General features: G+C 58.1%; 115 protein-coding genes, 2 tRNA genes and 1 riboswitch (2 of these 118 cut by a window edge). Of the genes, 51 read left to right on the plus strand and 66 right to left on the minus strand.

All coding sequences use genetic code 11. The features are described 5' to 3' along the window. Both J7380_RS01115 and J7380_RS01120 read left to right on the plus strand, forming a co-directional pair. A protein-coding gene (locus J7380_RS01115) for a pirin family protein (protein WP_209194111.1) crosses the window boundary here: on the plus strand, positions 1-364 show its 3' end. It extends 599 nt beyond the left edge of the window; the window shows 364 of its 963 coding nt (coding positions 600-963); the start codon falls outside the window, past its left edge; its stop codon occupies positions 362-364. A gap of 67 nt (positions 365-431) precedes the next feature. Further along, positions 432-1,400, plus strand: coding sequence for a 2-dehydropantoate 2-reductase (locus tag J7380_RS01120; protein WP_209194112.1), 969 nt, complete (start codon positions 432-434; stop codon positions 1,398-1,400). 8 nt (positions 1,401-1,408) lie between these two features. Here the strand turns inward: J7380_RS01120 and J7380_RS01125 are convergent, their stop codons facing one another. The 3 genes from J7380_RS01125 to hrpB form a co-directional block, all read right to left on the minus strand. After that, complete coding sequence (locus J7380_RS01125; protein WP_209194113.1) at positions 1,409-2,887, minus strand: inorganic phosphate transporter; 1,479 nt, start codon at positions 2,885-2,887, stop codon at positions 1,409-1,411. Between the two features lie 92 nt (positions 2,888-2,979). Beyond that, positions 2,980-3,438, minus strand: coding sequence for an NUDIX hydrolase (locus tag J7380_RS01130; RefSeq protein ID WP_209194114.1), 459 nt, complete (start codon positions 3,436-3,438; stop codon positions 2,980-2,982). A gap of 138 nt (positions 3,439-3,576) precedes the next feature. Next, on the minus strand, positions 3,577-6,009 hold the full coding sequence (gene hrpB / locus J7380_RS01135; protein WP_209194115.1) for an ATP-dependent helicase HrpB: 2,433 nt from the start codon (positions 6,007-6,009) through the stop codon (positions 3,577-3,579). Between the two features lie 153 nt (positions 6,010-6,162). On the opposite strand from hrpB, the gene meaB reads away from it, so the two are divergent. The 5 genes from meaB (at position 6,163) to J7380_RS01160 (ending at position 10,141) form a co-directional block, all read left to right on the plus strand. After that, on the plus strand, positions 6,163-7,152 hold the full coding sequence (gene meaB, locus J7380_RS01140) for a methylmalonyl Co-A mutase-associated GTPase MeaB (protein ID WP_209194116.1): 990 nt from the start codon (positions 6,163-6,165) through the stop codon (positions 7,150-7,152). A gap of 109 nt (positions 7,153-7,261) precedes the next feature. Further along, positions 7,262-8,413 carry a Hint domain-containing protein gene (locus J7380_RS01145; RefSeq protein WP_209194117.1) on the plus strand — a complete coding sequence of 384 codons (1,152 nt, stop codon included), beginning with the start codon at positions 7,262-7,264 and terminating at the stop codon, positions 8,411-8,413. A gap of 160 nt (positions 8,414-8,573) precedes the next feature. Beyond that, a complete protein-coding gene (gene rpmB, locus J7380_RS01150; protein WP_008756960.1) occupies positions 8,574-8,861 on the plus strand; it encodes a 50S ribosomal protein L28 in 288 nt (95 codons plus the stop codon). 501 nt (positions 8,862-9,362) lie between these two features. Further along, entirely contained in the window at positions 9,363-9,626 is a 264-nt protein-coding gene (locus tag J7380_RS01155; protein WP_247742350.1) for a hypothetical protein, read from the plus strand. Positions 9,627-9,667: 41 nt separating this feature from the next. Next, positions 9,668-10,141 (plus strand): copper chaperone PCu(A)C, encoded by a 474-nt coding sequence (locus tag J7380_RS01160; protein WP_209194118.1) that lies wholly within the window; start codon positions 9,668-9,670, stop codon positions 10,139-10,141. An 80-nt stretch (positions 10,142-10,221) separates the two neighbouring features. On the opposite strand, the gene J7380_RS01165 is transcribed toward J7380_RS01160, so the two are convergent. Together J7380_RS01165 and J7380_RS01170 are read right to left on the minus strand one after the other, a co-directional pair. Further along, the gene (locus tag J7380_RS01165; RefSeq protein WP_209194119.1) at positions 10,222-10,830 is read right to left on the minus strand and encodes a DUF308 domain-containing protein; all 609 of its coding nucleotides are present in this window, start codon (positions 10,828-10,830) and stop codon (positions 10,222-10,224) included. Between the two features lie 60 nt (positions 10,831-10,890). Continuing rightward, positions 10,891-11,586 (minus strand): NAD-dependent deacylase, encoded by a 696-nt coding sequence (locus J7380_RS01170; protein WP_209194120.1) that lies wholly within the window; start codon positions 11,584-11,586, stop codon positions 10,891-10,893. 28 nt (positions 11,587-11,614) lie between these two features. Here J7380_RS01170 and J7380_RS01175 point away from each other — a divergent pair, with 28 nt between their 5' ends. After that, positions 11,615-12,058 (plus strand): low molecular weight protein-tyrosine-phosphatase, encoded by a 444-nt coding sequence (locus J7380_RS01175; protein ID WP_209194121.1) that lies wholly within the window; start codon positions 11,615-11,617, stop codon positions 12,056-12,058. On the opposite strand, the gene J7380_RS01180 is transcribed toward J7380_RS01175, so the two are convergent. From J7380_RS01180 to J7380_RS01190, 3 genes are all read right to left on the minus strand, one after another. After that, entirely contained in the window at positions 12,055-12,996 is a 942-nt protein-coding gene (locus tag J7380_RS01180) for a LysR family transcriptional regulator (RefSeq protein ID WP_209194122.1), read from the minus strand. The genes J7380_RS01175 and J7380_RS01180 overlap by 4 nt on opposite strands. A 66-nt stretch (positions 12,997-13,062) precedes the next feature. Beyond that, complete coding sequence (locus tag J7380_RS01185) at positions 13,063-13,371, minus strand: hypothetical protein (protein ID WP_209194123.1); 309 nt, start codon at positions 13,369-13,371, stop codon at positions 13,063-13,065. Positions 13,372-13,522: 151 nt separating this feature from the next. Then, positions 13,523-14,710, minus strand: a complete 1,188-nt coding sequence (locus J7380_RS01190; protein WP_209194124.1) for a hypothetical protein — start codon at positions 14,708-14,710, stop codon at positions 13,523-13,525. Between the two features lie 48 nt (positions 14,711-14,758). Here J7380_RS01190 and lepA point away from each other — a divergent pair, with 48 nt between their 5' ends. Further along, positions 14,759-16,558 (plus strand): translation elongation factor 4, encoded by a 1,800-nt coding sequence (gene lepA / locus J7380_RS01195; protein WP_209194125.1) that lies wholly within the window; start codon positions 14,759-14,761, stop codon positions 16,556-16,558. A gap of 22 nt (positions 16,559-16,580) precedes the next feature. Here lepA and J7380_RS01200 read toward each other — a convergent pair whose 3' ends face one another. Beyond that, on the minus strand, positions 16,581-17,114 hold the full coding sequence (locus tag J7380_RS01200) for a hypothetical protein (protein ID WP_209194126.1): 534 nt from the start codon (positions 17,112-17,114) through the stop codon (positions 16,581-16,583). 172 nt (positions 17,115-17,286) lie between these two features. After that, positions 17,287-17,802, minus strand: coding sequence for a DUF488 domain-containing protein (locus J7380_RS01205; RefSeq protein WP_209194127.1), 516 nt, complete (start codon positions 17,800-17,802; stop codon positions 17,287-17,289). Positions 17,803-18,193: 391 nt separating this feature from the next. Between J7380_RS01205 and J7380_RS01210 the strand changes: the two genes are divergently transcribed. Beyond that, positions 18,194-18,643, plus strand: a complete 450-nt coding sequence (locus J7380_RS01210) for a hypothetical protein (RefSeq protein ID WP_247742351.1) — start codon at positions 18,194-18,196, stop codon at positions 18,641-18,643. Between the two features lie 383 nt (positions 18,644-19,026). Here the strand turns inward: J7380_RS01210 and J7380_RS01215 are convergent, their stop codons facing one another. The 4 genes from J7380_RS01215 to J7380_RS01230 all read right to left on the minus strand — a co-directional run bounded on the left by J7380_RS01215 (position 19,027) and on the right by J7380_RS01230 (position 21,264). After that, positions 19,027-19,164: an entericidin A/B family lipoprotein gene (locus tag J7380_RS01215; RefSeq protein ID WP_209194128.1), complete on the minus strand. Its 138-nt coding sequence runs from the start codon at positions 19,162-19,164 to the stop codon at positions 19,027-19,029. A gap of 74 nt (positions 19,165-19,238) precedes the next feature. Then, positions 19,239-20,033, minus strand: a complete 795-nt coding sequence (locus J7380_RS01220) for a metal ABC transporter permease (RefSeq protein ID WP_209194129.1) — start codon at positions 20,031-20,033, stop codon at positions 19,239-19,241. Further along, the gene (locus J7380_RS01225; protein WP_331251797.1) at positions 20,033-20,788 is read right to left on the minus strand and encodes a metal ABC transporter ATP-binding protein; all 756 of its coding nucleotides are present in this window, start codon (positions 20,786-20,788) and stop codon (positions 20,033-20,035) included. Before J7380_RS01225 ends, J7380_RS01220 begins: the two co-directional genes overlap by 1 nt. Further along, positions 20,785-21,264: a Fur family transcriptional regulator gene (locus J7380_RS01230; RefSeq protein ID WP_170355013.1), complete on the minus strand. Its 480-nt coding sequence runs from the start codon at positions 21,262-21,264 to the stop codon at positions 20,785-20,787. The genes J7380_RS01225 and J7380_RS01230 overlap by 4 nt, the downstream gene beginning before the upstream one ends. Positions 21,265-21,356: 92 nt before the next feature. On the opposite strand from J7380_RS01230, the gene J7380_RS01235 reads away from it, so the two are divergent. Continuing rightward, positions 21,357-22,502, plus strand: coding sequence for a zinc ABC transporter substrate-binding protein (locus tag J7380_RS01235; protein ID WP_209194130.1), 1,146 nt, complete (start codon positions 21,357-21,359; stop codon positions 22,500-22,502). A gap of 15 nt (positions 22,503-22,517) precedes the next feature. On the opposite strand, the gene J7380_RS01240 is transcribed toward J7380_RS01235, so the two are convergent. Further along, the gene (locus J7380_RS01240) at positions 22,518-22,859 is read right to left on the minus strand and encodes a metalloregulator ArsR/SmtB family transcription factor (protein ID WP_209194131.1); all 342 of its coding nucleotides are present in this window, start codon (positions 22,857-22,859) and stop codon (positions 22,518-22,520) included. Between the two features lie 338 nt (positions 22,860-23,197). On the opposite strand from J7380_RS01240, the gene J7380_RS01245 reads away from it, so the two are divergent. The 6 genes from J7380_RS01245 to J7380_RS01270 all read left to right on the plus strand — a co-directional run bounded on the left by J7380_RS01245 (position 23,198) and on the right by J7380_RS01270 (position 26,947). Then, positions 23,198-23,830, plus strand: a complete 633-nt coding sequence (locus J7380_RS01245) for an ATP-dependent Clp protease proteolytic subunit (RefSeq protein WP_209194132.1) — start codon at positions 23,198-23,200, stop codon at positions 23,828-23,830. 135 nt (positions 23,831-23,965) lie between these two features. Further along, entirely contained in the window at positions 23,966-25,231 is a 1,266-nt protein-coding gene (gene clpX / locus J7380_RS01250) for an ATP-dependent Clp protease ATP-binding subunit ClpX (RefSeq protein ID WP_170355017.1), read from the plus strand. 63 nt (positions 25,232-25,294) lie between these two features. Continuing rightward, positions 25,295-25,654 carry a RidA family protein gene (locus J7380_RS01255; protein ID WP_209194133.1) on the plus strand — a complete coding sequence of 120 codons (360 nt, stop codon included), beginning with the start codon at positions 25,295-25,297 and terminating at the stop codon, positions 25,652-25,654. A 79-nt stretch (positions 25,655-25,733) separates the two neighbouring features. Continuing rightward, the gene (locus J7380_RS01260) at positions 25,734-26,117 is read left to right on the plus strand and encodes an NADH:ubiquinone oxidoreductase subunit NDUFA12 (RefSeq protein ID WP_170355019.1); all 384 of its coding nucleotides are present in this window, start codon (positions 25,734-25,736) and stop codon (positions 26,115-26,117) included. A 12-nt stretch (positions 26,118-26,129) separates the two neighbouring features. Then, the gene (gene mlaD / locus J7380_RS01265; protein WP_209194134.1) at positions 26,130-26,579 is read left to right on the plus strand and encodes an outer membrane lipid asymmetry maintenance protein MlaD; all 450 of its coding nucleotides are present in this window, start codon (positions 26,130-26,132) and stop codon (positions 26,577-26,579) included. Beyond that, a complete protein-coding gene (locus J7380_RS01270) occupies positions 26,579-26,947 on the plus strand; it encodes a DUF2155 domain-containing protein (RefSeq protein ID WP_209194135.1) in 369 nt (122 codons plus the stop codon). Before mlaD ends, J7380_RS01270 begins: the two co-directional genes overlap by 1 nt. Here the strand turns inward: J7380_RS01270 and aat are convergent. The 4 genes from aat to J7380_RS01290 all read right to left on the minus strand — a co-directional run bounded on the left by aat (position 26,902) and on the right by J7380_RS01290 (position 30,123). Continuing rightward, a complete protein-coding gene (gene aat / locus J7380_RS01275; RefSeq protein ID WP_209194136.1) occupies positions 26,902-27,534 on the minus strand; it encodes a leucyl/phenylalanyl-tRNA--protein transferase in 633 nt (210 codons plus the stop codon). The two genes, J7380_RS01270 and aat, sit on opposite strands and share 46 nt — an antisense overlap. Positions 27,535-27,582: 48 nt before the next feature. Next, positions 27,583-28,932, minus strand: coding sequence for an acetyl-CoA carboxylase biotin carboxylase subunit (gene accC, locus J7380_RS01280; protein ID WP_209194137.1), 1,350 nt, complete (start codon positions 28,930-28,932; stop codon positions 27,583-27,585). Between the two features lie 9 nt (positions 28,933-28,941). Beyond that, positions 28,942-29,436 carry an acetyl-CoA carboxylase biotin carboxyl carrier protein gene (accB, locus tag J7380_RS01285; protein ID WP_209194138.1) on the minus strand — a complete coding sequence of 165 codons (495 nt, stop codon included), beginning with the start codon at positions 29,434-29,436 and terminating at the stop codon, positions 28,942-28,944. Positions 29,437-29,586: 150 nt separating this feature from the next. Continuing rightward, positions 29,587-30,123 (minus strand): helix-turn-helix transcriptional regulator, encoded by a 537-nt coding sequence (locus J7380_RS01290; RefSeq protein WP_209194139.1) that lies wholly within the window; start codon positions 30,121-30,123, stop codon positions 29,587-29,589. A gap of 206 nt (positions 30,124-30,329) precedes the next feature. Between J7380_RS01290 and J7380_RS01295 the strand changes: the two genes are divergently transcribed. The 5 genes from J7380_RS01295 to J7380_RS01315 all read left to right on the plus strand — a co-directional run bounded on the left by J7380_RS01295 (position 30,330) and on the right by J7380_RS01315 (position 36,215). Beyond that, positions 30,330-31,625 (plus strand): helix-turn-helix transcriptional regulator, encoded by a 1,296-nt coding sequence (locus J7380_RS01295; RefSeq protein ID WP_170753900.1) that lies wholly within the window; start codon positions 30,330-30,332, stop codon positions 31,623-31,625. Between the two features lie 78 nt (positions 31,626-31,703). After that, complete coding sequence (locus J7380_RS01300; protein WP_170355027.1) at positions 31,704-32,084, plus strand: response regulator; 381 nt, start codon at positions 31,704-31,706, stop codon at positions 32,082-32,084. After that, the gene (locus tag J7380_RS01305) at positions 32,081-32,383 is read left to right on the plus strand and encodes a hypothetical protein (RefSeq protein WP_209194140.1); all 303 of its coding nucleotides are present in this window, start codon (positions 32,081-32,083) and stop codon (positions 32,381-32,383) included. Before J7380_RS01300 ends, J7380_RS01305 begins: the two co-directional genes overlap by 4 nt. Next, a complete protein-coding gene (locus tag J7380_RS01310) occupies positions 32,383-35,061 on the plus strand; it encodes an ATP-binding protein (protein WP_209194141.1) in 2,679 nt (892 codons plus the stop codon). The genes J7380_RS01305 and J7380_RS01310 overlap by 1 nt, the downstream gene beginning before the upstream one ends. A gap of 77 nt (positions 35,062-35,138) precedes the next feature. Next, on the plus strand, positions 35,139-36,215 hold the full coding sequence (locus J7380_RS01315) for a FliM/FliN family flagellar motor C-terminal domain-containing protein (RefSeq protein ID WP_209194142.1): 1,077 nt from the start codon (positions 35,139-35,141) through the stop codon (positions 36,213-36,215). Between the two features lie 6 nt (positions 36,216-36,221). On the opposite strand, the gene J7380_RS01320 is transcribed toward J7380_RS01315, so the two are convergent. The 4 genes from J7380_RS01320 to J7380_RS01335 are packed head-to-tail and all read right to left on the minus strand — an operon-like array spanning position 36,222 to position 38,399. Beyond that, positions 36,222-36,653, minus strand: a complete 432-nt coding sequence (locus J7380_RS01320; RefSeq protein WP_170753907.1) for a TIGR01244 family sulfur transferase — start codon at positions 36,651-36,653, stop codon at positions 36,222-36,224. A 9-nt stretch (positions 36,654-36,662) separates the two neighbouring features. Continuing rightward, the gene (locus tag J7380_RS01325) at positions 36,663-37,094 is read right to left on the minus strand and encodes a DUF6691 family protein (protein WP_209194143.1); all 432 of its coding nucleotides are present in this window, start codon (positions 37,092-37,094) and stop codon (positions 36,663-36,665) included. Further along, the gene (locus J7380_RS01330) at positions 37,094-37,516 is read right to left on the minus strand and encodes a YeeE/YedE thiosulfate transporter family protein (protein WP_209194144.1); all 423 of its coding nucleotides are present in this window, start codon (positions 37,514-37,516) and stop codon (positions 37,094-37,096) included. Before J7380_RS01330 ends, J7380_RS01325 begins: the two co-directional genes overlap by 1 nt. A gap of 19 nt (positions 37,517-37,535) precedes the next feature. After that, positions 37,536-38,399, minus strand: a complete 864-nt coding sequence (locus tag J7380_RS01335; protein WP_209194145.1) for an MBL fold metallo-hydrolase — start codon at positions 38,397-38,399, stop codon at positions 37,536-37,538. Between the two features lie 246 nt (positions 38,400-38,645). On the opposite strand from J7380_RS01335, the gene J7380_RS01340 reads away from it, so the two are divergent. Continuing rightward, positions 38,646-38,861 (plus strand): hypothetical protein, encoded by a 216-nt coding sequence (locus J7380_RS01340; RefSeq protein WP_170355035.1) that lies wholly within the window; start codon positions 38,646-38,648, stop codon positions 38,859-38,861. Between the two features lie 9 nt (positions 38,862-38,870). Here J7380_RS01340 and J7380_RS01345 read toward each other — a convergent pair whose 3' ends face one another. Beyond that, a complete protein-coding gene (locus tag J7380_RS01345) occupies positions 38,871-39,089 on the minus strand; it encodes a hypothetical protein (RefSeq protein WP_170355036.1) in 219 nt (72 codons plus the stop codon). A gap of 162 nt (positions 39,090-39,251) precedes the next feature. On the opposite strand from J7380_RS01345, the gene J7380_RS01350 reads away from it, so the two are divergent. Then, positions 39,252-39,521, plus strand: coding sequence for a DUF2312 domain-containing protein (locus tag J7380_RS01350; protein ID WP_170355037.1), 270 nt, complete (start codon positions 39,252-39,254; stop codon positions 39,519-39,521). A gap of 127 nt (positions 39,522-39,648) precedes the next feature. Here J7380_RS01350 and J7380_RS01355 read toward each other — a convergent pair whose 3' ends face one another. Further along, a complete protein-coding gene (locus tag J7380_RS01355) occupies positions 39,649-40,524 on the minus strand; it encodes a hypothetical protein (protein ID WP_209194146.1) in 876 nt (291 codons plus the stop codon). Positions 40,525-40,708: 184 nt separating this feature from the next. Between J7380_RS01355 and J7380_RS01360 the strand changes: the two genes are divergently transcribed. Both J7380_RS01360 and J7380_RS01365 read left to right on the plus strand, forming a co-directional pair. Beyond that, positions 40,709-40,784, plus strand: a tRNA-Thr gene (locus J7380_RS01360). A gap of 745 nt (positions 40,785-41,529) precedes the next feature. Beyond that, positions 41,530-41,615 (plus strand) — tRNA-Leu (locus tag J7380_RS01365). A 335-nt stretch (positions 41,616-41,950) separates the two neighbouring features. Here the strand turns inward: J7380_RS01365 and J7380_RS01370 are convergent. Both J7380_RS01370 and J7380_RS01375 read right to left on the minus strand, forming a co-directional pair. Continuing rightward, the gene (locus J7380_RS01370) at positions 41,951-42,448 is read right to left on the minus strand and encodes a hypothetical protein (protein WP_170752270.1); all 498 of its coding nucleotides are present in this window, start codon (positions 42,446-42,448) and stop codon (positions 41,951-41,953) included. Further along, positions 42,441-43,181, minus strand: coding sequence for a response regulator transcription factor (locus tag J7380_RS01375; protein ID WP_209194147.1), 741 nt, complete (start codon positions 43,179-43,181; stop codon positions 42,441-42,443). Before J7380_RS01375 ends, J7380_RS01370 begins: the two co-directional genes overlap by 8 nt. A gap of 599 nt (positions 43,182-43,780) precedes the next feature. Between J7380_RS01375 and J7380_RS01380 the strand changes: the two genes are divergently transcribed. The 5 genes from J7380_RS01380 (at position 43,781) to J7380_RS01400 (ending at position 52,391) form a co-directional block, all read left to right on the plus strand. After that, positions 43,781-46,240 carry a hypothetical protein gene (locus tag J7380_RS01380; protein WP_209194148.1) on the plus strand — a complete coding sequence of 820 codons (2,460 nt, stop codon included), beginning with the start codon at positions 43,781-43,783 and terminating at the stop codon, positions 46,238-46,240. Positions 46,241-46,379: 139 nt separating this feature from the next. Then, positions 46,380-48,317, plus strand: a complete 1,938-nt coding sequence (locus J7380_RS01385; RefSeq protein WP_209194149.1) for a type I secretion protein — start codon at positions 46,380-46,382, stop codon at positions 48,315-48,317. Positions 48,318-48,355: 38 nt separating this feature from the next. Next, positions 48,356-50,581 carry a type I secretion system permease/ATPase gene (locus J7380_RS01390; protein ID WP_209194150.1) on the plus strand — a complete coding sequence of 742 codons (2,226 nt, stop codon included), beginning with the start codon at positions 48,356-48,358 and terminating at the stop codon, positions 50,579-50,581. Continuing rightward, positions 50,581-51,933 (plus strand): HlyD family type I secretion periplasmic adaptor subunit, encoded by a 1,353-nt coding sequence (locus J7380_RS01395; RefSeq protein ID WP_209194151.1) that lies wholly within the window; start codon positions 50,581-50,583, stop codon positions 51,931-51,933. The genes J7380_RS01390 and J7380_RS01395 overlap by 1 nt, the downstream gene beginning before the upstream one ends. Positions 51,934-52,013: 80 nt before the next feature. Beyond that, on the plus strand, positions 52,014-52,391 hold the full coding sequence (locus J7380_RS01400; RefSeq protein WP_209194152.1) for a rhodanese-like domain-containing protein: 378 nt from the start codon (positions 52,014-52,016) through the stop codon (positions 52,389-52,391). A gap of 75 nt (positions 52,392-52,466) precedes the next feature. Here the strand turns inward: J7380_RS01400 and J7380_RS01405 are convergent, their stop codons facing one another. Further along, positions 52,467-53,225, minus strand: coding sequence for an alpha/beta fold hydrolase (locus J7380_RS01405; protein WP_209194610.1), 759 nt, complete (start codon positions 53,223-53,225; stop codon positions 52,467-52,469). A 91-nt stretch (positions 53,226-53,316) separates the two neighbouring features. Between J7380_RS01405 and J7380_RS01410 the strand changes: the two genes are divergently transcribed. Next, a complete protein-coding gene (locus tag J7380_RS01410) occupies positions 53,317-53,691 on the plus strand; it encodes a hypothetical protein (RefSeq protein ID WP_170770121.1) in 375 nt (124 codons plus the stop codon). Positions 53,692-53,739: 48 nt separating this feature from the next. Here the strand turns inward: J7380_RS01410 and glyA are convergent, their stop codons facing one another. Beyond that, positions 53,740-55,035 carry a serine hydroxymethyltransferase gene (gene glyA / locus J7380_RS01415; protein WP_209194153.1) on the minus strand — a complete coding sequence of 432 codons (1,296 nt, stop codon included), beginning with the start codon at positions 55,033-55,035 and terminating at the stop codon, positions 53,740-53,742. Between the two features lie 166 nt (positions 55,036-55,201). On the opposite strand from glyA, the gene J7380_RS01420 reads away from it, so the two are divergent. After that, complete coding sequence (locus tag J7380_RS01420) at positions 55,202-55,963, plus strand: NAD kinase (protein ID WP_247742352.1); 762 nt, start codon at positions 55,202-55,204, stop codon at positions 55,961-55,963. Between the two features lie 259 nt (positions 55,964-56,222). Here the strand turns inward: J7380_RS01420 and J7380_RS01425 are convergent, their stop codons facing one another. The 3 genes from J7380_RS01425 to J7380_RS01435 all read right to left on the minus strand — a co-directional run bounded on the left by J7380_RS01425 (position 56,223) and on the right by J7380_RS01435 (position 62,190). Next, on the minus strand, positions 56,223-57,662 hold the full coding sequence (locus tag J7380_RS01425; protein ID WP_209194155.1) for an amidase family protein: 1,440 nt from the start codon (positions 57,660-57,662) through the stop codon (positions 56,223-56,225). Positions 57,663-57,743: 81 nt separating this feature from the next. Continuing rightward, positions 57,744-59,636 (minus strand): propionate-CoA ligase PrpE, encoded by a 1,893-nt coding sequence (gene prpE, locus J7380_RS01430; protein ID WP_209194156.1) that lies wholly within the window; start codon positions 59,634-59,636, stop codon positions 57,744-57,746. A gap of 280 nt (positions 59,637-59,916) precedes the next feature. Next, positions 59,917-62,190: an NADP-dependent malic enzyme gene (locus J7380_RS01435; protein WP_209194157.1), complete on the minus strand. Its 2,274-nt coding sequence runs from the start codon at positions 62,188-62,190 to the stop codon at positions 59,917-59,919. 185 nt (positions 62,191-62,375) lie between these two features. Here J7380_RS01435 and J7380_RS01440 point away from each other — a divergent pair, with 185 nt between their 5' ends. The 7 genes from J7380_RS01440 (at position 62,376) to upp (ending at position 68,717) form a co-directional block, all read left to right on the plus strand. Further along, complete coding sequence (locus J7380_RS01440; RefSeq protein ID WP_209194158.1) at positions 62,376-63,044, plus strand: hypothetical protein; 669 nt, start codon at positions 62,376-62,378, stop codon at positions 63,042-63,044. Next, on the plus strand, positions 63,019-64,110 hold the full coding sequence (locus J7380_RS01445) for a cupin domain-containing protein (RefSeq protein ID WP_209194159.1): 1,092 nt from the start codon (positions 63,019-63,021) through the stop codon (positions 64,108-64,110). The genes J7380_RS01440 and J7380_RS01445 overlap by 26 nt, the downstream gene beginning before the upstream one ends. 89 nt (positions 64,111-64,199) lie before the next feature. Next, positions 64,200-64,586: a cytidine deaminase gene (locus J7380_RS01450; RefSeq protein ID WP_209194160.1), complete on the plus strand. Its 387-nt coding sequence runs from the start codon at positions 64,200-64,202 to the stop codon at positions 64,584-64,586. A 3-nt stretch (positions 64,587-64,589) separates the two neighbouring features. Then, positions 64,590-65,897 carry a thymidine phosphorylase gene (locus J7380_RS01455; RefSeq protein ID WP_209194161.1) on the plus strand — a complete coding sequence of 436 codons (1,308 nt, stop codon included), beginning with the start codon at positions 64,590-64,592 and terminating at the stop codon, positions 65,895-65,897. Continuing rightward, positions 65,894-67,105, plus strand: a complete 1,212-nt coding sequence (locus tag J7380_RS01460; RefSeq protein ID WP_209194162.1) for a phosphopentomutase — start codon at positions 65,894-65,896, stop codon at positions 67,103-67,105. The genes J7380_RS01455 and J7380_RS01460 overlap by 4 nt, the downstream gene beginning before the upstream one ends. After that, the gene (locus tag J7380_RS01465) at positions 67,102-68,088 is read left to right on the plus strand and encodes an adenosine deaminase (protein WP_209194163.1); all 987 of its coding nucleotides are present in this window, start codon (positions 67,102-67,104) and stop codon (positions 68,086-68,088) included. Before J7380_RS01460 ends, J7380_RS01465 begins: the two co-directional genes overlap by 4 nt. Next, the gene (gene upp, locus J7380_RS01470) at positions 68,085-68,717 is read left to right on the plus strand and encodes a uracil phosphoribosyltransferase (RefSeq protein ID WP_170354714.1); all 633 of its coding nucleotides are present in this window, start codon (positions 68,085-68,087) and stop codon (positions 68,715-68,717) included. Before J7380_RS01465 ends, upp begins: the two co-directional genes overlap by 4 nt. 6 nt (positions 68,718-68,723) lie before the next feature. Here the strand turns inward: upp and J7380_RS01475 are convergent, their stop codons facing one another. Continuing rightward, complete coding sequence (locus J7380_RS01475; RefSeq protein ID WP_209194164.1) at positions 68,724-69,737, minus strand: hypothetical protein; 1,014 nt, start codon at positions 69,735-69,737, stop codon at positions 68,724-68,726. A gap of 148 nt (positions 69,738-69,885) precedes the next feature. On the opposite strand from J7380_RS01475, the gene J7380_RS01480 reads away from it, so the two are divergent. Together J7380_RS01480 and J7380_RS01485 are read left to right on the plus strand one after the other, a co-directional pair. Further along, positions 69,886-70,821, plus strand: coding sequence for a DMT family transporter (locus J7380_RS01480; RefSeq protein ID WP_209194165.1), 936 nt, complete (start codon positions 69,886-69,888; stop codon positions 70,819-70,821). Next, positions 70,818-71,477 carry a sulfotransferase family 2 domain-containing protein gene (locus tag J7380_RS01485; protein ID WP_209194166.1) on the plus strand — a complete coding sequence of 220 codons (660 nt, stop codon included), beginning with the start codon at positions 70,818-70,820 and terminating at the stop codon, positions 71,475-71,477. The genes J7380_RS01480 and J7380_RS01485 overlap by 4 nt, the downstream gene beginning before the upstream one ends. A gap of 83 nt (positions 71,478-71,560) precedes the next feature. Here the strand turns inward: J7380_RS01485 and J7380_RS01490 are convergent, their stop codons facing one another. The 8 genes from J7380_RS01490 to J7380_RS01525 all read right to left on the minus strand — a co-directional run bounded on the left by J7380_RS01490 (position 71,561) and on the right by J7380_RS01525 (position 79,347). Then, positions 71,561-73,762 carry a 3-hydroxyacyl-CoA dehydrogenase NAD-binding domain-containing protein gene (locus tag J7380_RS01490; protein ID WP_209194167.1) on the minus strand — a complete coding sequence of 734 codons (2,202 nt, stop codon included), beginning with the start codon at positions 73,760-73,762 and terminating at the stop codon, positions 71,561-71,563. Next, positions 73,759-74,244 (minus strand): cupin domain-containing protein, encoded by a 486-nt coding sequence (locus tag J7380_RS01495; RefSeq protein ID WP_209194168.1) that lies wholly within the window; start codon positions 74,242-74,244, stop codon positions 73,759-73,761. Before J7380_RS01495 ends, J7380_RS01490 begins: the two co-directional genes overlap by 4 nt. Beyond that, positions 74,244-75,455: an acetyl-CoA C-acetyltransferase gene (locus J7380_RS01500; protein ID WP_209194169.1), complete on the minus strand. Its 1,212-nt coding sequence runs from the start codon at positions 75,453-75,455 to the stop codon at positions 74,244-74,246. Before J7380_RS01500 ends, J7380_RS01495 begins: the two co-directional genes overlap by 1 nt. A gap of 10 nt (positions 75,456-75,465) precedes the next feature. Then, positions 75,466-76,104 carry a glutathione S-transferase family protein gene (locus J7380_RS01505; protein WP_170354707.1) on the minus strand — a complete coding sequence of 213 codons (639 nt, stop codon included), beginning with the start codon at positions 76,102-76,104 and terminating at the stop codon, positions 75,466-75,468. 79 nt (positions 76,105-76,183) lie between these two features. Then, positions 76,184-76,396, minus strand: coding sequence for a hypothetical protein (locus J7380_RS01510; RefSeq protein WP_170354706.1), 213 nt, complete (start codon positions 76,394-76,396; stop codon positions 76,184-76,186). A 53-nt stretch (positions 76,397-76,449) separates the two neighbouring features. Continuing rightward, entirely contained in the window at positions 76,450-78,231 is a 1,782-nt protein-coding gene (locus tag J7380_RS01515) for an acyl-CoA dehydrogenase C-terminal domain-containing protein (RefSeq protein WP_209194170.1), read from the minus strand. A 50-nt stretch (positions 78,232-78,281) separates the two neighbouring features. Continuing rightward, the gene (locus J7380_RS01520; RefSeq protein WP_170354704.1) at positions 78,282-78,683 is read right to left on the minus strand and encodes a MerR family DNA-binding transcriptional regulator; all 402 of its coding nucleotides are present in this window, start codon (positions 78,681-78,683) and stop codon (positions 78,282-78,284) included. A 295-nt stretch (positions 78,684-78,978) separates the two neighbouring features. Beyond that, a complete protein-coding gene (locus tag J7380_RS01525; protein WP_209194171.1) occupies positions 78,979-79,347 on the minus strand; it encodes a MerR family DNA-binding transcriptional regulator in 369 nt (122 codons plus the stop codon). A 113-nt stretch (positions 79,348-79,460) separates the two neighbouring features. Between J7380_RS01525 and J7380_RS01530 the strand changes: the two genes are divergently transcribed. From J7380_RS01530 to J7380_RS01540, 3 genes are read left to right on the plus strand one after another with little or no spacing between them, the layout of a single operon-like run. Then, positions 79,461-79,880 carry a PaaI family thioesterase gene (locus J7380_RS01530; RefSeq protein ID WP_170354702.1) on the plus strand — a complete coding sequence of 140 codons (420 nt, stop codon included), beginning with the start codon at positions 79,461-79,463 and terminating at the stop codon, positions 79,878-79,880. Further along, positions 79,880-80,398 (plus strand): PaaI family thioesterase, encoded by a 519-nt coding sequence (locus J7380_RS01535; RefSeq protein ID WP_209194172.1) that lies wholly within the window; start codon positions 79,880-79,882, stop codon positions 80,396-80,398. Before J7380_RS01530 ends, J7380_RS01535 begins: the two co-directional genes overlap by 1 nt. Before the next feature lie 6 nt (positions 80,399-80,404). Further along, positions 80,405-81,721: an MATE family efflux transporter gene (locus J7380_RS01540; protein WP_209194173.1), complete on the plus strand. Its 1,317-nt coding sequence runs from the start codon at positions 80,405-80,407 to the stop codon at positions 81,719-81,721. On the opposite strand, the gene arsC is transcribed toward J7380_RS01540, so the two are convergent. Genes arsC through J7380_RS01560 form a run of 4 tightly spaced genes read right to left on the minus strand, consistent with a single transcriptional unit; the run spans position 81,718 to position 83,877 of the window. Continuing rightward, positions 81,718-82,059: an arsenate reductase (glutaredoxin) gene (arsC, locus tag J7380_RS01545; RefSeq protein ID WP_209194174.1), complete on the minus strand. Its 342-nt coding sequence runs from the start codon at positions 82,057-82,059 to the stop codon at positions 81,718-81,720. The two genes, J7380_RS01540 and arsC, sit on opposite strands and share 4 nt — an antisense overlap. Continuing rightward, positions 82,056-83,114 carry a quinone-dependent dihydroorotate dehydrogenase gene (locus J7380_RS01550; protein ID WP_209194175.1) on the minus strand — a complete coding sequence of 353 codons (1,059 nt, stop codon included), beginning with the start codon at positions 83,112-83,114 and terminating at the stop codon, positions 82,056-82,058. The genes arsC and J7380_RS01550 overlap by 4 nt, the downstream gene beginning before the upstream one ends. Continuing rightward, complete coding sequence (locus tag J7380_RS01555) at positions 83,111-83,542, minus strand: DUF1330 domain-containing protein (protein ID WP_209194176.1); 432 nt, start codon at positions 83,540-83,542, stop codon at positions 83,111-83,113. Before J7380_RS01555 ends, J7380_RS01550 begins: the two co-directional genes overlap by 4 nt. Further along, positions 83,539-83,877, minus strand: a complete 339-nt coding sequence (locus J7380_RS01560) for a DUF952 domain-containing protein (protein WP_209194177.1) — start codon at positions 83,875-83,877, stop codon at positions 83,539-83,541. Before J7380_RS01560 ends, J7380_RS01555 begins: the two co-directional genes overlap by 4 nt. Before the next feature lie 108 nt (positions 83,878-83,985). Here J7380_RS01560 and J7380_RS01565 point away from each other — a divergent pair, with 108 nt between their 5' ends. After that, on the plus strand, positions 83,986-85,569 hold the full coding sequence (locus J7380_RS01565) for a bifunctional UDP-sugar hydrolase/5'-nucleotidase (RefSeq protein WP_209194178.1): 1,584 nt from the start codon (positions 83,986-83,988) through the stop codon (positions 85,567-85,569). Between the two features lie 50 nt (positions 85,570-85,619). On the opposite strand, the gene J7380_RS01570 is transcribed toward J7380_RS01565, so the two are convergent. Next, positions 85,620-87,272, minus strand: a complete 1,653-nt coding sequence (locus J7380_RS01570; protein ID WP_209194179.1) for a sulfotransferase — start codon at positions 87,270-87,272, stop codon at positions 85,620-85,622. A gap of 55 nt (positions 87,273-87,327) precedes the next feature. Here J7380_RS01570 and J7380_RS01575 point away from each other — a divergent pair, with 55 nt between their 5' ends. Together J7380_RS01575 and mnmH are read left to right on the plus strand one after the other, a co-directional pair. After that, the gene (locus J7380_RS01575) at positions 87,328-87,993 is read left to right on the plus strand and encodes an SOS response-associated peptidase (protein WP_209194180.1); all 666 of its coding nucleotides are present in this window, start codon (positions 87,328-87,330) and stop codon (positions 87,991-87,993) included. Positions 87,994-88,037: 44 nt separating this feature from the next. Beyond that, positions 88,038-89,090 (plus strand): tRNA 2-selenouridine(34) synthase MnmH, encoded by a 1,053-nt coding sequence (mnmH, locus tag J7380_RS01580; protein WP_209194181.1) that lies wholly within the window; start codon positions 88,038-88,040, stop codon positions 89,088-89,090. Here the strand turns inward: mnmH and selD are convergent. The 7 genes from selD to J7380_RS01615 are packed head-to-tail and all read right to left on the minus strand — an operon-like array spanning position 89,085 to position 97,168. After that, the gene (gene selD / locus J7380_RS01585) at positions 89,085-91,241 is read right to left on the minus strand and encodes a selenide, water dikinase SelD (protein WP_209194182.1); all 2,157 of its coding nucleotides are present in this window, start codon (positions 91,239-91,241) and stop codon (positions 89,085-89,087) included. The two genes, mnmH and selD, sit on opposite strands and share 6 nt — an antisense overlap. Before the next feature lie 5 nt (positions 91,242-91,246). Next, complete coding sequence (locus J7380_RS01590; RefSeq protein WP_209194183.1) at positions 91,247-91,633, minus strand: Na+/H+ antiporter subunit G; 387 nt, start codon at positions 91,631-91,633, stop codon at positions 91,247-91,249. Positions 91,634-91,640: 7 nt separating this feature from the next. Next, positions 91,641-91,910: a K+/H+ antiporter subunit F gene (locus J7380_RS01595; RefSeq protein ID WP_209194184.1), complete on the minus strand. Its 270-nt coding sequence runs from the start codon at positions 91,908-91,910 to the stop codon at positions 91,641-91,643. Further along, on the minus strand, positions 91,907-92,404 hold the full coding sequence (locus J7380_RS01600; protein WP_209194611.1) for a Na+/H+ antiporter subunit E: 498 nt from the start codon (positions 92,402-92,404) through the stop codon (positions 91,907-91,909). Before J7380_RS01600 ends, J7380_RS01595 begins: the two co-directional genes overlap by 4 nt. Beyond that, entirely contained in the window at positions 92,404-93,942 is a 1,539-nt protein-coding gene (locus J7380_RS01605; RefSeq protein ID WP_209194185.1) for a monovalent cation/H+ antiporter subunit D, read from the minus strand. Before J7380_RS01605 ends, J7380_RS01600 begins: the two co-directional genes overlap by 1 nt. Continuing rightward, positions 93,939-94,298: a Na+/H+ antiporter subunit C gene (locus tag J7380_RS01610; protein WP_209194186.1), complete on the minus strand. Its 360-nt coding sequence runs from the start codon at positions 94,296-94,298 to the stop codon at positions 93,939-93,941. The genes J7380_RS01605 and J7380_RS01610 overlap by 4 nt, the downstream gene beginning before the upstream one ends. After that, complete coding sequence (locus J7380_RS01615; RefSeq protein ID WP_209194187.1) at positions 94,298-97,168, minus strand: monovalent cation/H+ antiporter subunit A; 2,871 nt, start codon at positions 97,166-97,168, stop codon at positions 94,298-94,300. The genes J7380_RS01610 and J7380_RS01615 overlap by 1 nt, the downstream gene beginning before the upstream one ends. 221 nt (positions 97,169-97,389) lie before the next feature. Between J7380_RS01615 and J7380_RS01620 the strand changes: the two genes are divergently transcribed. Beyond that, positions 97,390-97,863, plus strand: a complete 474-nt coding sequence (locus J7380_RS01620) for a rhodanese-like domain-containing protein (RefSeq protein WP_209194188.1) — start codon at positions 97,390-97,392, stop codon at positions 97,861-97,863. Continuing rightward, a complete protein-coding gene (locus tag J7380_RS01625; RefSeq protein ID WP_209194189.1) occupies positions 97,860-98,684 on the plus strand; it encodes an alpha/beta fold hydrolase in 825 nt (274 codons plus the stop codon). The genes J7380_RS01620 and J7380_RS01625 overlap by 4 nt, the downstream gene beginning before the upstream one ends. Here the strand turns inward: J7380_RS01625 and mdoH are convergent, their stop codons facing one another. The 7 genes from mdoH to J7380_RS01660 form a co-directional block, all read right to left on the minus strand. Further along, the gene (gene mdoH / locus J7380_RS01630) at positions 98,685-100,553 is read right to left on the minus strand and encodes a glucans biosynthesis glucosyltransferase MdoH (protein WP_209194190.1); all 1,869 of its coding nucleotides are present in this window, start codon (positions 100,551-100,553) and stop codon (positions 98,685-98,687) included. It abuts the gene before it with no gap. After that, positions 100,550-102,049, minus strand: a complete 1,500-nt coding sequence (locus tag J7380_RS01635; RefSeq protein WP_209194191.1) for a glucan biosynthesis protein G — start codon at positions 102,047-102,049, stop codon at positions 100,550-100,552. The genes mdoH and J7380_RS01635 overlap by 4 nt, the downstream gene beginning before the upstream one ends. Further along, positions 102,046-103,263: an OpgC domain-containing protein gene (locus tag J7380_RS01640; protein ID WP_209194192.1), complete on the minus strand. Its 1,218-nt coding sequence runs from the start codon at positions 103,261-103,263 to the stop codon at positions 102,046-102,048. The genes J7380_RS01635 and J7380_RS01640 overlap by 4 nt, the downstream gene beginning before the upstream one ends. Before the next feature lie 35 nt (positions 103,264-103,298). Further along, entirely contained in the window at positions 103,299-104,669 is a 1,371-nt protein-coding gene (locus tag J7380_RS01645; protein ID WP_209194193.1) for a tetratricopeptide repeat protein, read from the minus strand. Between the two features lie 180 nt (positions 104,670-104,849). After that, entirely contained in the window at positions 104,850-106,034 is a 1,185-nt protein-coding gene (locus J7380_RS01650) for a CaiB/BaiF CoA-transferase family protein (protein WP_209194194.1), read from the minus strand. Further along, the gene (locus J7380_RS01655) at positions 106,021-107,640 is read right to left on the minus strand and encodes a thiamine pyrophosphate-binding protein (RefSeq protein ID WP_209194195.1); all 1,620 of its coding nucleotides are present in this window, start codon (positions 107,638-107,640) and stop codon (positions 106,021-106,023) included. Before J7380_RS01655 ends, J7380_RS01650 begins: the two co-directional genes overlap by 14 nt. Before the next feature lie 78 nt (positions 107,641-107,718). Then, entirely contained in the window at positions 107,719-108,177 is a 459-nt protein-coding gene (locus J7380_RS01660) for a DUF302 domain-containing protein (RefSeq protein WP_209194196.1), read from the minus strand. 127 nt (positions 108,178-108,304) lie between these two features. Between J7380_RS01660 and J7380_RS01665 the strand changes: the two genes are divergently transcribed. Continuing rightward, on the plus strand, positions 108,305-108,661 hold the full coding sequence (locus tag J7380_RS01665) for a DUF1636 domain-containing protein (RefSeq protein ID WP_247742354.1): 357 nt from the start codon (positions 108,305-108,307) through the stop codon (positions 108,659-108,661). Here the strand turns inward: J7380_RS01665 and J7380_RS01670 are convergent. From J7380_RS01670 to J7380_RS01695, 6 genes are all read right to left on the minus strand, one after another. Continuing rightward, entirely contained in the window at positions 108,658-109,155 is a 498-nt protein-coding gene (locus tag J7380_RS01670; RefSeq protein WP_209194197.1) for a hypothetical protein, read from the minus strand. The genes J7380_RS01665 and J7380_RS01670 overlap by 4 nt on opposite strands. A gap of 65 nt (positions 109,156-109,220) precedes the next feature. Then, complete coding sequence (locus J7380_RS01675) at positions 109,221-109,919, minus strand: CbtA family protein (RefSeq protein ID WP_209194613.1); 699 nt, start codon at positions 109,917-109,919, stop codon at positions 109,221-109,223. 4 nt (positions 109,920-109,923) lie between these two features. Then, positions 109,924-110,088 (minus strand): CbtB-domain containing protein, encoded by a 165-nt coding sequence (locus tag J7380_RS01680; RefSeq protein ID WP_170770220.1) that lies wholly within the window; start codon positions 110,086-110,088, stop codon positions 109,924-109,926. A gap of 35 nt (positions 110,089-110,123) precedes the next feature. Next, positions 110,124-110,329: riboswitch (cobalamin riboswitch) on the minus strand. A 43-nt stretch (positions 110,330-110,372) separates the two neighbouring features. Beyond that, positions 110,373-111,116, minus strand: coding sequence for a precorrin-6A synthase (deacetylating) (cobF, locus tag J7380_RS01685; protein WP_209194198.1), 744 nt, complete (start codon positions 111,114-111,116; stop codon positions 110,373-110,375). Next, complete coding sequence (cobA, locus tag J7380_RS01690) at positions 111,109-111,837, minus strand: uroporphyrinogen-III C-methyltransferase (RefSeq protein ID WP_209194199.1); 729 nt, start codon at positions 111,835-111,837, stop codon at positions 111,109-111,111. The genes cobF and cobA overlap by 8 nt, the downstream gene beginning before the upstream one ends. Then, on the minus strand, positions 111,834-112,263 hold the final stretch of the coding sequence (locus J7380_RS01695) for a cobyrinate a,c-diamide synthase (RefSeq protein ID WP_209194200.1). It continues 893 nt past the right edge of the window; 430 of the gene's 1,323 nt are visible here — the last part of the coding sequence; the start codon falls outside the window, past its right edge — the gene reads right to left on this strand; its stop codon occupies positions 111,834-111,836. Before J7380_RS01695 ends, cobA begins: the two co-directional genes overlap by 4 nt.

Below are 112,263 nucleotides of genomic sequence, written 5' to 3' on the forward strand. Positions count from 1 at the left end.
CTTTCCCTTGCCAGATGATCATGAGGACCGAGGGGTCTATGTCACCCAAGGCGCGGTCGAGATTGCAGGCGATACATTTGATGCGGGCCGCATGATGGTGTTCCGCCCCGGCGACCGGTTGTCTGTGAAGGCCGGGCCGACAGGCGCGCGCCTGATGCTGTTGGGGGGCGCAACGCTGAACGAGGATCGTTACATCTGGTGGAACTTCGTGTCGTCCTCGAAAGAAAAGATCGAGGTCGCGACACGGGAATGGAAAACGGCAGATTGGGCGAACGGGGCGTTCCACCTGCCGCCCGGCGATGATCAAGAGTACATTCCGATCTCGGCCGAGCTGGAACGCACCCGCCCAAGACTTGCGCGCTGACGAGGCGTCAGGGGGCCTTGTCCACGACTTCGATCCCGGCGATCTTTACCAAAAGGGGAGGGTCGCCATGAAAATCGTGATCGCTGGCGCGGGCAGTATCGGGTGTTATTGCGGGGCTTTGCTGTCTCAGGGCGGCCACGATGTCACACTGCTTGGACGTGCGCGCATCTTTGCTCCGATCAAGGACCGAGGTCTGACGGTCACCGATTTCTCGGGTCTGCAGCAACATGTCTCGGACCTGACCCTCTCCGAGGTTCCGGCCTGTCTTGCAGATGCCGAAGCCGTCATCGTGACTGTTAAAACCCCGGCGACGACCGAGATGGCTGAATTGATCGCGCGATACGCACCGTCGTCAGCGCCAATATTGTCATGGCAGAATGGGATGGAAAACACCCGGACTTTGCGCGCGGCCCTACCGGGGCGGGATGTGCGGGCCGGGATGGTTCCGTTTAATGTGGTCCCGACCGACCCCGGCAGTTTCCACCGGGCGACTTCGGGAGAGATTGTGATCGAGAGTGGTGCCGGCGCGCTGGGGCAAAAGCTGAGCAGTCCAAACCTGCCAGTTGTTGAAAGCGATCAGATCGAGGCGGTGCAATGGGGCAAGTTGCTGATCAACCTCAATAATGCGTTGAATGCCTTGTCGGGACTGACGTTAAAGGACCAGCTTTTGGATCGGGAATGGCGCAAGCTGATGGCCGATCAGATGGCCGAAGCGCACGCGGTGCTGAAATCAGCAGGTCTTTCCGTGGCCTCGACCACACCGCTTCCGGCTTGGATGACGCCTTACATCCTGCGCCTGCCGACCCCGCTGTTTAGTCGAATAGCCGCACGGATGTTGACGATTGATCCTTCGGCGCGCACATCCATGGCCTATGATCTGATGGACGGTAGGCCAACCGAGATTGACAGCCTGCAAGGTGAGATCATTCGCCTCGCAGCTGTCCAGGGCCGGGCTGCGCCGATTTGCCAGAAGGTTCGCGACCTTATCAAAGGTCGCCCCACCACGTCGATGACCCCACGGCAAATCAGGGGTTGAGCATTGTTTTATTGAAAGGCTGTCAGCATCCAGAAGATCACGGCTGACATAGCAGCAGCAGCCGGAACCGTAACAACCCATGCCGCGATAATGGTCATGAAATGCGAACGCCGCACCAGTTTGCGCCGCTTATGCTCTTCCCGCGCCAAACGACGCTGGGGCGGTCGCTGCTGGTTCGACATTTTCCAGCGGCGATCTGAATGCCATTCACGATAAAAACCAACTCCGAACACGGCGCCAACAGCGATGTGTGTCGAACTGACGGGCAGACCCAACCAGCTTGCCACGATCACTGTAATCGCTGCCGACAGAGCCACGCAAAACGCGCGCATCGGGTTCAGTTTGGTGATCTGGCTGCCAACCATGCGGATCAGTTTGGGCCCGAACAGGAACAGGCCGAAAGATATCCCGAAGGCCCCGATCACCATGACCCATGTCGGAATCGCAACTTTCGAAGCAAAGTCACCGAACTCGGCCGCGTGCACGATTGCGGCCAAGGGGCCGACTGCGTTGGCGACATCGTTGGCGCCGTGGGCGAAGCTCAGGAATGTAGCCGAGATGACCAGCGGCAAACCGAACAACGACTTCAGTGATTTGGTCCGGTTTTCCAGCCCTTCGGATTTCCGGCGCACCCATGGAATAGTTGCCGACCACGCCAAAATTCCCGACAGCAGCCCAACCAGCAGTGCGATTTCCAGATCGACTTTCACGATCCGCTTCAGCCCTTTAACGGCCAAATATGTCGCGAACGCTCCGGCCATTACGCCGACCAGAATGGGAACCCATCGCTGTGCAGCAGCGATCTTGTCTTCCTGATATTGAATTTTGGCCTTGATCAAGGCAAGGAAACCCGCAGCAATCACCCCGCCCAATACCGGAGAGATGACCCAGCTTGCCGCAATGGCGCTCATGGTTGCCCAGTTGACGGCGCTTAGACCGGCGGCAGCAATACCTGCGCCCATAACCCCACCCACGACCGAATGTGTGGTCGAAACCGGAGCGCCAACCCAAGTGGCAAGGTTCACCCACATCGCCGAAGATATCAGCGCAGCCATCATAGCCCAGATAAACACGTTGCTTGTCTGAACCGAGGCCGGGTCGATGATGCCTTTCGAAATCGTGGAAACCACGTCCCCTCCGGCAAGCAATGCCCCCGCGCTTTCGGCAATTGCTGCTATAACAATGGCGCCACCCATGGACAGCGCTTTGGCGCCGACGGCTGGGCCCATGTTGTTGGCCACGTCATTGGCGCCGATGTTGATTGCCATATAAGCGCCGAACGCGGCTGCTGCGATGACGATCAAACCACCATCTGCCTGGCCAAACAGAACTGCCGCCGACAAACCGGCAAGGGCAATAAAGGCCAGCGCAATCCCCGGTGCCAGCATGGGGCGTGCCACGTGGACATTCGCGGTTTCAACGCGTGAGATACGATTCAGATCGCTGTCCAGCGTCTGCCATCGGGTTTTTGAGCTTTGGTCTGACATAGTGTTTCATACCGAAAATCGGATCGACGCATGCCGCTATCCGGTTTCCGGTTCAAGGACAACACCGTTGTCATTAATTTGTCGCTTAATTGTTACAATTGCCTCAGCAAGTCACGCAGCTCGGGCTCGTGCACCCTTTCGGCCGCAGTCGTGGGCGATACCCACTCGCGTGTGCGCTGATCTTTTTCTGGGAAGTCTTCGGCCAGGTCCTGAACTTCGATGCGGAAAATCGTCGTCAGAACGGGTTGTGCCGAGCCATCCTTGAGGATTTTCTCATATGCAAATTGCCCGACGGGTTTTTCCTGAACGGTTCGAGCCCTTACCCCGGCTTCTTCCCAGGCTTCCTGCCGCGCGGTCTGCGCGCCATTGAGCCCGTCAATCGGCCAACCTTTTGGTATGATCCAACGTCCGGTATCGCGGCTAGTAATCAGCAGAACCTGCACGCCTTCGTTTGTATCCCGAGTGCACAACGCGGCAAATTGCACCCTGCGCGGGCGCAGGATCAGAGGTCTTGCGACCTCTTCCCAAATATTGTGCAGCCATTTTGTCATGCTCTTACGCCCTGTGGTCAGGGCGCCTCCTCAGAGCAGCACATAACAACGAAATGGTATATGTTCAATGAACGGGTGAGGTTTGATACGTGTTGGCGGTCATTGTGACTGGAAAATGATCACACTGTCACCAGCGGATCAACGTCGGCGTTTTGCGCGCAGTGTCGGATCAGCTTGGGTTGGATCCTCTGGCCACGGGTGTTTGGGATATTGGGCGCGCATATCCTTGCGAACGTCTTCGTACGAGCCGGCCCAGAACCCTGGTAAGTCCCGTGTGATCTGGATTGGACGCTGGGCCGGGGACAGCAGCGTGATCTTGAGGGGCTCGCCGCCCACGATCGGATGGCGGGTTACTCCGAACAGCTCTTGCAACCTGACCGAGATTTCGGGGGCCGCACCGCCGTAGTCAATCGGCACTTTCCGACCCAAAGGTGTTTCGAATGATCCGGGCGCGCGCCGGTCCAGTTCCTGTGTCTGGTTCCAATCCAACCGGGCGCGCAATGCAGGTAGCAGGTCGAACTTTTTCCAGTCGTCAGCCGATCGCACGCCCGAGAGCATCGGCAGCAACCAGTCTTCTAACGACGCAGCCAGCCCGTCAGGCGAGAAATCGGGCAGGTCAACGCCCTCGGCCCTGACCAATTCGACCCGCGCGGCCAGACGCGCCGATGCGCCGTTCAACCGCAGACCCAGATCGCGAACTCCATCCAGCATTGCCTTAGCCATGATGTCTTCGGGCACGTCTTTCCAAATGCGGTCGTCCAGAGTTATGGCACCCAACCGCTCTTGCCGACGCGCAACAACGCGGCGGTCCCGTTTGGACCAGACGCAGCTATCAACCCAGTCGATCTGATCCGCGAACAGATCGCGAATTTCGCGCTCGGATATTTGCGCGGCCATGCGCACGCGCGCCTCACGTGGGTTGCCGTCGGTGTCTGTGACAACCAGATAAGGGCTCGCTGCCAAAGTGTCGGCACTGTCCAACACCACACCTTTTCCGCCAGACAAAACATATCGCGGATCGTCACCCTTGCGACGCTGGCCGATACGGTCGGGGTAGGCCAGCGCAGCCATGGCGGCGGGGCTCAGATCAGATGGCTTTCCCTTTCGGCGCAGCCGCTTGGCTTCGGCCTTTATGCGGTCAATCGCCCCCGAATTCACGTGCCAGATGCGATTGCGTTGAAAGGCGCGCAGATCGCGCAGCGCTTCAAGCCGCAGCAACATATCGGTCGGTGCGCCGCGCAGCGGGTCTCGTTCGGCCATCAGCGCGGCCAGAGAGGATGCGTCCGGCCCGGCACGCTCTAGCATGTGTCCTAGCCGGGGATGCAGGGGCAGGGCCGATAGGGCGCGTCCGTGATCGGTGATCCGCCCCTTGCCGTCCAAAGCGCCTAACATGCTCAACAGGCTGCGGGCTTCGGCCATGGTGCCTTCGGGCGGAGGGGTCAGAAAGGCGAGGTCGTTTGATTCAGCCCCCCAAAGCGCAAGCTCCAGCGCCAGACCGGTTAGGTCGGCGGCTTCGATCTCGGCTGGGGGATAAGCGGCAAGCGCCCCCTCTTCCCCTTTGGACCAAAGGCGATAACAGACCCCTTCTGCCACGCGCCCCGCGCGGCCTGCGCGCTGGGTGGCCTCGGCACGTGTGACACGTTCTGTCACCAGCCTGGACATCCCCGAGCCCGGATCAAACCGCGCGCGTCGCGCCTGCCCCATATCGACCACAACACGAATATCTGGAATGGTCAGAGAGGTTTCGGCAATCGACGTGGCAAGAACGATCTTACGCCCGTCCTCAATCGGAGCTATGGCCTTGCGTTGCGCTGCAAAGGGCATTGCGCCGAACAGGGGGCGCAGCGTGCATCCGTTTGGCAAGCGTCCGGCCAAAGCGGTCTCGGCACGGCGAATTTCACCTTCGCCTGGCAGGAACACAAGCATCCCACCGGTCGTTTCACGCTCGGCCTGAACCACCAGATCGACCAACGCGTCCACCCGCCGTGCTTGCGGACCAAGCGGGCGATCCAGCCAGCGTGTCTCGACCGGAAAACTGCGGCCCGCAGACGTCACGAGCGGAGCGCCCATCAACTGTCCGACCGGTTCAGCGTCCAATGTCGCGGACATTGCCAGCAGGATCAGATCGTCGCGCAGCGCGCCCATCACTTCGAGGCAAAGCGCCAGCCCTAGATCGGCATTCAAGGACCGTTCGTGGAATTCATCGAAGATCACCGCACTGACGCCGGGCAGGTCGGGTTCGGATTGCAGCATCCGGGTCAGAATGCCTTCGGTCACAACCTCGATCCGGGTGGATTTGGACACTTTTGCCTCGCCACGCACCCGGTAGCCGACAGTCTCCCCCACGCGTTCGCCCAGCGTTTCGGCCATGCGTTCCGCCGCGGCGCGTGCAGCCAGCCGACGGGGTTCCAGCATCACGATCTTGTCAGCGCACAGCCCTGCCTCGAGCATCGCTAAAGGCACACGAGTCGTTTTGCCCGCACCCGGAGGCGCTTGCAGCACGGCGCGCCCCGAAGCTCTCAGGGCGTCCAGCAGATCGGGGATGGCGTCTTCAATGGGCAGGCGAGTCATGCGGGCTTTATCCGCCAAGCACCGGGCCGCGTCCAGTTCTGTGGTTTGCGGGTGACGACTTGCTTACATCCAAACGGATTCCGGCGCAGTCCGGTCTGGACAAATCGGCTTCAGCGACGGCAAGTAGTCGTGCCGCAAAAGATCGGGGTTAAAATGGAAATAGACAGCCTGAGTGACAGGATTTTAAACGGGGATCGGCGCGCGCTGGCTCGTGCAATAACCTTGGTAGAAAGCGGCCGCGCCGACCACCGAGCGCAGGCCAGCGAATTGCTGGCGCGTCTCGCAGGCGCAGGGAGACAGGCATTACGGATTGGGCTGTCAGGTACGCCGGGCGTTGGTAAATCCACGTTCATCGAAAGCTTTGGCATGATGCTGATCGGTCAGGGATTGCGCGTGGCGGTTCTGGCCGTCGATCCCAGTTCAACCCGTTCAGGGGGCTCGATTTTGGGCGACAAGACCCGGATGGAGCGCCTGAGCCGGGAACCTGCCGCCTTTATCCGACCTTCCCCCAGTCAAAGCCATTTGGGCGGTGTTGCGCGTCGAACGCGCGAAGCCATCGCCCTGTGCGAAGCAGCTGGGTTTGACGTGGTTTTGATTGAAACAGTTGGGGTAGGACAGTCGGAAACCGTGGTGTCCGAGATGTCAGACCTGTTTCTTTTGCTGCTGGCCCCTGCAGGTGGGGACGAGCTGCAAGGGGTCAAGCGCGGTATCATGGAGATGGCCGACATCATCCTTGTCAATAAGGCGGATGGAGATCTCAAGGCGACGGCCACACGGACCTGTGCCGACTATGCCGGAGCGCTGCGTTTGCTGAGAAAGCGCCCGCAGGACCCTGAAGGTTTCCCCAAGGCCATGACGGTCTCTGCGGTTGAAGAGCATGGGCTTGAGCAATCCTGGGACGAAATGCGCTCTTTAACAAATTGGCGCAAGGAAAGCGGGTATTGGTCCACGAACAGAGCGGAGCAGGCGCAGTTCTGGTTTGAACAGGAAGTGCGCAATGCGCTCTTGTCGCGGCTTGCGTCCCCACAGGCCCGCGCCGAGATGGAACGGCTGGGCAACGCGGTTCGAGAAGAGGGACTAAGCCCGTCAGTGGCGGCAGAAACACTGTTATCGAACCTGATGCCGGGCCGGGGATACTCCTGAAGACAAGAATTGCGTTATGTTAAACCGAGTTTCCCGCACTGCGTGCGGGGGGCTGTCGAGTGCGCCTAAAGATGGTATCCTGATCGTATAAATCGCAGGACCTGAGACGATGCCTCGTATCAATGGGACCAATAGTGGCGATGATATTGACGTCACAAACGACAGCGGGACGCTGAACGGCACTCCGCAAGGGTCTCCTATTGATAACATTCGCGGTCGAGGCGGCGATGACGATATCACGGTCACGGACAGCACGATTTCCGACAACGTGGTTGGGAATAGGGGTGACGACAACATCGTCATTTCCAATAGTACTGTGGTGGGACGAGTGTCGGGCGGTGCAAATTCCGATACGATAACTGTCAGCGGGTCGAATGTCGGCTCTATCAGGCTTGGGGCGGGTAATGACACGCTCAATTTCAGCAGCACAACTGTCAGCGATGACGTCGTCGGCGGAAGCGGTACAGACACGCTGAACCTACCGGAAGGCACGGTCGTTAACGACGCCACATTCGGTACGTTCACGGTTGAGGCCGGCGTTGCCTATTCGGTGTCCAGTGGCACGTTCACGCTGCCGTCGGGCGCAACCGTCACATACAGTGCTTTCGAAAACGGGTCGGGCGTGCCGTGCTTTACACGAAACACCAAGATTTTGACGCCCAAAGGTGACCGCTGCATCCAGACGCTGAGGGTTGGGGAAGAAGTTCTGACGCTGGGACAAGGCGTGCAAGCGCTGCGATGGATTGGGCGACGCAGCATTTTCAAGGCAGATTTACAGGCCAACCCTCGTCTGCGACCGGTTCGTATATCAGCAGGGGCGCTTGGCGATGGCCTGCCGCACGAAGACCTTTTGGTATCGCGACAGCATCGAATGCTGGTGCGGTCCCGGATCGCGCAGCGGATGTTTGGTGCGCCCGAAGTTCTTGTTGCCGCGATCAGACTTGTTGATACGCCCGGCATTTACGTTGACGAGAACGTGGATGAGGTGGAGTATTTCCACCTGCTGTTTGATGAGCATCAAGTTGTTTTTGCCGCGGGTGCGCCGACTGAAAGCCTTTTCACCGGTGTTGAGGCGTTGCGGGCGTTGGACCCCAATGCGCGGCGTGAGATTTTCGAGATTTTCCCGGACTTGGCCAAGGGTCTTCCCACGCGAGAAACCGCCAGATTAATACCTGAGGCACGGCAACAAGCCCGGTTGTTGGAACGTCATCGTAAAAACGCTAAACCGCTTTTGTGGTCGCAAGCGGGACCTGCTGGCTGAACAAACGAAGTTGGCGTAAAGAATCCGCGCGATCCGTCTTGACCCTTCCGGCGATTCCCACTACACGCATCCAACCAGTTTTCGGGCGCGACTTCGGGTTGCGCCCCTTGTGATTTGGCCGAGGTGTTATGCCGGGCCTCCAGAAACAAAGGAAGAAACCATGTCGCGCCGTTGCGAACTGACCGGAAAAGGCCCGATGACTGGCAACAATGTCAGCCACGCCAAAAACAGAACTCGTCGTCGTTTCCTGCCGAACCTGAACGACGTTACCCTGCAGTCGGAAACCTTGGGTCGTGGCGTAAAGCTGCGCATCTCGGCGGCTGCTCTGCGCTCGGTCGACCACCGCGGTGGTCTGGACGCGTTCCTGGCCAAAGCCAAGGACGACGAACTGTCGGCTAACGCACTGAAAGTGAAAAAGGAAATCGCCAAGGCACAAGCCTCGGCCTAAGCCTTTGTCACATGTAAAATATTCGGCCCTGTACCCATGATGGCGCAGGGCCTTTTCTATTGCATCAAAGTCAAAAAGCGCGATTTGGTGACAATCCGTGGATATGGAGTGATTTTGTTCACATACCTCCGCTCTGAATGACGTTATGTTTAAGCATATTCATCCGACGGAGATCACTCTCATGTCTTTCAAATCTCTCGAATCTTTCTCCCTGTTGGCCGCTTTTTTCGGCAAAACCTTTGGGACATGTTTTCGGATGCAACGTCAGGTGAACAGGTTGCATACAAGCCTGACCAAAGGGTCTGTCAAGCGTACCGAGCGGGACGGTTGATACTTTCCTCCTGACCCACGGGCTTCAAGCGTATTCGATTGCGCTTGAAGCCCTCGTATCGTCCGGCCTATATCAAGGGCGAAATGAAAGCTGTTCTGCATAAGACGTTGCCTTTTGTATTGTCGCTGCTTGTCTTGCTCACCGGGCAGGGAGTAGCCGCGTCAAGGGGCATGGAAACTGCTGTTGGGCAGATGGTCTTGTGTACCGGAGACGGCCCTGTGGTCGTCTATACGGATGCGGATGGACAACCCACGCAGCCTCCGCATTTCTGTCCGGACTATGCGATGACGTTGCTTGGGGCAGTCCTTGATGTTTCGTCCCGCGTGCCCGAAGCGCCAAAGCCCGATCAGGTTCTACCCGCACGGACACGCCGCAACCTGATTGCGGCACCAATTCCACATCACCCTGCGCGGGCTCCTCCTGCCGTGTTCTGACAATCAACTTATTCTCAGACACTTAAAGCAGGAGAAGCCAGATGCGCTTTTCATTCAAACTATTGGCCACTCTGGCCGCCGCCACCATTGCAACCGTTGCGGTGGCACAGGATTCGATTGCAGTCGAAGATGCTTATGCGCGTTCGTCCGGCAAGACTGCCAAAGCCGGTGCGGCGTTCATGATGATCGAAAACACCGGAGACGCTGATGACCGGTTGATCGCCGTTGAATCTAAGGCTGCGGCGCGGGTTGAACTGCACACGCATGAGGTTGATGCCAACGGCGTTGCCAAGATGATCCATGTCGAAGAAGGGTTCGTGATCCCGGCGGGTGAGGCGCGTGCGCTGAAACGCGGAGGGGACCACGTCATGTTCATGGGGCTGACGGCGCCTTTCGAAGAAGGATCCACTGTCCCCGTCACTTTGATCTTCGAAAAGGCAGGTGAGGTCGAGGTCGACATTCCTGTTGATCTAAAGCGTCACGACGCTGGTGGGCACGGGTCGCATTCGCACTGAGGCTACGCGCGTCTTCGCGCCGCTTTGCGGCGGTCATCCACGCGTCAGGCCGGGCTGAGCCCGGCCTGCTTGTGTCGAGTCTAGCGGTTGACGACGCGCATCGAAACGCGGTCGCGGGCGGATTTGAAACGCAATGCGAGGAAGATCATGACCCCCGAGAAGGCCAGCGCCGAGAACGCAATGGCCCAGCCCAGTGCCACCATTCCGCTACCCGGCCAAAACATCAGAACCAGCCCAATCAGCAACGCGACGATCCCTGAATTGCGAAAGGTTGCCGAATCCGGATGCTGATCCGGTATTTGTCGCCACGCCGCCAGCGAACCGACGCCAACAATCAGGGCCCATGCACCCAAAAGAAAGAAGGTCAGTCGCGCCACGCCCTCGGGCCAGATCAGCAGGACCAGCCCAATAAGCAAGGCGCCTATTCCGAACCCTCCGATCAGGCCGCGTCGGCCGAACCCAAGCAGGGTGACGCCGCCGTCAAGCACCAGTAGCAGGCCGACTAGACGCAACAGAAGCGAAATGCTGCCCGTCGGCCAGAACAACGCTGCAACCCCCAACGCACCGGCGAGAATGCCGCGCAACAAAAAAGTCCACCACAGGTTGGCCAGCTGCTCTCCCATCGCTTCGCGACCGTCCAGGCTGTGGCTATCAAGGATTTCTTCGTGCGGCGTATGAGGGTCGGTCATGTGGGCCTCCGGTTGTGGTCGCGGGTTCAGTATACAGTAAATCTCTTTTGTATCCGGCGTCTATTGTTGCCCCAACAGGTCGTCGACCCAGCGTGGGACTGTTTCCGACGCCGGGCCGAGGATGACCGTTTCAAAGCTGGACGCGCCATCTGAGGGCTCAAGGTTTAATTCGACGGTCCGTGCACCAGCTTTGGCAGCCTCGTGCACGAAAGCGGCGGCCGGATAGACCTGCCCAGAAGTGCCGATCGAGGCAAAGATCGCAGCCTCGGAAAGGTGATTGTAGATGGTTTCCATGTGATAAGGCATCTCTCCGAACCAAACTACGTCGGGTCTGGCGGCCGGTGCGGCACATGCGGGACAGGATTCACCCACGGACATCTCTGCGGGGGCAACCCAGCGGTGATCGCACGCGGCACAAAGCGCCACTGCAAGGGTTCCGTGCATATGAAGAACGTTTTTGGCCCCGCCGGCTTCGTGCAGGCCATCTACGTTCTGGGTCACGATCACTACATCACCGGGCCAGTTGCGTTGCAACCGGGTCAGCGCTTGATGGGCCGGATTGGGTTGCGCGCTCGCCGCCTGAATGCGGCGGGCATTGTAGAACCCCTGTACCAAGGCCGGGTCACGTGCAAACCCTTCGGGTGTAGCGACATCTTCTATTCGATGCTGAGACCAAAGCCCGCCTTCGTCCCGAAATGTGCCCAACCCGCTTTCGGCCGAGATTCCGGCTCCGGTCAGGATGACAATCTTTTCCATTCCTACCTCACACGTTACACCTTGGTGCATGAGCTACCGTATCCTGTTTGTCTGTTTGGGCAATATCTGCCGTTCACCCGCTGCCGAGGGCGTGTTGCGCGCCCGTGCACCACATTATGCGACTGATAGCGCCGGGACCTCGGGCTGGCATGTCGGCGACCCGCCCTATGGGCCGATGCAGAAGGCAGCAATGGCACGAGGGGTAGCGCTGGGCGATTTGCGCGCCCGGAAATTTGTGACCGAGGATTTCAACCGGTTTGATTTGATCCTTGGCATGGATGCCGACAACATCGCCAATATCGAGGATCTGCGCCCCAAGGGCAGCGACACTCCGGTCCGCTTGCTGACCGATTTTGCCCCGGAAACCGGCGCGGACCATGTGCCCGATCCCTATTACACCCGTGATTTTGACGGAGCTTTGGACTTGATCGAGGCCGCTGTAGAAGGCCTCGCCGCGCATCTGCGTGGTTAGGCCATCACCTTAAGCCGACCGTCCAGCCAAGGCAGTTGCGTCAAGGCCGGGTCCACGATCTGGCTGCGCATCAATCGGCGCATCATATCGGCCACCTCTTGCGGAACCTGATCGGACCAGTCGGTGCGGGTGAACAGCGAGATCATTCGAGAAAAGTCCCCAAACGGGGCAGGGTGCGCCTCAAGCCCGTCGTGGAACCGGGCGGCGCGCATGAACCCCAACGGCGTGGTGATGGCCCAGCCAAGGCCGCGCGCGACCATCGCCATCAAAGCGAGGTGCGAACCGATCTCGAACCGTTCCTCGAACTCCAGTTTCCGGCGGGCCAGATGTGCCTCGATCTGGCGGCTGATAAGCTGTTCACGGGCGTAGCGCAGAAAGGGTAGGGTCTGCACTGCATCCTGCGCTCCTTTAGGGGTGACCAGAATGAACGGGTCCTGCACCAGCGGGTATTCGGCAACACCTTCAAGCACTTCACCTGAATGGGCTGATACTGCCATGTGCAGGCGTTGGGCTTCTAGGTCGGCGAACAGATCAAGACTGGGCAGGGTGATCAGTTTGAACTTCGAACGAGTCAGGCTGTCGGCCAGCAATGTCGCCAGCCTGGGTGTCAGGTCATTGTCGAAATCGTCGATCAAACCGATGGACAGGGTGGTCAGATGGCCAAGGTCCATCACGGTCAACTCACTCTGAGCAATTTGCAATTCGGCCAGAACGTTCTCGGCACGTGCCAGAAAGCTGCGCCCGGCCTGGGTCAGCCGCATTGGGCGGCGTCCGTGGTCGACCAGTTCGGTGCCCAACGCATTTTCCAGATTGCGCAATTGCTGGCTGACCGATGGCTGGCTGAGTCCGGTGATCTCGGCCGCCTGCGCCACCGAACCGGTGCGCGCCAAGGCCTCGAACACTTCAAGGCCCCGCAGAGTCAGCCCCTTCATCACCATCGCACATCCCTTTCGCTGCGCCTTTTCTGCGGTGCAGGACGGGTCAGGTCAAGGATGCTGAGGTGTTTAGCTACAGATCGCCTGCGCCATCTGGCCGAAATTCTGATACCGATCCCACAGCGCATCATCGCGCGCGGTGCGCGACATCTTCAGCTCTTGCGCCTGATGTGGGTCAGCGAACCATTTCGAGACGGTCTTCTGATCGCTGCGCGTCAGTGCCTGGTCGGCCACGCGCTGAATGCAGGTGCACCGATCCCGCGTCGCTGCCGACCGGTCCGATGCCAGACACGCCTGCTTGATTTGCGCGGCCTCAACCGCCAACGGAGAGCTTGCCACTGACGCAGCACAGAATGCGATTAGGAAGAACTTTTTCATGCTCATGCCTCGTTTTTGCCTGCCCGGAGGGATCTTGCGCCCCTCTCGGTCTTTGGCGAAGTATGAATCAAACTGAATTTCGGATCAATCGGGCGTTGCAAAATTGTGATTGCGCGGATTGGTAAATGATTGGGCTTCAGTAGGGCACCGGTCAGCGCAGTAGTGGCAACCAGTCTTCGACAGCGTTTATCAGTGCCTGAACCTTCTCGGGGTGAGCCATTAGGTACACTCCGACGGCAGCGGGACCTCCGGCCTTGATTGTTGTATTAATTGTTGCGGTGATTGTTGTATCGACCGCTAGGTCGGCTTTTCGACCAAGCCATTTCAGAAGGCCCGCAAAACCTGCTTTGAGCTTGGACAAAATTGCCTCAATCCGCTCATGATCAGGTTTCTCCTCTTCTAAGGCGCTCGAAAGTTCGTTCTCCGCCTCCCAGATCAAAGAAATAGAACTTGCTAAATACTCATCTGGAATGCTTTCAGGAGGGTTGTTCCCTCCGATGCCGTGGCGTGTTGTGGTCTGAGCTTTTGAGAGATTTCTTAAGTCGATCTCCGCTCTTTCGACTTGTCGTCTTGCTCGAATCTGCTGAATTTCCAGTTCAACAGCGTCTGGTCCATTGTTCCAGATGTGATCTTCGATCGACGCGAGTCGCCTTTGAATTTCCCAATCAATGGGTGCTCCTGCGGCAATGTTGCGATACCACTCACGCCAATAGCGAAAGCGAGTTCCTTTGGTCGGGTCATCTTCAAATTGGCCAACCGCTGATTTCCAATGGTAATAGAGCTCATCCTTGAGCCAATCTTCTGAGAAAAGTGGAAATGAAAATTCAACGTGTTGTTTGTTTTGAATGTTTATCGCGTCATTTTTTGCATGCTCAATGACCTTCGACCATGCAAACTCTACTGCCGCTTTGGCATCCACGGATTGTACGGAGAGTTTAGCCAATGCTAGTGAGCAGAATTTGAGTGCTTCAAACCAGTGTTCTCGTCGAGCGCTGACAGCATTTTGCATGCAGTAAGTCGCAAACTTGGCTTGGATGGATAGCGTCATTTCCCCTTCAAAATCAGCAATTTGATGGAGCGCCGTTGGTGACGACGGTAAGATGGTTGGCGGTGGTACTTGGTACTTGTTTACGAGAAATAGGATGAGGCGAATATCATCGTGAGTATCGCTCCAGTGCACGAGGTCAAATTGAGGCTCTCTGGTTGCGATCGACAAGGAGATTAAAAAGGCGCGCAGAGCTGACAAAGCCGCGACTTGATTTGCAATCTTGTCATCTAAGCTGAAAAACCAATTCTCCGCTTCAGCGTCCTGCGGATACAACTCCCCAAGTCTGATCATTCACAACCCCATTGACCAACCCACGATTCCTCTACATATCCCCAACCCATGACAGACCTCGCTCATATCCGCAATTTCTCCATCGTCGCGCATATCGACCATGGCAAATCCACCCTTGCTGACCGACTCATCCAAGAGACCGGAACGGTCAAGGATCGCGACATGAAGGAACAGCTGCTCGACAGCATGGATATCGAGCGCGAGCGTGGCATCACCATCAAGGCTAACACGGTTCGCATCGACTATACCGCCGACAATGGCGAGCAATACGTGCTGAACCTGATCGACACGCCCGGCCACGTGGATTTCGCATATGAGGTCTCGCGGTCCATGCGCGCGGTCGAGGGCTCTCTGCTGGTCGTCGACTCCACCCAAGGGGTCGAGGCGCAGACGCTGGCGAATGTGTACCAAGCCATCGACGCCGATCATGAGATCGTGCCGGTGCTGAACAAGATCGACCTGCCCGCGTCCGACTGTGACCGCGTGGCCGAACAGATCGAGGACGTGATCGGCATCGACGCGACCGACGCCATTCAGGTCAGCGCCAAGACGGGGCAGGGCATCCACGAAACGCTTGAGGCCATCGTACAGCAACTGCCCGCACCGCAGGGCAATCTGGACGCGCCGCTCAAGGCGATGTTGGTGGATTCGTGGTATGACGCCTATCTGGGCGTCATCGTTCTGGTCCGCATCATGGACGGCACGCTGAAAAAGGGCATGCGCGTCAAGTTCATGTCGAACAACACCCTGCACCATGTGGACCGCGTCGGTGTCTTCCGCCCCGAGATGGAGATGGTGGACTCGCTGGGCCCGGGTGAGATCGGCTTTCTCACCGCCTCCATCAAGCAGGTCCGCGACACGCGTGTGGGCGACACCATCACCAATGACCGCAACGGCACCGAAGACGCGCTGGACGGGTTCAAACCCGCGCAGCCGGTGGTGTTCTGTGGTCTCTTCCCGGTGGACTCGGCGGAATTCGAAGACCTGCGCGAGGCGATCGACAAACTGGCGCTGAACGACGCCTCGTTCTCGTTCGAAATGGAAACCTCAGCCGCACTGGGCTTTGGCTTCCGCTGCGGCTTCCTCGGGCTTTTGCACCTTGAGGTCATCCGCGATCGCATCGAGCGTGAATATGATATCGAGCTGATCACCACCGCGCCCTCGGTGATCTATCACGTCTATATGAAAGACGGCGAGATGATCGAGCTGCACAACCCCGCCGACATGCCCGACCCCTCGAAGGTCGACCATATCGAGGAACCGCGCATCAAGGCGACCATTCTTGTGCCCGATGAATATCTGGGCGACGTGCTGAAACTGTGTCAGGACCGCCGCGGCATTCAGCTGGACCTGACCTATGCGGGTTCACGCGCGATGGTTGTCTATGACCTCCCCCTCAACGAAGTTGTGTTCGATTTCTATGATCGACTGAAATCCGTAACAAAAGGTTACGCCAGCTTTGACTATCAGATGACCGGATATACCGAAGATAATCTGGTCAAAATGTCGGTGCTGGTGAATGACGAGCCGGTGGATGCGCTGTCAACCATGGTTCACCGCGACCGGGCCGAGATGCGGGGCCGGGCGATGTGCGAAAAGCTCAAGGACCTGATCCCGCGCCACATGTTCAAAATCCCGATCCAGGCCGCCATCGGAGGCAAGGTCATCGCCCGCGAGACCCTCTCGGCGCTGCGCAAGGACGTGACCGCGAAGTGCTACGGAGGCGACGCCACGCGGAAACGCAAACTGCTGGACAAGCAGAAGGCCGGTAAGAAAAAGATGCGTCAGTTCGGGAAGGTCGATATCCCGCAGGAGGCGTTTATTTCGGCGTTGAAAATGGATAGTTAGGGCTGTCCGACCGCGTGCGTGTTCAGAGGTCAAACAGGTCTTTTTGAATTGGTTCCTTAACTGGAAACACTCCAAGAAGTTGCCACGTTTGGGGGCGTCTTTTCATGTTCCCAAGCGCCAACACCAATCCGGTGCCGACATATTCTTCGCAATAGGTTCGTTGTAGATGCTGGAGAACTTCGAGTTCAGAGTAAGAGTGGCGAAGGCTAAAATACGCGGCGGAAGTCTCCCAGTCTGCACAGGTCTTGGTGTGTTCACCATCAGCATCTTTGTACCGAAGCTTAAACTTGAAAGGGCAAGGTTCGTAGGACGCAAGCTCTTCTTCTAAAAGCGATAGCTGCTTAGCTTGATCTGCAAACTTCTGCCGGTCAGCTTCAATTTCAGATTTGGATAGCCGCTCCCAAGATAGCGAAACATCGGTTGGCCGAACGAGAGCTAACGAATGGCCGCGCTCAATCGCCGACTTTTCCGAAGGCTGAATAGCTCTTTCAATTAGACTAGATTTTTCTTCTGATCGTTTGCACTTGCCTACAATTTTGATGCTTTCTTCGTGCACCCTACAACTCTCGGTCCGATTGTCATCTCTTGGAGGGCTATAGGTAAAATCCACGATGTCCCACCGCGAAAAAGCTTGACTGCCAGCTAGACGCCTAAAGCGAATGGGAAAAAGCCTCTTCCAAGTCCCATCTTCGCGCAAACCCGCACAGCAAACTGTTTCTGAGTGTTTCTTACTCGGCTGCGGCGAGGCTTTGACGAGGATGGTAACGCGGGATTTGAATTCCATCTTGTTGATACTGCTCTGGTTTGTCTGCGACTAAATTAAATATTTCAAAGTTTTCACATGCAGCCGCATCCGCAATGTAGGAGCGATGGCAATGGGTTGCGCATCTTTCAAAGCACATCATGCAAGTTTTTTCGTCGGCAGCAATCATGAGAAGCTCACTGAATGCATCTTGCGCATTTTGAGTTTCAAAATGGTTAAGAAAAATGGATTCGAATTTAGTAAAGTTACCGGATTTGGCTGCCTCACGACCTTCCTTGGGGTCTCCCAATGCTCTGAAGTGTATGTATTTAATGCCTACTTCACCCAGACGTTCTGCAAGCTTGTTCTTCGAAAGTCCTTTTTTTCTCGAAATCGGCAACTCACGAACGTCTGCCAGCACTTTGATCTGCAGTGCGACAAGCGTTTCGATAAGATTCTCGACTGAGGAACCTTCATATCCGATGGTATATAGTTCCTTCATTGTGCCCTCACGTTTTACTGTTTGCAGAACGATAAACGAAATTGTGCCAATAGTAGGTTTTTCTTTGCTTGAAAACACAGAGTGATGCGCAGATGCAATTTACTTTGCGCCGAACCCTCCCGCCCGGTGGCATTGCCGGGCCGCGCCGACCCGCCCCCGTCAAACTGTGGGTTTGCTTCCGGCAAAACGGGCGGCGCGTTTGCGTCTCCCCTCGGGCCGGCACTTCCCTCAGCTCTCGCTTCGGCAGGTCGCTCAGGTTCGTTGATCAATCGTGGGGTGGAGCAATCTAAACCCTTCATGAAGCTTCCTTCACAAATGTTGTAACGGCTCCGCCTCCTCCCAATCTGTTGAACAGGCCAGCACCGGCCCGGACAAAACGGAGGAAGAGACCATGACCAGATTTATGACTGCCGGAGCAGCCGCTTTGGCCTCGAGCCTCAGCCTTGCCACCGCAGCCGCAGCCGATACGCCGGACCTGCGCGGGACGTGGACGGGCAGCTATACCGCCGTCGGACCGAACCGGACCTCGACCGGAGACGCGCCTCGGTTCAACAATGCCGAGTGGGTGCTGGATATCCAAAAGCAGCAGGACAATGTGTTCTGGGGGCCCAGCAAGTGGCGGTCCTCCCCGGACGGTGATTGGCGGATGCTGGATGCCACCGGGACCATCAGCCTGGACGACCCGACCCGGATCAGCATCGTCGAAAGCTCGGCCAATCCCGAGATCGGTGTGAATGCGCTGATCGATGCCCGGTATGAGGACGGCAAGATTTACGCGGATTTCCGTAGCCTGCGTCGCGGAACGACCTACAGCACCGTTCTGGAACGTCAGGTGAACTGAAGCGTCTCTGGCCCGGTCGGTCTGTAGGGGGTACTGGCTGCGATGTTATGCAGCCGATAGTAGGTAATCCCGACCGGGTCGGAGCGCTTCTCAAATTGGTCTCCACAGGGAGGAGACGGGTCGGGCGGTGGCTGGATCGCTCGCAATAAGGGCAGGATGGTCCGATGTCGGAATGCGTTAACGGCATCGGTTTCCTAACCCGTGCGGACCTTCAGCGCAGCCTCGTGTGGCGAAACGAAGCCGCTGTCCGACCCAACTTGTTGGAAATCCTGAAAATGGTGTGGCTGCGCGTTCGCCAGATTTTTGGTTGCCCCGGCAATCGCGTCACCGAGTATAGAGAATGCGCTGCTGTATCACCGGCTTCAGGTCACAAGCCGCGGTCGTTAAATAGCCTGCTGTACGTCACTTGCAGTGTTGCTAATCGCGTCGCCAGCTTTGCCGATGTCTTTCCCGACACCTTTTGCCGTTTCACACGCTGTCAAAGTCAATAGGGCGGCCCCAATCAGTAGAGTGCGGATCATCGTTTGCTCCATAGGTTTTGTTCTCTGAGCGTCGTAGCAGTTTTTCCCGTATGTAACCAGCGGTTTGGGCGGTTTCAATTTCGGTAAAGATAGGGGCCGCTGACCCCGGTTACCAGAAACACCAGGGCTGCGGCGCAGACAATGCTGGGGCCGGCGGGCGTATCGGCCATATAAGCCCCCGCCAACCCACCCAACGCCGCCAAAGAGCCAAGGATCGCAGCGCAGACAGCCATGGCTTCGGGGGTTCGGACCAAAGATCGCGCAGCCGCTGCCGGGATGACCAGAAGCGCCGCAATCAGCAGAATACCCACGACTTTGATCGCCACGGCCACAGCCAGGGCCATAGCCAATGTCAGCCAGAGTTCCTCGCGTTTGGGATCAATACCAGACGCATAGGCCAAGTCTGGATTAAGTGTGGAAACCAGCAGGGCAGACCATCTCTGAACCATCACGGCCAGAATAAGAGCGCCACCGACCCAGATCGTCAGCAAGTCTGTTTTTGCCACGGCCAAAATGTCGCCGAATAGAAAAGCATCCAGATCAAGCCGGACGTCCGACAGAAGTGCGACGCTCACCAGTCCGGCCGCCAGTGCGGTATGGGCGATGACTCCTAACAGAGTATCCATCGCGAAGCCTTTTCCCCTCAGCAACGTCACGGTTAGTCCCATTGTAAGGGCCGCAACGATGATCGCTGGCAAAATTGGCAGGGAAAATGCGAGGGCCAGAGCAATTCCCAACACAGAAGCGTGCGCGGTTGCTTCGCCCAAGTAAGCCATGCGGCGCCAAACCACGAAACATCCAAGAGGAGCGGCTGCGATGGCTACTCCGACGCCAGCGAGGGCCGCACGTACCATAAAGTCATCCAGCATCAGTCTGCCTTTTCCTGCGAGAGTGTCGAGCCGTGATCATGGTCGTGTGAATGACTATGCTGGTGTTGGTAAAGCGCCATTGTTCCCTTCGTCCCACTTCCGAACAAGGCGCGGTATTCCGGTGCGTCTGCAACCGAGCGCGGAGAGCCCTCGCAGCAGATATGCCCGTTCAGACACAGCACCCGGTCTGAGGCCGCCATAACGACATGCAAGTCGTGGCTGACCATTACGATCGCGCATCCCAGATCGTGTCTAACCTGCTCGATGCGTTGATAAAATGCGGCGGCACCCGGCTGATCTAGCCCCTGGGTTGCCTCGTCCAGAAGAAGCAATTGCGGCTTCTCCAGCAACGCGCGCGCTAATAGGACACGCTGAAACTGGCCGCCGGACAGCTTGGTCATCTGACGGTTTCGCAAGTCAGGTACACCCGCATGGTCCAAGGCGGTTATGGCGTCACGTGCGGAAACGCGGCGGGGCAGGCTGAGGAACCGTTGAACCGTCATGGGCAAAGCCGCGTCCAGTGCCAGCTTTTGCGGAACATAACCAATCCGTAGGTTTTTGGCCTGTTTGACAGTCCCGTGTGCGGGCAAAGCCGCCCCGATCATCGCGCGTAGTAACGTGGACTTACCTGATCCGTTTGGCCCGACAATCGTTACGATCTCACCTTCCGAAACAGTTGCGTTCACATGTTCAAGGATAGTTCTGCCGTCCGCGCGGATCGACAGGTCTTTCAGCGTAATCAGAGTTCTTTTCACGCCTGCAATCCTATGCATTCGGGGCACAGACCCTCGGCTTCGACAACGACGCGTTCGATCTGGAAGCCCGAAGTGTTCGCGGCAGCACCCAGCCTGCCCTGAGTCAGTTCAGTTTCTGTTTCCGCGACGGCCTTGCAGGCCCGGCATATCAGAAAGGCCGGTACATGGTCGTGTGTCGGATGTGCGCAGGCAGCATATGCATTAAGTTGTTCGATACGGTGGACAAACCCGTTTTGGACCAGAAAATCCAGGGCTCGATACGCGACAGGCGGTTGCGACCCCATCCCTTCGGTGGATAACACTGCAAGGATTTCATAGGCTCCCATGGCCTTATGTTTTTCTAGCAGGATCTCTAGGACGCGCCGCCTGACAGGCGTAAATTGCAAGCGTTTCGCTTTGCATTTGGCCTCGGCTTGCGCAAGGGCAGTCTGAACGCAATGCGTGTGATCATGTTGCCTGAAACCGACTGTACTCATTAGGGGCTCCGTCATTTTGTGGCTTGATATGTTATAACGTGGGGCATATCAAGCGACCAGTAAATGTAATAACATATCATTCAGGAGGCATTATGCTGCGTTCCACGGTATGCGTTCTTGGCGCTGTTATGGCTAGTCAGGTTGTTGCGGACCCCCCCAAAGTAGTTGCTGATATTGCGCCGGTTCATTCGCTTGTTGCGCGCGTTATGGATGGTGTCGCGGAGCCGGTACTGATCGTGCCGCCTGGGGCATCGCCTCACAGCCACGCCATGCGCCCGTCCGAGGCGCGCGCGTTGCAATCTGCTGACATTGTCTTTTGGGTTGGTGAGGAATTGACGCCTTGGATGGACAAACCGCTGAGCACTTTGTCGGCAGGATCACAAAAGATATCGTTGCTGGATGTCGACGGTACGATCCTGCATGAATACCGCGATGTTGTCGGTGAGAGTGGGCACGACGACCACGCGGATCATGATGATCGTGCTGGTCACGCGGATCACGACGACCATGATCATGAAGACCACGCGGATCATGATGACCATGCTGGTCACAAGGACCACGACGACCATGGTCACGAAGATCACGCGGATCATGATGACCATGCTGGTCACAAGGACCACGACGACCATGGTCACGAAGATCACGCGGATCACGACGACCATGCTGGTCACAAGGACCACGACGACCATGGTCATGATGATCATGCTCATGACCACGACGGAGTAGACCCACATGCGTGGCTTGATCCGGAGAATGCGCGGACATGGGCTTTTGCGATTGCCAATATTCTTGCCGAGGTCGACGCCGAAAATGCGCAGGCATACCAAGACAATGCCAAGGCATTCGACAATGAATTGATTCTGCTTAGTGACCAGATCAACGCAGATTTGGCCGACATGAAGGCGCATCGTTTCATCACGTTCCACGACGCCTATCAGTATTTCGAAAAGCGTTTTGGGTTGGAAACATCAGGCTCTGTCAGCTTGGGGGACGCGGCCAACCCCGGTCCCGCGCGCTTGGCAACGCTTCGGGAAAAAGTCTCAGCAGATCAAATAGACTGCGCTTTTGCCGAGCCTCAATTCGACACCCGGCTGGTAGAGACCGCGATTGAGGGGTCAGGCGCCACGATCCTTGATCTGGACCCTGTCGGAATCGCTGTTGATCCAGGTCCGAAGCTCTATCCCACGTTGCTGCAGGCTATGGCACAGAGCTTTCTGGTTTGCGCAAACGGGTCGTGATTTTAACAGTTCGGCTCAGGCTGTCTGTTCTTCACAAAACAATTCATAGACCACTTCGAGCATGCGTTTGGGGCGGTCATCAGCAAGGCGGTAGTAGATCGCCTTGCCCTCGCGGCGCGGCATAACAAGCCCTTCAAGGCGAAGTCGCGACAACTGTTGCGACACAGCAGCCTGACGCGCTGACAGCAACTCTTCCAGCTCTGTCACAGATTTTTCGCCGGATACAAGATGACACAGGATCATCAGCCGTCCTTCGTGGCTGATCGCCTTCAGAAAATTCGAAGCCCGCGTCGCGCTTCCTGCAATGAGTTCGATGTTGTCGTTTGGGATGTCCTGCTTAACCTGCGCCAGTGCCATTATCTTGTCCTTTATGCCCAGTCGGGCGATGGTCTACGTAAAATCCGGACTCGGTTACTTGAGCCGCTTAAGTGCACATACTGACCAAATATGTCCATATGCATGAATCAAAATGACGTGATGGGAAAGAGAGCATCCGCAGACAAAAGACGCCCCTAGTTGAAAACGGGCAGTGGCGGCGTCGCGCCGCGCAGAAACAACTGCCGATGGCCGACAAAAAGCAATGTGTTGATCAGAAGTCTCCGGCCCCCCTTGCAGCCCCTCTATGGCAGCACTAAGACTCGGGTAACGTTTCTTCGGGTATTGTCCCGATCCATAGCAAAGCAGGCAGGTTCAGAATGTTCGATCCCGTTGATACCTATATGAATACGCTCGTCCCCATGGTCGTTGAGCAGACCAGCCGGGGTGAGCGCGCCTATGATATTTTCTCGCGCCTGTTGAAAGAGCGGATCATTTTTATCAATGGCCCGATCCATGACGGAATGAGCCATCTGGTGGTGGCTCAGTTGCTGCATCTTGAGGCCGAGAACCCGAACAAGGAAATCTCGATCTACATCAATTCGCCTGGCGGTGTCGTGACAAGCGGTTTGTCGATTTACGATACAATGCAGTATATTAAACCTAAGTGTTCGACATTGGTGATCGGTCAGGCGGCCTCGATGGGGTCGGTTCTGTTGGCCGGGGGCGAGAAAGGAATGCGCTTTTCGCTGCCCAATAGCCGCATTATGGTTCACCAGCCCAGCGGTGGGTATCAGGGGCAAGCAAGCGACATCATGATCCACGCCGCCGAGACGCAAAAGCTGAAAGATCGACTGTATGACATCTATGTGCGTCATACAGGGCAGACAAAAAAGGCTGTTGAGAAAGCGTTGGATCGCGACAACTTCATGAGCCCGGAAGAAGCGAAAGACTGGGGTCATATCGACGAAATCGTCGAAAACCGTGCGAAAATGGACGGCGACGAGAGCTGAGAATAAGTCCTCGCGTCACGTGCGCGAGGTACATTTTTGAGATTGTAGCCGCCTCAGTGGTGGCCTAAGCTGCAGCAACATGCGGCAAGCGCGGCCCCGGGCGGGGCCGCAGGGACGAAGCCCGAAAGGTAGAACATGGCGACGAATTCAGGCGGTGACGGCAAAAACACGCTCTACTGTAGCTTCTGCGGCAAGAGCCAGCATGAGGTGCGCAAGCTGATTGCCGGACCCACAGTGTTTATCTGTGACGAATGCGTCGAACTGTGCATGGACATCATCCGCGAAGAGACAAAGGCCAGCGGCCTGAAATCCAGCGACGGAGTGCCGACACCCAAGGATATCTGTGAAGTGCTGGACGATTACGTGATCGGTCAGGCCACGGCCAAGCGGGTCCTGTCGGTGGCTGTGCACAACCACTACAAGCGTCTGAACCACGCACAGAAGGCGGGCAGCGATATTGAGCTTGCCAAGTCCAACATCCTGCTGATTGGCCCCACAGGGTGCGGCAAGACGCTGCTGGCCCAGACACTGGCGCGGATTCTGGATGTGCCGTTCACGATGGCGGATGCGACGACTCTGACCGAAGCGGGATACGTGGGTGAGGACGTCGAAAACATTATTCTGAAACTGCTGCAGGCGTCAGAATACAATGTCGAACGTGCGCAGCGCGGCATCGTCTATATCGACGAGGTCGACAAGATCACGCGCAAATCCGAAAACCCGTCGATCACGCGCGACGTATCGGGTGAGGGCGTACAGCAGGCGCTGCTGAAGCTGATGGAAGGTACCGTGGCCAGCGTTCCGCCGCAGGGCGGGCGTAAACATCCGCAGCAGGAGTTCCTGCAGGTGGACACGACCAACATCCTGTTCATCTGCGGTGGTGCATTTGCCGGTCTGGACAGGATCATTGCGCAGCGCGGCAAGGGCTCGGCCATGGGTTTCGGGGCAGACGTGCGTGACAATGATGAGCGTGGCGTAGGTGAGATTTTCAAGGATCTGGAACCTGAGGATCTGTTGAAATTTGGTCTGATCCCTGAATTTGTTGGACGTCTGCCGGTTCTGGCAACGCTTGAGGATCTGGACGAGGATGCTCTGGTCACGATCCTGACCAAGCCCAAAAACGCACTGGTCAAGCAATATCAGCGCCTGTTTGAACTGGAAGATGCCGAGCTGGCCTTTACCGATGACGCGCTCAAGGCGATTGCCAAGAAAGCCATCGAACGGAAAACCGGGGCACGTGGATTGCGCTCGATTCTGGAAGACATCCTGCTGGATACGATGTTCGAGCTTCCGGGTCTGAAAAACGTGACCGAAGTTGTGGTCAACGAAGAGGCCGTGACATCTGAATCGCAGCCGCTAATCATTTATGCGGATGCAGCCGAATCTGCTTCGGCGGGTTAAGACCTTACAGATCTGATCCATGCGGCGCGGTTCTCCGCGCCGTTTTCTTATGAGGATACTGAAATGATCAAGCGCATCTCATCAGGTGGCGAATTTGAACCCAAGCTAGGGTATTGCCGCGCCGTGGTTGCCGGAGGTTGGGTGCATGTCTCTGGTACGGTCGGGCAGGGTGATACCGTGGTCGAGCAGTGCCGCTCGGCACTGACGGTGATTGAAAAAGCGCTGACCGAAGCTGGTGCAGGCTTTTCGGACGTCGTTCGTGTAACTTACATGTTACCCGACAAGGCTGAGTTCGAGTCATGCTGGCCAATTCTGAGCGAGACATTTGGTGCGAATCCTCCGGCCGCAACAATGATCGAATGCGATTTGATCGACCCGAAATACCGAATTGAAATAGAAGTGACCGCGTATTTGCCGGAATAGGGGGTGCGGTCCTTGTGACACTGGACCTTGGCGCGCCTTTGGTCCATATCTGCGGAAACAGAATTGCCGGAGGCAGCCCATGGGTATCCTGAACAGTCTTTTGCGAGCCGTGACCTGGTGGAACGGGGCCACTCTGAACACGCAGATTTACACTGCGCGCAAGGGTGAAAAGGTCGGCGAGGACAACCAGGGTAATGTGTTCTACCGCAATGCGGATGACAGCAAGCGCTGGGTCATTTTCAATGGCGAAGCCGAGGCGAGCCGCGTCGACCCTGACTGGCATGGTTGGCTGCACCGTACATGGGACGAGCCCCCGACTGACAAACCATTGCCGCACAAGTCGTGGGAAAAACCACATCAGGAAAACCTGACCGGCTCGGCGCTTGCCTATACTCCTGCCGGGTCCCTGCGTCGCCCGGACCCGATTGAACGTTCCGATTACGAGGCTTGGAGCCCCGAATAAACGAGGCAGATTATGTCGAGCTACAATATTTCCGAAGTCCTGGTTGGCGGCGCCGTTTTGGCCTGTGCCGTTGCTTTTGGGGTCTATGCCAGCCAGTCCACCGGCCTGTCGCAAGGTGGTACGGGTTATGAACTGGGCGCATCTTTCCGGTCGCTGGAAGGCGTCGGTGTTGGAACGGATGTACGATTGGCCGGGGTCAAGATCGGCACTGTTACGGACGTAACGCTCAACTCCGAAACCTACCGAGCTGATACGACGTTTTCGATCTCGGACGGTATTCTGGTTCCGGATGACAGCGCGATCGTTATCTCATCCGAAGGATTGTTGGGCGGAAACTTCGTTGAAGTGATGCCGGGCGGTTCGCCCTTCTATTTCGAGCCTGGTGATGAGGTCACGGATACACAGGGCGCGGTCAGCCTGATTTCGCTTCTGGTCAAGTTTGTTGCCGGGGATGGCAGCTAATGCGGCGTCTCGCCATTGTGCTTACCATGCTGGCCGCCACGGGCGCATCGGCGCAGCAAAAGGTCCAGTCGGGGCTGGGTGCGATGCTGCGTGGGTTGGACAAGGTCAGCGGCCAAACCGTTGACGTCGAGATGCGGAACGGTGAAACACAGCCCGTTTTTGGTCTGGACGTCGCGTTGGGCGATTGCCGCTATCCGGCCGAGAACCCGACAGGTGATGCTTTTGCCTATCTCACGATTTGGGAAAATGGCAAGACTGACCAACTGTTTGACGGTTGGATGATCGCCACGTCACCGGCGCTGAATGCGCTGGACCATTCGCGCTACGACGTTTGGGTTATTCGTTGTATAACGCCATCCGGCGATTGAGTTAAGTCAGCGGTAAAATCCGCGCTGGCGCTGATCGCCTCTTCCAGTTCTTGCCGATATTGCGTGCGGGGTATTTCTATCGCACCCAAAGAGGCCAGATGCGCTGTCAGAAACTGGGTGTCGAACAGATGAAACCCTGTTCTGCGAAGCCTGTCCGTCAGATAGGCCAATGCGATCTTTGACGCATCCGTTCGTCGCGAAAACATGCTTTCGCCGAAAAACGCTGCCCCAAGGCACACGCCATAGACGCCGCCTATCAGGGCCGATTCCTCCCACACTTCCAGCGAGTGTGCATGGCCCGTGTGATGTAGGTGTTGGTACAGGTTGCGCAACTCGTCATTGATCCACGTGTCGGCGCGGTCGGCGCAGCCATCGACGACCCCAGCGAAGTCCCGGTTGATCGTGATGGAGAACCCGCAGTTGCGTATGCGCCGTGCCAAACTGCGGGAAATGTGGAATCCGTCCAGCGGGAAGACACCACGAAATTTGGGGTCGACCCAGAACAGCTCGGGGTCATCGCGGTGCTCAGCCATCGGGAAAATGCCGATGGAGTAGCCGTGCAGTAAGAGGTCGGGGGTCAGGCTCATACTGGAATCTCAAAGGGCGAAAGGTAAAAACCCTTCGCCCTTAGTATGTTAGTCTGCCATGTTCTCGGCAAGCCACTTTTCCAGCCAATGGATGTTGTAGTCACCGCTGTGAAGATCAGGCTCTTGCAGCAGGGCGTGGAACAGAGGCACGGTGGTGTCGATACCGTCCACGATCAGCTCGCCCAAGGCACGTTCCAGCCGCGCCAACGCCTCGGCCCGGTCGCGACCCTGTACGATCAGCTTGGCAATGAGTGAATCGTAATAGGGCGGGATCGAATATCCGTCATAGAGCGCCGAATCCATTCGCACGCCCAGACCGCCGGGCGCGTGATAGGCCGTGATCTTGCCGGGGCAGGGTGAGAAGTTTGGCAATTTTTCCGCGTTGATCCGAACCTCGATGGCGTGGCCGTTGATTTCCAGATCGTCCTGGCCGAAGGACATGTCCTCGCCAGCGGCAACGCGGATTTGTTCGCGCACCAGATCGACGCCAAAAATGCCTTCGGTCACCGGGTGTTCCACCTGCAGACGGGTGTTCATTTCGATGAAATAGAACTCGCCGTTTTCATACAGGAACTCGATGGTGCCCGCGCCGATATAGTTGATCTTGGCGACCGCGTCGGCACAGATCTTGCCGATCTTCGCGCGTTCTTCGGGGGTGATGCAGGGGCCGGGGGCCTCTTCGAACACCTTCTGATGGCGACGTTGCAGCGAACAATCGCGTTCGCCCAGATGCACTGCTTTGCCCTTACCATCACCAAAGACCTGAATCTCGATATGGCGGGGCGTGGTCAGGTACTTCTCGATATAGACCTCGTCATTGCCAAAGGCGGCTTTGCCTTCGGCACGCGCGGTCATGAAGGCGCTTTCCATCTCATCCGCGGTCTGCGCGACTTTCATGCCGCGTCCGCCGCCGCCGGCGGTGGCCTTGATGATGACGGGATAGCCGAACTCCTCACCGATACGCTTGGCGTCTTCCAGCGTCGGAACGCCGCCGTCCGAGCCGGGAACACAAGGAACACCAAGGGCTTTCATCGTGTCCTTGGCGGTGATCTTGTCACCCATCACGCGGATATGTTCAGCGGTGGGGCCAATGAAGGTGATGCCGTGGTCCTCGACGATCTGCACGAATTCGGCATTCTCGGACAAAAAGCCATAGCCGGGGTGGATCGCCTGTGCGCCGGTGATCTCGCAGGCCGAGATGATGGCGGGCACGGATAGATAGCTTTGCGGGCTGGGCGGAGGGCCAATGCAAACCGATTCGTCCGCCATGCGCACATGCATCGCGTCGCTGTCGGCTGTTGAATGCACGGCGACCGTCGCAATCCCCATCTCGCGCGCGGCGCGGATGACGCGCAGGGCGATCTCGCCTCGGTTGGCAATCAGGATTTTGTCGAACATGGGCCCGCCTTACTCAACGATGACCAGAGGGGTGCCGAATTCCACAGCGTCGCCGTCACCGACCAGAATACGCTTGATGGTGCCCGATTTAGGCGCGTGGATGTGGTTCATGGTTTTCATCGCTTCGACGATCAGCAACGTGTCGCCTTCTGACACCGATGCGCCGACCGAGATGAACGAAGGCGCGCCCGGTTCGGGCTGCATATAAACAGTGCCTACCATCGGCGAAGTCACGGCACCGGGATGGCTGGCCGGATCTTCCTGCGCTGCGGGAGCCTCGGGCGCGGCAGGGGCAGCGGCGGGTGCCGCTGCAGGAGCAGCAGCGGGAACGGCCATCTGAACCGGCGCGGCCGCAGTCTGGGTCATACGGCTGACGCGGACGTTCAGGCTGTCTTCTTCGCCATACTCGCGTTTGACCTGCAATTCGGTCAGGTCATTTTCGCGCAGCAGTTCAGCCAGAGCTTTGATGAATGCCACGTCCGCTTCGTGTTTGGTGTCTGTCATGAGTGTCCTCGACGGTTCCCCTTTGGCCCGTCTGTGCGTTGCGGGCTTTGGTCTGATTACGCAGCGTTATAAGCCAAGCGCACTGCCATGAAAAGCGCGTCTCGACCTGTCGCGGTGCTGTTTTGGTCGAGTAGTTCAAGCAAAAAGTCGCTAAAGCGGCATTCCAGAGAGTTTCGCCACAAGTTCAGGTAGTTTTCGGGCGCCGAATTTCTCAAGCAGGCGAGCGCGGTAGGCTTCGATAGTGCGGTAACTCAGGCCCAGTTCGACGCCGATTTCCTTGGCGGATAAGCCGCGGCATGAAAGAATGGCAACCTCGCGTTCGCGCTGAGTTAGCTCGACCAGAGGGCGTTCCTCGGAGATGTCGGAAAAGCTCCAGATCCCGTGGCGGAACGGGTCGTCAGGGGTCAAGGATCGTCCACGCGCGCGGCACCAGAACAGATCGCCACTGCGTCGACGCATGACTCGTTCATCCGTGTAGTAGCCTGTCCCACGCATCACCTGCAGACTGCGCGCGCCGATTCTCTCCCAATCCGCGACTGATGGGTAAAGGTGCAGCAGCGGCATATTGCGGTACTCTGTCTCTTCCCCGCCAAACGTGCGCGCGAATTGCAGGTTGCAGCGCCGGATGATCCGGTTCTCCAGCTCTACAAGGCCAATGGGGGCGTATTCGAACGCAGGGTCACTCATTCTTGCATCGTGCCGGGAATTGACACGGAATTGAAGGGGTTGGGCTCAGAAACTGACGTTTGGGGTGCGAGCGTGCGTTCTGTCAGAATTGTTAACTATGTAAACTTAGCTTGAAAACTGGTCCTTAAGTAAAAGTATTTATTGAATAGTTCTGAAAACAGAAGGTAGGTTAGTCGCGGAATATGCCTTTGGGGAGGGGCCGAAACATGCGCGACACACTGACAGGTAGCCGAATTCGCGAGCGGCGTCTGATCGCGGGGTTGCGGCAGGCGGAATTGGCCCGAAAGGTCGGGATATCAGCGTCTTATTTGAACCTTATCGAGCATAATCGCCGAAGGATCGGGGGCAAGCTGCTTGTTGACATTGCATCGGCTCTTGCTGTCGAACCTTCGGTGCTGACGCAGGGGGTCGAAGCCACCTTGATCTCGGCATTGCGGGAAGCGGCGGCGGACGCAATCGGACAAAACGCCGAGATTGATGCGGTTGAGGAATTCGCGGGGCGGTTCTCCGGTTGGGCAGGTGTGCTAGCACAGATGCATCGGCGCGTAGTCTCGCTGGAACGCACCGTCGAAACGCTGTCGGACCGTCTAACCCATGATCCGCATCTTGCGGCTTCGATGCATGAGGTGTTGTCGACCGCCGCCGCCATTCGTTCGACCGCTGCAATTCTGGCTGAAACTCAGGAAATCGAGCCGGAATGGCAGGACCGTTTTCACCGCAACCTGCATCAGGATGCAGAACGGCTTGCAGACAGTTCGAAATCGTTGGTGACTTATCTGGACGATGCTGACTCGGCGGATGACCGACGCGGCGTACCACTGGAGGAGGCGGAGGCTTTTTTCGAGGCGCGCAGTCACCATTTTCCTGAAATCGAAAGCGGCGGCAGCAGCAGCGAAGTCGATCTTGAGGCGCTTGATTCCGCCGCGGTAAAAAGCGTGACCCGCGCGTTTCTGGATGTGTATGCACAGGATGCGCTGGCGATGCCGTTGGAGGCCGTAAAGGCTGCACTTAAAGGGTCTGAACCTGACCCGCTACAGCTGTCGCGGCAGTTTTCGGTGGATATCGCGACCGTCTTGCGCCGGTTGGCTGCTTTGCCGCCGGGCGTTCTGTCGCGACCGACTGGGTTGGTGATATGTGATGCTTCAGGCAGTATTTTGTTCACCAAGGCGGTGCCGGGCTTTGCGATGCCACGCTTTGGCGAGGCGTGCCCGTTGTGGCCCTTGTTTCAGGCATTAAACAGACCTCTTGTGCCCATCCGAAAGCGGATTGTTCAGTTGGGGCGTTCAGCGGCCGAATTTGACTGTTTTGCCTATGCATGGCCGCAAGCGGCTTTGGGCTATGACGACGCACCAGTGTATCGTTCTGTGATGTTGGTGCGATCAGTGGATGAAGGCCCTCAGGATACGCAGAATGTGGCTCGTGTTGGCCCCAGCTGTCGCGTGTGTCCGAACGCTGAATGTGAATCTCGTCGTGAACCTTCAATTCTGAGCGAAGGTTTTTGACAGTTTCCTGACAGACGGCGTAAGCTGGCCTAGACAGGTTTACGGATGGGTAGCCCGTCACGGGGAGGAATACTACAAATGAGCCGTAAGGTTCTGTTAATTGAGGATGAGCCGAACATTGCCGAGGCTATTCGGTTTTTGCTGACGCGCGAGGGTTGGCAGGTTGAAACGCATGCCGAAGGGTTGGACGCATTGCGGGTTATCCAAAGCGCCGACCCTGATCTGGTTATTCTGGATGTCATGCTGCCGGGCAAGAGCGGGATGGAAATCCTGCGCGACCTGCGCGAGCTTGAAGACCTGAAGACCTTGCCGGTTCTGATGCTGACCGCGCGCGGACAGCTGCGGGATCGCGAGATGGCTGAAAATGCCGGAGTCAGTCGTTTCATGACCAAACCGTTCTCGAATGCCGAGGTTTTGACCGCGGTGCGGGACTTGCACGCTCAGGCTACGCGGTCATGAGCATTAGCGAAGATCGACGGCCTCAGGGTGTTCGGCCTTCGCTGTTTTTGGAACGTCAAAGCTATCGCCGTCGCCGGCTGTCGGATGCTGCGCGCTTTCTGCCGATTCTAGGCGCCGCTTTGTTTGCCATCCCATTGCTGTGGCCGGGGTCTGATGAGGCAGGAGACGGCATCCGGCTATCGTCGGCCATTCTTTATATATTCTTATGCTGGGCCGTTCTGATTGGCATCAGTTTGGTTTTTGGTTTTGCAGCCAGACGTATGGCCACTCAAGACGAAACCGATCAGAGACCAGACTGATGGCAACGCTGAACGTCCTGATTCTGGTGTGTTTAGGCTATGTTGTCCTGTTGTTCGGTGTAGCCTTTGCGGCCGACAGGCTGGCAGCTGCAGGCCGTGGGGCGTGGCTGCGATCCCCTTTGTTCTATACGCTGTCGCTGTCGATCTACTGCACCGCCTGGACATTCTATGGCGCGGTCGGGAACGCTGCGCGATCGGGGTTGGAATTCGTGACGATCTACCTTGGTCCTACGCTGGTCATGATCAGCTGGTGGTGGGGGCTTCGCAAACTGGTAAGGGTGGGGCGCAGCCAGAGGGTGACCTCGATCGCAGACCTTATTTCTTCGCGCTACGGAAAATCCAACACCCTGGCGATTTGTGTGACCGTGTTGGCCGTTCTGGGGGGCACGCCCTACATCGCCTTGCAGCTTCAGTCCATCACCCTGTCTTTCTCGATTTTCGCCGAGGCCGATCCGACAGGTCTTTATCGCGAAGGATCCAGTGTGTTTTGGGTCGCTGCCGGATTGGCAGTCTTCGCGATTCTGTTCGGAACACGGAACCTTGACGCCAATGAACGGCACCACGGGGTTGTGACCGCCATCGCGCTGGAGTCGGTGGTCAAGCTGTTTGCCCTTCTGGCTGTTGGAATCTTTGTGGTTTGGGGCGTCGCGGGCGGGCTTGGTCCTATGTTGGACCAGATCGATTCGTCCGAAATCGGTCAATGGAACGTGGATGCGGGGCGCTGGACTACTTTTGTGTTTCTGTCGGCCGCATGTTTCGTCTGCTTGCCTCGGATGTTTCAGGTCATGGTGGTCGAAAATTCGGACGAGGCGCATCTGAGGACAGCCGCATGGGCGTTTCCGCTGTACCTGCTGCTGATGAGTTTGTTTGTCGTGCCCATCGCAGTTGTGGGGTTGGACCTTTTACCCGAAGGATCCAACCCTGACCTTTTCGTACTCACCGTGCCTCTGTCTCAAGGGAATGAGTGGCTGGCGATGCTCTCGTTCATCGGCGGGTTCTCGTCCGCTACATCCATGGTGATTGTCACTGCCATGGCGTTGTCGACGATGGTGTCGAACCATGTTGTCATGCCGATCTGGCTTAGCACGCAAGGGGGGGCAGGATCGGTCTCGGGGGATGTCCGGCATGTTGTTCTTATGGCGCGGCGGATATCCATTGCAGTCGTCATGGCGCTTGGGTTTTTTTACTACCGTTTGTCCGGTGGCGGTGCGGCACTGGCTTCTATTGGCTTTATAGCTTTTGCCGGAATTTCCCAGATTTTGCCTGCCCTTGTGGGTGGTTTGTTCTGGCGCGGGGCGACCCGGACAGGGGCTCTTGTCGGGTTGACCGTTGGGTTTGTGTTGTGGATTTACACCTTGTTGCTGCCTGAGATGGGTGGCGGGTTCATGTCTGGTACCATCATTCAGAACGGTCCTTTCGGTTTGGAGTGGCTGCGTCCTCAGGCGCTGTTCGGGATCGAAGATATGGACCCGATCGTGCATTCGGTCATGTGGTCACTGTCTCTGAACACGGTGGCGTTCTGCGTGGCGTCGTTGCTGAGTTTTCCCAGCCCGCTGGAGCGTTTGCAGGGCGCGCAGTTCGTCAATGTGTTCGACCATTCCGTAGCGCCTCGCGGTTGGAGCGGCTTCGTGGCGCAGAGCGAAGATCTGATGATCATGACCCAGCGTATTCTGGGCGCGGGGCCGGCGCAGGATTTCTTTCAGGCCGAGTCGGAACGGCAAGGTGGACGTTCCAGTCTGCCAGAGCCGACACCTGCCTTTCTGGAACGGCTTGAGCGAGAGCTCAGTGGCTCTGTCGGCGCGGCGACGGCGCATGCGATGATTGGGCAGATTGTGGGTGGCTCGTCGGTCTCGGTCGAAGACCTGCTGGCTGTGGCCGATGAATCGGCGCAACTGTTGGAATACTCCAGCCAGTTGGAGACAAAGTCGGCCGAGCTGACCCGCACGGCACGCCAGTTGCGGGATGCGAATACAAAACTGACTCAAATATCTGAGCAAAAAGACAATTTTTTGGGCCAGGTCAGCCATGAATTGCGCACGCCCATGACCTCAATTCGGGCTTTTTCCGAAATCATGCGCGACACTGACGGATTAAGTCCCGAGGAACAGACGCGCTATGCTGCGATCATCCACGATGAGGCGCTTCGATTGACCCGCCTGTTGGATGATCTGCTGGACCTGAGCGTGTTGGAAAGTGGCAGGGTGAACCTGAACATGGGGGGCGATACGCTGCGCTCGGTTTTGGACCGGGCCGTATCTAGCGCCCTGGCGGGATCAAGCGCTGGTATCGAGGTGCGGCGATCCAAGGCGGCTGAACGTATTCCGCTTCACACCGACCTGGACCGGTTGGGGCAAGTCTTTATCAACCTTATCTCGAATGCGCAGAAATACTGCGACGCGGATGAACCTGTGCTGACCATCTCGGCTCATGACGTTGGTGGGCAAGTGGTTGTTGATTTTGCCGATAACGGCAGCGGCATTCCTCCGGAAGCTCGTTCAATGGTGTTCGAGAAATTTGCCCGTGTGAGCGGTGAAAAGGCCGGAGGCGCGGGCCTGGGCCTGGCGATTTGCCGCGAAATCATGCAGCGGCTGGGGGGCGAGATCACCTATCTTCCCGGTCAGGGCGGCGCTGCGTTCCGGGTCCGTGTTCCATTGGCCTACCGTCAGGCAGCTCAGTAGTGGGCGCGTAAAGACATTCGTAACCTCCGCTGGGTTAGACCAGATGTCAGGCACAGGAACGAAGGGCGGTTTTGGGAATGACGCAACCGATCGGCACGGCGTTGGCGCGCAAGCTCTCGGCAAGTCAGGAGGAGCGGGGTGACAAACCGCGCTCTGTTCTGCGGGCTCTGCGATTGGCATTCGCACGAGCGGCAGGGGATGTGATGCAGCTGCCGCTGACGGTGATCGGCGCAAAACAATCATGTCGACCGGCGGATACATTGGCTGAAGTTGCCAAGGATGACTGGCTTTTCGTGCTGTTGGGAAATGGGGATGGTGTTTCAGCGGCCGTGTGCCTTGATCTTGGCGCAGTGTCTGCAATCGTTCAGGTGCAGACATTTGGGCAGGTCATGTCGGACCCGCCTTCCGCGCGCGTGTGCACGGATACGGATGCGGCCATGGTTGCACCTCTGATCGAAGAGGTGCTGACCCGCGCATCCCGTATCGTCGAATCCTCGGGCGATCAGGCCGGTTTGACGGGGTATGAATACAAGGCGCGTTTGCCGGACAAGCGCACGCTGACACTGGCTATGGTCGAAGAAATTTATGACGTATACGAACTGACAGTCGAGCTTGGCGGAGGAGTGCGACAGGGACAGATTTCCGTGTTTCTGCCGGATCGTCAAAAAGATGGTGACCTTGATGACCCCGACGAACAGGTCGCAGGCCCCAATCTCGAGCAGTCGTCGGGCGTATTGCGAGCGGAACTGAACACGGTGATCTGCCGTATGTCGTTGCCCTTTGCGTCATTGTCTGGGTTGTCGGAAGGTGATGTTCTTCCGCTGGTCGGGGCGCGTGTGGACAAGGCCGAAGTCTTGACGATTGACCGATCACGGGCTGCTGTGGGTCGCTTGGGTCAATGTGGCGGAATGCGTGCGGTGCGATTGAACGAACACGAAACTATACCCAGCCCGCTAAACGCGACTGAACATGAGTTTCTTGAAGCCCGATCACCAATGGCGCAATCCAAGCCCGAGCATGATCTTGAAACAGATATTGTTCCGATCACCCCAAAGGCACTGGAAACGATTGAGGGTGAGTTGACCCTGGGCGACTCAGATCAGATTGCAGCCGAGATTTCAAAGCTTGCGGGGCTGGATGGCAAACCTGACTAATGCTGCCTAGTCGCTCACGCTGCGAAGTTGATCCAGCGCCGGTCTGAGGTTCTCAAGCGCGTAACCGGCCTTGGTAGTTGCATCCAGAATGTCATCCGTGCTCATCCGGTCACATTGCCCAAGGGCCCAGACAACCGAACAGCGCGTGCCCGAGGCGCAATAGGCCAGAACCGGGCCGCTGCAGCGTTCGGCAAGTTCTCGCTGAAGGGCGACGTTTTCCGGCGTCATCGTCTGGTGGGTCAGTTCCAGCACTTCGTATTCCATTCCAGCCGCGCGAACCGCCTGTCCAATCGCGTCAGATTGCAGGTCCATCGGAACTTCGCTGTTGGGTCGGTTGCAGATAACCCGAACAAAGCCCAAATCAGCAATGGTCTGAACGTCCTCGACCGAAATTTGCGGCGAGACAGCGTAGCGGGGGGTAATTGGTCGAATCTCCATGACAATTGATTAGGCCGGGTTTGCGGATCTGTCCAGTTGCGCCCCGACGACGGGTGCGGCGAACATCCCGGCAATCATGGCGATCAGGAACACCACTCCACCGATGCCACCATAGGTGACAGAGGCAATCGCGGGACCGGGGCATAAGCCGGACAGACCCCATCCCATACCGAACATAACGGAACCTGCGACCAGGCGACGATCCAGCTCGGGTGGGGACGCTTGCGGGTACTGCCCCCCTGTCAATGGTTGACCGCGCGCGGCGATTTTCCAGGCGACCAACATCGGCAGGATCGCTCCGCCCATTACAAAGGCAAGCGTCGGGTCCCAGTTGCCGAACACATCCAGCCAGCCCTGCACCTTCGTCGTGTCGGTCATGCCCGAAATCAACAAACCTGATCCGAACAGTGACCCAGCCAGCAAAGAGATCAGAACGCGCATCAAACCCATCCCAACATGTGTCGCAGCAGGAACAGAGTTACAGCACCTGAACCGATATAGATAAGCGTTGCCACGATACCGCGAAGCGAGAACCGCGAAATACCGCAAACTCCGTGCCCCGAGGTACAACCATTCGCGATCCGGGTTCCGACACCAACCAGGACTCCTGCGATTATAACGACAGGCAGATTGCCGGTCAGATGAGTTTGCGGGGCAGGGGACATGAACAGCCACAGCACCAGGGGCATTCCGATCAGCCCCGCGACAAAAGCCAGCCGCTCGGCGGTGCGATCCGTGCTGTCGACCAGCCCCCCGAGGATTCCGCTGGCCCCCATGATGCGACCGTTCCCAAGCAGGTAAACTGCGGCGCCCAAGCCGATCAGTAGGCCCCCCGCCAATCCCCACATCCACGCGATTTGCATTGTTTGCCCTCTTTCGACGCTAAAGTTTGTTGATGGGAAGCTTCAGAAAAACATCACCTTTTTCGTCCGCAGGCGGCATCTGACCTGCCCGCATGTTGACCTGCAGAGACGGCAGGATCAGGCGTGGCATACCAAGGGTCGCATCACGCGCGTCGCGCATCTCGACGAATTCCTCGACCGGTCGTCCCTGACCAATATGCACATTCAGAGCTTTTTGCTCGCCCACTGTTGTCTCCCACGCGTATTCGTCCCGACCGGGTGCTTTGTAGTCATGACCGACGAACACTCGGGTTTCATCCGGCAGAGACAATATTTTTTGGATCGATGCATACAGCATCTCAGAAGACCCCCCAGGGAAGTCACACCGCGCAGTGCCGAAATCCGGCATGAACAACGTGTCGCCGACAAAGGCTGCGTCTCCAATCACATAGGTCAGGCAGGCGGGTGTATGGCCCGGTGTGTGCAACACATCTCCGCGCATCTGGCCCACGTGAAAGCTGTCACCTTCGCGGAACAAGGCATCAAATTGGCTGCCATCGCGCTGAAACTCGGTCCCTTCGTTGAAGATCTTGCCGAAGGTTTCCTGAATGGTCACGATTTGGTCGCCGATACCGATTTTGCCACCAAGTTCCCGCTGTAAATATGGAGCAGCCGAAAGGTGATCGGCGTGCACGTGGCTTTCCAAGATCCATTCTACTTTGAGGTCGTGCTTTCGGACGAAGTCTATGATCATGTCGGCCGAGTTCGTGTTTGTCCGCCCCGAGGCATGGTCAAAATCCAGAACGCTGTCGACGATCGCACAAGCTTGACCTTCGGGTTCCTGAACCAGATAGGACACCGTAAATGTGTCTGTATCAAAAAACGCTTTCACCTTAGGTGTCATTTTGCTCTCCGTCCGTGCCTCAGTATTCATATATTAAATGCGGAATATAAGGCAATCAACAGTTCGTGACTTGATGTCTGTCAAGGCAGCTTAGGCTGGATTGGCATAGAATTTAAACAATCCGCAAAACCACGCGATGACCGGGCACTTGGCAGGCGAGTTTTCGCCCGTAATCGGGCTAAGATCGGCAAGTCTTAAAACGGTTACCTATATGAGGTTAATCAGACAGCATTTGGGAGGATGAACATGTCTACAAGCAATTTGTATTCCGAAGCTGAGCAGCTTGAAGCGAAGTTGCAGGGTGCCTGTCTTGAGACGCGGCTGGCTCTTCAACCCAGCGTGACCAAAATCATCGAGCGTATGCGTCAGCAAGGTGTCCACATCCCATCGCGGTTGCGGCGTTTGGATGCGGCGTTGTGCGAAGACGCGATGGAAGCGCGATTTGATAATCTGCCAGTCTAAGGCGCATTCTCAACTGAACGAAATTCCAAGTATCACAAGCATCAGCCCGAGAACCGACAGGAAAAGCGAACCCAGGTTCCAAGGCAGAACGCCCTGAACAACGGCGCGCAACTCATCATCCGACAAACCGGACTTGCGCGCCTTCATCACCCGTAAAATGCACCAGACCAATCCCAGAAGGCCTGCGAGCGAGAGGGCAGCACCGCCCCAAGTGATGATTTGAAACATGGTTCCCCACAAACGGTTCACTGATTTCCTCAGCGCTTATCGGATCGTACTGCGTCACACAAGCCTGACCATGGATTGCGCGCTTGCGGTAGGTTCAGAGGCAAGGTATCCCGCGAGAGCCGCTGTTACAGCATCAAACCGCAATCGCTGAGAGAGACGAAAATGGAAGATATGACCGAAGATCAGGCCACCGCCAACTATCGTGTGACAGCGGGTGAATTGCGCCAGTTCATTGAACGCTTCGAGCGATTGGACGCCGAGAAAAAAGACATTGCGGAGCAGCAAAAAGAGGTCATGGCCGAGGCCAAGGCGCGTGGCTACGACACCAAGGTCATGCGTAAGGTTATCGCTTTGCGCAAGCGTGACCAGGATGATATTGCCGAGGAAGAAGCTGTACTTGAAATGTACAAAGAAGCGCTGGGTATGAACTAAGTAATTCCGAGGCCCTTACAGCCTAATTTAGCGGGCGACAGGTCCCTATTTGACCGAAATTGTAGGGGCAGTAGAGGTGGCATCTCGATCATTGAGGTGCAAAGAATGCGTTTTTCGATTTGCTTGTCTACGGTCGAAGAAAGCGGACGCCGGTTGTGGTCTCCAACCGGTCGATATCCTGTTCGTAAAGCTCTGAAAACGCGTCCACAATATCCGAATTCCAGCCAGAAAGGTCGAGTTCTTCTTCGATTTTGTCCGGCTGCGCATTCTCTGTCAGAATCAGTGCAAGGGCGTCCGTGATCTCACCGCGAGTCAGGTTTGAATCTGGCTGCGTTAAATCTGCCGCCTTCTGTTTTCCTTCGTCCGTCAGCAAAGACAGAAGCAGATCGAATTCCTTGTTGATCGGAGTATCGTCCGGCAGACCCGCAATCGCGCGGATAATGTCGCCCCAAATGAACGGCGTGTCTTCGTTGCACCAAAGCGTTATTTTCACGTTGGGGGCAAGGTCGCGAATATCGTCAATCATACCGATCCAGCTGAGACAGCTCAGGTCAGTATTATCGATAACCGCAGCGCGTTCCGCTTCTGGCAATGACATTAACAACTTGGGGATAAAGCTCCCAAGGTTTTTTAGGGCCAAAAAGATCTCGACCTGATGGCCGTGAAACGCGTGCTCGAGCAGGGCCATTCTTTCGCCCGCGCGTGGGTAAAGCTGCCCGTCCAAAAGAGTTGCTCCGCGATCACCAGCGAACTCGTTGCTCAGGAAGATCGCGCGCTGTGCGTTTTCGTCCGAGGGTAACACATTTCGCAACCGATCCTCGCCTTTTGGGGTCAAAGAGCCCGAGTGCAACGCCTGAAACACCGGATTAAAAACTTGCCGAAATCTTCTGGGGCCAAAAAATCGGGTTCCTGTTTGGGACAGAGTTGTATTGTTGGTCTGTAAAGACGTAAGTAGCCGGCCTTCGTCGGTAAAAGCAGCACCAGCGTGGATGGCAACCTGCATCGTTGGTATACGTCCTTACGTCTTTGGCCTTGTCTGCCGGATTACAGTCTGAGCGTGGTACAGTCAAACCCGAGCTATTGCAAAGCGCTTGCCGGATTGGACAAGAAGAAATCGAACTTTCCTTAAGCAAGGATGAAATTTGAGGCTTGAAGTCCCTCGCCAGAGCCATTAATCGACACGCAATGCCCCTATAGCTCAGCTGGTAGAGCAACTGATTTGTAATCAGTAGGTCCGCGGTTCGAGTCCGTGTGGGGGCACCACTTACCTTGTCAACTCATTGATACACATCGGCTTCTTAAGAAAGCTGCGCAGGCAACGGACATTTCAGTGCCCTTCTGTTTCAAAAAGAACGTCACATACTATTCTGATCGAGGAGTGCCGCAGGACCTCTCACATCACTGTGACCCATCGAAAATCACCTACTCTCTGAGGATCCGGCCGGCTTCAGTGGCAACCCAACGTCAAAGACGGGCTGCGGAACAACTGGACGAGTACAGGTTCCACTTGCGGGTTCAGAGTGTGGATCGGCCCAGGAAACACCGTTTGAGGGTTGCCTTGGGCGGTTAAGCTGGGGAAAACCCGCCGCCTGTGAGCGAGACTGTGAAGTTCTCGGACACAGTGGGCATCTATCGCTTGTTTTCAGTGCGTTGCCGAATATGCCTCGATCAATGCCTCGTCTATGTTGCCATCCGTGCATTGTAGGCGTGCTTAGTCTATCGATCTAAGATCAGGTTTGTGGTCTTCGTAAGTAGAGTTTCATCTCTAAACCGAGATTCATTTGCCGAGATGGACAGCACAAAGGGCGTCAGCAAACGAAGAGAGCGGTCTGTTCGAGTGCGCAACTTGAAATTCTTTGCCGGGTCAAATCGATTCAGATTGCTAGATGTTTGAAGCAATATTCTTGAGGCTGCGTCTTTTAACACTTCAGGTCGCCGAAAGCGCATTGTACTCATAGCCTTGTGGCCGTATTGAGATTTTCAGGACCGAGTTAGGCCCGACACGCTCGCCCGCGTGGTGGAATGGTAGACACAAGAGACTTAAAATCTCTGGGCCGAAAGGCCGTGCCGGTTCGAGTCCGGCCGCGGGTACCAACTTCTTAGGCGACAGCAAGATTTGCGCATGCCTGAGACCAGCCAGAGGCCCTTCGCCTCGCTGTCGTAAATCTGGGTGCCCGATGGATGGTTCTCGGCTAGTAGGTGCACTGCCGTCTGAGTGAGTTCGTGGTTATCTTTGATCGCCGCTATCGGCCATGTTTCGATTGGATTCTGAGAGACCTCAGAATGTGCCATGAGACGACCAGTTTTGTTTTCTTGACTGCGCGGACCTTCAGCAGGTGCTATTAGGTAATAAAATGATTTAAAAACATCTACTTAAAATGCATCGCCCTAAGGCTTTCGGGCTCGTTCCCAGCCATCAGCACCATTTGTCATACCGGAAAGCCAAGCTGCCCAATAAGTCGCCAGATATCGCGGTTGGCTTCGGACAATTGGGTGACAACTTTTTCAATTTCCCGCATGGCCTCGTCATCGACTGTGTCTTCACGTCCCAGTCTGATGTCGGTTTTTCGGTCAGCGATGCGCATAAGAATCGTTTTTGGATTCCCGCTGTCTGGATCGAAGGAATAGATGCAGTGATTATACCGATTCCGGATGCCAGACAGTTTAGACAGGCGGTGTGTGTGCTCGAGTATCGGGTCCCGTATTTCGGCAGGCCGCCCTTCCATTTTGGCTAGACGTTCTACAAGGTCGATGCGCGCCCTTGTTGTGTTCAAGGTTAAAAAGATGATGACAGCTGTGTCTTTGGGCGTGCCAGACAGGCCAGCGATCAAATGGATCAAAAGGCTTTCGGTGTTGGTCCACATGTAATTCAGCCTGCCGACAAGCAGGATGAGACGATCGAAACGGGCTTCAAAATCTTCAGTCAATTGTCGTGTGCTGCGCCTCTTGCGGGGCGACCTCAAAAAAGAACTGTGCCGCCGCAGTTCGATTGCTGACACCGATCTTTCCCGCGACATTGTGTATATGTAACTTCACCGTATGTTCAGTGATCCCAAGATTTGATGCAATAATCTTGTTGCTTTGACCTTTTGAGACCAATCGCAACACCTGCTTTTCCCTTCGCGTCAGTTTGGAATAAAGCGGGTGCGGGTCTGTCGTCTCAACCGAATGTTTCTGCGTTGGAGTGGTTGTGTTGCACACTGAGTTGGCGAGAAAACTGGGAAGATAAAGTTCTTCATGTAACAGAAGGCGAAGGATCGACCGCCACGCGTCGGGTGCAATATTCATCGGCAGGTAACCTATGTCCCCGTGTGCACCGGGATCCCAACGGTCAAATACAAACCGAGCCGCATCTTCCTTGCGATACGCAAAAACAAGACTACCCAGCCCTGCGCTGTCCTTATAATGTTGCGGGCGGGCCAGAAAATCTTCTGTCAACATCTGGTCAACAATCAAAATTCTTCCGGGTCCATTGTTTTCCGATTCGTAAATTGGCAGGGACGCAATCGATTCGAAGCGATGCGTAGAGACACCAAATTCAGATTGAACACTTTCGATGGTCTGCTCTGAATAAAACAGTTCCTTGCCGATGAAATTGATTGAGAACTCTTCCAATAAATATTGACTATTCAGGGTATTATCCTGAAGCGGAATGTTCATAACCTCCCCCTTATCACTACCACGCCACACAAGCGGCGAAATCATTAACTGAACATTAGATTAATATTAACTGAATATTAACGTACTTGGGGAGATGACCATAGAAGAAAGTATAATTTTCTTCCGTACCCGGTCGTTCAATTGTGAATAGTTCTAGAACTTTCGGATAGGCGTCATCGGTGCGATTTTCCAAATTAAATCTGGATATTTGCGGGAAGTAACTTGCAGGTTTTAAACCAATTTTTTGTTTCATCTTAACTGCTCGCTGATGGCTGATCTAAATTTTTGCTATATAAAATATAGAGTTAACCGTTCTAGCGCTTACGGCTAGCTATCCAGATCACCCTACTGCTGCAACCATGATTGCACTCCAATTTGCGGAGTTGAATTTCCTATTGCGTCTGCACATCGCGCATTTTCGCGACGTTTTTCTTCAGACGTAGTTTCGGCTTGGCCGAGAAAGGAGGGTGGGAGAGGAATCACTGAAAAGACACGCACCCATGCGCGGTTTGCGCTTGTGTGCCTCATTGTTTCAACGCGCCAGTCACCGTTTTGGAGATGAATGACGGTCCGTGCGCTCAGTAAGTGGAATTATTGATATGAGTAAACGTCAACAACCGCATAACAGCATCACAGACATTGATGAAGTTAACATCGGTACGGCATATGTTCCCGTGGACGCAGATGTTCACGTTGATGACGCCTATATTGAAGCTGATCTGACTGATCAGGACACCAATGTCGAAAATGAACAGGGTCAGGGCCAGGATCAAATCCAGGGTCAGGCGACCGTGGTCGAGAATGGACAGGGTCAGGATCAGGGGCAGGGCCAGGATCAGGGCCAAGGCCAAGACCAGGGTCAAGGTCAGGACCAGGGCCAGGGTCAAAGCCAGACCAATGGCAACAATGACAATTCGAACTGGGTCAACATCGACTTTGGCGATGCCGAGCCTTTGGGCCGTGACGACGATCTGGTCGACGTCGACGTATCCGGCGGGTCGTCGATTGATGATGTGATCACTGTTGGAAACGATTTCGACTACGATCCGGGCGACGATTTGAACCTGGATATCGATCTGAGTGGTGAGGGCAACGACATGTCCGCCATCAACCACCAGTACGCCAACCTAAGCGACGATGATCATCTGGGATCGGCTGCGGTAACCAATACCGGTAGCTTTGACCAGAACGGCAACGCGCGCGGCGGCTCAGCGACAGCCGACGAGGGCATCAGCACGCATTCCGACGGCGGCAATTCGGGCCAAGGTGGCAGCACCTATGCGGGGAATGCCTCGGGCAATACGACTGGCGGCGATGCATACGCACTGGGTGGTCACACCGGTGATGCCGATGGTACCGGTGTCGGTGGTGACGGCGGTAACGCGGGTGATGCGTCTAATGTCGGTTTGGGCGTGGGCTTGTCTGGTGCGGAATCCAACGGCAGCAGCAGTGCAGGCGCAGGTGGTCAAGCTATCAGTGACTCGGCCGCGCATAACAGCGGCGCTTCGGTTTCCGATGGCACCAGCGTAGCCGGAGAAGGCGGTAATGCCGGATCCGTCGGCTTGGGCCTGGGCCTGGGTCTCTCGGGTGCCGAGAACGGCGGTCTGTCCAGCGGCGGAGATAACGTATCGCATGCTGGTGCGCTGGGTGCTGGTCAGGGGACCAATGACTCTGACGCAAACGGTGCAAATGGTGGCGACGGTTATGCCGACACCGATGGTGTCGCGATCAACGCCGGAAGCAGCGAGACCGAGGCCAATGACGCAGACGCCGGCAATCTGGGCCTTGGGCTTGCAGGAAGCCTGGCTGGCAGTGCGGCCGATGCGGATACCGGGAATGGCACAGGTGCAAGTGGCACCGGTGGCAACGGTAACGGCAGTGGCGGTACCGGCGGCAACGGCAACGGTGCAACCGGAACGGGCGGCAGCGGTAATGGTGCAGCTGGAACTGGCGGTGCCGGAACTGGCGGCGCGGGTACCGGTGGTGACTCGGGTCAGGTTGACGCAGCTCTGGCAGCTTTGAATCAGCAGAATGGTCTGCTTGGACTGAATGCTGGTCATGCTGATGCCAGCAATGGTGGCGGAGACACAAATCACGGTAATCCGGGCACCGGTGGCGTTGGTTCGGGCGCAGTCGGCTCTGGCGGCGATGGCACAGGTGCCTTCGGTTCGGGTGGCGACGGAACCGGCGGTGGCGCTGGTGGCGGCGACGGGACCGGTGGCGTTGGTTCGGGCGGCGATGGCTCGGGCGGAATGGCAACCGGAGGCACCGCGGGTGCGACTTCTGGCGCGCAAGGCGTTGGCGATCAAACCACGACTGGCCCGAACGTCACCCAATCGCCGGGCGATGTGAACGGAAACGCGAGCCTGCCGCAGAACAACAGCGGTGACGGTGGCGCGGCCGGTAGCAACACCACCGACGGGTCGGCAACAGGTACCGGTACCGGAACCGCGACTGCCGATGGTTTCGGTGGCGGTGGCGGCGCGATCCAGCAGGATGCGATGTCCAGCGGCACAGGTGCGGGGTCTGCTGATGCAACCAACACCGCAGGCGAGGGCGGCGACTCTGGTCTGTTCTCGGTCGCGGATACGGACGGGTCTGCAGACAGTCTGGCAAGTGCCATTGCAGGGTATGGCGGTGACGCGATGTCCGACAATGACGCAACCTCGACGGGCGCGGGCAGCGCGACCGGGTCGGCCATGTCCGGCTTTGGTGGTGGCGGCGGCGCTGGTGCCGGTAACGGCGGAACCAGTGGCGACGCGATCGGCTCTGCGACCTCGGGTGCAACGACCGGCGCAATGGTCAACGGCGGTGACGCTGCGGGTGCCTATTCGGGTGCTGGCGGGACCGGTGGCCATGCAGGCGAGTGGGGCTCTGGCAACGGCGGAGACGGCATTGTGAACGGCGAGTCCTATGCCTCGGCGGCTGCGGTGGTCGACACGTCGGCGTTCAACCAGTCGATTGTCATGGGCGCCAACGTTCTTGGCAACACGGTCGACACAACCATGGTCGGTGGCTCGATGACCTCCAGCTTCGCCAGCGACGACGCCGACGCGTAACTTGCGTAGTGGCAGGGTCAGAGCTTGGGTTTCCAGGCTCTGACCGCTTCTGAAAAACTGTCGGGGCCAAGGACAGATGGCCCCGACTCAACTTAACCCAAGGCAGTTGATTTTGAACGCCGCGGGAAAGGAAATTGAAATGTCGTTTGATAGTATCAGTGAGACGATTGCCCATTTCATCGGAACTTTTGATCTGACGACCGAGCAAGCTCGGTTGCGAGATCAATATCAGGAATTTACCGCTCTCAGGCGCAAGGCTGAGATGGAAGAGCTGGAAGAAGGTGCTGCCGTGAAAGTACGGGCAGACCTTAACCTTGACCCCGGAAAATACGACGCTTTACCCTATGCGCCATCGGTTAGTCACACTGACATTCCGTTGGCTCCAAACCCGCAACCGTTGGGGCCGATTCCAGATGGTCCATTGCAAACTGGCCCGGGTCCCGATCAAGTGCTTCCCGATGCGGCGATCGCTTCGACCTCGATACCGATCTTGGTCGCGAAACCAATTTTGATCCCCGAACTGATCGGCTCGGCTGTCACCTATGCGATTCAGACATTGGACCTGAACGACAACGACACCATCGGTCAGGGGGATTTCCGCGATGTGGACTCATTGGTGCAGCAAGGTCAGGAACTGGCTGATGTTGCGCTTTCTCTACACGCGGTATCGTCCCCATCCTTTAGCATTTCCGATTATCAGTCGATCGAGCACCTCGAATCGATTGTTGCCGAGATACAGGCCCCATTCGAAGCCCCGTCTGAGGATGTGACTGTCCACCAGTTCCAAGGCGAAGAAGCCATGGGAACGATTGTGAACGGTGAACATGTCGAGGAACTTCCGGATTTTCTGGAATTAGTGCCAAGTCACCATCTTCCTGATGAAGAAGACGACAGTGACCACCCTGACTTGTTGCCAACTGAGTGGGATCAGTCAGACGATGCCGATTTTGGCGATGGTCACACCGTTATCGCGGGGGGCAACCTAGCGATAAACGAGGTCGCCATTACCGTCGGTTGGGTCGATGCTCCGGTAATTGCGGTCGGTGGGCAGTCGGTCAACCTAACCGTCGTAAGCCAAGTGGCGATTGTCTCGGATGTCGACGAAGGGCCCGAGGATACTCAAAGCGAAACCACGGTGGTTCAGTCGTCAAGTATTGCAGTGGAATCCAATGAGGCGTCCTGGCTTGATGATAATGTCTCGGAAGAGGGACAGGATCCTCTTGTCGCGATCACCTGGATTTCGGGTGATCTGTTCGTCACAAATTTCGTAAAACAAGAAATCAACGCCACTGATATCGACCATATTGAAACCCAGATTGACGCCACGACCAGCCTGTTTGTGTTGGGTGACAACGACCTGGTGAATGAGGTCAGCGTTGTTGAGCTTGGCAGCTATTACGATCTGGTTTTAATCGGCGGAGACATGGTTTCGGTGGATTTTGTCCACCAGACGATTGCGTTGGTCGATGACGATGTGGTCTCGGGGGTGGTCGCCGAGGAAGACAATGACAACCTTGTCATGAACCACGTGGAACTGACGACCTTTGGGGAAGACACTCATGAAGAGTTGTCAGAAACGCTGGCCGAAGTCTTACCTCTGCAAGAGATGGACACCGACGCTTTGGAAGATGCACTGCTGAACGATCCTCAATATGCGGGGATGGAGCAGGTGCGGGTTCTGAAAATCGAAGGTGATCTGGTGCAGGTCAACGTCGTCGAACAGGTGACTACCCTGCAGGACCAGGATGATATTCACGTACAAGGTGGGAATGGTGCCATAGCTTCGGCGTTGGGTGCTGGAAATGCGGTGCTGAATGCGGCGAGTATCTCGACCATCGGAGTGGACTCGGTCGTTATGGCCTCGGAGGGTGAATATTCGGATGTCGTTCTGCATCAGGCGAGCCTGATTGACACCCCAGACGAAGATCTGGGTGCAGAGCTGGCCAATGAGGCCATCGCGATCCTGATGCAGGAAACATCTGGACCGGGTAAGTCAGACCTTGCCCCGGGTCACAACAAACTGACGCCCTCTGAAATGGCCAGCGTAGATGATGCGCTGTCCTCAATGTTAGCTTAATTTCCCAGTTTTTTTACGAGTGAACCGAAAGTCTGAGTATGTCGAGAACGTTTTCGTCGAGTCGCTCTCTCTTTGCCAGTCCTATGGACGGCGGGGGTGGGGCCAACCCAGTCAAATCAGTTGCCGCACGAAAGGCGACGGCGTCCGGCATATTGCCCGAGTTACGATTAAGCGAAGACATGCGTGTGCGGCCTTTGAAAAAAGGGCCTGAAAAACCGGAAGCAAACAAAATCAGAGTGGACCCCGATCAAAGGTCCGAAACTGACGAAATTCAGAAACGCGCTGAATATTCCCTTCGGCGCGCTACGTCGCAGCCTGATCAAGGTCACGGTACTAAGGGCTGCGATGCTGGGGTGGCCGATGCTGAAGGGCTCGGTCCTGAAACCGCCAGAAAGGAGACCGCGCGGGTCCCCCCCCTGTCGCGATCCAAAGGCGGTGCGAGTATTGGCACCACCATCGAGGCCAAGGCGAACCAACCTTTGCCGTTGAAAAAAAGCGGCGGCGGAGATGGTAACGAGCCACCCCAGACCTTTCACAAACGCACCCCGCCCGAGGATTTTCAGCGTACGTTGCAAGTCTCGCTGCGTGCCATTCTGCGCAACCTTGCCTTTGTTCTGGTCCTGACCTGTGCGACGAACATCCTTATTCTGGCGATCCCGATTTACCTGTTCCAGATCAGTGACCGCGTGTTGACCAGTCGATCGCTGGATACGTTGATCATGCTGACCGCGATCGTGGCTGGCGCTGTCATCTTTCAGTCGGCCTTCGATGCGGTGCGTCGCTTCATGCTGATGCGAACCGCGGTCGAGGTTAATGCACGGCTGGGTGCTCCGGTCCTCAGTGCAGCCGCCCATGCTTCGTTGCACGGTACAGGGCGCGAATATCAGACATTGGGTGATCTTCAGCAGGTACGGGGTTTTCTTGTATCGGGGACTTTGATCTCGTTTCTGGACGTTCCATTTGCACCGTTGTTCATCCTTATGATCTTTCTGGTTCATCCCCAGCTGGGCATGATCGTGATCGTCACGGCGCTGTTGTTGATGGTCATTGCCATTATCAACCAACGTATGACAGCCGGCCCCTTTGCCGAGGCCAACCGGGCGCAATCCATGGCCAACCAGCATCTGGATTCGATGTCGCGCAACAGCCAGATTATTAATGCTCTGGCCATGATCCCCGAGGCCGTGCGTATTTGGGGCCGAGACACAGCGCAGTCACTGACGTGGCAAGTTCGGGCACAGGACCGGAACGTTATTTTCGCCGCTATTTCGCGAGCGGTACGTTTGCTGACACAGATCGCCATTCTGGGGTGGGGGGCATTCCTGGCCCTGCAGGGCGAAATCACGGGCGGGATGGTGATCGCGGCGTCGATCATTGCCGGGCGGGCTTTTGCGCCCATCGAAGGCTCCATCGAAGGGTGGAACGGCTTCCTGCTGACACGCGGCGCTTACGGGCGGATCAAGAACTTGCTGTCCAACTCGGCGCTTCAGTTCGAGAAATTGCGCTTGCCGCGGCCAGAAGGGCGGTTGGATGTGGAACGGTTGCTTTTTGTCCCCGGCGGCACCAAGCGCGTTGTATTGAACGGGATCAGCTTTGCGCTGAATCCGGGTGAGACGCTGGCGATCATTGGCAACTCGGGCGCGGGTAAAACCACGTTGGGCAAAACACTGGTCGGGTCGATTTTGCCGACATCCGGCAGCGTGCGTCTGGACCTGATGGATATCCGTAACTGGGACCCGCGCCAGTTTGGCGAAAGCATCGGCTATCTGCCGCAGGATGTGCAGCTGTTTCCGGGCACCATCAAGGACAACATTGGCCGTATGCGCGAAGATGCAACGGACGAACAGATCCACGATGCTGCCGTTCTAGCCGATGTCCACAACATGATCGCCACGTTGCCCCAAGGGTATGAGACTGTTGTGGCCGCCGATGGCTCGCCACTGTCCGGCGGTCAAAAGCAGCGGATTGCCCTTGCGCGTGCCTTCTTTGGAAATCCGCGGCTTGTGGTTCTGGATGAGCCAAACTCGAACCTAGATGTGGCCGGAGATCAGGCGCTGGCACGGGCCATCGCGCAGGCCAAGGAAAACAAGATTACGGTCGTGGTGATTACGCAGAAGCCAACGCTGTTGAACGTGGTCGACAAGATCATGCTGCTGACGGATGGACGTGTTGCTTTGTTCGGGCAGCGCGAACAGGTGCTGCAACAATTGAACGGCCCGCGCAAACAGACTGGGATTGAAGGCCAGCAGAAAGGGGATGCGTAATGAATGATCTCGTGCCGGTCAATAATGACCCCAAAGACCCAACTGTCTGGTACGCTGAAGTACCGCGCTCGATCAACCGGTTGGTCGTAATTGGTTTAGTCATGCTGGTCGTCTGCTTTGGCGGCTTTGGCGTCTGGTCTTTCAGCGCACCGCTGGCTGCTGCGGTGATTGCGCAGGGAAGTTTCGTGGCCACTGGTCGCAACAAGATCGTACAGCATCTTGAGGGCGGGATCATTGAAAACATCAAAGTGATTGAAGGCCAGTCGGTTCAGGCGGGGGAAGTGCTGATGACGCTGGACCAAACTTCGGCCGAGGCCAATGAACGAGAACTGTTCATCCGTAAAATCCGCTTGCAAGCCATGTCTGAACGCCTTGAGGCTGAGCACAATGAGAAGGATCAGTTGGAGTTTTCCGCCGAGTTGCTTTCGGCCACTGACGATGTCGAAGTCATGACCATTCTTGATGGCCAGAAGATCAGCTTCGAAGTATCCCGCAAAACCCTGCTGAATGATATCGCATTGTTGGAACGCAACATGGAGGCCCTCAGGATCAGGTCCAGCGGGTTCGAGGCGCAACTGGACAGTATGAAACGTCGTGCGGAAATCCTGCAGGAAGAATTTGAAACCAAAAAGGCGTTGTTCGACAAAGGCTTGGTTCGCAAGGGAGATCTGAACACGATCCGTCGCGTGCAGGCTGAGGCGGAGGGACAGCAGGCGAGGCTGGCGGCTGAGACGGCGGAAATCAACCAGATGTTGCTGAAGTATGACGAACAGATCACGCGGACACGTTCGGCCTATCGCGAAGCCGCGTTGGATGAGTTGGGTGTGATTGCAGCCGATCTGGAAAGTGTCCGCGAAAAGGCACGTCAGGCGCGCAGTGTTCTGGATCGTGCCGTTGTTCGCGCACCAGTCACGGGGACTGTTGTAAGGCTTCACTATCACACACCTGGGGGCGTGATCGAAACTGGCGAGCCTATCGCTGAAATCCTACCTGCCGATGCGCCCCTTATCATCGAGGCGCAGATTCCCCGGACCGAAATTGACAGCGTCGTGACGGGTCAGAACGCGACGGTGCGTCTGGTTGGGTTGAATCAGCGCACGACGCCGGTTCTCAGTGGGGAAGTCTTTTATGTATCAGCCGACGCCTTAGTTGAGGAATCATCAGGGGCCCCTCAAGAGGTATACTTGGCGCGTGTCTCGCTAGCGCCGGACGAGATTGACCGGGTGCGGGGCTTTATCCCCACACCGGGTATGCCTGCCGAGATCATGATCCAAACCGAAGAACGCACTTTTGCGGCTTACATCGCCAAACCGGTGACGGACAGTATGTCGCGTGCCTTCCGCGAACATTGATCACGGGTGTAGGGTCTTCAACCTACACCTTCCAGTTTTCGCATGTTATCTTGTTGGGAACACCAACAGGAGAAACGCCTATGCCCTTAACCGTGAAAGAGATGATGGAAGCCGCGAACGCCGCTGTTGAACGGATAGATATGGCTCGCGCCGCCGAGATTCTGGGGCAGGGTGGGTTACTGCTGGACGTACGTGATGGGGCTGAATTGCAAAAAACGGGTCGGGCTGCAGGCGCGCATCACATCTCACGGGGTATGTTGGAGTTTCATGCCGACGATGCGATGCAATCTCATGACCCCGAGCTGCGTAAGGATCGTCCCATTGTTCTGTATTGCGCAGCCGGAGGGCGTGCGGCGCTGGCGGGCAAGTTGTTAAAGGATATGGGATACGCGCAGGTTTACAATCTGGGTGGTTTCAAAGACTGGGTCGAAGGTGGCGGCGACGTCGCGGGCTCCTGAAGCGAATGACTTGAAGCTGAATGCCAAAGGATCGACGCGGGTACAACTGCGCCGGTCTCTTTTGCGGACTTTCTCCTAGGCGTTCAGGAAGGCCCGAACCGAAGCCTCGAATTCACGGGGTTTTTCGGCGTGCAGCCAATGTCCCGCACCGGGTATTTTGGCGAAGCGCGCAGTTGGAAACAGCGCCCGGATCGCGGGGCGGTGTTCGGGCAGAACATAGTCTGATGAGCCCCCCGACAGAAATAGGGTCGGTTTGGTACATGTGCCGGTGATGTCAGGAAAGCTCATGATCTTGGGCATCTCGGCGGCCAGAACGTCCAGGTTCAACAACCAGCGTTGGCCCTTGATGTCCAGCGACTGGGTGAAAAAGCTTTGCAGGGCTTTCTCGACCCCCTGATCGGCCAGCTGCTGTTCGGCGTCCGAGCGTCGCGTGATGGAGGATAAATCCACGGCGCGCATCGCCTCGATGAACTTGATCTGGCTGTGGGTATAGGTCACGGGTGCGATGTCAGCGACCACCAGTTTGCGCAGTTTCTCACCATGCAGCAAGGCCAGCGTCATGGCCGCCTTGCCACCCATCGAATGCCCGACCACATCGGCCTGACCGCCGAAATGGTCAATCACCTCGGCCAGATCATTTGCCATGCTGGGATAGTCATGCTGCGGTGTCCATTCGCTGTTGGAATGGTTGCGCATATCGACGGCGACGACCTGCCGCTCATCCGACAATCTGCGCGCAATTACGCCCCAATTCCGGCCCGAGCCATAAAGACCATGGGCAATCAGCAAAGGCGGGTTCGAGGTCGGCTCACCATGGACAATTGTATTCAGCATGACCGAGTGATACCCGTCGCCGGTCCAAACAACCAGCCCCATTGTCGTGCTTGCGCCGCCCGGATATGGTGCCGCGTCAGGAGGCCCTCATATGGCGCAAAACCCCGATATCCAAACTCAGATCGCGCAGACCGTGCAGTTGTTGCGCGACAAGCTGGGTGTGCGGGACAAGACGCTGACGGCCTCGGTCCGAAAGGCCAAACGTCAATTGCCCCGACGCATCTACAAACAGGCGCTGCTTTTGGCGAATGCGGAACAGATGGCGGCCCATCCCAAGCTGAGGTTGGTGCTGGATACGCCAAAACTGGCCCGCGCCTCAGAAGAGGTGCAGGATCATCTGACAGGCATCAATCTGGCCGACCGCAGGCTGGGCTGGTTTCTGGGGATGCTGGGTGGTTTGGCTTTCAACCTGTTGGCCCTGTTGGTTCTGCTGCTGGTGTTTTTGCGCTGGCAGGGCTTCATATGAAAAACGGCGCCGCTGGGGCGCCGTTCAACCTTTTGATATCCTGAAATATTACAGGTTCGGGTAGATCGGGAAGCGGGCGCACAGCTCGGCCACTTCGGCTTTGACCTTGGCTTCGACCTCGGCATTGCCGTCTTCGCCATTGGCGGCCAGACCGTCGACCACTTCGATGATCCAATCCGCGATCTGGCGGAACTCGACCTCGCCGAAGCCGCGGGTGGTGCCAGCAGGCGAGCCCAGACGGATACCGCTGGTGATGGTCGGTTTCTCCGGATCAAACGGCACGCCGTTCTTGTTGCAGGTGATGTGCGCACGACCCAGGGCCTTTTCGGTCGCGTTGCCCTTGACGCCTTTGGGGCGCAGGTCGACCAGAACCACATGGGTGTCGGTGCCGTGCGTAACCGTGTCCAGACCGCCTTTGATCAGCTGATCAGACAGCGCCTGCGCGTTGTTGATGACCTGCTGGATGTAGGTCTTGAACTCGGGGCGCAGCGCCTCGCCAAAGGCAACGGCTTTGCCAGCGATGACATGCATCAGCGGACCGCCCTGAATGCCGGGGAAGATGGCCGAGTTCACTTTCTTGGCGATCGCCTCGTCATTGGTCAGGATCATGCCGCCGCGCGGACCGCGCAGGGTTTTGTGAGTGGTAGTGGTGGCCACATGCGCATGCGGGAAGGGGCTCGGATGCTCGCCTGCTGCAACCAGACCGGCAAAGTGCGCCATATCCACGTGCAGGTAAGCGCCGACCATATCGGCAATCTCACGCATCCGCGCAAAGTCGATCTGGCGCGGGATGGCCGAGCCACCCGCGATGATCAGCTTGGGCTGATGCTCTTTCGCCAGCGCCTCGACCTGATCATAGTCCAGCATGTTGTCCTGCTGGCGCACGCCGTACTGAACGGCCTTGAACCACTTGCCCGATTGGTTGGGCGCGGCACCGTGGGTCAGGTGGCCGCCTGCGTCCAGGCTCATGCCCAGAATGGTGTCGCCGGGCTGGATCAGCGCCTGAAACACACCCTGGTTGGCTTGGCTGCCCGAGTTCGGCTGAACGTTGGCAAATCCGCAGCCAAACAGTTCTTTGGCGCGATCGATGGCCAGGTTTTCGGCAACATCGACAAACTGGCACCCGCCATAATAGCGACGGCCCGGATAGCCTTCGGCATATTTGTTTGTCATGACCGAGCCCTGCGCCTCCATCACGGCGGCAGAGACGATGTTTTCGGACGCGATCAGCTCGATCTCATCGCGCTGACGACCCAGCTCGGACGTGATCGAGCCGAACAGCTCGGGATCACGGTCAGCGAGGGATTGGGTGAAAAATCCGGTATCACGAATATTGGCGTTCATGGGGGCTCCACATACTGGGGGGTAATTTGCGGATTTCCTATCGGAAACTGGCCAGCGGCAAAAGGCTTAAAGCGACGATTTGGCCGACTGCGGCGTCAAGACTGGCCTATCGGGGAAAGGTATGGTTGTTTCGGAACCAAATGTGCAGCACCGGAAACCGCAACAGATGATTCAGAGAATCGCTTTTCTTGCCAGCGACGCGAAAGTGGCGCAAACCGCGCGCGACACGCTGGTCAAGCGTTATGGCAACGCAGCGCCGCGTGATGCGGATGTGGTCGTTGCGCTGGGCGGCGATGGCTTCATGCTGCACACGCTGCACAACATGCAGCATCTGGATACGCCTGTTTACGGCATGAACCGTGGCACCATCGGATTTCTGATGAACGAGTTCCATGAGACTGACCTGATGGAACGCCTTGATGCAGCGATAGAAGAAGTCATCAATCCACTGGCCATGCGCGCGATGGACCAGTCCGGCAAGATGCATGAGGCGCTTGCGATCAACGAGGTATCGCTGCTGCGGGCCGGTCCGCAGGCCGCACGGCTCAAGATCAGTGTGGACGGACGGGTTCGCATGGATGAACTGGTGTGCGACGGGGCGCTGTTGTCTACGCCTGCGGGGTCCACGGCCTATAATTACTCGGCCCATGGTCCGATTCTGCCGATTGGCTCCGATGTTCTGGCCCTGACTGCGATCGCCGCGTTTCGCCCGCGCAGGTGGCGAGGGGCTTTGTTGCCCAAGATCGCCAAAGTTCGGTTCGATGTGCTGGACGCGGATAAACGCCCGGTCATGGCCGACGCCGATTCGATCTCGTTCCCTGATATCGACTGGGTCGAGATCAGGTCCGAGCCTTCGATCCAGCATCGCATCCTTTTCGACCCCGGTCATGGGTTGGAAGAACGGCTGATCTCGGAACAATTCACATAATTTCTTCGATCGATCACGTTTTTTTCGCGCTTATGTGAACCAGTTCACAGGAGCCTGATTAACGATCGGTTAATCTGAACTTGCCCGGAGACACATCAACGGCGGGAGTGAGTGGCCGCCAACGGTGTTTTCGAAATGAACGCGCAGTTTTCGCGCTGGCAAGGGTAGGTGGTGCTACGCTTGTTATCGGATCTCCGGGCATATTTTAGAAAGTGGGCCCCGGGTACAAAACCCCGGGGTCAATTTCTTTTGGCAGGGGTCAGTTGACCTGATCCATCCTTTCCCACAGCGGTAGGCACATCTGTCCTACACGCGTTTCGATCGCGGCGGCGGCGTCGACGGCCATATCCTCGCGCCAGCGCGCTGCAGCAATCTGGACGTTTATCGGTTGTGGCCCGTTTGGTAGATCGGCCAGACGCGCTGGAACACTGGCGGCGGGAAGGCCAAGGAAATTCATCGCGTAGGAATAGACCGCGCAGCCCAGAACTTCGTGGACGCCCTCGGGGCCTTCGGTGTCACGGTCGGGGCTGAAAAAGGGTTGAGGCAGAAACGGTGACAGAATCAGCGGATAATCCAGCATGAATAATGCCCATTCACGCGCGTACTGTGTTCGCTTGGCCAACATACCGATCAATTCGGTTCCGGTGATGGGCGGAAATTCCTGGAAGTATACTTCAAAGATATCGCGGATGGTTTGCGATCCGGCGGCCTCGATATCCGTTTTCAACAAGGTCAGAACTTCACCCATCAACGCGCGATACCCACCGCGCCCGCATTCGAACACGTCGGGTGTGTTCACCTCTTGCACGTCATACCCCGCGTCCATCAGCGCTTCACGGGCGGTATCCAGCGCTTTGTCGACCTCGGGGTGTAAATCATAGCCGTAGGTGTTCTTGGTAAAGGCAACCTTGATGGGCCCGTCGGTCTTATTCCCGCGCCAAGACATGGCAACATGAAACGGATCGCGGGGATCAGCCGCGATCAGGCTGGGCATCGACAGGTGCAAATCCGCAGCCGAACGGGTAATCAGCCCTTGCACTGACATGGATTGCGCCAGCAAGCCACGCTCGACCTTTTGACTTGGGTTAAAGGCGGGTACGCGGCCCAGGCCTGGCTTAACGGTCACGGCCCCGTTTGCCGCCGCTGGAAAGCGCAGGCTGCCACCGATATCGTTGCCATGCGCCAAGGCCCCGATCCCCGCCATCACCGCCGCACCGGCCCCACCCGAAGATCCACCTGGCGAGATATGCCGCCCCCAGGGGTTATGCGTGCGGCCGTGCAGGTCGTTATCCGTGTCGGCCCGAAACGAGAACTCGGGTGTATTGGTGCGGCCGATCACAATAGCGCCTGCGTTTTGCAGATTTCGGACGACCGGGGCATCATCGGGTGCAATCACATCCTTTAAAGCAACGACGCCGTTCGTGGTTGCATGCCCTCTTTGATCGATGTTGATCTTTATGGTGACAGGCACGCCGTGCAGTGGGCCGGGTTCCGCGCCCCCGGCGACTGCATTGTCCAGTTCACGCGCATGGCTGACGGCCTCGGTACTGAGGTCTTCGACGACGGCATTGAGGTCGGGATTGACCTGATGCATCCTGTCGATCGAGGATTTTATGGCGTCTTCCGCGCTGATCTCGCCCTTGCGGGTCAGGTTCGTCAGGTCGGTGGCGTTCAGACGCCATAAGTCACGTATTGTCATGGGGCCTCACTGTCTGGGTCAGACTTTAGAGGCCCCAAGGCGGGTTGCAAGGGCAGGGGTGCAGCAGCGCTGCACTGTGCTCTATTTCTGGGCGTAGCCGATTGTTTTCAGGGCGTCTGTGATCTCATCCAGAATGGCCGGATCGTCGATGGTTGCGGGCGTTTTGTAGTCTTTGCTGTCGGCAATCGACACCATCGTCCCGCGCAGGATCTTGCCCGACCGCGTTTTGGGCAGGCGATCCACCACAACAGCCTGTTTGAAGGCTGCGACCGGGCCGATCTTGTCGCGCACCAGCTTGACCACATCCTGCACGACCTCTCCGTGGTCACGATCACAGCCTGCGTTCAGGCACAGGAAGCCAACCGGCATCTGGCCTTTTAGCTGATCGGTCACACCGATCACGGCGCATTCCGCTACGTCGGGGTGAGAGGCCAGTACCTCCTCCATACCGCCAGTAGACAGGCGGTGACCCGCGACGTTGATCACGTCATCGGTGCGGGCCATGATGTATAGGTACCCGTCCTCATCGATCATGCCCGCGTCGCCGGTTTCATAGTAGCCGGGGAAATGCTCAAGATATGCGCTTTTGAACCGTTCTTCAGCATTCCACAGTGTCGGCAAAGTACCGGGGGGAAGAGGAAGCTTTACTGCGATGGCGCCCAACTCTCCGGCTTTCATGGGGTGGCCGCCTTCGTCCAGGATCTGCACGTCATATCCAGGCATCGGCTTGGCGGGTGACCCAAGTTTGATCGGCAGTTCCTCGATCCCAAGCGGGTTTCCTGCGATGGGCCAGCCGGTTTCAGTTTGCCACCAATGATCGATCACCGGCACTTTCAGTGCATCCTGCGCCCAGACGATCGTGTCCGGGTCAGCCCGCTCACCGGCCAGGTAAAGCGCGCCCAAATGGGACAGATCGTAATTGTTGATCAGTTCACCTTGCGGGTCTTCGCGTTTGACCGCACGGATCGCTGTTGGTGCGGTGAAAAAGCTTTTGACCTTGTGTTCGGAAATAACACGCCAGAACGTACCGGCGTCGGGTGTGCCCACCGGCTTGCCTTCGAACACGATCGTGGTGTTTCCGTGGATCAGAGGCGCGTAACAAATGTAAGAGTGACCCACGACCCATCCCACGTCGGATGCTGCCCAGAACACGTCACCGGGGTCCACATTGTAGATATTCTTCATCGTCCAGTTCAGCGCCACCAAATGACCTGCGGTGGGGCGAACGACACCTTTGGGCGCGCCTGTCGTACCCGAGGTGTAGAGGATATAGGCCGGGTCGTTACCGGCGACCGGAACACACTCGGCTGGTTCGACACCGTATTGGAAGCCATGCCAGTTGAAGTCGCGACCTTCAATCAGTTGTGCAACCTCTTGCTCGCGTTGGAAAATAACGCAGAAATCAGGCTTGTGCTCGGCCAAATCGATGGCCCCGTCCAATAGGGGTTTGTAGTGGACAACGCGCCCGGGCTCCATCCCACACGAGGCGGCGATGATTGCTTTGGGCTTCGCATCGTCGATCCGAACAGCCAACTCGTTGCTGGCAAAGCCTCCAAAGACCACCGAATGTACGGCCCCAAGACGGGCGCAGGCCAGCATGGCCTCCAACGCTTCGGGGATCATGGGCATGTAGATTATGACCCGGTCACCTTTTTCCACGCCTTTGGCCCGCAATGCACCTGCCAGCATCGCGACGCGATTGCGCAACTCGACATACGAGATCTCGCGCTTGGTGTGGGTGATAGGACTGTCGTAGATTATTGCCGTCTGCTCGGCGCGGCCGTTTTCCACGTGGCGATCCACGGCGTTCCAGCATGTGTTGACTTGGGCGTCCGAGAACCATTCGTAGAGCGGAGCATTGTCGTCGAACAGGGCTTTGGTCGGTGGACGAACCCAGTCGATGCTTTTGGCGGCCTCCATCCAAAATTCCTCTGGGTTGGATTTCCAGCTGTCGAAAACGTCCTGGTAAGCCACGATGATCTCCTCCGATAGTTCAGTGCGCTTTGTGTAAGGTGGCCGAAGGGTAACGGACAAGCGACGCTTAAGTCGGAGCGTCACTTTATCGCAAAATATTTGCATATCTTTGGAAGTTGAGGTGCAAATTTTTGCAAATGCACTTTTGAGGCGCAGTATGGTGGGTGCCGTAGGAAATTTTTGCAAAGTTGCAAAGAGTGCGGAGTAAACAAGTCTCAGAATCATACCGGGCGCCTTAGCTGGCGCCCGGTTCGAATTGTTGAGAGATCAGGTTACACGCCTAGCCGTAGTGGGTGACGGGCGTACCCGCTATTGCGGCCATATTCAGCAACCCACGCGCGGTGATTGATGGCGTCACGATATGGGCCTTGTTGCCCATCCCCATCAGGATCGGCCCAACCTCCAGTCCGTCCGCCTTCATTTTCAGAATGTTTCGCACGCCACTGGCCGCGTCGGAATGCGCGAAGATCAACACATTCGCGGCACCCTCCATGCGGGAATTCGGGAAAATGCGCGAGCGCAGCTCGGGGTCCAGCGCAAGGTCAAGATTCATCTCGCCCTCATAGGTAAAGTCACGTGGCTCCGAGTCCAGAATATCCAGCGCCGCCCGCAGACGTTTGCCTGACCCTTCCGCCTGATTGCCAAACTGGGATTGCGAGCAAAAGGCGATTTTGGGTTCAAGCCCAAAGCGGCGCACGTGACGCGCTGCCCCGATTGTGCTTTCGGCCAGTTCCTCGGGTGAGGGCAGCTGATGTACATGGGTGTCAGCAATAAACAACGGCCCGTCTTCCAGGATCATCAGCGATAGCGCCCCGTGCGGGCGCAAGTCTCCGTCGCTCAAAATTTGTTGCACATAGTTCAAGTGCCAGCGGTACTCGCCAAAGGTTCCGCAGATCATACTGTCTGCATCGCCCCGATGCACGGCAATCGCGGCAATCGCAGTGTTGTTGGTCCGCATGATCGCCTTGGCCAGATCAGGCGTAACGCCACGGCGCTGCATCAGTCCGTGATATGTATTCCAATAATCATAATAGCGCGGGTCGTCTTGCGGGTTCACGATTTGGAAATCCTCACCCGGCCGGACGGTCAGACCCAGCCTTTCGCATCGGGCGTCGATTACATCGGGACGACCGATCAGGATCGGGGTCTCGGTGGTTTCTTCCAAAATAGCTTGGGCTGCGCGCAGGACGCGCTCGTCTTCGCCCTCGGCAAAGACGATCTTGCGGGACGCGGCCGAGGCGGCCTCGAACACCGGTCGCATGATCAGCGCCGATTTGAAAACGGTTTGATTGAGCTGTTCTTTATACGCTTCGATATCGGCAATCGGGCGTTTGGCCACCCCGCTCGCCATAGCGGCCTTGGCCACCGAGGATGACACGACGCCCACAAGGCGCGGGTCAAACGGTTTGGGGATCAGATAGTCGGGACCGAAGGTCAGTTGTTCACCCTTGTAGGCGGCAGCAGCCTCGGCACTGGTGGTGGCGCGGGCCATTTCGGCGATACCGTCGACACAGGCGATCTGCATCTCATCGTTGATCTCGGTTGCGCCAACATCCAGCGCGCCGCGGAAGATGAAGGGAAAGCACAGGACGTTGTTCACCTGATTGGGAAAGTCGCTGCGGCCCGTGGCGATGATTGCATCCGGCGCAACCTCGCGCGCGGCATCGGGCAGAATTTCCGGGTTCGGGTTGGCCAGCGCAAAGATGATCGGGCGGCTGGCCATTTTCGCGACCATCTCGGGCTTGAGCACATTCGGCCCGCTTAGGCCAAGGAACAGGTCCGCATCCCCGATCACGTCATCCAGCGTGCGCAGATCGGATTTCTGTGCGAACTGGTCCTTGTGCGGATTCATATCCTCGGCGCGGCCCTCGTAGACCAGACCGTGAATATCACACAGCCAGATATTCTCGCGTTTGACGCCCAGTTTGACCAGCATGGACAGGCAGGCAATCCCCGCCGCCCCGCCGCCGGTCGAGACGACTTTGATATCTTCGAACGATTTGCCGGCAACGTGCAGCGCGTTCTTGGCGGCCGCCCCCACAACAATGGCAGTGCCGTGCTGGTCGTCGTGAAAAACGGGGATATTCATCCGCTCGCGGCAGATTTTCTCGACGATGAAGCAGTCAGGGGCTTTGATGTCTTCAAGGTTGATCGCACCAAAAGTGGGCTCTAACGCGCAGACGATATCAGCCAGCTTTTCGGGATCGGGCTGATCGACCTCGATGTCGAAACAGTCGATGTTGGCAAATTTCTTGAACAGGACGGCCTTGCCTTCCATCACCGGTTTTGACGCCAGCGCACCGATGTTGCCCAGCCCCAATACTGCCGTCCCGTTCGAGACCACAGCCACAAGGTTGCCGCGCGCCGTATAAAGCTCGGCATTTTGGGGGTCGGCCTTAATCTCAAGGCTCGCTTCGGCCACGCCGGGTGAGTAGGCGCGCGCCAAGTCGCGACCGTTGGCCATCGGCTTGGTGGCTTTGACCTCTAGCTTTCCGGGCTTTGGATGGGCGTGGTAGTCAAGCGCGGCCTGCCGCAGGCTGGGGGTGTCAGACATTGGCGATTTATCTCCGTTCTGAAATTTGATTGACCGTTAAACCATTTTTTCCGGCTTGGCTACGTTACGTCATTTTGCAGCATGTTTTTGACGTCACGAGCGCGCGAGTTGCATTTCAATTCAAAGTAACTAGTTTCGTGCATCTTCGAAAACCTGTCTTTCAGACGCAAGAACAAAGGCCAGACATGAGCTTTAATGAGGATCTCCGGACTGGTTCCAAAGGGCAAATTTACTTTGGGCTTCCTGCTGCTCTGGCCGCAATGGCGCTTGTGTTGGTCGTTATCTCTATCTGGCCGGAACAGGCATCGCGTTTCAACCAAGAGGGTGGCGTGATCGAGACCGGCTCGGCCTTTGCCTTGCTGGCGGCGGGCTTTGCAGCGTTTTACCGCTTTCCCGGCGTCAAGCGCCTGTACATCGGTGTCGTGTGTCTTCTGTTGGCCGAGCGCGAGCTTGAAGCGGATGTCTACTCGGTTGGAACCTTTCCTCATACGATCCTCAGTGGTTTGGACGTGATGCTGGACATGACTGCCGTGCGCATAGTGCTGGCGGTGATCGTGTTGGGTGGGTTGATCTGGCACGGTGTCCCGACGGGTTGGCGTGCTTTGAAGGCGCGCGCGCCGTTTTTGCTGGTGTTTTTCTTGGCGGGCATGTCGGCAGTGGTCGCGCAACTGCTGGAAGAGGTGTCCGGGATGATGGGCGCGGATATGTCTCAGACCATGATACTGCGCCTGTTTGTGCTGGAAGAAACGCTTGAGATGTTCTTTTCGATTGGCATTCTGGCCGCTGTTCTGATCGGATGGCCGAAAGCCAATACTGAAGAGACAGTGAATGACCAACAACCAGACCAAAGCTGAGATTCGTCTGCCCACGCAGGAGCTGCGCGACGATATCCCCTTTTTTACCAAGGTGCTGGGGATGCGGATGGATATGATCTATCCCGCCGATGACCCTCGGGTGGCGGTGTTTTCCGGCCATGGGCTGCGGCTGCGGATTGAAAAGGACGCGCCGGAAAGCCCCGGCACGTTGCGCATCCTGACCGATGACCCCGACAGCTTTGCCGACGGACAGCGCAGCCTCGTGGCCCCGAACGGAACAAAGGTCGAGATTGATGAGCTGAATCCACCCATGGTCATGCCCGAGACCGTTCATTCTTTCGTTGTCCGCAGGCTCAAGGATCAGGCCCCATGGATCATTGGTCGCGCCGGGATGCACTATCGCGATCTGGTGCCCGACCGCTTGGGCGGGTCGATCATCGCCAGCCATATCCGCATTCCTGATGGCGGGCCTGTGCCGGACATGGTGCATTTCCACAAGGTCGGGTTCCAACTGATCTTCTGCATCTACGGCTGGGTCGACGTGGTCTATGAGGATCAGGGCGACAAGATGCGCCTGACGGCGGGGGATTGCTTTATCCAACCGCCCGAAATCCGCCACCGGGTGCTGGAGGCCTCGGACAATGTGCAGGTGATCGAGATCGGCGTGCCCGCCGAGCACGTCACCGAGATTGACCACGACATGGACCTGCCCACCCCGCACTACCGCCCGGATCGGGAATGGCAGGGGCAAAAGTTCGTCTTCAATCAGGCCGATGGTGCGGATTGGGTGCCGTTCCGCCTGCCGGGCTATATCTGCCGCGACACCACGATTGCCGAAAACACCAAGGGCGTGGCCGGGGTACAAGTGGTGCGCAAAGGGCAGGGCGATCCGCAATGGGCCGCCCATGACACCGATATCCATTTCACCTTTGTCATGAACGGTGCGGTCACATTAGAGGGTGAAGGGCGTGAGCCGTATCCGCTGGAACAGGGCGACGCCTTCGTGATCCCTCCGGGGATGCGGACTCGTTTGTCGAACCCGTCGGATGATGTGGAACTGCTTGAGGTGACGCTGCCGGGCACGTTCAACACACGGCTGGGGTAAGAATTGCGGCGCGCGGGGCTTCACCTTGGCGCGCCGTTTCAATAGAACAGTATTTTTCTGACCAGATGATCAAAAAATGGGGAATCGCCATGAGCCTGAAAGACGCAGCCCTCTTAGTCCGCGAAAACGCCTATGCGCCCTATTCGAACTTCCAGGTCGGGGCGGCGGTGCGGTCCGCAAGCGGCACCGTCTATTCCGGCTGCAACGTGGAAAACGTGGCCTATCCCGAAGGCACCTGCGCCGAGGCCGGAGCGATTGCTGCCATGGTCGCCGCAGGTGAGCAGGAACTGACCGAGGTTTATGTGGTCGCCTCGTCCCCTCAGCCCGTGCCGCCCTGTGGGGGCTGCCGTCAGAAACTGGCCGAGTTCGGCAAGCGCGAGGTCAAGGTGACGCTGGCCTCGGTCGACGGGTCTGAGATGGAAACCACCATTGGCGATCTGCTGCCGGGGGCCTTTGGCGCCTCGCATATGGAGTGAGCCATGGACGCCCGTTCGATCAATGCCAAGCTGCGCCGGGGTCAGGTGCCCACGGCCGAGGAATTGCGCTGGTTCGCGCAAGGTCTGGCTGATGGTGGCGTCAGTGACGCGCAGGCCGGGGCCTTTGCCATGGCCGTTTGCATGGGCGGTCTGGGCGCACAGGGCCGCGCTGACCTGACGGTTGCGATGCGCGACAGCGGCGACGTTCTGACATGGGACGTCGATGGTCCGGTGATCGACAAACACTCAACCGGCGGGGTGGGGGATAGTGTCAGTCTGGTGCTTGCGCCTGCACTGGCCGAGATGGGGGCCTATGTCCCCATGATCTCGGGCCGGGGGTTGGGCCATACCGGCGGGACGCTGGACAAGCTCGAGGCGATTCCCGGCGTGACCACTCAGATCAGCGAAGATCGTCTCGCGCAGATTCTGCGCGACACCGGTGCGGCCATTGTTGGTGCAACGGGGCAGATCGCCCCTGCGGACAAGCGCCTTTATGCGATCCGCGATGTGACAGCGACGGTGGAAAGCCTTGATCTGATCACCGCGTCGATCCTGTCCAAGAAGCTGGCCGCCAGCCCGGACGCCTTGGTGCTGGACGTCAAGGTGGGCAGCGGCGCGTTCATGAAAACCCACGAAGATGCACGCAATCTGGCACAGGCCCTGACCCAGACGGCGAATGCTGCGGGGTGCCGGACTTCGGCAGTGATCACGGATATGAATCAACCTCTGGCCCCGGCGCTGGGCAATGCGTTGGAGATTTGCGAGGTCATGAAGGCCATGACCAGCGGGCAAAACACACCCTTGGCCGAAATCTCGGCCGAGTTGGGCGGCGTGCTGCTGATGGATGCCGGGATGTGCGCAACCGTGGATGAAGGTCGCGAGAAACTGGCCGAAATTATCCGCTCTGGCCGCGCGGCCGAAAGGTTCGGGCGCATGATGGCCGCCGTTGGCGCCCCGCTGCATTTCGTCGACAACTGGTCGCGGTACTTGCCCGAAGCCAGCGTGATCCTCGAAGTCCCTGCGCCAAGCGCGGGCTATGTGACCGCGATGGATGGCGAGGCGCTGGGTCTGGCCGTTGTCGCGCTGGGCGGCGGGCGGCAAGTTGAAAGCGACGTGATCGACCCTGCCGTTGGAATTTCCGATATCGTCCGGCTGGGCGACAAGCTGGATAAAGGCGCGCCGTTGGCCGTGATCCACGCCGCCCGCGAGGACGCGGCGCAACAGGCGGCGCAGGCCGTCCTGCAAGCGGTCAGCCTCGGGCCGGACAGCCCCTCGCTGCCGGGGATCGTGCATGAAAGGATCACCGCATGACCCGCGCGTTTCTGGTGGTGATGGACTCGGTCGGCATCGGCGGCGCGCCGGATGCGGATCAGTTTTTCAACGGTGAGGTTCCCGATACGGGGGCCAACACGCTGGCCCATATAGCACAGGCCTGCGCCGAAGGGCGGGCCGAGGAGGGCCGCTCGGGCCCGCTGCACCTGCCACATCTGGATGCGTTGGGGCTGGGGGCGGCGGCCCGTTTGGCCTCGGGCGCAGACACGCCGGGGTTGGCGGCGAAACCTACAGGCCTGTGGGGCTGCGCGCGGGAACATTCGCCCGGCAAAGACACGCCCTCGGGCCATTGGGAACTGGCCGGGCTGCCGGTGCCGTGGGACTGGCATTACTTTCCGGATACGCAGCCAGCCTTTCCTGCCGACCTCAGCCGGGCCGCCGCTGAAGCTGCGGGAACCGACGGCATATTGGGCGATTGCCACGCCTCGGGTACGGCTATCATTGCAGACCTGGGCGCCGAACATCTGCGCACCGGCTGGCCGATCTGCTATACCTCGGCTGACAGCGTGTTCCAGATCGCGGCGCATGAGGAACATTTTGGCCTCGACCGTTTGCTGGAAATGTGCCGAACTCTGGCCCCGCGCTTGCACGAGATGAAAGTGGGCCGGGTCATCGCGCGACCATTCGTGGGAACGCCGGAACAGGGCTTCACCCGCACCACCAACCGCAAGGATTTCGCCATCCTGCCGCCTGCGCCGGTTCTGACCAACTGGGCGCAGGATGCCGGGCGGCGCGTGCATGCGGTGGGCAAGATCGGTGATATCTTCTCGATGCAGGGGATCGACACTTTGCGCAAAGGCTCGGACGCGGACCTGATGCACCACCTCTCCAATCTGGTCGATGTGGCGGAAGAGGGTAGCCTGATCTTCGCCAATTTTGTCGAGTTCGACAGCCTCTACGGCCACCGCCGCGACATCAGCGGTTATGCACGCGCGCTGGAATGGTTCGACCGTGAGATAGGCGCAATCATCGCCCGTCTGCAGCCCGGAGACCTGATGCTGCTGACCGCCGACCACGGCAATGACCCCAGCTGGATTGGCACCGACCATACGCGCGAAAAGGTGCCCGTTCTGATCGCCGGGCGAGGCGCGGGCCAGATCGGCACGGTGAATTTCGCCGATATCGCCGCTAGCATCGCACATCACCTGAACATCCCGGCACAAGGACCGGGGCGGAGTTTTCTATGAGCGTCGCAGACCTTCCCAAGATCGAATTGCACCTGCACCACGAAGGCGCGGCCCCGCCCGCCTTTATCCGGCAGTTGGCCCATGAAAAGCGCATCGACCTGAGCGGGATTTTCAAACCCGACGGCAGCTATGATTTCCGCGATTTCGCCCATTTCCTCAGCGTGTACGAGGCCGCTTGTGAGGTGCTGAAATCGCCCGAGGATTTCCGCCGCCTGACACTGGCCATCCTCGAAGAAAGCGCGGCGAACGGAGTGGTGTATTCGGAAACCTTCCTCAGCCCCGATTTCTGCGGCGGCGGCGACCTGCACGCCTGGCGCGATTATCTGACCGCCATTCGGGACGCGGCGGATGAAGCGGAACGGAAATACGACATCACCCTGCGCGGTGTTATCACCTGTGTCCGCCATTTCGGCCCGGAGCAAGCAAAGCTCAGCGCCCATTGCGCGGCGGAAACTGCCGGTGACTGGATCACCGGATTCGGCATGGGCGGCAACGAATCCGTAGGTGCTCAGGGGGACTATAAATGGGCCTTTGACTGCGCGCGTGAGGCCGGTCTGCGCCTGACCACCCATGCCGGAGAGTTCGGCGGCCCCGAAAGCGTGCGCGATGCCATCCGCGATCTGGACGTCGAACGTGTGGGCCACGGCGTGCGTGCTATCGAAGACCCCGAACTGATCCGCGAGATCATCGACCGGGACATCACGCTTGAGGTCTGCCCCGGCTCGAACGTGGTACTGGGGCTTTTCCCCGATTTCGCGGCGCATCCGATTGCCAAATTGCGCGATGCGGGTGTGAAGGTCACAATTTCCACGGACGACCCGCCGTTTTTCCACACCACAATGCGGCGTGAATATGAGATGTTGAGCAAGGCGTTCGGCTGGGATGCTGAAGTTTTTGCCGCGCTGAACGAAACCGCACTGAACGCGGCTTTTTGCGATGAAGAGACCCGCGCGCGGGTCAAGACAAGACTGGAGAGAACATGAGCGAACACCTGACCGTCGTTGACCACCCGCTGGTGCAGCACAAACTGACGCTCATGCGGGACAAGGGCACCTCGACCGCCAGCTTCAGGCAGTTGCTGCGCGAGATCACTCAGCTGCTGGCCTATGAGGTCACGCGTGAGATGCCGCTGACCACCCGCCACATTGAAACCCCGATGGAGGAGATGGACGCCCCCATCCTGGCCGGCAAGAAACTGGCGCTGGTGTCGATCCTGCGGGCCGGAAACGGGATGCTGGACGGGGTGCTGGAGCTGGTGCCCTCGGCCCGCGTGGGTTTTGTCGGTCTCTACCGCGATGAGGAAACCCTGAAGCCGGTGCAATATTACTTCAAGGCACCCGAGGGGCTGAAGGACCGTCTGGTCATCGCGGTCGATCCGATGCTGGCCACCGGTAACAGTTCTGCCGCCGCGATTGATCTGCTGAAAGAGGCGGGTGCCACCGATATCCGATTCCTGTGCCTGCTGGCTGCCCCCGAAGGCGTTGCGCGGATGAAAGAGGCGCATCCGGACGTGCACATCGTCACGGCGTCACTGGACCGAGAGCTGAATTCCAAAGGCTATATCATGCCCGGCCTCGGCGACGCGGGCGACCGGATGTTCGGTACCAAGTAAGTCGGATCATCCGCCGCAGATATTCTGCAGCCGGACCCAATCGCGGTCCGGCAGGACCTGCTGTTGGGGGCGGCCTGCCATTGGGTCAGCCTCGATCAGGCCCAACACCGTCTCACCGGTTACATCCTTTGCATAGGCAAAAGGTGTCGAGGGCAGAGCGGCTTGGGCAAAGACCTCCAGCAGGTCATCATCCGGCAGGGAAGGGCGGGGCTCGGACAGGACCTCTTCGGTATAGGCATCCACGATATCGGGCGTCAGTTCGCCGGTTGTCAGCAGTCTAAAGGCAGTGCCCGCTCCGGTGCGGTCCAGCAGATCCTCAAGCGGATCCTGCGCCTGCGTTCGTGCGCGTTCTGCAATGATGTACCCAGCGGCAACCGAAGGATCCTCGTGATCTTCGACCAGCGCCCGGTTCAACAACACGATCCCGCCCGGCAGGCTGAGACTGCTTTGCACGCCCGCCGGAAGGATGACGACTTCGCGTACACCTGTGCGGGCGGCCAGTTGATCTAACGCTTCTTGCGCATCTTCGGACGTGCAGGCCCGCCCCGATACGCGCTCGATCCGGTCAAGGATTGTGCCACCAATATCATGCCGTTTGATCTCGGGAACAACCGCGACCACGTGGTTCTGAAGCGCAACCGGAACCCAAAGCAAAAGCAAAGCCAGAACAGCGACAATGACACCCGCAACGCTGAACCACCGCAAACGCCCGGGATGCGGGCGCGCGCGGTCGATGGCGCGTTGCAAACGGTCTATCGCCTCGATCATGGTGGTTTCGGTTTCTTCCAGCTCCAACGTCTCGTCCGGGTCGCCATCGGGGTTGAAGACCGCCGGATAACCACCCGGATTCTGCCGTTCCAGCGCTGCCAGGGACCAATGTGTCAGCGCCTTGTCATTGAAATCCGAGATCGTCAGTGTGGCTTCCCCGATGGAAACCACGACCTCGCGCCGTTGAACGTCGGGCGAAGGACGCCACAGACCGGTGGCCTCGATCCGTTGGTACTGTTTCAGGGCCGTCATCACGGTTGGAACTGCTCATTATTGATTGAGGTCAGTTTAGCACGCAAAAATCCAATGGCGCAAACCTGTTGCGCCTGGTTCTGTAAATGTGCTGGATGGTGCAGGGCCTTGGGGGCAAGGCGTTATTGATTTAACAACAAGGCATATCATGTCGCCCGACACGCAGACCTCACCGATTTTGGCTTCGATCCTGATGATAAGTTCGATGGCGATCATTGGGGTGGTGGATAATGTGGTGATCTTGGTGGCCGAGACGATCGGCCTTTGGCAGTTCCACCTAAGCCGCGCTGCGTTGATGCTGCCGTTGATCGTAGGATTGTCGCTATTGGGTTTCGGGAAGTTGCGCCCAAATCGTCTGGGGCCTGTGATGTTGCGCAGTGTGCTGATCACGTTGGCGATGTTGTTCTATTTTGGCGCGTTGGCCCTGATGCCCATTGCACAGGCCTTGGCGGGGCTGTTTACCTCGCCGATCTTCGTGCTTCTGATATCGACGCTGGCGCTGGGGCAAAAGATCGGACCCTGGCGTATTTGCGCTGTTTTTCTCGGGTTCACCGGCATTTTATGCGTGCTGCAACCGAACCCGTATGAGTTCGATGTAAAGACGCTGCTACCTGTCGCCGGGGGGCTGTTCTATGCGCTGAGCGCTGTCATCACGCGCAGTCATTGCGCTGGGGAAAGCACCGTCGCTCTTTTAGCGGCCATGGTCGTCACTTTGGGGTTGGCGGGGGTAACCGGTGTGATCGCCTTGACGGTGTTCCCGCTGGCATCGCCCGAGGGGCCGGCGGGGTTCGTCACGCGCGGATGGGTTTGGCAGATGCAACCTGCTATCCCCTGGATCGTCGTTCAGGCCGTTGGATCGACAATCGCCGTTTTCATGCTGATCAAAGCCTATCAGATCGGAGAACCGTCCTATGTCGCGGTATTCGAATACTCGGTCATGATTTTTGGCCCCCTGTTCGCCTGGGTTGCCTTTGGCCAGTCGATCGGCGTCATGCAGATCGCAGGGATTGCCCTGATCGCGACGGCGGGCGCCGTATTGGGCTGGAGAGCCGGGCGCGCATCCCCCGAGAACGCCATCGCATGATCATTTCCAGGGGTCGGCGATACGTGTTTGTTCATATCCCCAAAAGCGGAGGGACATCGCTGTCTTTGGCTTTGGAAGGCCGGGCTATGAAAGATGATATCCTTGTGGGCGATACACCCAAGGCGCTGCGACGCCGCAAGCGGTTAAAGGCGATGACGGGCGCAGAGCGTCTCAGGAAACACGGCGTTTTGTCTGATATCGACGGGATCGTATCCGCGGACGAACTTCGGTCGATGTTCACCTTCACTCTGGTTCGGAATCCTTGGGACCGGATGGTCAGCTACTATCACTGGTTAAGGGATCAAACCTTCGAGCACCCTGCGGTCGGGCTGGCTCGCACACTGCCGTTCACAGAGTTCGTTCTGCACGCTGATACAGCGCAGTCTTTCGCAGCCAACCCGGCGCGACGTTATATGACACTGGCAAACGGGGTCGAGCATTGCAGCGCGTATATCCGTTTGGAACAGTTCGAGAAAGACGCCGAGCCTTTGTTCGAACATCTCGGGTTCAGGCTGTCGCTGCCACAATCGAACCGTTCCGACCGTGTGGCAGACTACCGAGGTTATTTCACGCCAAAGACGCGCGCTGCTGTTGCTGCGGCGTGTGCCGAAGATATCGAAAAGTTCGGCTACGGCTTTGATGATTTCGGGATATGATCAGGGGTTGATTTGACGTCAACATTGCGCCAACCCGCAGACAGGAAAACTGGCGCATGCAGAACATGCGCCAGTTTTTTAGTTCAGGCTGCTTTCGCTTCGGGGTCGAATCGGCCGTAGAAGGTCTGGCCTTTTTCGGCCATCTCACGCAGCAGCGGCGGGCAGGCGAACCGATCGCCATATTTCGCCGTCAGTTGGTCGCAACGCTCGGCTGCATAAGGTGCGCCGATGATGTCGACCCAGCTGAGCGGACCACCGGACCAGGGCGCAAAGCCCCAGGCCAGGATCGCGCCCACATCGGCCTCGCGGATGTCTTCTACCACGCCTTCTTCCAGCGCGCGGACAGCTTCCAGAACCTGAGCGAACATCAGACGTTCCTGCACTTCGATCAGGTCGGGCTGATCTTCAGCCAGCGGATATTTGTCCTGCAGACCTTTCCAGTATCCCTGACGCTTGCCCTTTTCGTCATAGTCAAAGAAGCCAGCCTTGGACTTGCGACCCAGACGCCCCTGTTCTTCCATCCAAAAGATCAGATCATCTGCGGCGCTTGCCGGATAGGCATCGCCCATCGCGGCCTTGGTGGCGCGGGCGATCTTGGCCCCCAGATCGATCGAGGTTTCATCGGTCAGGGTAATTGGTCCCACCGGGAAGCCCAGCTGACGTGCGGCGTTGTCGACCAGCACGGGGCTGACACCTTCGGTCACCATACGGGCGCCTTCATTCAGATAGGGGATGATGCAACGGTTGCAGTAGAAGAACCGCGCGTCGTTGACCACGATGGGCGTTTTGCGGATCTGGCGCACGTAGTCCAGCGCTTTGGCAACCGCACGATCACCAGTTTCCTTGCCCTTGATGATCTCGACCAGCAGCATCTTCTCGACCGGCGAGAAGAAGTGGATACCAATGTACTGATCAGGGCGCACGCTGGCCTTGGCCAGATCGGTGATCGGCAGGGTCGATGTGTTCGAGGCAAAGATGCAGTCGTCCGAGATAATCGCCTCGACCTTTTTGGTCATGTCGGCTTTGACGGCGGGGTCTTCGAACACGGCTTCGATGATCAGATCGCAGCCTTTCAACTTTTCCAGATCAGGTGTCGGAGTGATCAGGCCCAGCATGACGTCTTTCTTGTCTTCTGAGATCTTGCCCCGCTTGACCGACTTGTCCAGATAGGTCTCGGAATACGCTTTCCCTTTGTCCGCGGCAGCCTGATCGCGGTCAATCAGGACAACCTCCATACCGGCTTGAATCGAGACCAGCGCGATACCGGCCCCCATCATGCCTGCGCCCAGAACTCCGATTTTCCTGACCGACTGATCGGGGATACCGGCAGGGCGCACGGCACCTTTGTCCAGCGCCTCTTTGTTCAGGAACAGCGAGCGGATCATTGCACCTGATGACGGGTTCATCAGCACAGTGGTGAACCAGCGAGCCTCGATCCGCAGGGCGGTGTCGAAATCGACCAGCGCGCCTTCATAAACCGCGCTCAGCAAAGCTTTGGCTGCTGGGTAAGCACCCTGAGTTTTGCCGTGCACCATCGCAGAGGCACCGACAAAGTTCATGAAACCGGCTGGGTGGTAGGGGGCACCGCCGGGCATCTTGTACCCTTTGGCGTCCCAAGGTTTGACCAGATCAGTGTCCTTGGCGTTCAGAACCCACTCTTTCGCGGCGGCCATGGGGTCGGCGGCGATCTCGTCGATATAGCCAGCACCTTTGGCTTTTTTGACGTCCAGCATCTTGCCTTCCAGCAACAGCGGAGCTGCAGCAATCGTACCCATCTTGCGGATCATGCGCGTGGTGCCGCCCGCGCCGGGGAAGATACCGACCATGATTTCCGGCAGGCCGTATTTGGCTTTGGGATCTTCACTGGCAAAGATGCGGTGGGTCGACAGGGGCAGTTCCATGCCGATCCCGGCGGCGGTGCCGGGCAGAACGGCTGCAATCGGCTTGCCGCCCTTCTTGGTTTTGAAGTCCATGCCTGCCAATTCAATCTTACGCAGCAGGGCGTGAATTTTCATCGTGCCTTCGAAGAGGCCCTTGGCGGGATCGTCACCGGCCTCTTCCTTCATGACGGCCAACAGGTTCAGGTCCATGCCGCCGGCAAAGGAACCCTTCTTGCCCGAGGTGATGATGATGCCTTTGATCTCGTCATCGGCCAACGCCTGATCGATGCAGGCGTCCAGTTGCGTCAGTCCGTCAAAGGACATCACGTTCATTGATTTGCCGGGAACATCCCAGGTGATCGTGCCGACGCCGTCGGCGTCTTTGGTCAGGGTAAACTCGGTCATCCGTCGTCTCCAATCTGGTCAGCCGTCAGCGGGCTGCCGTCTTTCCGGGTGAAGGATTCGCCATCTGCGTCGTCCTTCACCATCATGTCGATATCGCTATAAAAGCCGGTCTCGGTCGGGGTCCGCGTGCCCACCACCAGAAAGGTCGCGGGCGCATCGGTTTTGTTTACAAGGTGGTGGCCGTTGGGCTCACCTGCGGGCCAGGCCGCACAATCACCGGGCTGCATCTCATGCTCACCATCGTCGTCGATCAGGGTGCAGGTGCCGGATAGCACAATGGCGAACTCGTCCTGCTCCATGTGGTAGTGCCGCAGCGAGGACATCCCCGCAGGCTCCAACCGCACGATGTTGACCCCATATTGGGACAGACCGCCCGCATCCCCCAGCCGCTGAACGAAACGACCCGCGGTCGCCTCGGCCAGCTTGCCAGGATAGGACGATCCCCCAATAAACGGGATCTGAGAGAGATCCAGCTTGGGCATCAGACCCGCTCGATGATGGTCGCGGCACCCATGCCCGACGCAATGCAGAGCGTGGCCAGACCGGTTTCTTTGTCCTGACGCTCCAGTTCATCCAGCAGGGTGCCGATGATCATCGCACCAGTTGCGCCCAGAGGGTGACCCATCGCAATCGAGCCGCCGTTGACGTTGACCAGCTCGGGGTCCACATCAAAGGCCTGCTGGAACCGCAACACGACCGAAGCGAAGGCTTCGTTCACTTCGAACAGGTCGAAGTCCGAAATCTGCATGCCATTGTCGGCCAGGATTTTCTTGGTCACCGGAACCGGGCCAGTCAGCATGATGGTCGGGTCCAGACCGATCTTGGCGGTGGCTTTGATGCGCGCGCGCGGTTTGATGCCGTGCTTTTCACCGAATTCCTTGTTGCCGATCAGAACGGCTGCAGCCCCGTCCACGATACCCGAGCTGTTGCCCGCGTGGTGGATGTGGTTGATCTTTTCCAGATGCGGGTATTTCAGCAGGGCGACCTTGTCGAAGCCTGGCATCTGCTCGCCCATCATCTGGAAGGCTGGGTTCAGGCTACCGAGGCTCTGCATGTCAGTGCCGGGGCGCATGTATTCGTCATGGTCCAGAATGGTCAGGCCGTTTCGGTCTTTGACGGGGACAATCGACTTGGCAAAGCGGCCTTCTTCCCACGCCTGCGCGGCGCGGCGCTGCGATTCCATCGCCAGCTGGTCTGCCTGATCGCGGCTGAAGCCGTATTCGGTCGCGATGATGTCCGAGGAAATCCCCTGCGGCACGAAATACGTGTCCATCGCCAGCGACGGATCAACGGCAATCGCCGCACCGTCCGACCCCATGGCCACGCGGCCCATCATCTCGACGCCGCCGGCGATGTAGCCGTCACCGGCACCGCCTTTGATCTGGTTTGCGGCCAGGTTCACAGCTTCCATGCCCGAGGCGCAGAAGCGGTTGATGGCCAGACCGGGGATCGATTCATCCAAATCCGAGGCCAGAACTGCAGAACGGGCCAGACAGCCGCCCTGTTCCATCACCTGCGTGACGTTGCCCCAGATCACGTCTTCGACGGCGTGGCCTTCCAGGTTGTTACGCTCTTTCATGGCGTTCAGGGCGACGGCGGACAGTCGCACCGAGGTTACCTCGTGCAGGCTGCCATCCTTGCGGCCCTTTCCGCGCGGTGTGCGCAGGGCGTCGTAGATGTAAGCTTCGGTCATGATGCTCTCCTTAAGCTCGATCCGGCACTTGGCCGGGCATCAGGTCGTAGGGGTGTTGCCAACCCGGCTGTTCAGACAGCCGCGTCAGCCATTTGTCGATATTGGGCCATTCGGAACGGTCAAAGCCGAAGGGCTCGGGGTAATACAGGTATCCGCAGCAGCTGAGATCGGCGTTGGTCACGCCGTCGCCCACGATCCAGTCGCGGCCATCCAGATGTGCGTTCAGAATTTGATAGGCCGACTTCAAACGGCCCTGATTAAAGGCAATGACGTCAGCATTCCGATGCTCTGCGGGAAGGAAGTTCATCAAAAATCGTGTCATTCCAGCTCCTGAGCTGAGCTTGTGATTGTCCCACAAAACCCAGCGCAGAACTTCGTACCGCTCCGCGTGAGAATTACCACCAAACTTTCCGGTCTTTTCGGTCACATACGCTTGAATGGCACCAGACTGGCTGGTGCTGAAATCACCGTCTACCAAGACGGGCGCTTCGCCCATCGCGTTGACATTCGCCCTGTATTCCGGTGTGCGGGTCTGGCCGTTAAAGAAATCAACTTCGATCGGCTCCCAGTCCAACCCGGACATCTCCAAAGCCAGCGCAGCCTTGTACGAGTTTCCGCTGACGCTGAAACAGTGCAGTTTGATGGTCATCCTTAACCTCCCTTGACGTGTGCCCGACCGAGTGGTGCCGTTGGCTTTCGCCCGCCCTGTGCCGGGCGGTTGCGGTTCTTTAACGTTTGCGCGCTTCGAGTTCCGAATTGAAGATACGCAAGCGGTGCGTCAGGTTCTCCTCGTGAATGACGCTGTTGAAGTTTTCAAACAGGAAAGACAGTGCTTCACCTTCGTCCAGACCGGCCTCGCGGGAAAAGGCCCTGAGGCGGCGATATCCGTCTTCGGTCATGGCAACCGGGAAACGGCGGGTCAGTCGAAAACGTTTAGGCATGTCTATCCTTTCGAAAACCCGGCTGCGGGAACAGCCCCGCAGCCGATTTCAGATCAGAAGCTTGCCGCCTCGAGCGCCATGACGGTGTCGGCACCGGTCTGAATGCGTGCAAGGTGCAGCGCAGTAGCCGGCAGGCGACGGGCCATGTAGAACTGACCGGTGGCAATCTTGGTCTGGTAGAACTCGGTATCCGAGGTGCCGCCGTCAAGGGCTGCATAAGCCGCTTTTGCCATTTGTGCCCACATCAGGCCCAGGCAGACATGGCCGAACATGTGCATGAAGTCGTTCGAACCGGCCAGCGCGTGGTTGGGGTTCTTGGCGCCGTTCTGCATGAAGTACATGCCCGCCGCCTGCAGATCCTTGGACGCCGACTTGAGCGGTTCGATGAACGCCTTGTCATAGGCTTCGTTCTGGCCACCGTTTTCCTTGCAGAAATTCTTGACCATGTCGAAGAAAGCCATCACGTGCTTGCCGCCATCCGTGGCCAGCTTGCGACCCACAAGGTCCAGCGCCTGAACGCCGTTTGCACCTTCGTAGATCATCGCGATGCGGGCGTCGCGGGTATACTGCGACATGCCCCATTCCTCGATATAACCGTGGCCGCCGTAAACCTGCTGTGCCTTGACGGTCATGTCATAGCCTTCGTCGGTCAGGAAACCTTTGATGACCGGCGTCAGCAGCGAGATCAGGCCGTCGGCGTCCTTATCCTGCGACCGGTGCGCTTTGTCGATCATCGTTGCACCCCACAGGGCAAACGCACGCGCGCCTTCGGTAAAGCTTTTCTGATCCATCAGGCTGCGGCGGACATCGGGGTGGACGATCAGCGGATCGGCCGGACCATCGGGGTTCTTGGCGCCGGTTACATCACGACCCTGCAGACGGTCCTTGGCGTATTCGACCGCGTTCTGATAAGCAGCCTCGGCCTGTGCCAGACCTTGCATACCCACACCCAGACGCGCTTCGTTCATCATGGTGAACATGGCGCGCATACCTTTGTGCAGGTCGCCCAGCAAAAAGCCAGTGGCTTCGTCATAGTTCATCACACAGGTCGAGTTGCCGTGGATGCCCATTTTCTCTTCGACCTTGCCGACCGAGACGCCGTTTCGTTCGCCCAGCGAGCCGTCTTCGTTGACGATGAACTTAGGCACGATGAACAGCGACACGCCCTTGATGCCCTCGGGGCCGCCAGGGATCTTGGCCAGAACCAGGTGGATGATGTTGTCGGCCATGTCGTGATCACCGGCCGAGATAAAGATCTTCTGACCCGACACCTTATAGCTGCCATCGTCCTGCGGTTCAGCCTTGGTGCGCATCAGGCCCAGATCGGTGCCGCAATGCGGTTCGGTCAGGTTCATGGTGCCGGTCCACTCGCAGCTGACCATGTTGGGCAGGTAGGTGGCTTTCTGCTCGTCGGTGCCGTGGGCCAGAATGGCCGAGGCCGCGCCGTGGGTCAGACCCTGATACATGGTGAACGCCTGGTTCGAGGATGAGAACATCTCACCCACCGCGCTGCCGATCACGTAGGGCATGTTCTGGCCGCCGAACTCTTCGGGCATGTCCAGACCGGTCCAGCCACCTTCTTTGACCTGCTCGAAAGCGTCTTTGAACCCTGTAGGGGTGTAGACGACACCATTTTCGTGGCGAACGCCTTCAGTATCGCCAACCACGTTCAGCGGATGCAGAACGTTTGATGAAATCTTGCCTGCCTCTTCCAGCACGGCAGCGGTGAAATCCGCGTCCAGTTCGTCGTAACCGGGAATGTCCGATCCCGATACGTTCAGCACTTCGTGCAGGATGAATTGCATGTCTTTGGTTGGCGCGTTGTAGACGGGCATTTGAAGCTCCCTTTAAAATTCGAATGTCCGGTGATTGGGACCGCCGGGAGTTACTCGGCGGCTTTTTTGTCGTTTTTCATCGAGGCGATCACTTTCTCGCCCCAACGCAACTGTTCTTTCAGATCGTCTATCGCCTGGGTCAGTTCTTCCCGGCGTGCTTCCATGTCGGCTAAGCGTTCACGGGCGATCTCAAATGTGCGGGTCATCTGGGTCATCTGCTGATCACCCACATGATAAAGGTCCAGCAACTGCCGGATTTCCTCGAGGCTGAATCCAAAACGCTTACCGCGCAGGATCAGTTTCAGACGGGCGCGGTCACGTTTGGTGAACAGACGTTTCTGTCCTTCACGGATCGGGAACAGCAGTTCCTTGGCCTCGTAAAACCGCAAAGTGCGCGGCGTGACATCATAAGTCTCGCACATTTCACGAATGGTCATCAGATCTTCGGTCATGGCTTCAGCACTCTTGTTCACTGGCGTTGATGTGGTTCAGTTGCGCAGTTTGTGCGCCACTTACAACACGGAGATGGCGTTCGCGTAATCCAAACGCTACGTCACAAATAAGTTGACGTAACTTCCGTTTGCGTCAAGTGGATTTGAGGCTGGGCGGCCGTAACGTCACGTCACGAATAGTGTCGGAAACAACCAGATTGGGGCGTGGAGGCGCAACAAAATAACCCTGCCAGTCAACAGCGCGACAGCAGGGTCGAAAGGAATAGCACTATATCGAAGGGCTGGAACGTCGCGATCAGGTCAGGGATTTCGCGGTCTGATCGCGCATCTGTTTCAGGGCGTCGATCGCATCGTCAAGCTGTTGTTTCTGTGAATTCAGTTCGATCAGTTGAAGGTCAGCCATCTCGACAAACGTCTTCATCTGCGCCTGATTCCCCTGATCTTCATAGATCAGCAACCACTGCCGGATGTCTTCCAGAGGGAACCCGTATTTGCGCCCACGCATGATCAACGTCATACGTGCACATTCGCGCGGACCGTAAAACCGCGAGCGGCCTTCACGATCGGGCTGCAAAAGCTCGATATATTCATAGTAACGCAGGGTGCGCGGGGTCACATCGAACTCGGCACACATCTCTTTGAATGACAAACGGTCGTCGGACATTCCTGATCTCCTCTGCGGCAGCCTATGACCTGTCGGCTTCAAGCGCAACAGGCGGGCTTGCTCTTTTGCGGGTCACACGCTCATAAAGGGATAAATCAAGAGGACACAAGCAGATGGTCGACAAAGCCGCTATCGCGCGCCAGTTCATCGAAGCGATCCCGCATGCGCGCGCGTTGGGTATGAAGCTGAACAAAATCGGGAATGGCGAGGCTGAAATAACGATGCCGTATAATGCCGAACTGGTCGGCGATCCGCGCACTGGCGTCATTCACGGAGGTGCTGTTTTCGCGGTACTAGATACGTGCTGCGGAGCCGCCGTCATGAGCCATCCTGCCGCCCCCGGCGGTACGGCTACGATTGACCTGAGAATAGACTATATGAGGGCTGCGACGCCGGGTCAGAGCATCACGACCCACGCCACATGCTACCACTTGACCCGCAATGTCGCCTTTGTGCGCGCGACCGCGATGGACGAGGATCAGGAGTTGCCTGTTGCCACAGCCTCGGGGTCTTTCACGGTGGAGGGTTTGTGATGGCGCGGCAACGTCCCGAACCCATGCAGGTGGTCAAACACAGGCGCGATGCGGCGCTGAACGCTATTGTCGATGGTGTCCCCTATATCCGGTTCCTCAATATTGCCTTCGACCGGCGCGGGGACGAGCTGACCGCAGTGCTGAATTTTGACGAAAAGTTGATCGGAAATCCTCTGCTGCCAGCCCTGCACGGCGGGGTCACTGCCGCTTTTCTCGAAGTGACGGCCGTCATCACGCTGAGTTGGGAGTACTTCCTGCCCAGTATCGAAAGCGGTGAATTGGACGCCGATGCAATCGTCAAGGACGAGTCGATCCGGTTTCCAAAAACGGTGGACTTCACGGTTGACTATTTGCGATCGGGGTTGCCACGCGACGCCTATGCCCGCGCTTTTGTCAGCCGATCGGGGCGGCGTTATGCATCGGTTCGGGTCGAAGCGTGGCAGGACAACCACGCGCGCCCCTATGCGCAGGCATCGGGGCATTTCCTGATGCCGCAACCTAAGGCCAAGGATAGCTAGAACACCATGCAGGACGCTTCGGCACCTATAACGCATGGACGGGTGCTGAAGATTGCCCTTCCTATCGTGTTGTCAAACGCAACCGTTCCGATTTTGGGCGCGGTCGATACCGGCGTTGTGGGTCAGATGGGGCAGGCGGCCCCCATCGGAGCCGTCGGCATGGGTGCGGTGATCCTGTCGGCGATCTACTGGATTTTCGGGTTCTTGCGCATGGGGACCACCGGCCTTGCAGCGCAGGCGCGCGGGGCGGGCGACACGGCCGAGACCGGAGCGCTGTTGATGCGTGGCCTGCTTCTGGGCGGTGCGGCGGGTCTTGTATTCATCGTTACGCAAGTGTGGGTGTTCTGGGGGGCCTTCGCGCTGTCCCCGGCCAGTCCCGAGGTCGAGTCCCTGACCCGCGCATACCTTGAAATTCGTATCTGGGGTGCGCCCGCGACGATTGCGCTTTATGCCGTGACCGGCTGGTTGATTGCTATCGAACGCACCCGTGGCGTGTTCCTTCTTCAGATCTGGATGAACGGGCTGAACATCCTGTTGGACCTTTGGTTCGTTCTGGGGCTGGGCTGGGGTGTCGAAGGCGTCGCCGTCGCGACCCTAATCGCCGAGTGGACTGGTCTGGCACTGGGTTTGTGGCTGTGTCGCAGTGCGTTCGGTGGCAATCAGTGGCGCGACTGGCCCCGGATTTTCGATTCGGCACGCCTGCGTCGGATGCTCCAAGTGAACACCGATATCATGATCCGGTCGGTCCTTTTGACGGGCTCATTCACCACCTTTCTGTTTGTGGGGTCCGATCTGGGCGATGTCAATCTGGCGGCCAATCAGGTCCTTCTGCAGTTTCTTGAGATCACAGCCTTTGCGCTGGACGGCTTTGCCTTTTCAGCCGAGGCACTGGTGGGCGGCGCGGTGGGGGCGCGGAACCGTTATCAGGTGCGGCGGGCTTCGGTCATGGCGTCGCAGTGGGGTGTGGGCGGAGCCTTTGCCTTGGGCGCAATATTCTATTTTGCAGGGCCTGCGCTGATCGACCTGATGTCTACCTCGCCCGAGGTCCGTCTGGCCGCGCGAGAATACCTGATCTGGGCGGCGCTGGCCCCGGTGATCGGAGTGGCAAGTTGGATGTTTGACGGCATCTATATCGGGGCAACCTGGACGCGGGATATGCGCAACGCGATGATCCAGTCGGTTGCGATCTATGTGGTCGCCCTGTTCTTACTGGTGCCGACGCTGGGCAATCACGGCCTTTGGGCCGCGTTGATGGTTCTGAACATCGCGCGGGGACTGACCTTGGGCTGGCGATATCCCCGGCTTGAGGCGCAGATCGCTTAAAGCAGGTCCAGCAGGTTTTCGGGCGGGCGTCCGATGGCGGCCTTGTCGCCATTGATCGCCAAAGGACGCTCGATCAGGATCGGGTGTTCCGCCATGGCCGCGATCAATGCGTCTTCTGACGTGGTTTTAGTCAGCCCGAGTTCCTTGAACTGTTTTTCACCCGTCCGCATCATGTCGATGGCAGGTACGCCCAAAAGGGCCAGTGTTGCGCGCAACTCATCCGCCGAGGGTGCGTCTTCAAGGTATTTCCGCACCTCGACCTGCGCGCCTTTTTCCTCAAGCAGGGCCAGTCCTGCGCGGGATTTGGAACAGCGGGGGTTGTGCCAATATTCGATCATAACCAGTCCTCACGTTTGCTGCCCACGGCTTGTGCGACCGTGTCGAACCCGTCGCGCGCCAGAAGTTTGTCCAACCCCTGCGCGATCTCAGCGGCCAGTGAGATGCCGCCATAAACCATCGCCGTGTAGAACTGCACGGCAGAGGCTCCGGCGCAAATCTTGGCATAGGCCTGTTCCGCCGTGCTGATCCCCCCAACACCGATCAGGGGGATCTGGCCGTCGGTCAACTGGCTCAATCTCGCCAATATGCGGGTGGATTTCTCGAACAGAGGTGCGCCGGACAGACCTCCGGCTTGATCCTTGTGCACACTGCGCAGACCGTCGCGGGACAGGGTGGTATTTGTGGCGATCACCGCATCCACGCCGGTTTCCTGCGCGACCTCGGCGATGTCCTGCAATTCGTCTACGGTCAGATCGGGGGCGATCTTCAGGAACACAGGCAGGGGGCGCGGTAGAGCATCGCGGGTTTCGATCACCCCAGCCAGCAACGCGCCGAGCGCGGCTTTGCCCTGCAGGTCGCGCAGTTTCTCGGTGTTGGGGGACGAGACATTGATCGTCGCGAAATCCAGATGCGCCGCGCAATGGGCCAGCACTTTGGCAAAATCGCCGGGGCGGTCGTCGCTGTCCTTGTTCGCACCCAGGTTCAGGCCGATCACCGCGTCTTTGGGGCGATCCGCCAGACGAGTGGCCATGACCTCCATGCCTTCGTTGTTGAAGCCAAAGCGGTTGATGGCGGCCTTGTCTTCGCTCAGGCGAAACAGGCGCGGTTTGGGGTTGCCGGGCTGCGGGCGCGGGGTCACGGCGCCGACCTCGATAAACCCGAAGCCCACGCGGGACAGAGGTGTCAGAACCTCGCCGTTCTTGTCGAACCCAGCGGCCAGCCCGACCGGGTTGGGCAAATCAAGCCCTGCCACCTGCGTGCGCAACCGGGACGAGGTCACAGGACCGGACGCGGGTGCCAGCCCCGCTTTCAGCGCCTTGATCGACATCCCATGCGCGGCTTCCGGATCCATCCGGTGCAGGGCGGCAAGGCCCAGTTTCTCGGTCAGTTTCATCCGAAGCTCTCTCTGCCTTGGGTCGGAGCGCAACGGATCAGGCGCGACGTGTCCACCGCCGCCTGACGATGCACGACCGCTTTTTGGTAATCCGGGTCCGTGACCATTTCCATGAACGCATGAGCGGTGGGATAGCGGGCGATAAAGACTGCGTCCCAAACCTCGTCCTGCGGGCCGATCAGGGTTGTTTGAAACGCGCCGCTCCAGAGGATATGCGCCCCGATACGCGCGATGATCGGAGCGGTTTCGCTCCCGTAGTTGCGATAGGCCTGCGCGCCGGTCAGACCGGCATCGGCCAGATCGTGGTCATCCGGGTACGCGGCCTTGGCGCGGAATTTCACCAGATTGAGCATCTCGATCGGATGATCGCGGTCCAGAGTCTTGAACGCCTCGAACTGAGCACGCTCGGGGTCGATGTAGCGGGTCATTCCATCTCCTCGGGGAACTGGTGGGCCTGCCCGTCATAGGGCAAAGGTTTAGCCCAAAGCACATCCGTCATCCTGATCTGCCGGTAGAGATGCGGGAACAGCGCGCCCCCGCGCGAGACCTCCCACTTTAAGTCGTCGCCCATCGCATTGGCGTCACAAGCCAGCAATGTCAAACCGTCGACCCCGGCGAAGTGCTTGGCGGCTGTCTCGGCCGCCTGTTCCGCTGTCGAGAAATGGACATACCCGTCGGAAACATCAATCGGAGCGCCATCTGTCGCCCCGTTGGATTGCAACGCGGCCCATTCGTCGGACCGGAAAATCTTGTAAATCAGCATAGGGCCGTGATGCCCCGCGCGGCAGGTAGAATCAAGCCGGATTTCCCCCTTTGACTCTTCCCGCATCACGGCGCACCATCACGCCAAATAACAATAGGGAGTTTGAGTATGTTCACCCGTTTGCTGACATCGGCCGCTGTTCTGGGCCTGACCGCAGGCATGGTCGCGGCTGAGTACAAGCTGACCATTCTTCACACCAACGATATCCACAGTCGTATCGAATCGATCAACAAATACGATTCAACCTGTGACGCCGAGGACGAAGCCGAGGGTAAGTGCTTTGGCGGTATGGCGCGGTTGAAGACGGCAATTGACGGGCGTCGCAATGCGTTGGACGGACAAAATGTTCTGGTGCTGGATGCAGGCGATCCGTTTCAAGGCTCGCTTTTCTATACCACCTATAAAGGTGCAGCCGAGGCAGAGTTCATGGAGGCCATCGGCTACGACGCGATGGCGGTCGGCAACCACGAATTCGACGATGGCCCCGAAGGTCTGGCGGCTTTCGTTGACGCGGTGAGTTTTCCCGTAATTTCCGGCAACCTTGATCTGTCATCTTCGGCAGATTTGAAAGATCGCGTACAAGGGCATCTGGTTCTGGATGTCGGCGGGCAAAAGGTTGGTATCGTATCCGCTTTGGCAACCGATACCGTAGATACATCCAGCCCCGGCAAGGACGTTCTGTTCCAAGATGAAATCGATAGCCTGACAGCAGATGTAGAGGCGTTGCAGGCCGAAGGTGTCGACATTGTCATTGCGCTGAACCACGTCGGTCTGGCCAAGGACATCGAAATTGCCGAGCAGGTCCCAGGGCTTGATCTGGTCATCGGCGGGCACTCGCATACGTTGCTGTCGAATACGCAGGAAGGGGCCGCCGGATCTTATCCTCTGATGGTAGGTGATGTGCCCGTGGTTCAGGCTTACGCTTATTCCAAGTATCTGGGTGAGGTCACTCTGACCTTTGACGATGATGGAAACCTGGTTTCGGCAGAAGGCGAACCGATCCTGTTGGATGCGTCTGTGACGCCGGATCCGGACATCGCTGCACGAGTCGCTGAGATGGGCGCACCGATTGAAGAGATGAAGAAACGGGTCGTCGCCAGCTCGGCTGCGTCGATCGAAGGCAATCGCGATGTATGCCGGGTTCAGGAATGTGAAATGGGCAACCTCGTTGCAGATGCAATGCTGGCGCGCGTCGCGGATCAGGGTGCCCAGATTGCGATTGCAAACTCAGGTGGCCTGCGCGCGTCAATCGACGAGGGTGAAGTGACCATGGGCGAAGTCCTGACTGTTCTTCCATTCCAGAATACTCTTTCGACTTTCGAGATCAGCGGCCAGGGTGTCATCGATGCGCTGGAAAATGGTGTGAGCCAGGTCGAAGAGGTCAAAGGTCGTTTCCCTCAGGTGGCCGGTATGACCTTTACGTGGGACCCATCGGTTGCGCCTAACGAGGGGCGTATCACCGAAGTTATGGTGGCCAAGGATGGCGGCTATGTGCCGATTGATCCGGAAGCGACTTATCTTGTGGTGACAAACAACTATGTTCGCAACGGCGGCGACGGATACAAAATGTTCGAGGGTGACGACAAGAACGCCTATGATTTTGGCCCGGATCTGGCGGATGTAACTGCTGAATATCTTGCGGAAAACGCGCCTTACACGCCGTACGTGGACGGGCGCATCAAGCAGAAGTAACCGGTTATACTATTGGAAAAGGCCGCGCCATGCTGCGCGGCCTTTTTTGGTCAGTCAAAATCGTATTCTGGCCAAAGCTCGGGATCGAGGCCTTGCAACATCGGCTGAAGGTGGTCGGATACGCTGCGCCAACCGCCGATCGACTTAGTTGAAATCTTCTTACGTACCTGATCGATGCTGGCCGTCCTGACCTGCTTGGTGTTTTCTTCCGGATGCATCATCGTCTCGGTCCACTCGAGGTCACAGAACGCAGCAACCTGTTGGCTGTGAGTCTTTGGATCTTCAACCAGTTTTTCGTATTGGACTGTCAGTATTCGGTCGCCAAACACCGTGTTCCAATGCGTCATGTAGCGTCGATACATATTCGCGGTATGCGCGATCGCCTTTTGGTTCGAGGCGTAGCGCATTCCACCCGCTGGAAAGCGCCTGATCCATTTTGACAATCCGACGTCCCGTGGATCCCGAAGCATGTTAATGATCTTTGCGTTCGGAAAAGCTGCCAGCAAGAATCCAATTCGTTGGAAATTGTGTGGCATCTTGTCGACAAACGCGACCGATCCTTCTGGGATTGGGGGCATCAGGGCGCGAAAGTCCCGTGCGAACTCGCTTGCATTCTGCGAGCTGAAAGCATGAGACACCTGCTCAAAATCACGCGAGAGATCGGCGGCCACAGTCAGTTCGCCACATCCTGCAACCCCGGGGGCAGAACTGAGCATCATCTCCATCAAGGTCGTACCCGAACGGGGCTGTCCCAGAACGAAGATTGGTACAGGGCTTGCGCTTATATCAGAGGATGGAAGATCGGTATTTTCACGGAACTGCCCGGTGATCACTTCGAACTTTTGCTCTTCTGCCGCGAAATCGTACGGGATTGTTTCGTGTTGAATTGCATTCGCGCGCTCGAATTGAGGCAGCGCAGCGTTGAGCCCCTGAGTTTTGGACAGCAAATGTGCTTTCGCAAATTCAAGCTCGGACAGCTTGTGTTCGCTATTTGCAATGGCTGTCTCAACCTTCTCGATTAAGTCGGGCGCACTGTCCTTGTTAGCCATTGTCGACAACTGAAGAAGTGAAAAAACGTGCTCGGGGTTTTGTGCTGTAATCTTACGCAGGATTTCACCGGCGGTTTCCTTGTCGCCGCTCTGGTGCAAATTGATTGCCTTTTGGAACGCGATGCTCTCGTTGTCCGGAGCAAGCTCGAAAGCTCGCGCAATGTCGCGCGTATTTTCTTCAACAAAGCCAATGCGCCCATAAGCTCTGGCGCGAGACGACAACAGGCTGGCATTGTCCGGGTCGCTCTCTAGCTTCTTGGTTGCGTTGTCGATGATGGCACGCCAGTTGCTGCCTTTAAGCTCAATTTCGTCAATAACCCGGCTCAGCTCTTTGTTATTGGGAAATTTCTGCAGTTTTTGCTCGGCATACTCCAATGCTTTTGGGATTTGCCCGGTCTGCATCAAAGCGTTCGCAAGGTTTTCCGCAAACTGGGGATCGTTTGGCTTTCGTTTGGATGCCTCAACGAAATGCGGAATGGATTTTCGATACTGTTTCAGCTCGGTCAGGACAAACCCGGAAATGGCGTGAAAATCCGTGTCAGCTGGAAATTTCTTCAGACCCAACTGCGCCTTTTTCAGTGCCTGTTGAAGCTTGCCAGCCTCTAAAGCGGCCACAGCCTTGCCTTTTATGGTTTTCGCTGTTTGATTTTGCATGAGACCCCGTGAGAACCTTTGCCCGAACGAAACGAATATTGATGGTTCATCTCCTATGTGCGGACGGTTTGCAATAACTCTTCCAAACGACGCTATGGCGCAGCTGTTTTCAGCGCGGCCCGCGAATACGTTGCCCGCAGTGCCCAACTTTAACGTTTGCCCGACAAATCAAGTGCATGTGGTCCGCTCGGATCAGGCCGGGCGCACCCTTGATCCCTTGCGTTGGGGTTTTATCCCGCACTGGTACAAATCTGAAACGGCCGGGCCGTTGCTTATCAATGCCCGGTCAGAAACCCTGGCTGAAAAACCTGCCTTTCGCGCAGCCTGTCGCGAGAGGCGGTGTCTGATTGTGGCGACAGGGTTTTACGAATGGACGAAATCTCCAAGCGGTGATCGCCTGCCATGGTATATTCATCGTCAGGATCACGCGCCGATTGCTTTTGCGGGGGTCTGGCAGAATTGGGGCCCAGACGAGAACCGACAAGGGACATGTGCCATCGTGACCACGCCCGCCAACACGCGTCTTGGGGCCATTCATCACCGTATGCCATTGATCCTTGAACAACAGGACTGGCCATTGTGGCTGGGTGAGACCGGGAAAGGGGCCGCGCGACTTATGACGCCGGGTGCCGAAGATGTCCTGACATACCACCGGGTTGACCCGGTCGTGAATTCGAACCGGGCCAGCGGGTCTTCACTGATCGAGCCTCTGGTCGAATGACGGCTGTCCTTTTCAAGCCCGCTTGCGCAAGATAGATCGTTAGCATGGCTTTGACATTTAACAGTTTGCCCGATCTCTACGCGCACGACTTCGACACTGTGATTGACGTGCGCAGCCCCGCTGAATTCGCCGAGGATCACCTGCCGGGCGCCATCAGCCTTCCGGTTCTGGACAATGATGAGCGCGCGCGGGTCGGTACAATTTACGTGCAGCAAAGCCCATTTCTGGCGCGTAAACTGGGGGCTGCGCTGGTCTTCCGAAATGCCGCAAATCATATCGAAAACAGCCTGTCGCATCACGAAGGCGGTTGGAAGCCGCTGGTCTATTGCTGGCGCGGCGGTCAACGATCCGGGTCGTTTACTTGGATGTTGCAACAGATCGGTTGGCGGGCTGAGGTGGTTGAGGGCGGCTATCGGACATATCGCAGGCTGGTGAAGCGGTACCTCTATGATGAACCGTTGCCCCACCGCCTATATGCGCTGGATGGCTATACCGGAACTGCCAAGACGGAGCTGCTTACGCTTCTCAAGGCCCAGGGCGTTCAAGTGCTGGACCTTGAAGGCTTGGCCAATCATCGTGGATCTTTGCTGGGCGCGATGCCCGGAGGACAACCCAGTCAAAAGGCCTTCGAATCCGCGCTGGCCTGTGCTCTGTGCAATCTGGATCCAAGCCGCCCGGTCGTTGTTGAGGCGGAATCGTCCAAAATCGGAACTCTGATCCTGCCGCCTTCGGTCTGGTCTGCATTGCGCAACGCATCGCGCATACTTGTGCGGGCATCGATCGCGGCCCGGTCGGATTATCTTGTGTCCGCCTATGAGGATGTCCTGGCAGATACCGAACGGCTCAAGGATCGCCTGTCGCCATTGCGGTTCCACCGGGGTCATGACGTGGTCGATGGTTGGATCAAACTGATCGAGGCCGGAGACAAGCGTGCTTTGACCAGCGCTTTGATGCAGCAGCACTATGACCCGGCCTATACCAAGTCCAGCCGTACTCGGGTGTCGAATGTGATCGCAAGTATCGATGCTGCGTCATTGGACGCTGTTGGTCTGAGCGATGCAGCAGATCAGATCAAAGCGGTTTTGGACCAGCTATGAAAGCCGCACGCCGGCCGTTTCCGTAATCTGACCGATCACCACAGCCGGATACCCTGCTGCGCGCAGGCGCTCGCAAATTCCATGGGCGTGGTCGGCGCGGACGGCGGCCAATAAGCCTCCGGCGGTTTGCGGATCAAAAAGCAGGTCGGCCTTGCCGCCTTCGGGTAAATCCGGAGCCGCGACGCGGTTATCTGCAAACAGGGTCGAGCGCACGCCGGTTCGGGTCAGATTCAGCGCGCCTTTCATCAAGGGAATTGCGTCCAAATCCAGTGTCGCGCCACACTCCGAGGCCTCGCACATACCCAGCAGATGCCCGGCCAGCCCAAACCCCGTCACATCGGTCATTGCATGGGCGTCGGCCAGAAGCCGGGCGGCCTCACCCTGCGGATAAACCATTTGGTCAAAGGCTTGCGCCACCCATTCACCTTTGGCCAACCCCGCCATTTCCGCAGCCATGATGACACCGCTGCCCAGTGGCTTGGTCAGGATCAAGGCGTCTTGCGCGCGGGCACCGGACAGAGTGATCGGATCGCGCTCGCACAGTCCCGTCAACGTGAAGCCGATGGTCATTTCATCCCCCATCGAGCTGTGCCCGCCAACGATCTCGGCTCCGGCCTGTCGCATCACATCATCGGCGGTCGCCATGATCTCGGCCACCGTGCGGTGCTGCAGATCAGCAGACATACGAGGCAGAATAAGCGTTGCCGTCGCTGCCTGCGGCGCGGCCCCCATCGCCCAGATATCCCCCAACGCGTGAATTGCGGCGATACGGGTCATCATTACCGGATCATCGGTCACAGCCCGCAGGTGATCCGAGGTCATCACCTGACGCGTGCCACCGGTTGTCAGAACTGCGGCGTCGTCGCCGGGCAGCGATAAGACGTCTCGCCTTTCCGATCGGGGCAGCGCCGACAGGGCAGACCGCAATGCGCCACGACCAACCTTGGCTCCGCAGCCACCGCACATGGGTTTGTCACCAGCGGCTTCGGCCAGTCCAGCCGCGTGCTGTGCCGGTAGAGCAGTCTGTGCCATTTCAGGCAGGTTGCGGAATTTGTTCATGAAAGTTTGGTCGATGTGGTTTTTCCAACGCCACATCAACGGGCCGCTGAGCGATGTTCCCAACCTCTCCCCCAGAGCGGATTTTCCGCCCAACGAGATCAGTTTCAAATAGTCTTTTTGGGGTGCATAGCGGCGCATTTTTCCGGCCCTAAGCGCGGCTCGGAGGTTGTTGAACAGGATTGGTGCCTCGCGGACTGCATAGACACCTGCCTTGGGGCGGGGGTTTTCGGACAGATGGGCGCAATCCCCGGCCGCAAAAATAGCCGGATCGCTGGATTGCAACTGGCCGTTAACGGAAATGAACCCGTCTTGCAGATCAAGCCCTGTGTCGGCGACCCAGCTGTAAGGGCGTGCGCCTGCTGCGCCGGTCACGAAACCTGCGGGAACTGTGCGCCCATTTTTCAGTGCGATATGATCGCTTGTGATCTTGTCGATTTCGGCGCCTTCAATCACGTCGACGCCAAGCTCAGCCATGGTGCGGCGGATAGTGGCGGCTGCCTTTTCCCCAGTCGCGGTCAGAGCTTTCGCGTTGTCGATCAGGGTGACCTGCGCCGTGCGGCCTTTGGCCTTTAGGGCGTGAGCCATTGCCATGACCAGTTCTACCCCTGCAACGCCGCCTCCGATCACGGCAACAGCGGCGGGGCCTGTGCCGCCCAGATACGCCGCCCATTGTGCAGCAAAGGGGCCAAGGGGTTTCGCGGGGATGGCGTGTTCGGCAAAACCGGGCAGTGCCGGCATATCTGAGGTGATCCCTACATTCACCGACGCCACGTCGAACGCGACCGGAGGACGCCCGGGGACATGGATGGTACGGTTTTTGCTGTCGATGCCCTGAACGGCCCCCAATATAACTCGTGCGCCTGCGAAACGGGCCAGTTTAACAAGATCGATATCCAGTTCCCAACGCTCATAGTGACCGGCGACAAACCCCGGCAGCATGCCGGAATATGGCGCAGTCGGGCCGGGGTTGATCACGGTGACGCGCGCGCCGGGCAGGGGGTTCATCCCCCACATGCGCAGCAGCAGCGCATGTGTATGGCCTCCGCCAATGAGAACCAGATCGCGGGTCAGGGGCAGCGGAGGCATGTGCATGGTTATCAGGTCTTGCTGTGGTCCGGGACGTCTTCGACCTGTTCGACCGCGTGGGTGGCCCAAAGCTCATCCTCGCCAGCATCCGACAGATCGTCAGGCTTTTCATGGCGGTGAATATGCCATTTGGCAATGAACAGGGCCGTGATCGGGGCGGTCAGGAACAAAAACAGCGTGATCAGCAGTTCATGAAGGGACAGCTTGCCTTCCAACAGGACCGAGTGGCAGATTGAGGCCAGCAAAACGCCGCCCACCCCCAAAGTGGTCGCCTTGGTCGGTGCGTGCAGGCGCGACATCGGGTCTTTTAACTTGATCATCCCAAACGAGCCGACAAATCCAAAGATGCCCGAGATAACCAGAAAGAAGGCGATCAACAGTTCGAAAATGAATGTCATTCCGCCCTCATTCGATAATGTTGCCGCGCAGCATAAAGCGTGCGTAGGCCACGGTTGAGACAAAGCCGAGCATGGCGATGATCATGGCGGCCTCGAAAAAGATCTCGGTGCCGAGATACAGGCCGTAAAGCACAATCAAAGCGATCGTATTGATCACCATCGTATCCAAGGCCAGAACCCGGGTACCCACGCCATCAGCAGTGATGATCCGCCAAAGACACATCATGATGGCGGCCCCGAAACAGACAAAGGCAAATTGTATCGCCGCGTCGATCATTCGAAAATCTCCTTCAGCCGCCGCTCGTAACGTTGTTTGATCTGGTCGCGAACCGCGTCCGGGTCCGGCGCATCCAGGCAGTGAACCAGAAGACAGTGACCCTGAGCGGACAGGTCGCTGCTGACGGTTCCGGGCGTCATCGTGATGGTGCCGGCCAGCACAGTGATCGCTTCGGGTGTGCGCAACTCCAGCGGGACACTGATCCAGCTCGGTTTCCGGTCCGCGTCACGTTTAAACAGGATGATCATGGCCACTGTGACGTTGGCAACAACGATATCCCACAGCACAATCAACATATATTCCGCGATCATTGGCCAGTTGCGCAGTTTCGGGCGGTCAGGCCAATAAGGTTGCGTGATGAAGGGGATAATAATTCCCAACAGCAGGCCAAACACGACCGAGTTCAATGAACCCGTGTTGGCAAGCAACACCCAGACGACCGTAAGCAGAAACGTCAGGTGCGGGTGGGGGAAAATCCGGCGCAGAAGTCTGATCATTCTTCTCCTCCCAATACGGCTGAGATATAGGCGTCAGGCGTGTAAAGCTGCTCGGCCGTTTTCGTGGCATAGGTCAGGGCAGGGCCGGCAAAAAGAGTAAGCAGAACCAAACCCATAACCAGCCCGAAAACCGAGGTCAGAGCAAGAGCAGGATTGGGTTCGGGGGCTGGTGGCTGCTCGGCCACGTCACCCTGGCTGCCATCGCCGATATGCTGCGCGTCGTGGCTTTTCCAGAAGATCAGCGTCCCGGCACGGGCCAGTCCGACAATCGTCACGAAGGACCCGATCAGCACGACGGCCCAGATGGCGTTTGCGTCCGGTGCGTCCCGTGCTGCGTCCAGTACCAACAGCTTGCCGATAAACCCGGACAAGGGCGGCATGCCCGCCAACGCAATCGCACCGACGAAGAACAGGGCCGAGACCAGCCCGCTTTGCGGCATTGGCGCGGTCGGGGCGATCGCTCCGCCGCGACGTTCGACGACCAGATCGGCCACAAGGAACATCAGGGCGGTCGCCAGTGTCGAGTGATAGACGTAATAGAGAGCCGCGCCAGTGGCCGCTTCGGTGAACAACGAGATAGCGACCAACAGCGTCCCCATCGAGGCAATGGCGCAGAAGGCCACCATCCGGGCGATGTGCTGCGCGCCAAGGATACCAATCGCTCCGACGGCCAGCGTCACCAGTGCGGCGGGTTGCAACCATGTCCCGACCAGGCCCTGCGTGGCTTCGACCTCGGGGCCAAAGCCAAGCGTATACATCCGCAGGATCGAATAGGCCCCGACTTTGGTCATGATCGCAAACAAGGCCGCGACCGGCAGTGGCGCGTTGGCATAGCTGGCGGGCAGCCAGAAATGCAGGGGCAGAACAGCAGCTTTGATACAGAAGACCAGCAACAGCAGCACCGCGCCCACACGCAACAGAGCAGTATCCTCGGCAGGCAATTCCGCAACGCGCACGGCCATATCCGCCATGTTCAGCGTGCCTGTCACCGCATAAAGCGTCCCCAGCGCGAACAGGAACAGGGTCGAGCCCAGCAGGTTATAGGCGACGTATTGCACACCTGCCTTAAGGCGAACCGCGCCGCCGCCATGGGTCATCAGGCCATAGGATGCGATCAGAAGGACCTCGAAGAACACGAACAGGTTGAAAGCATCACCCGTCAGGAAGGCGCCACATACGCCCATGAGCTGAAAGTGAAACAACGCGTGAAAATGCTTGCCCCTGTCGTCCCAACCCGAGGCTATGGCATACAGCACGATGGGCAGGGCCAGCACCGCGGTCAGCAGGACCATCATGGCTGACAGCCGATCCAGTACAAGAACGATACCGAAAGGTGCAGGCCAGTTGCCCAGTTCATAAACCTGGATATCACCGCCTGCAGCTTGCGCCGTGATGGTCAGGGCGATCCCCAGCAGGCCCACCACTCCAGCGACCGAGAAGATGCGCTGCAGGTCAAGGTGGTAGCGCAGGACCATGATGATGAATGGGGCCAGGATCGCGGGCAGGACGATCGGCGCTACGATCCAGTGGTTCATGCGTCATCTCCTGCCGGGTCGGTATTGTCTTGCGCGGTCATGTCGATGTGGTCATTGCGCGCCGACAGATAGGCCGATAACGAGATCATGACGATCACCGCGGTCATGCCAAAAGAAATGACGATTGCCGTCAACACCAGCGCTTGCGGCAGTGGATCGGTGTAAGGGACATCCTCGTATTTGTTCAGCACGGCAGGCGCGTTCAGCGCCAACCGACCAGTGGCAAACAGAAACACGTTCACTGCATAGGTGATCAGCGACAGGCCCAGAATAACCGGGAATGTACGACGACGCAGGATCAGGAAAATCCCGGCAGTGGTCATGACGCCTACGGCAGAGGCAACTAGCGCTTCCATCAGACCTGCTCCTTTTCTTGTTCTTCTTCTGGCGGATCGTCACGCAGCGGGTTGATATCCATCGGGAATTCCTGCGCCATGCCCGGCTGCCACGCGAACCGAGACAGACTGTCCAGTGCCAGCATGACCGCACCCAAAACCGCCAGGAAAACGCCCGTATCGAACAGGATTGCTGTTGCCCATTCGAACTCTTCGAGCGGGGGCCAGTGAATATAGCCGAAGTCGCTGGTCAGGAACGGGCGTTCATTGAACCAGGCGCCGATGCCTGTTGCCGCAGCGATCAGAACACCCCAACCGATTGTGCCATGGTAGTAGAACCGCTGGCGCTCGATCGCCCAAGTGTAGCCACTGGCCATATACTGCATCAGGAAGGCGATTGCCACGATCAGGCCGGCGATGAACCCTCCGCCAGGCTGGTTGTGGCCGCGGAAAAAGATGTAGGCACCCACCATCAGAGCGATAGGCATCATCATACGCGTCACCACTACCATCATCAAAGGATGCGAATCCCCGGATTGAGGCCAGTGCGGCTTGCGGTTCAGCAGATAGGCCCGAACGTTGGTCGCCAGAACGGATTCCGTCAACGCAAAGATGATCAGAGCGGCAATGCCCAGCACGATGATCTCTCCGAACGTATCAAACCCTCGGAAGTCCACGAGGATCACGTTGACCACATTGGTTCCCCCGCCACCTTTGTAGGAATTGGCCAGATGGAACTCTGAGATCGTGGGAAAGGCAAAGTCCCTCAGCATCAGTGCATAGACCAGAGCGCCTGTACCGATTCCGGCCCCGACCGAGATTGCAGCATCGCGCCAACGCCGCGCCGCGCTGCTGTCCCATGGTGTGTCCGTGGGCAGGAAGTTCAGGGACAACAAAAGCAGGATCATTGTCACCACTTCGACCGAGATCTGAGTCAGCGCAAGGTCGGGTGCCGACAGATAGTTGAACGCCATCGATACAATCAGGCCAACGACGCCGATCAGAACCAGCGACAGCAAACGGTTGCGGTGGAACCACATGATAGCCAGTGTCGCGGCGACCAGACAGATCCAGCCGACGACCGGAATGATCTCAAGCTTCAGCGGTTCGCGGGTGACCGGACCGATCGTGCCTGTGGCATAGGCATAATATCCCAAGCCCACGGTGAACACGATCAGGATCATGGCATAGCGACTGATCACACCATTATGCAGCGAGTCCGTGATGCGGCGGCTAAGCGCAGTCAACGCTGCGATCACAGCTTCAAAGATCACCTTGGCCTCAGGGCGGGGCAGGGCGTTCCACAGGCTTTCCGCCCGGCGATGCTGCGACAGCAGGAACAAGCCGCCCAGGGTTGCGACGACTGACATGTAAAGCGCAGGCGTGAATCCGTGCCACAGCTTGAGCGAATAGTAAGGCAGTTTTTCGCCGCCAATCACCGCGCTGGAAACCACGGCGACCAGAGGGCCAACGATAGCTGCGGAATACAGGCCGATCAGAACGACTAAAACAATCAAAAACGCAGGGGCCAGCCAAAGACCCACAGGTGGATCATGCGGATGCGCAGGATAGTCGTCGCGTTTTGGACCCAGGAACACATGGCTGACAAAGCGGAAGGAATAGGCGGCCGAAAACAGCGCCGCCAGAAGGGCCAGCCCAGGCACCAGGTAGTGCGAATGCAGCCAGGTGGTGTGGACGGTTTCCTCCAGCATCATTTCTTTCGACAGGAAACCGTTCAACGGTGGCAGACCGGCCATAGACAGGGCTGCTATGGTGCCAATCGTGAAAGTGATTGGCATCAGGTGACGCAACCCGCCCAGCCGCTTTACGTCGCGCGTGCCAGTTTCATGATCGACGATCCCGGCGGTCATGAACAGCGCGGCTTTGAACGTGGCGTGGTTGATGATGTGGAACACGGCAGCCACGGCAGCAAATTTGGTGCCAAAGCCCAGTAGCATGGTGATCAGACCCAGATGCGACACCGTCGAAAACGCCAGCAACGCCTTTAGGTCATCCTTGAACAGCGCAATCACCGCGCCCAGCAGCATCGTCACCAGCCCGGTGGTGGCCACGATATAGAACCACGCATCGGTCCCGGCCAGAACCGGCCACATCCGCGCCATCAGGAACAGCCCCGCCTTAACCATCGTGGCCGAGTGCAGATAGGCCGAAACAGGCGTCGGGGCGGCCATCGCGTGGGGCAGCCAGAAATGGAACGGGAACTGCGCCGATTTGGTGAAACACCCCAGAAGGATCAGGATCAACGCCGGCAGGTAATAGGGTGAGGCTTGGATCAGCTCCTTGTTCTGAAGGATAACGCTCAGGTCATACGATCCGACGATATTGCCCAAAATCAGCATCCCGGCGATCATCGCCAGACCGCCCGAACCGGTGACAGCCAATGCCATTCGTGCGCCCTGACGGCCTTCGGGCAGATGTTTCCAATAACCGATCAAAAGGAATGAGCTTAAAGATGTAAGCTCCCAGAAGATAAGCAAAAGTAGAATGTTGTCGGAGAGGACGATTCCGACCATCGCGCCCTGAAACAACAGCAGATAGGTGTAGAACTGACCCATTGGGTCCTCACGCGACAGATAGAACCGCGCATAGAGAATGATCAGCAGACCAATGCCAAGAATCAGTAGAGCAAACAGGAAACCAAGCCCATCCAGCATGAAATTCGCGTTCAGGCCCAGAAGGGGTATCCAGTCGAACCGAGCGGTTACGACATCCCCGCGCATAACAGACGGAATGTGGATCAGCAGACCAGCGAGGGCCAGAAACGTGGTCAAACCCGCGGCCGAGGCTGCTGCATTTCGTCCTGCCCTGATCAGCAGGGCTGGAAACACAGCGCCGAGAAAGGGAAGGGCCGCGATGAGGAATAGGGACAAGTGCGATACTCCGGTCTTGGCGGTCAATGTATTACTGTTTTTGTAAGGGAAATTTTTCGACTGTCCAGCTATTGCAAGTTTTTCACTTCGTTCTAGGGGCGCAATCAGATGCATTTTTTGAAAAAATCTCTGACAAGAACTTGATCCCTACTCGCAAATTCTGCGCGGAATTGACTGTCTCTGTGTGATAGAACGTCGAAGACCGTTCAGGAGGGTCGGACGTGACAGACAAAACAGTCAAAAACCGCAGGTGGGTATTGGTTGGCGGTGGGGCGCTTGTCGCCACCGGTTTCGCAATCCGGGAATACCGTTTGATCCCGCCCAGCTATGCTGGCGGACATCTCAGTGTCGAAGCCGCGCACCAGCAAGCCCTGTCTGGCGACATTTTACTGCTGGATATCCGAACGCCTCGGGAATGGCAGGCGACGGGCGTGGGCGAAGGGGCCTATCCGCTGGATATGCGTCGCGACGATTTCGTCGCAGCGCTGGATGAATTGACCGACGGGAACAAGAACGCGCCGGTTGCGCTGATTTGCGCGCGCGGAGTGCGGTCTGCGCGGCTCAGCAACAAGCTCAGCGAGGCGGGGTTCACCAATATTATCGACGTGCCGGAAGGTATGTTGGGCTCCGCAGCCGGGCCGGGTTGGGTGCGTGCCGGGCTGCCCGTCGGCGCATATGACGAGGCAGGCCAATGATCCGCGCTGTCGCAATGGCGGTGGCCGCTGTATTTGCGGCGCAGGCCAGTTATGCCGCTTGCGCGGATCAGGATGGGGCGTGTCAGACCGACTCGGGTGCGTATCACATCGAACTGCCCAAAGCAGACAACCCACCTCTGGTCGTGTTTTTGCACGGGTACGGGGGCAGCGGTACTGGCACCATGAAGAACCGCAGCATGGTCAAGCCCCTGCTTGCACGGGGATATGCTGTGATGGCGCCCGAAGGGTTGGAACGACCAAGCCGCCCCGGAATCAAAAGCTGGAATTTCTATCCCGGTTTCGGTGACCGGGACGAGACCGCCTTTCTGACCGAAGTGGTAGATGACGCTGCCGAACGATTTGGTATCGACAGGGACCGTGTAATATTGGGCGGATTCTCGGCTGGCGGGTTCATGGTCAATTATCTGGCTTGCGATGCACCCGAGACGTTTTCGGCCTACGTACCCGTGTCAGGCGGGTTCTGGCGGCCACATCCCGAAACTTGCGAAGGTCCGGTGCGCCTGTTCCATACCCATGGCTGGATTGACAATGTGGTGCCGCTGGAAGGGCGATTGTTGGGTGGGGGCCGGTTCCATCAGGGCGATATCTTTGCCGGGCTGGAAATCTGGCGCTTGGCCAATGGCTGCGTTGATACCAAACCCAGCGGTTTTTCGACCACAGGCCCCTTTATGCGCCGCTATTGGAGCGGTTGCGCAGATGGCAGCGCGCTGGAATTTGCGTTGTTCCCAGGCGGACATACCGTGCCTAAAGGCTGGGCCGATATGATGGTGGATTGGTACGAGGGCTTGCCCGGCGGATGATCATTCTGCCGGGGTCATCACGCCTTTGCCCTCGATCACGCGCTTCAATTCGTCTCTGTGACGGCGGGCAGACCGGGTGATCGCGGGTTCCTTGACGTCTTCTCTCATCCCGACCATGCGGCGCGCGGATGCAGAAGATACGCCGCTGAGCGCGGACAATGGGATCGCAAAAGCCAGGCTGATCGCAATCGGGGCCAGCCAGATGGACACCAGGCCCGACAGAATACCCACGCTCAACGCAATGCCACTTACCGTTTCCAGCGCGTGACACAGGACCAACGTGCGCAAGCCATAGCTGCCGCCATCGCGCGTTTGCGGAGACCACCCCTTTTGAACACCGAAGGCGGTGCGGAAGACGGCAATCATCTGCTGTACCATCAGGATGGGCGCATAGAGGATTGACAGCACCACTTCGGCAAGAAACGAGGTGACGAATTTCAAGCCACCGCCGAACTCGGCATAGCGCACACCGCTAAGCGGCAGGGCAAGAACGCCCAGTACCTTGGGCGCCAGCAACATGGCATACATAACTAGGATGATAAGCACATGGCGGGTTTCCGACATCTCGGGCCATTGCGGGAACAGAGGGTTGTCAGGGCTGAAATAATACAGAACCGACGCGTCCTCACCCTGACCAATCAGCGCCCACATAACCAGCAGGGCAAACCAAAGGGGCGACATCAAATATCCGACCGCGCCGTGGAACATGTGGAAACGAGACACCGCGCGGAACCCGGTCGAGCCCAGCAATTTCAGGTGTTGCAGGTTGCCCTGACACCAACGGCGGTCGCGCAACGCATGGTCGATCAGTGTCGGAGGCGTCTCTTCATAGGACCCGCGAATGCGCGGCAGGAAGCGCACGGCCCATCCGGCACGACGCAGCAGGCCTGCTTCGACGAAATCGTGGCTCATGATCAGCTTTTCCTGACCATTGAAGGCGCGCAGCTTGGGCAGACCCGCGCTGGAAGCAAAGGCACGGGTGCGGATGATGGCGTTGTGGCCCCAGTAATTGCCCTCTTGCCCGCACCAACGGGCCAGACCTTCGGCAAAGGCGATGCCGTAAACGCCGTTGGCAAATTGTTGCATCCGGGCAAAGACCGATTGCGCACCGATCAGCTGCGGATAGCTCTGGATCAGACCGGCTCCGGGGTCGCGTGCCAAAGCGTCGGTCAGGCGGGTGATGGCACGACCGGTCATCAGACTGTCGGCATCCAGCACCAGCATCGCATCCCAATCGGCGCCCCAGCGGCTGACCCAATCGGCGATATTGCCCACCTTGCGGTCCGTGTTCTGAGGCCTGCGGCGGTAATACAGCTCAAGTCCCGGCGCTAGGGTTGTGCGCAGCGCCTCGACGCTGGCCTGTTCCTGCGCCGCGATCTCGGGATCGCGCGTGTCGGACAGGATGAACATGGCATAATGATGCTGCCCACCGCGCTTGCGCAGATCCTCGAGCATGGTGCGGGCATTGCCCAGCACGTTCCATGGCACCTCGTTATAGACCGGGGTCAACAGGGCGACGCGCAAAGGTTGCGGACGGCCTTCGCGTTTGGGCTGTTCCTGCCGAGACAGGGACACCATGCCCAGCAGCACGGTGCAGACCGTGAAAGAAATCCAGAAGAAGTTAAACGAGATCAACGTCAGCAGGATGCCTTCGATCAGGTTGATCCCTTCGGCCCCGAACCAGTCGGACATCACCCAAAGCAGGCCCAGAGTGGCCGCCATCGCAGGCGAAAAGGCCAGCGCGCGCCAGAACCCGGCCGAGGCGCGCTTGCCATTCGGCACCTGCGCATCCCGAAACCCGGCGCTGAAATCCTGCGCGGGCATCGCCAGAGGGGCCTCGGGCGGCATGATATGCAGATCGCGGCTCATGTGGTCCAACGATATAGCCACACCTCAGAGGCGGGCTGTTTGTCCTTCAGAAGCTGCGCGCGCAGCTCAACGTGGTTCCGCTCGCCCGGCTGGAACGAGAAGGCCAGACGCAAGCCGCCGGTATCGGGGTTGCGTTGCAGCACACCGTCCGAGGTCTCGGCATGGGGCGAGTCGACAAAGATGGTCATCGCCTCTGGGTCATCGAACAGCTCGCTGTCCTCAAAGTCGATCACGGCCAGACGGCCTTCGCCAAAGGTATTCTCGCCCATCGCGGTGTTGATCACGCGCGGCATGGGGGTGCGCTGGGGTTCTTCGCCCCAGATCAGGCGGTAGGACAGGTCGATCTGGCTGCCGGCGGCATAGGGCTCGGCCGGGCGCCAATAGGCGACGATGTTGTCATAGATTTCCTGATCCGCCGGAATCTCGACCAGCGTCACGGTGCCTTTCCCCCAATCGCCCTTGGGTTCGACCCACAGGCCGGGGCGCTTGTGGTAATTCGCCTCAAGATCCGCATAGTCCGAGAACTTGCGTTTGCGCTGCATCAGGCCAAAGCCACGTGGGTTGGTATCCACAAACGAAGATATCTGCAGGCGGGTGGGGTTCGCCAAAGGCCGCCACAGCACCTCACCCGCGCCATTGCGAATCATCAAGCCGTCGCTGTCATGAACGGCGGGGCGGAAATCGTCAAATCGGCTGTGGTTGGTCTGGTCGAACAGGAACATCGAGGTGCCGGGCGCGATGCCCACATGGGGCAGTTCTTCGCGCGGGAAGATCGTGGCTTCGACATCCATGATGCAGTCGGCCCCGGCGGTGACATTGAACCGATAGGCCCCGGTCACGCTGGGGCTGTCCATCAGCGCGTGGACGACCATGTTGCGCTGGCCCGGTTTGGGACGTTCCAGCCAGAAGCGGATGAATTCGGGGAATTCCTCACCATCCGGATCGCCGGTTTTCAGGGCCAGACCACGCGCGGACAACCCGTAAACCTCGTGCAGACCAATGGCGCGGAAATAGCTGGCGCCTTGCCAGACGCAGAACTCATCGGTCTTGCCGGGGCGGTGCATTTCGGTGCGCAGGCGCAAGCCCGAGAACCCCAGCGTGTCGTCGATGGGCAGGGTCGGCACGTCTTCAGATTTGTCGAACATCGACAGGTCGAACGTCACCGGGGTGGTCATCCCGTCCTCGACCGTTGAAACCTTAACAGTGCGCGGGAAGTACAAGCCCGGCGTAAAGAAATCGACGTTGAACGGCGTCTGGGTTTCATACCACAGCGCGCGGTCCAGCCGGAACCGGATCGAGCGATACTGTTGATACGTCAGGTCCTGCCATTCCTGCGGAACCATCTCGCGCTCGGCATAGGGTTGACTGGCCAACTCTCGGGCCAGCGCGATCACATCGTTGCGGTCAAAGGGGACCTCGCCACCGGCAGCAAAGGTGGCCGGGGCGAAAGCAAGCGCCGAAGTTGAGGCCAGAAATGCGCGACGTGTGAAATTCATTTTTTAGACTTCCAGGGGTGTGACTTGAACCAACCGGCCAGATAGGCCACGCCGATGATCATGGCAAAGCCAATCATGTTGGCGATGAAGACGCTGGCAACATCCCGCCCACTCAGGTCCAGCCCAACGCCGATCAAACGCGCGGCTGCCATGGAAAAGACGAAGACCGCCAGTGATTGCTGCCCGACCTTGGTGATGACGGTCAGCAGGAACTCCCAAACTTTTGCGGCCGCACCCTGACCGGTTGCGATCAGGCGATGGCCATGCTCACCCGCGACGACCCAACCCAGATAGGCCAGCGACAGGAAGTGCACATAGCGCAAGAGGCCAAATTCGGTCTTGCCCCGCAGTTCCGAGGTCAGGGGCCAGCCCTTGCGCAGCACGGCACCCAGTTCGGGCGCGGCATTGTTGATCCAGGTGAAGACCTTCCACGATCCAAACGGGGCCGAAAGGATCAGGAACAGAACGGCAGCCCAGATCAGGGTTTTCGATACGGGCGGGGCGGGGATCCACCCGCGCATGAAGGCAAAGCCGGTGAAGAACAGCAACTGCCAGCCAAAGGGGTTGAAGAACCACTGACGGTCTGACCAAGGCTCGGCCGGCAGGGCCAGCGCACCGGTTTGTGCGACCAGCCAGACCGCAATCGACGTGGCGGCCACAGCCCAGAACCCGATGCGATAGAGGCCCATGTACACCGGCATCAGCGCCAGAACCACCAGATACATTGGCAGGATGTCAAAGTAGTTCGGCACATAGGTCAGCGTAAACAGACCGACCATCTGCGGCGCGGGGTCGTTGAAGAAGTGCTGGAGGTTCAGCGAGGAAATGTATGTTTTCTCGAAGAAACCCGTCTGGTCCAACGCCGCCATCGACATGGCCACAAAGAAAAACAGGCAGATATGCGCCCAGTAGACCTGCCAGATGCGGAACGCCACGCGAGCCGTCCCCATCCACCAACCCTTGCGGGCGAAAGCCCCGCCGAACGCAATGGCCGAGGCCATGCCCGAGCAGAACACGAAAATCTCAGTAGCATCTGAATAGCCGAACCGCGCCGGAATCCATCTGGCCCAAGGATCATTCGGGATGTGTGCGATCAAGATGATGAACATCGCGATGCCGCGATAGAAATCCAGCCGCGGGTCGCGCACGCGGGCAGGGGCGGCTGCTTGGGCCGCCACAGGTGCAAAATCAGAAGCGGGCGATGCTGTCGCCATACGTGTTCTGTCCTTCTTTGGTCTTTTTATTTTTGTTATTCAGCCGGAACGCTTTGTGCATCCCGGTCATCGCGTGCCGCGTCGATCAATGCGCGGCGCGCAAGGGCGTAATTGTCCTCGCCACCGGCCCGTTTTGCGCGACGGTCATCCAGGATGCGCTCGACTGCATCCAGACGCCCGGCGCGCAGGCCGGAATCAATTGTGATGCGCTCGAATACATCACGTTGCGCGTGACTGCCACCTGCCATCTGCATTCCGTCACGAGCAGTGGTCAGGAAATCAAAGGCTTGACCATATAGGCCGTCACCAAAGGCTTCCAAACCCTTGGCCGCCGCGATACCCGGATCGGACATACGGATCGGGGTGTCGCCCTGATTGCGCTGGGCGTCTTTCTGGATGCGTTTCAGCATCTTTCCGGTTGCTTCGTCCCGGTTATCGCCGGTCAGTGCCAGCAAATAGTGCAAGTCGGCAAAGATCAGGCAGCCGTCTTCGGTGCGATTGGCGCTCAGGTCAGCCAGTTCTTCCCAGCGATTGCCGACGTTTACGCCCTCAAGTTCCAGGCGGGACAACAACGAGGTCGCGTTCGAGATATCGCGGTAATCGTCAGTTTTGTCCTGACGGACGTAGTTGTCATACAACTCCATCACCTGATCGACCTGGCCCAGATCCAAGTGCATCAGCGCCTTGTGCCACCAGACGTGATAGCGGAAGTTGTTGCAATGCGCCCAAGCGTCCTCGCGTCCGGCCAGCCAATCCAGACCCAGCTGTGCGTTGCCGGTCATCTCATGCACGTGGGCCACCGCGTGCAGGCCCCATGCGTCATCTGACACCATCCACAGCGCCTGACGGCCTGCAATCTCGGCCTTCTCATAGGCACCGGTTTCTTCCAGCGCGAACGAATGGCACCCCAACAGATATCCACGGCCCGCATGATCGGGCTCATATGCGGGCATCACACGTTCGATCGAGCGGCGCATGCCCTCGGCATCGCCCAGAACAAAGCGGGTGGCATGGCTAAGCTTCATCGCCAGCGAGTCTTGCGGATGGGCGCGAAGGATTTCCTCGAACTTCTGAACGGCGTGCGAAGGCAGATCGGACAGATACAACTCCAGCGCTTGCACATAAAGGCGTTCGCGTGCGGTGACCGGCTGACGCTCCATCGCTGCGTTGGCAGCGGCCAGAGCTTCGACGGCGACTGACATCATCTCGCGGCGGCCCAGCAGAACCATGAACAGACCCTTGATCGCATGGCCCAGGGCAAAATCCGGCTCAAGCTCCAAGACTTTTCCCAGATGCTGAGGCGTCACCGCCGCATGCGCCATGAACCCAAGCAGCACGCCATCCCACGCCTCGGCGCTTGCCGAATGGCTCAGGGTGTTCATCTGTCCGAAAACGTCTTGTTTCATGCTCGTAGTCCGATCCGTTGAGAATTAGTACATTATTCGACTTATCAGAGACTCTAGCGGGGTCGTATCAGTATCGACCGACCTCTCGAATTGGTGAAATGCTGTGTGTGCAAAACGTGAAAAAAACCGCCGATTCAACGGCATGTTTCAGCAACATGCCGCCGAATTAGGCATTGTGTTTCAGTCTTCAAACGGGTTTTCGGCGTTCAGAACGGCCTGAGTGTCCGCACCAAAGGTCGGTGGAGCACTGCGATATGTTACAGGCGTTTTGGACAGTTTCAGCGGATTTCCGATCAGATTCACCTGTGCCGGGTCGGCTTGCATGGCGATCTGCATCTGCCTTGCGGCGACCTGATCGGTGGCAAAAACCTGATCCAACGTCTGCACCGGGCCCACAGGCACTTTGCGACTCTCAAGCTCGGCAATGACGGTTTCAGTGTCATAGTTTTGCACGGCTGGGCGCAGAATTGCGTTCAGCGCATCACGATGTTCCAGACGCGATGGGTTGGTCGTAAAACGGGGATCGTCCGCCAGGTCAGGCTGCCCGATGAAGTCACAGAACCGTCTGAACTGGCTGTCATTGCCAACGGCCAGGATCACGTGCCCATCCGCCGTCTGATAGACGTCATATGGTACGATATTCGGGTGCCCGTTTCCGCGCCGTTGAGGGACATTGCCCGAAGTCAGATAATTTACGCCCTCATTGATCAGCCACGCAATTTGCGCGTCGACCAACGCAAGGTCGATCTGCTGGCCCTCGCCGGTTTGATCACGGTGACGTAGCGCGGCCAGAATGCCGACGGTCGCGTACATGCCGCACATCACGTCAGCGATGCCAACGCCCACTTTCATGGGCGCGCCCTCGGGATCACCGGTCAGCGACATGATTCCGCCATAGCCCTGCGCCATCAGGTCATATCCGGGTTTCGATGCGTTCGGCCCATCCTGCCCATAGCCCGAGATCGAGCAATAAACGAGGCTGGGAAATTCATGCGACAAGGTTTTGTAATCCAAGCCGTATTTCGCCAGCCCGCCGGGTTTGAAGTTCTCGATCAGAATGTCCGCGTGCGAGGCGAGGCGTCGGATTTCCGCCTGACCTTTGGGGGTGGTGATGTCGATGGCCACAGATTTCTTGTTGCGGTTGGCCGACATGAAATAAGCGCTCAGGTCCGATGCATTCCCATCCGCGTCCGTCACATACGGAGGGCCCCATTGCCGCGTATCATCACCGCCGGTTGCTGGGTTTTCGATCTTGATCACGTTTGCGCCCAGATCGCCCAGCAATTGCGTGCAGGTCGGTCCTGCCAGAATACGGGACAGGTCCAAAACCTTGACGCCCGTCAGCGGCCCCTCAGATCCGGCCATCGTAGCCTCCGCGCTCGATCTCGGCGGCGATGACGGTAAAGCTGTCGGCCTTGACCGCCGCGTCCAGCGCCGCGCGCAGCTCCTCGCGGTTGCGCACCGTGTGGCCGTTTCCGCCGAACGCGCGGCCCATGGCGGCAAAGTCGTGGCGGTCGAAATCCACGCCCGTATTGCCCATCTGGCGCTGGCGCTGTTTCAGCTCGATCAGCGCAAGGCTGGCATCGACAAAAACCAGAAAGATTGGGTTGCCGCCCATCTCGGCGGCGGTCGACAGCTCTCCGGCGACCATCAGGAACCCGGCGTCGCCCGAGAAGCTGATCACCGGACGATCCGGTTCGGCCAGCTTCAGGCCAATGGCCATCGGAACCGCGCAACCCATGGTGCACAGGGCCGAGGACTGGATCAGCCCGCGTTCCTCAGAACACTCCCACATCTGGCTCAGCAGGATGCGGTGCGCGCCGCTGTCGGCGGTCGCCAGGGTGTTGGCGGGCAGGGCAGCACGGGTTTCGGCGATCACCGCCGCGGGCCCCCAGTCGTCATCCGTCGGAAACGCCTGCGCCAAAGCGGCTTTGACTTGTGCAGGTTCGCCGCCCAGCCATGTCTTGCGCGACGGGGTGCCTTTGGCAATGGCCTCCAGCGTTTCGCCCGTATGCGCGACCAAATTCAGCCCCGCCTGATGCATATAGTGGTCATTGGGCACGGCCGAGACGTCGATCACGCGCTTTTCCTCGGGGTCCCAGATCTCACGCCAGCCGGGGCGCATTTCGATCGGGTCATAGCCCAGACACAGCACCAGATCAGCCTGTTCGACCAGCGGAACCAGATGTTTGTCGGCCAGTGGCGACAGGCCCGCACCACCGAGGCACAAAGGGTGATCCTCAGGCACAACGCCCTTGGCCTTGTAGGTCGTCACGAAAGGGATGTCGAAATGCTCCAGAAATGCCTGCACCACATTGCGCGAGTCGTCATAGAGAACATCCAGCCCGACAATTGCGATGGGCCGTTCGGCCTGTGACACCCAACGGCGGGCTTTCTCGACGCAGTCCCCTGCCGGTGATACGGTGGCGATCTTGGCGCGACGTCGCGGTTTCACGCCCGACACGCGGGTATCCGCGACCGAGATCGGCACGTCGATATGCACCGGACCGGGGCGCGGCTGATTGGCCAACGTAACCGCCTTATCGGCAATAATGTCTGCGCCTTTGGCAGTCAGTGTAAATGTCCCCTTGGTGATCGAGCGATAGACCTGCGCGTGATCCATTACCTGATGGGTGTAGGTCAGCGCTTCATCGGCATCGACGCATCCGGTCAGCACGATCATCGGCACCCTGTCCTGAAACGCATTGGCGACCACATTGATCCCGTTCATTGCGCCGGGCCCAAGGGTGGCGACCAGAATGGCGGGGGCACCGTCGCGGTGATGCACGGCCTCGGCCATGAAGCCGGCGGCGTTTTCGTGTTTGGTCAGGTGAAAGGTGATCCCGGCCTGTTCCAGCGCATCGACAAGGGTCAGAACCTCACCACCGGGCATTCCAAAGGCGTGGCGACATCCGGCCTCGTACAAACGTTGGGCCAGAAGGTCCGCTGCGCGGGGCGAGAGGTCTTGCATAAGTCATGCTCCGAAAAACTGTTTCACAGCAGATTGCGGAGGACGGCCCCGGACGCAAGGCGGATCACGCCAGTGTGACTATTTGACTGCTGTTTCAGCGACAGCTTGAAACTTGCCATCTAGTTCCTCGGCGATCTCACGTAGGGGGGCTCCGCCCTCAGAAACGTAGGGCGCGAAGACAAAACTGGGAGTCTTGTAGGACAGGGTGGCGGTGCCGTCCTCATTCTCGGTGACATAAAAGCGGATCGGCGCCTCGATCATCGCGTTCACCGAGGTTTCCAGCACACGCACCGCATAGTCGTTATTGAAGGCACCAATGACCCGGTTTCCAGGGATGGTGATCCCGCGCGATGCGGCGGCCTTGGTCGGGCCTGCCTGCGTGACCACGATCAGGCCGTTGGCCTTGATGGCAGCCTTGGTGTCGGCAACCAACGCGTCATAGCTTTTGTCGGTTGCGTAGCTGGCCCAGCCCGAAAGGGGCTCGTCTGCCAAAGCAGGGGTCGCTATCAGGGCAATCGCAGTCCAAAGGGCTTTCATCGGGGCCTCCTGTTAGGGGGTTGAGACTGTGATGCCAGAAAGCGGGGCAGGGCGCACTCACAATCTTGTGCGTTTTCCCGATTGCGCCTGTGGCTGGAAACCCTCAGAAACAGGCAAATGCCACCCGATGAGGTCCGAATTGGATCAGATGCGCCTGTTGATATGTTCGTCCTGTGCCGGTGCCCGCGATTACGGGGCTGAGGTCAAAGCTGTCGAATCCGCCCTGACCCGCGCAGGGCTGGGCGCGCAGGTTGCGGTCGACCAGCACGCCTGTTTCAGCGGCTGCTCTGAACCCGTGGCCATCGCGCTGCAGGCCGATGGCGGGGCGTCATATGTGTTTTCAGGGGTCGATGTCGCTTCGGACGCCGATGATATCGTGGCGACCTGCCGGACCTATCTGGAAAGCCCCAAAGGCTGGATCGAAGACGCCCGGCCTTGCGGGCGGCTCCGGATGTGTTTGCGGGCGCGTATCCCGGCGCTTTAGTCGACGACCTGTAGCGTGACCGCCGCGCTGACGGGGATGTTGTCGACCATCAGCGGGCTGTGGCTGTTTGCGTTCAGCGAGACCGAGACTTCGACCTCGCCCTGCGGCAGATGGTCGATATGCATCCAGTTACCGTATAGCCGGGCCAGTTTCTCTCCATTTACGTAGACATGTGCATGCCCCTCGCCGTCGACATCGGTCTTCGAGGCATTTTGTGGTGAGAACCGAAAGTTCTGCGGCATGACATGCAGGTTCCAGCCCGCCATAGGGTCGGGCGTAAGAGCGATCTCAAGCCCCGGAGCATCAGCACCAGCAGGCAGGTTGATGGCAGTCGAATGATCGTGTGCGGCTGCCTCGACGTGAGATGAACTGTGATGTGCAGGATCGCCATGGTCATGGCCGTCGAAAGTGACGCCATTTGCAGCCGCAACCACAAATCCTGCACCACTGCCAAAAACTATGCCGATTGCAAACAGGGCAAGTGAGCGTGCCATTTTATGTTCCTTGATGGTAGTAGAAACACGCCGAGCTGGTCTCGGCGTGTTTAGTGGCGTGCTGGTCAGGCCGCAGCTTCGGCACGCTGACTTTCATGTCGCCAGAAGTATCCGGCGAATGCCCCGACCAGAACCCAGGCTACCAGGCCGATGCCAAAGGCGCGTGCGGCAAACAGCGCTCCGATCTCGGTCGGAACGGGGCCGGTGAACACGTCCGGCTCGGGCGCGCCGATCAGATGTGGGGCCAACAGCAAGGCGGCTGCGATCACATAGCTGATCAGGGTGCCGCCAAAGGCAATAAGCCACATGGCAACACCTGCCGACGCGACTGTGGCAAACCACCAGACCTGACGCGCTGCGACATCCGCCGCTGCCACGCCGGGCACTTCGGGTGCCAGGGAGAACCCCGGCGCAAGGTGAACCGCGACAAACCCGGCCAGGCCCCACAAGACGCCTGTGCGCCCGTCGATTTTGTGACCGCTGCCCTCGGCCACCGACATCAGCGCGATCATCATCAGCGCATAACCGGTATAGATGAGCATGGTGAAAATAACGCTCAGCGCATCGCGGAACAGGTCCGAGAACATTCCCGGCAGCTCGGGGTGAGCACTTACGACGTCACCGCCGAAATGCACCAATTCACCCGATTCATACAGTTCCGCGTGCAGCAAAACCGGTTGCACAAACGCAAGCTGCAGCAGGGCGGCAATCAGCCCTGCTGTAGCACCAGCGAACAACGCGCTGGTCAGAATGCGACCAAACATGGGTTTAGTGGCAGGGGAAGCCAGTTGCGTGACGCACGTCATGGGCAGCGTCATGCAGGGCAGCCGCCTGAACGTGACCGGTCACCGAAATGATGCCAAGGCCCAGAACCACAGCGAACATGACCGGCAGAATACCAGCGCGCGAAGCGGTTTGTGTTTGTGTTGTCATTTTTAATTCTCCTATGCCGTCGCACCCGACGGCCGGTGTTTCAAATCACGCCTGGCAGGTCTCCTGGCTCACGGGTCGATGCCTCTGTTCGCCTTCCCCCTGAAACTCAGGAGTGGCTGGTTGAACAGGGCTCACCGCTTACAGTCGCGGGGGCGGCTGTGGATTCGATCGCGCGCGGTCTCACCACATTCCCTCTTAGCTTGCCGGTATTGCCGACAGGACCAGACAGGTTCATTTAGCCGTTTCATCTGCTGCCGCGCAATCGTCATTTGCGACGTTTTACGTCAGATCACGCGCTTTTTGAGAAGATAAATATCCATGATCCACCCATGATCAGCGCGCGCAGTTGCTCGGGTGTCCAGAATCGACTGTGCAACATCGATCAGAGGGCCGTTGATCAAGATTTCTTCAGTCATGCCCACGTAAGCCCCCCACCAGATGTCATAATCTGCCATCTGAAGATGTTGGAACGAGCACTCACCATCCAACATGACCGCCACGTTCGATGCACCGTCCGGCCACCCTTCGTCGCGAATCCGCCGCCCCGTGGTCACGATATAAGGCGCGCCCAGTTCGTTGATCGGAATCGCGTGGGCCGCCGTCAACGCCTGCAGCGCTGTGATGCCAGGGATCACTCGCGTCGTCGGTTGAGGGTCCAACCGCGCCGCGATTCGCAGTGAGCTGTCGTATAGCGACGGATCGCCCCAGATCAGCAGCGCCACGTGCTGTGCACCGGGATGGGCGGCAATCGCCTCGCGCCAGCGCAACGCAATCGCGTCGTGCCATTCGTCCACCCCGCGCAGATACCCGTCTTCCGAGCGGCGCTTGGGAATATCGAAATAGGCGATCTGCGGCGGCGTGTCGGTCACCTGCGCAATGATCTTTTCGCGCAGCCCGGCCAGATCGGCCTTGTTCTCGCCCTTGCGGGGGATCAGGATCAGGTCCGCCGCGCGGATCGCCTGCGCGCCCTGAAAGGTCACGTGGTCGGGGTTGCCGGTGCCGATGCCGATCAGGGTCAGGTCAAACATCGTCAAACTCTGCCAGCGGGCCATAAAGGATCAGGGCCGGGGCGGTGCCGATCTCATCCGACAGTTTTTCGGACAGCGCGCCCACAGTACTGCGATGCAGCTTTTGTTCGGGGGTCGAGACGGATTCGGCCATCAGCGCCGGCGTCTCCAGCGGCAGGCCATGGGCGTGCAGCGTTTCGACCAGCAGGGGGAAGGTGCGCTTTCCCATGAAGACGACCGTAGTGGCATCCGGGTCGGCCAGTGCGGGCAGGTTCAGATCCTCGGGCAGTTTGCCGCTGACATCATGGCCGGTGACAAACTGCACCCGCCGCGCGGTCAGCCTGCGGGTCAGCGGGATGCCCGCCGCCGCCGCCGCTGCCACGGCCGAGGGGATGCCGGGGATGATCTCATATTCGATCCCGGCCGCGCGCAGGGCGACCAGTTCTTCTTCCAGACGTCCGAACATGCCGCCATCGCCGGATTTCAACCGCACGACCCGCTGGCCGGTTTGAGCATATTCCACCAGCAACCGGCTGACATGGTCCTGCTTGGGCGAGGGGCGACCTGCCCGTTTGCCCACGCCCACCAGATCGGCATCCTCGCGCGCATGGGACAGGATCGGCCCGCTGCTGAGGTCATCAAACAGCACCGCATCCGCCTTCTGCATCCGGTCCACAGCCTTCAGCGTCAACAGCTCCGGGTCGCCGGGGCCTGAGCCAATGAAAGAGACAAACCCACTCATACTGAGGCCTCCGCGATCAGGTGAAAGAACGTGCCGGTCACATTGCCGCGCACCGACCCGGTCTGCGGCCCTTCGGCCCCTTCGGCATCAAACACGCGGGCTAGCGGGGCGTCGGGCTGTTCAACGATCGAGGAATAGTGGAATTCATGCCCCCGCAGCCCTGTACCCACGGCAAAGCCGGGCATGGGGGCCAGCAGCTCGGCCCGGCGATAGCCCAGATTGAACTTGCGCTTTTCATAGGACGTCACCAGCCCCAACAGCCCGGCCATCCGGTGCGAGGCACCCTCTTTGTCGATCAGAGCCTGTCCCAGCGCCATATATCCTCCGCATTCCCCATGCACGGGCTTGGTTTGCGCATGTTTCCGCAGACCTTCCTGAAAGACGGATGCGGCGGCCAGCGTCCCCGCGTGCAGCTCAGGATATCCG

Origin of the sequence: Ruegeria sp. R8_1, from assembly GCF_017743815.1 — a bacterium.
Classification (GTDB): domain Bacteria; phylum Pseudomonadota; class Alphaproteobacteria; order Rhodobacterales; family Rhodobacteraceae; genus Ruegeria; species Ruegeria lacuscaerulensis_A.

Coding starts and splice junctions, on each gene's coding strand:
- J7380_RS01120 (WP_209194112.1), top strand. CDS start 432: ATGAAAATCGTGATCGCTGGCGCGGGCAGTATCGGGTGTTATTGCGGG.
- J7380_RS01125 (WP_209194113.1), bottom strand. CDS start 2,887: ATGTCAGACCAAAGCTCAAAAACCCGATGGCAGACGCTGGACAGCGAT.
- J7380_RS01130 (WP_209194114.1), bottom strand. CDS start 3,438: ATGACAAAATGGCTGCACAATATTTGGGAAGAGGTCGCAAGACCTCTG.
- hrpB (WP_209194115.1), bottom strand. CDS start 6,009: ATGACTCGCCTGCCCATTGAAGACGCCATCCCCGATCTGCTGGACGCC.
- meaB (WP_209194116.1), top strand. CDS start 6,163: ATGGAAATAGACAGCCTGAGTGACAGGATTTTAAACGGGGATCGGCGC.
- J7380_RS01145 (WP_209194117.1), top strand. CDS start 7,262: ATGCCTCGTATCAATGGGACCAATAGTGGCGATGATATTGACGTCACA.
- rpmB (WP_008756960.1), top strand. CDS start 8,574: ATGTCGCGCCGTTGCGAACTGACCGGAAAAGGCCCGATGACTGGCAAC.
- J7380_RS01155 (WP_247742350.1), top strand. CDS start 9,363: ATGGAAACTGCTGTTGGGCAGATGGTCTTGTGTACCGGAGACGGCCCT.
- J7380_RS01160 (WP_209194118.1), top strand. CDS start 9,668: ATGCGCTTTTCATTCAAACTATTGGCCACTCTGGCCGCCGCCACCATT.
- J7380_RS01165 (WP_209194119.1), bottom strand. CDS start 10,830: ATGACCGACCCTCATACGCCGCACGAAGAAATCCTTGATAGCCACAGC.
- J7380_RS01170 (WP_209194120.1), bottom strand. CDS start 11,586: ATGGAAAAGATTGTCATCCTGACCGGAGCCGGAATCTCGGCCGAAAGC.
- J7380_RS01175 (WP_209194121.1), top strand. CDS start 11,615: ATGAGCTACCGTATCCTGTTTGTCTGTTTGGGCAATATCTGCCGTTCA.
- J7380_RS01180 (WP_209194122.1), bottom strand. CDS start 12,996: ATGGTGATGAAGGGGCTGACTCTGCGGGGCCTTGAAGTGTTCGAGGCC.
- J7380_RS01185 (WP_209194123.1), bottom strand. CDS start 13,371: ATGAAAAAGTTCTTCCTAATCGCATTCTGTGCTGCGTCAGTGGCAAGC.
- J7380_RS01190 (WP_209194124.1), bottom strand. CDS start 14,710: ATGATCAGACTTGGGGAGTTGTATCCGCAGGACGCTGAAGCGGAGAAT.
- lepA (WP_209194125.1), top strand. CDS start 14,759: ATGACAGACCTCGCTCATATCCGCAATTTCTCCATCGTCGCGCATATC.
- J7380_RS01205 (WP_209194127.1), bottom strand. CDS start 17,802: ATGAAGGAACTATATACCATCGGATATGAAGGTTCCTCAGTCGAGAAT.
- J7380_RS01210 (WP_247742351.1), top strand. CDS start 18,194: ATGACCAGATTTATGACTGCCGGAGCAGCCGCTTTGGCCTCGAGCCTC.
- J7380_RS01215 (WP_209194128.1), bottom strand. CDS start 19,164: ATGATCCGCACTCTACTGATTGGGGCCGCCCTATTGACTTTGACAGCG.
- J7380_RS01220 (WP_209194129.1), bottom strand. CDS start 20,033: ATGCTGGATGACTTTATGGTACGTGCGGCCCTCGCTGGCGTCGGAGTA.
- J7380_RS01230 (WP_170355013.1), bottom strand. CDS start 21,264: ATGAGTACAGTCGGTTTCAGGCAACATGATCACACGCATTGCGTTCAG.
- J7380_RS01235 (WP_209194130.1), top strand. CDS start 21,357: ATGCTGCGTTCCACGGTATGCGTTCTTGGCGCTGTTATGGCTAGTCAG.
- J7380_RS01240 (WP_209194131.1), bottom strand. CDS start 22,859: ATGGCACTGGCGCAGGTTAAGCAGGACATCCCAAACGACAACATCGAA.
- J7380_RS01245 (WP_209194132.1), top strand. CDS start 23,198: ATGTTCGATCCCGTTGATACCTATATGAATACGCTCGTCCCCATGGTC.
- clpX (WP_170355017.1), top strand. CDS start 23,966: ATGGCGACGAATTCAGGCGGTGACGGCAAAAACACGCTCTACTGTAGC.
- J7380_RS01255 (WP_209194133.1), top strand. CDS start 25,295: ATGATCAAGCGCATCTCATCAGGTGGCGAATTTGAACCCAAGCTAGGG.
- J7380_RS01260 (WP_170355019.1), top strand. CDS start 25,734: ATGGGTATCCTGAACAGTCTTTTGCGAGCCGTGACCTGGTGGAACGGG.
- mlaD (WP_209194134.1), top strand. CDS start 26,130: ATGTCGAGCTACAATATTTCCGAAGTCCTGGTTGGCGGCGCCGTTTTG.
- J7380_RS01270 (WP_209194135.1), top strand. CDS start 26,579: ATGCGGCGTCTCGCCATTGTGCTTACCATGCTGGCCGCCACGGGCGCA.
- aat (WP_209194136.1), bottom strand. CDS start 27,534: ATGAGCCTGACCCCCGACCTCTTACTGCACGGCTACTCCATCGGCATT.
- accC (WP_209194137.1), bottom strand. CDS start 28,932: ATGTTCGACAAAATCCTGATTGCCAACCGAGGCGAGATCGCCCTGCGC.
- accB (WP_209194138.1), bottom strand. CDS start 29,436: ATGACAGACACCAAACACGAAGCGGACGTGGCATTCATCAAAGCTCTG.
- J7380_RS01290 (WP_209194139.1), bottom strand. CDS start 30,123: ATGAGTGACCCTGCGTTCGAATACGCCCCCATTGGCCTTGTAGAGCTG.
- J7380_RS01295 (WP_170753900.1), top strand. CDS start 30,330: ATGCGCGACACACTGACAGGTAGCCGAATTCGCGAGCGGCGTCTGATC.
- J7380_RS01300 (WP_170355027.1), top strand. CDS start 31,704: ATGAGCCGTAAGGTTCTGTTAATTGAGGATGAGCCGAACATTGCCGAG.
- J7380_RS01305 (WP_209194140.1), top strand. CDS start 32,081: ATGAGCATTAGCGAAGATCGACGGCCTCAGGGTGTTCGGCCTTCGCTG.
- J7380_RS01310 (WP_209194141.1), top strand. CDS start 32,383: ATGGCAACGCTGAACGTCCTGATTCTGGTGTGTTTAGGCTATGTTGTC.
- J7380_RS01315 (WP_209194142.1), top strand. CDS start 35,139: ATGACGCAACCGATCGGCACGGCGTTGGCGCGCAAGCTCTCGGCAAGT.
- J7380_RS01320 (WP_170753907.1), bottom strand. CDS start 36,653: ATGGAGATTCGACCAATTACCCCCCGCTACGCTGTCTCGCCGCAAATT.
- J7380_RS01325 (WP_209194143.1), bottom strand. CDS start 37,094: ATGCGCGTTCTGATCTCTTTGCTGGCTGGGTCACTGTTCGGATCAGGT.
- J7380_RS01330 (WP_209194144.1), bottom strand. CDS start 37,516: ATGCAAATCGCGTGGATGTGGGGATTGGCGGGGGGCCTACTGATCGGC.
- J7380_RS01335 (WP_209194145.1), bottom strand. CDS start 38,399: ATGACACCTAAGGTGAAAGCGTTTTTTGATACAGACACATTTACGGTG.
- J7380_RS01340 (WP_170355035.1), top strand. CDS start 38,646: ATGTCTACAAGCAATTTGTATTCCGAAGCTGAGCAGCTTGAAGCGAAG.
- J7380_RS01345 (WP_170355036.1), bottom strand. CDS start 39,089: ATGTTTCAAATCATCACTTGGGGCGGTGCTGCCCTCTCGCTCGCAGGC.
- J7380_RS01350 (WP_170355037.1), top strand. CDS start 39,252: ATGGAAGATATGACCGAAGATCAGGCCACCGCCAACTATCGTGTGACA.
- J7380_RS01355 (WP_209194146.1), bottom strand. CDS start 40,524: ATGCAGGTTGCCATCCACGCTGGTGCTGCTTTTACCGACGAAGGCCGG.
- J7380_RS01375 (WP_209194147.1), bottom strand. CDS start 43,181: ATGAACATTCCGCTTCAGGATAATACCCTGAATAGTCAATATTTATTG.
- J7380_RS01380 (WP_209194148.1), top strand. CDS start 43,781: ATGAGTAAACGTCAACAACCGCATAACAGCATCACAGACATTGATGAA.
- J7380_RS01385 (WP_209194149.1), top strand. CDS start 46,380: ATGTCGTTTGATAGTATCAGTGAGACGATTGCCCATTTCATCGGAACT.
- J7380_RS01390 (WP_209194150.1), top strand. CDS start 48,356: ATGTCGAGAACGTTTTCGTCGAGTCGCTCTCTCTTTGCCAGTCCTATG.
- J7380_RS01395 (WP_209194151.1), top strand. CDS start 50,581: ATGAATGATCTCGTGCCGGTCAATAATGACCCCAAAGACCCAACTGTC.
- J7380_RS01400 (WP_209194152.1), top strand. CDS start 52,014: ATGCCCTTAACCGTGAAAGAGATGATGGAAGCCGCGAACGCCGCTGTT.
- J7380_RS01405 (WP_209194610.1), bottom strand. CDS start 53,225: ATGCTGAATACAATTGTCCATGGTGAGCCGACCTCGAACCCGCCTTTG.
- J7380_RS01410 (WP_170770121.1), top strand. CDS start 53,317: ATGGCGCAAAACCCCGATATCCAAACTCAGATCGCGCAGACCGTGCAG.
- glyA (WP_209194153.1), bottom strand. CDS start 55,035: ATGAACGCCAATATTCGTGATACCGGATTTTTCACCCAATCCCTCGCT.
- J7380_RS01420 (WP_247742352.1), top strand. CDS start 55,202: ATGATTCAGAGAATCGCTTTTCTTGCCAGCGACGCGAAAGTGGCGCAA.
- J7380_RS01425 (WP_209194155.1), bottom strand. CDS start 57,662: ATGACAATACGTGACTTATGGCGTCTGAACGCCACCGACCTGACGAAC.
- J7380_RS01435 (WP_209194157.1), bottom strand. CDS start 62,190: ATGTCTGACACCCCCAGCCTGCGGCAGGCCGCGCTTGACTACCACGCC.
- J7380_RS01440 (WP_209194158.1), top strand. CDS start 62,376: ATGAGCTTTAATGAGGATCTCCGGACTGGTTCCAAAGGGCAAATTTAC.
- J7380_RS01445 (WP_209194159.1), top strand. CDS start 63,019: ATGACCAACAACCAGACCAAAGCTGAGATTCGTCTGCCCACGCAGGAG.
- J7380_RS01450 (WP_209194160.1), top strand. CDS start 64,200: ATGAGCCTGAAAGACGCAGCCCTCTTAGTCCGCGAAAACGCCTATGCG.
- J7380_RS01455 (WP_209194161.1), top strand. CDS start 64,590: ATGGACGCCCGTTCGATCAATGCCAAGCTGCGCCGGGGTCAGGTGCCC.
- J7380_RS01460 (WP_209194162.1), top strand. CDS start 65,894: ATGACCCGCGCGTTTCTGGTGGTGATGGACTCGGTCGGCATCGGCGGC.
- J7380_RS01465 (WP_209194163.1), top strand. CDS start 67,102: ATGAGCGTCGCAGACCTTCCCAAGATCGAATTGCACCTGCACCACGAA.
- upp (WP_170354714.1), top strand. CDS start 68,085: ATGAGCGAACACCTGACCGTCGTTGACCACCCGCTGGTGCAGCACAAA.
- J7380_RS01475 (WP_209194164.1), bottom strand. CDS start 69,737: ATGACGGCCCTGAAACAGTACCAACGGATCGAGGCCACCGGTCTGTGG.
- J7380_RS01480 (WP_209194165.1), top strand. CDS start 69,886: ATGTCGCCCGACACGCAGACCTCACCGATTTTGGCTTCGATCCTGATG.
- J7380_RS01485 (WP_209194166.1), top strand. CDS start 70,818: ATGATCATTTCCAGGGGTCGGCGATACGTGTTTGTTCATATCCCCAAA.
- J7380_RS01490 (WP_209194167.1), bottom strand. CDS start 73,762: ATGACCGAGTTTACCCTGACCAAAGACGCCGACGGCGTCGGCACGATC.
- J7380_RS01495 (WP_209194168.1), bottom strand. CDS start 74,244: ATGCCCAAGCTGGATCTCTCTCAGATCCCGTTTATTGGGGGATCGTCC.
- J7380_RS01500 (WP_209194169.1), bottom strand. CDS start 75,455: ATGACCGAAGCTTACATCTACGACGCCCTGCGCACACCGCGCGGAAAG.
- J7380_RS01505 (WP_170354707.1), bottom strand. CDS start 76,104: ATGACCATCAAACTGCACTGTTTCAGCGTCAGCGGAAACTCGTACAAG.
- J7380_RS01510 (WP_170354706.1), bottom strand. CDS start 76,396: ATGCCTAAACGTTTTCGACTGACCCGCCGTTTCCCGGTTGCCATGACC.
- J7380_RS01515 (WP_209194170.1), bottom strand. CDS start 78,231: ATGCCCGTCTACAACGCGCCAACCAAAGACATGCAATTCATCCTGCAC.
- J7380_RS01520 (WP_170354704.1), bottom strand. CDS start 78,683: ATGACCGAAGATCTGATGACCATTCGTGAAATGTGCGAGACTTATGAT.
- J7380_RS01525 (WP_209194171.1), bottom strand. CDS start 79,347: ATGTCCGACGACCGTTTGTCATTCAAAGAGATGTGTGCCGAGTTCGAT.
- J7380_RS01530 (WP_170354702.1), top strand. CDS start 79,461: ATGGTCGACAAAGCCGCTATCGCGCGCCAGTTCATCGAAGCGATCCCG.
- J7380_RS01535 (WP_209194172.1), top strand. CDS start 79,880: ATGGCGCGGCAACGTCCCGAACCCATGCAGGTGGTCAAACACAGGCGC.
- J7380_RS01540 (WP_209194173.1), top strand. CDS start 80,405: ATGCAGGACGCTTCGGCACCTATAACGCATGGACGGGTGCTGAAGATT.
- arsC (WP_209194174.1), bottom strand. CDS start 82,059: ATGATCGAATATTGGCACAACCCCCGCTGTTCCAAATCCCGCGCAGGA.
- J7380_RS01550 (WP_209194175.1), bottom strand. CDS start 83,114: ATGAAACTGACCGAGAAACTGGGCCTTGCCGCCCTGCACCGGATGGAT.
- J7380_RS01555 (WP_209194176.1), bottom strand. CDS start 83,542: ATGACCCGCTACATCGACCCCGAGCGTGCTCAGTTCGAGGCGTTCAAG.
- J7380_RS01560 (WP_209194177.1), bottom strand. CDS start 83,877: ATGCTGATTTACAAGATTTTCCGGTCCGACGAATGGGCCGCGTTGCAA.
- J7380_RS01565 (WP_209194178.1), top strand. CDS start 83,986: ATGTTCACCCGTTTGCTGACATCGGCCGCTGTTCTGGGCCTGACCGCA.
- J7380_RS01570 (WP_209194179.1), bottom strand. CDS start 87,272: ATGCAAAATCAAACAGCGAAAACCATAAAAGGCAAGGCTGTGGCCGCT.
- J7380_RS01575 (WP_209194180.1), top strand. CDS start 87,328: ATGTGCGGACGGTTTGCAATAACTCTTCCAAACGACGCTATGGCGCAG.
- mnmH (WP_209194181.1), top strand. CDS start 88,038: ATGGCTTTGACATTTAACAGTTTGCCCGATCTCTACGCGCACGACTTC.
- selD (WP_209194182.1), bottom strand. CDS start 91,241: ATGCACATGCCTCCGCTGCCCCTGACCCGCGATCTGGTTCTCATTGGC.
- J7380_RS01590 (WP_209194183.1), bottom strand. CDS start 91,633: ATGACATTCATTTTCGAACTGTTGATCGCCTTCTTTCTGGTTATCTCG.
- J7380_RS01595 (WP_209194184.1), bottom strand. CDS start 91,910: ATGATCGACGCGGCGATACAATTTGCCTTTGTCTGTTTCGGGGCCGCC.
- J7380_RS01605 (WP_209194185.1), bottom strand. CDS start 93,942: ATGAACCACTGGATCGTAGCGCCGATCGTCCTGCCCGCGATCCTGGCC.
- J7380_RS01610 (WP_209194186.1), bottom strand. CDS start 94,298: ATGGAAGCGCTAGTTGCCTCTGCCGTAGGCGTCATGACCACTGCCGGG.
- J7380_RS01625 (WP_209194189.1), top strand. CDS start 97,860: ATGATCCGCGCTGTCGCAATGGCGGTGGCCGCTGTATTTGCGGCGCAG.
- mdoH (WP_209194190.1), bottom strand. CDS start 100,553: ATGAGCCGCGATCTGCATATCATGCCGCCCGAGGCCCCTCTGGCGATG.
- J7380_RS01635 (WP_209194191.1), bottom strand. CDS start 102,049: ATGAATTTCACACGTCGCGCATTTCTGGCCTCAACTTCGGCGCTTGCT.
- J7380_RS01640 (WP_209194192.1), bottom strand. CDS start 103,263: ATGGCGACAGCATCGCCCGCTTCTGATTTTGCACCTGTGGCGGCCCAA.
- J7380_RS01645 (WP_209194193.1), bottom strand. CDS start 104,669: ATGAAACAAGACGTTTTCGGACAGATGAACACCCTGAGCCATTCGGCA.
- J7380_RS01650 (WP_209194194.1), bottom strand. CDS start 106,034: ATGGCCGGATCTGAGGGGCCGCTGACGGGCGTCAAGGTTTTGGACCTG.
- J7380_RS01655 (WP_209194195.1), bottom strand. CDS start 107,640: ATGCAAGACCTCTCGCCCCGCGCAGCGGACCTTCTGGCCCAACGTTTG.
- J7380_RS01660 (WP_209194196.1), bottom strand. CDS start 108,177: ATGAAAGCCCTTTGGACTGCGATTGCCCTGATAGCGACCCCTGCTTTG.
- J7380_RS01665 (WP_247742354.1), top strand. CDS start 108,305: ATGAGGTCCGAATTGGATCAGATGCGCCTGTTGATATGTTCGTCCTGT.
- J7380_RS01670 (WP_209194197.1), bottom strand. CDS start 109,155: ATGGCACGCTCACTTGCCCTGTTTGCAATCGGCATAGTTTTTGGCAGT.
- J7380_RS01675 (WP_209194613.1), bottom strand. CDS start 109,919: ATGTTTGGTCGCATTCTGACCAGCGCGTTGTTCGCTGGTGCTACAGCA.
- J7380_RS01680 (WP_170770220.1), bottom strand. CDS start 110,088: ATGACAACACAAACACAAACCGCTTCGCGCGCTGGTATTCTGCCGGTC.
- cobF (WP_209194198.1), bottom strand. CDS start 111,116: ATGTTTGACCTGACCCTGATCGGCATCGGCACCGGCAACCCCGACCAC.
- cobA (WP_209194199.1), bottom strand. CDS start 111,837: ATGAGTGGGTTTGTCTCTTTCATTGGCTCAGGCCCCGGCGACCCGGAG.